Source organism: Geodermatophilus sp. CPCC 205761 (assembly GCF_051383655.1).
Taxonomy (GTDB): Bacteria; Actinomycetota; Actinomycetes; order Mycobacteriales; family Geodermatophilaceae; genus Geodermatophilus.
The window spans coordinates 1-115343 of sequence record NZ_JALPKQ010000010.1 but is presented as its reverse complement, the minus strand read 5'-3'; the positions used below and the strand labels follow the sequence as shown (position 1 = coordinate 115343).

The 115343-nt window shown below is 72.9% G+C and carries 95 protein-coding genes, 2 pseudogenes and 1 riboswitch (1 of these 98 running past the window's edge); of the genes and pseudogenes, 51 read left to right on the top strand and 46 right to left on the bottom strand.

The window, feature by feature from the left end:
* Positions 1 to 40 carry the 5' portion of a YncE family protein gene (locus MY526_RS08425; protein ID WP_436703688.1) on the bottom strand. 1052 nt of this gene lie to the left of the window's left edge, so 40 of the gene's 1092 nt are visible here — the first part of the coding sequence; the start codon lies at positions 38 to 40; its stop codon lies beyond the left edge, outside the window.
* Between the two features lie 170 nt (positions 41 to 210).
* On the opposite strand from MY526_RS08425, the gene MY526_RS08420 reads away from it, so the two are divergent.
* The 3 genes from MY526_RS08420 to MY526_RS08410 all read left to right on the top strand — a co-directional run bounded on the left by MY526_RS08420 (position 211) and on the right by MY526_RS08410 (position 3449).
* Positions 211 to 1080 (top strand): SGNH/GDSL hydrolase family protein, encoded by an 870-nt coding sequence (locus tag MY526_RS08420; RefSeq protein ID WP_436703687.1) that lies wholly within the window; start codon positions 211 to 213, stop codon positions 1078 to 1080.
* 123 nt (positions 1081 to 1203) lie between these two features.
* The gene (locus MY526_RS08415) at positions 1204 to 2598 is read left to right on the top strand and encodes a DUF4407 domain-containing protein (RefSeq protein ID WP_436703686.1); all 1395 of its coding nucleotides are present in this window, start codon (positions 1204 to 1206) and stop codon (positions 2596 to 2598) included.
* Between the two features lie 89 nt (positions 2599 to 2687).
* Complete coding sequence (locus MY526_RS08410) at positions 2688 to 3449, top strand: enoyl-CoA hydratase/isomerase family protein (protein ID WP_436691627.1); 762 nt, start codon at positions 2688 to 2690, stop codon at positions 3447 to 3449.
* A gap of 28 nt (positions 3450 to 3477) precedes the next feature.
* Here MY526_RS08410 and MY526_RS08405 read toward each other — a convergent pair whose 3' ends face one another.
* The gene (locus MY526_RS08405; protein ID WP_436691628.1) at positions 3478 to 4104 is read right to left on the bottom strand and encodes an antibiotic biosynthesis monooxygenase; all 627 of its coding nucleotides are present in this window, start codon (positions 4102 to 4104) and stop codon (positions 3478 to 3480) included.
* 353 nt (positions 4105 to 4457) lie between these two features.
* On the opposite strand from MY526_RS08405, the gene MY526_RS08400 reads away from it, so the two are divergent.
* Entirely contained in the window at positions 4458 to 4760 is a 303-nt protein-coding gene (locus tag MY526_RS08400) for a DUF3303 domain-containing protein (RefSeq protein ID WP_436691629.1), read from the top strand.
* Positions 4761 to 4802: 42 nt separating this feature from the next.
* Here the strand turns inward: MY526_RS08400 and MY526_RS08395 are convergent, their stop codons facing one another.
* From MY526_RS08395 to MY526_RS08375, 5 genes are all read right to left on the bottom strand, one after another.
* Positions 4803 to 5309, bottom strand: a complete 507-nt coding sequence (locus tag MY526_RS08395) for a hypothetical protein (RefSeq protein ID WP_436703685.1) — start codon at positions 5307 to 5309, stop codon at positions 4803 to 4805.
* A 317-nt stretch (positions 5310 to 5626) separates the two neighbouring features.
* A complete protein-coding gene (locus tag MY526_RS08390) occupies positions 5627 to 6256 on the bottom strand; it encodes an antibiotic biosynthesis monooxygenase (RefSeq protein WP_436691631.1) in 630 nt (209 codons plus the stop codon).
* A gap of 104 nt (positions 6257 to 6360) precedes the next feature.
* The gene (locus MY526_RS08385) at positions 6361 to 7698 is read right to left on the bottom strand and encodes an ABC1 kinase family protein (RefSeq protein ID WP_436703684.1); all 1338 of its coding nucleotides are present in this window, start codon (positions 7696 to 7698) and stop codon (positions 6361 to 6363) included.
* A 161-nt stretch (positions 7699 to 7859) separates the two neighbouring features.
* The gene (locus MY526_RS08380) at positions 7860 to 9386 is read right to left on the bottom strand and encodes an HNH endonuclease signature motif containing protein (RefSeq protein ID WP_436703683.1); all 1527 of its coding nucleotides are present in this window, start codon (positions 9384 to 9386) and stop codon (positions 7860 to 7862) included.
* Between the two features lie 50 nt (positions 9387 to 9436).
* Positions 9437 to 10528 (bottom strand): hypothetical protein, encoded by a 1092-nt coding sequence (locus tag MY526_RS08375; protein ID WP_436703682.1) that lies wholly within the window; start codon positions 10526 to 10528, stop codon positions 9437 to 9439.
* Between the two features lie 104 nt (positions 10529 to 10632).
* On the opposite strand from MY526_RS08375, the gene MY526_RS08370 reads away from it, so the two are divergent.
* Positions 10633 to 13893, top strand: coding sequence for an SNF2-related protein (locus MY526_RS08370; RefSeq protein WP_436703681.1), 3261 nt, complete (start codon positions 10633 to 10635; stop codon positions 13891 to 13893).
* A 591-nt stretch (positions 13894 to 14484) separates the two neighbouring features.
* Entirely contained in the window at positions 14485 to 14715 is a 231-nt protein-coding gene (locus MY526_RS08365) for a hypothetical protein (protein ID WP_436703680.1), read from the top strand.
* 10 nt (positions 14716 to 14725) lie between these two features.
* Here the strand turns inward: MY526_RS08365 and MY526_RS08360 are convergent, their stop codons facing one another.
* Positions 14726 to 14854 carry a hypothetical protein gene (locus tag MY526_RS08360; protein ID WP_436703679.1) on the bottom strand — a complete coding sequence of 43 codons (129 nt, stop codon included), beginning with the start codon at positions 14852 to 14854 and terminating at the stop codon, positions 14726 to 14728.
* 106 nt (positions 14855 to 14960) lie between these two features.
* On the bottom strand, positions 14961 to 15257 hold the full coding sequence (locus MY526_RS08355; protein ID WP_436703703.1) for a DNA/RNA helicase domain-containing protein: 297 nt from the start codon (positions 15255 to 15257) through the stop codon (positions 14961 to 14963).
* Between the two features lie 482 nt (positions 15258 to 15739).
* On the opposite strand from MY526_RS08355, the gene MY526_RS08350 reads away from it, so the two are divergent.
* The gene (locus tag MY526_RS08350) at positions 15740 to 16996 is read left to right on the top strand and encodes a hypothetical protein (protein WP_436703678.1); all 1257 of its coding nucleotides are present in this window, start codon (positions 15740 to 15742) and stop codon (positions 16994 to 16996) included.
* A gap of 431 nt (positions 16997 to 17427) precedes the next feature.
* Here MY526_RS08350 and MY526_RS08345 read toward each other — a convergent pair whose 3' ends face one another.
* Genes MY526_RS08345 through MY526_RS08325 form a run of 5 tightly spaced genes read right to left on the bottom strand, consistent with a single transcriptional unit; the run spans position 17428 to position 24707 of the window.
* Positions 17428 to 18216 carry a DUF6339 family protein gene (locus MY526_RS08345; protein WP_436703677.1) on the bottom strand — a complete coding sequence of 263 codons (789 nt, stop codon included), beginning with the start codon at positions 18214 to 18216 and terminating at the stop codon, positions 17428 to 17430.
* Positions 18213 to 19106: a hypothetical protein gene (locus MY526_RS08340; protein WP_436703676.1), complete on the bottom strand. Its 894-nt coding sequence runs from the start codon at positions 19104 to 19106 to the stop codon at positions 18213 to 18215. Before MY526_RS08340 ends, MY526_RS08345 begins: the two co-directional genes overlap by 4 nt.
* Positions 19103 to 21010 carry a hypothetical protein gene (locus MY526_RS08335; RefSeq protein ID WP_436703675.1) on the bottom strand — a complete coding sequence of 636 codons (1908 nt, stop codon included), beginning with the start codon at positions 21008 to 21010 and terminating at the stop codon, positions 19103 to 19105. The genes MY526_RS08340 and MY526_RS08335 overlap by 4 nt, the downstream gene beginning before the upstream one ends.
* Positions 21007 to 21999, bottom strand: coding sequence for a PD-(D/E)XK motif protein (locus MY526_RS08330; RefSeq protein ID WP_436703674.1), 993 nt, complete (start codon positions 21997 to 21999; stop codon positions 21007 to 21009). Before MY526_RS08330 ends, MY526_RS08335 begins: the two co-directional genes overlap by 4 nt.
* A complete protein-coding gene (locus tag MY526_RS08325; RefSeq protein WP_436703673.1) occupies positions 21996 to 24707 on the bottom strand; it encodes a Z1 domain-containing protein in 2712 nt (903 codons plus the stop codon). The genes MY526_RS08330 and MY526_RS08325 overlap by 4 nt, the downstream gene beginning before the upstream one ends.
* 682 nt (positions 24708 to 25389) lie before the next feature.
* Between MY526_RS08325 and MY526_RS08320 the strand changes: the two genes are divergently transcribed.
* The 3 genes from MY526_RS08320 to MY526_RS08310 all read left to right on the top strand — a co-directional run bounded on the left by MY526_RS08320 (position 25390) and on the right by MY526_RS08310 (position 28076).
* Complete coding sequence (locus MY526_RS08320; RefSeq protein ID WP_436703672.1) at positions 25390 to 26475, top strand: DNA cytosine methyltransferase; 1086 nt, start codon at positions 25390 to 25392, stop codon at positions 26473 to 26475.
* A 49-nt stretch (positions 26476 to 26524) separates the two neighbouring features.
* Positions 26525 to 26899: a very short patch repair endonuclease gene (locus MY526_RS08315; protein ID WP_436703671.1), complete on the top strand. Its 375-nt coding sequence runs from the start codon at positions 26525 to 26527 to the stop codon at positions 26897 to 26899.
* Positions 26900 to 26960: 61 nt separating this feature from the next.
* Positions 26961 to 28076: a DNA cytosine methyltransferase gene (locus MY526_RS08310; RefSeq protein ID WP_436703670.1), complete on the top strand. Its 1116-nt coding sequence runs from the start codon at positions 26961 to 26963 to the stop codon at positions 28074 to 28076.
* A gap of 7 nt (positions 28077 to 28083) precedes the next feature.
* On the opposite strand, the gene MY526_RS08305 is transcribed toward MY526_RS08310, so the two are convergent.
* The 6 genes from MY526_RS08305 to MY526_RS08280 all read right to left on the bottom strand — a co-directional run bounded on the left by MY526_RS08305 (position 28084) and on the right by MY526_RS08280 (position 42279).
* On the bottom strand, positions 28084 to 29694 hold the full coding sequence (locus tag MY526_RS08305) for an NERD domain-containing protein (RefSeq protein WP_436703669.1): 1611 nt from the start codon (positions 29692 to 29694) through the stop codon (positions 28084 to 28086).
* On the bottom strand, positions 29694 to 31421 hold the full coding sequence (gene drmB, locus MY526_RS08300) for a DrmB family protein (RefSeq protein WP_436703668.1): 1728 nt from the start codon (positions 31419 to 31421) through the stop codon (positions 29694 to 29696). The genes MY526_RS08305 and drmB overlap by 1 nt, the downstream gene beginning before the upstream one ends.
* Positions 31418 to 34546: a helicase-related protein gene (locus MY526_RS08295; protein ID WP_436703667.1), complete on the bottom strand. Its 3129-nt coding sequence runs from the start codon at positions 34544 to 34546 to the stop codon at positions 31418 to 31420. The genes drmB and MY526_RS08295 overlap by 4 nt, the downstream gene beginning before the upstream one ends.
* Before the next feature lie 38 nt (positions 34547 to 34584).
* Complete coding sequence (locus MY526_RS08290; protein WP_436703666.1) at positions 34585 to 36402, bottom strand: UvrD-helicase domain-containing protein; 1818 nt, start codon at positions 36400 to 36402, stop codon at positions 34585 to 34587.
* A complete protein-coding gene (locus tag MY526_RS08285; protein WP_436703665.1) occupies positions 36395 to 41023 on the bottom strand; it encodes a DEAD/DEAH box helicase in 4629 nt (1542 codons plus the stop codon). The genes MY526_RS08290 and MY526_RS08285 overlap by 8 nt, the downstream gene beginning before the upstream one ends.
* A gap of 644 nt (positions 41024 to 41667) precedes the next feature.
* Complete coding sequence (locus tag MY526_RS08280; RefSeq protein ID WP_436703664.1) at positions 41668 to 42279, bottom strand: hypothetical protein; 612 nt, start codon at positions 42277 to 42279, stop codon at positions 41668 to 41670.
* Between the two features lie 331 nt (positions 42280 to 42610).
* Here MY526_RS08280 and MY526_RS08275 point away from each other — a divergent pair, with 331 nt between their 5' ends.
* The 4 genes from MY526_RS08275 (at position 42611) to MY526_RS08260 (ending at position 49817) form a co-directional block, all read left to right on the top strand.
* Complete coding sequence (locus MY526_RS08275; protein ID WP_436703663.1) at positions 42611 to 45862, top strand: TM0106 family RecB-like putative nuclease; 3252 nt, start codon at positions 42611 to 42613, stop codon at positions 45860 to 45862.
* 250 nt (positions 45863 to 46112) lie between these two features.
* Positions 46113 to 46691 carry a DUF6308 family protein gene (locus MY526_RS08270; protein ID WP_436703662.1) on the top strand — a complete coding sequence of 193 codons (579 nt, stop codon included), beginning with the start codon at positions 46113 to 46115 and terminating at the stop codon, positions 46689 to 46691.
* A gap of 342 nt (positions 46692 to 47033) precedes the next feature.
* A complete protein-coding gene (locus MY526_RS08265) occupies positions 47034 to 48029 on the top strand; it encodes a DUF3048 domain-containing protein (RefSeq protein ID WP_436703661.1) in 996 nt (331 codons plus the stop codon).
* 252 nt (positions 48030 to 48281) lie between these two features.
* Entirely contained in the window at positions 48282 to 49817 is a 1536-nt protein-coding gene (locus tag MY526_RS08260) for a VWA domain-containing protein (RefSeq protein ID WP_436703660.1), read from the top strand.
* Positions 49818 to 49864: 47 nt separating this feature from the next.
* Here the strand turns inward: MY526_RS08260 and MY526_RS08255 are convergent, their stop codons facing one another.
* From MY526_RS08255 to MY526_RS08245, 3 genes are all read right to left on the bottom strand, one after another.
* On the bottom strand, positions 49865 to 50761 hold the full coding sequence (locus MY526_RS08255; RefSeq protein ID WP_436703659.1) for a hypothetical protein: 897 nt from the start codon (positions 50759 to 50761) through the stop codon (positions 49865 to 49867).
* On the bottom strand, positions 50761 to 51387 hold the full coding sequence (locus MY526_RS08250; RefSeq protein WP_436691643.1) for a hypothetical protein: 627 nt from the start codon (positions 51385 to 51387) through the stop codon (positions 50761 to 50763). Before MY526_RS08250 ends, MY526_RS08255 begins: the two co-directional genes overlap by 1 nt.
* Positions 51388 to 51496: 109 nt before the next feature.
* On the bottom strand, positions 51497 to 52363 hold the full coding sequence (locus MY526_RS08245; protein ID WP_436703658.1) for a hypothetical protein: 867 nt from the start codon (positions 52361 to 52363) through the stop codon (positions 51497 to 51499).
* A 416-nt stretch (positions 52364 to 52779) separates the two neighbouring features.
* Between MY526_RS08245 and MY526_RS08240 the strand changes: the two genes are divergently transcribed.
* From MY526_RS08240 to MY526_RS08225, 4 genes are all read left to right on the top strand, one after another.
* Positions 52780 to 53508 (top strand): DUF4352 domain-containing protein, encoded by a 729-nt coding sequence (locus MY526_RS08240; protein WP_436703657.1) that lies wholly within the window; start codon positions 52780 to 52782, stop codon positions 53506 to 53508.
* A gap of 158 nt (positions 53509 to 53666) precedes the next feature.
* The gene (locus MY526_RS08235; protein ID WP_436703656.1) at positions 53667 to 55322 is read left to right on the top strand and encodes an FAD-dependent oxidoreductase; all 1656 of its coding nucleotides are present in this window, start codon (positions 53667 to 53669) and stop codon (positions 55320 to 55322) included.
* Between the two features lie 61 nt (positions 55323 to 55383).
* Positions 55384 to 55590: a CopG family transcriptional regulator gene (locus tag MY526_RS08230; RefSeq protein ID WP_436691647.1), complete on the top strand. Its 207-nt coding sequence runs from the start codon at positions 55384 to 55386 to the stop codon at positions 55588 to 55590.
* Positions 55587 to 55958 (top strand): type II toxin-antitoxin system death-on-curing family toxin, encoded by a 372-nt coding sequence (locus MY526_RS08225; RefSeq protein ID WP_436703655.1) that lies wholly within the window; start codon positions 55587 to 55589, stop codon positions 55956 to 55958. The genes MY526_RS08230 and MY526_RS08225 overlap by 4 nt, the downstream gene beginning before the upstream one ends.
* Positions 55959 to 55972: 14 nt before the next feature.
* Here MY526_RS08225 and MY526_RS08220 read toward each other — a convergent pair whose 3' ends face one another.
* From MY526_RS08220 to MY526_RS08210, 3 genes are all read right to left on the bottom strand, one after another.
* Positions 55973 to 56812 (bottom strand): carbohydrate kinase family protein, encoded by an 840-nt coding sequence (locus MY526_RS08220; RefSeq protein ID WP_436703654.1) that lies wholly within the window; start codon positions 56810 to 56812, stop codon positions 55973 to 55975.
* Positions 56813 to 56915: 103 nt separating this feature from the next.
* A complete protein-coding gene (locus MY526_RS08215) occupies positions 56916 to 57422 on the bottom strand; it encodes a cupin domain-containing protein (protein ID WP_436703653.1) in 507 nt (168 codons plus the stop codon).
* Between the two features lie 71 nt (positions 57423 to 57493).
* Complete coding sequence (locus MY526_RS08210) at positions 57494 to 58012, bottom strand: HAD domain-containing protein (RefSeq protein ID WP_436691651.1); 519 nt, start codon at positions 58010 to 58012, stop codon at positions 57494 to 57496.
* 105 nt (positions 58013 to 58117) lie between these two features.
* Between MY526_RS08210 and MY526_RS08205 the strand changes: the two genes are divergently transcribed.
* From MY526_RS08205 to MY526_RS08185, 5 genes are all read left to right on the top strand, one after another.
* The gene (locus MY526_RS08205) at positions 58118 to 59473 is read left to right on the top strand and encodes a tyrosinase family protein (RefSeq protein ID WP_436703652.1); all 1356 of its coding nucleotides are present in this window, start codon (positions 58118 to 58120) and stop codon (positions 59471 to 59473) included.
* 9 nt (positions 59474 to 59482) lie between these two features.
* Positions 59483 to 60049 carry a hypothetical protein gene (locus MY526_RS08200; RefSeq protein WP_436703651.1) on the top strand — a complete coding sequence of 189 codons (567 nt, stop codon included), beginning with the start codon at positions 59483 to 59485 and terminating at the stop codon, positions 60047 to 60049.
* 108 nt (positions 60050 to 60157) lie between these two features.
* Positions 60158 to 61087, top strand: a complete 930-nt coding sequence (locus MY526_RS08195) for a PGN_0703 family putative restriction endonuclease (RefSeq protein ID WP_436703650.1) — start codon at positions 60158 to 60160, stop codon at positions 61085 to 61087.
* A gap of 160 nt (positions 61088 to 61247) precedes the next feature.
* Entirely contained in the window at positions 61248 to 61640 is a 393-nt protein-coding gene (locus tag MY526_RS08190) for a hypothetical protein (RefSeq protein ID WP_436703649.1), read from the top strand.
* Positions 61641 to 61717: 77 nt separating this feature from the next.
* On the top strand, positions 61718 to 62659 hold the full coding sequence (locus tag MY526_RS08185; RefSeq protein ID WP_436703648.1) for a serine hydrolase: 942 nt from the start codon (positions 61718 to 61720) through the stop codon (positions 62657 to 62659).
* A gap of 49 nt (positions 62660 to 62708) precedes the next feature.
* Here MY526_RS08185 and MY526_RS08180 read toward each other — a convergent pair whose 3' ends face one another.
* The gene (locus MY526_RS08180; protein ID WP_436691659.1) at positions 62709 to 63227 is read right to left on the bottom strand and encodes a C40 family peptidase; all 519 of its coding nucleotides are present in this window, start codon (positions 63225 to 63227) and stop codon (positions 62709 to 62711) included.
* 13 nt (positions 63228 to 63240) lie between these two features.
* Positions 63241 to 63392, bottom strand: a riboswitch (cyclic di-AMP (ydaO/yuaA leader).
* A 326-nt stretch (positions 63393 to 63718) separates the two neighbouring features.
* On the opposite strand from MY526_RS08180, the gene MY526_RS08175 reads away from it, so the two are divergent.
* Together MY526_RS08175 and MY526_RS08170 are read left to right on the top strand one after the other, a co-directional pair.
* Positions 63719 to 63892 carry a hypothetical protein gene (locus MY526_RS08175; RefSeq protein ID WP_436691660.1) on the top strand — a complete coding sequence of 58 codons (174 nt, stop codon included), beginning with the start codon at positions 63719 to 63721 and terminating at the stop codon, positions 63890 to 63892.
* A gap of 100 nt (positions 63893 to 63992) precedes the next feature.
* A complete protein-coding gene (locus MY526_RS08170) occupies positions 63993 to 64832 on the top strand; it encodes an NmrA/HSCARG family protein (protein ID WP_436691661.1) in 840 nt (279 codons plus the stop codon).
* Positions 64833 to 64955: 123 nt separating this feature from the next.
* Here MY526_RS08170 and MY526_RS08165 read toward each other — a convergent pair whose 3' ends face one another.
* From MY526_RS08165 to MY526_RS08155, 3 genes are read right to left on the bottom strand one after another with little or no spacing between them, the layout of a single operon-like run.
* Complete coding sequence (locus MY526_RS08165) at positions 64956 to 66113, bottom strand: RtcB family protein (RefSeq protein ID WP_436703647.1); 1158 nt, start codon at positions 66111 to 66113, stop codon at positions 64956 to 64958.
* Positions 66114 to 66165: 52 nt separating this feature from the next.
* Entirely contained in the window at positions 66166 to 67644 is a 1479-nt protein-coding gene (locus MY526_RS08160) for a serine/threonine protein kinase (protein ID WP_436703646.1), read from the bottom strand.
* Between the two features lie 6 nt (positions 67645 to 67650).
* Positions 67651 to 68079, bottom strand: coding sequence for an ATP-binding protein (locus tag MY526_RS08155; protein ID WP_436703645.1), 429 nt, complete (start codon positions 68077 to 68079; stop codon positions 67651 to 67653).
* 76 nt (positions 68080 to 68155) lie between these two features.
* Between MY526_RS08155 and MY526_RS08150 the strand changes: the two genes are divergently transcribed.
* Positions 68156 to 68506 (top strand): STAS domain-containing protein, encoded by a 351-nt coding sequence (locus MY526_RS08150; protein WP_436703644.1) that lies wholly within the window; start codon positions 68156 to 68158, stop codon positions 68504 to 68506.
* An 11-nt stretch (positions 68507 to 68517) separates the two neighbouring features.
* Complete coding sequence (locus MY526_RS08145) at positions 68518 to 70722, top strand: SpoIIE family protein phosphatase (protein WP_436703643.1); 2205 nt, start codon at positions 68518 to 68520, stop codon at positions 70720 to 70722.
* Here the strand turns inward: MY526_RS08145 and MY526_RS08140 are convergent, their stop codons facing one another.
* From MY526_RS08140 to MY526_RS08120, 5 genes are all read right to left on the bottom strand, one after another.
* Positions 70723 to 72402, bottom strand: coding sequence for a PHA/PHB synthase family protein (locus tag MY526_RS08140; RefSeq protein WP_436703642.1), 1680 nt, complete (start codon positions 72400 to 72402; stop codon positions 70723 to 70725).
* A gap of 129 nt (positions 72403 to 72531) precedes the next feature.
* The gene (locus MY526_RS08135; RefSeq protein WP_436703641.1) at positions 72532 to 74214 is read right to left on the bottom strand and encodes a hypothetical protein; all 1683 of its coding nucleotides are present in this window, start codon (positions 74212 to 74214) and stop codon (positions 72532 to 72534) included.
* Entirely contained in the window at positions 74211 to 75380 is a 1170-nt protein-coding gene (locus MY526_RS08130) for a TRAFAC clade GTPase domain-containing protein (RefSeq protein WP_436703640.1), read from the bottom strand. The genes MY526_RS08135 and MY526_RS08130 overlap by 4 nt, the downstream gene beginning before the upstream one ends.
* A gap of 7 nt (positions 75381 to 75387) precedes the next feature.
* The gene (locus tag MY526_RS08125) at positions 75388 to 75525 is read right to left on the bottom strand and encodes a hypothetical protein (protein ID WP_436691670.1); all 138 of its coding nucleotides are present in this window, start codon (positions 75523 to 75525) and stop codon (positions 75388 to 75390) included.
* Between the two features lie 11 nt (positions 75526 to 75536).
* A complete protein-coding gene (locus tag MY526_RS08120; protein ID WP_436691671.1) occupies positions 75537 to 76640 on the bottom strand; it encodes a serine/threonine-protein kinase in 1104 nt (367 codons plus the stop codon).
* A 265-nt stretch (positions 76641 to 76905) separates the two neighbouring features.
* Here MY526_RS08120 and MY526_RS08115 point away from each other — a divergent pair, with 265 nt between their 5' ends.
* Both MY526_RS08115 and MY526_RS08110 read left to right on the top strand, forming a co-directional pair.
* Positions 76906 to 77142 carry a FitA-like ribbon-helix-helix domain-containing protein gene (locus MY526_RS08115; RefSeq protein WP_436691672.1) on the top strand — a complete coding sequence of 79 codons (237 nt, stop codon included), beginning with the start codon at positions 76906 to 76908 and terminating at the stop codon, positions 77140 to 77142.
* A complete protein-coding gene (locus tag MY526_RS08110; RefSeq protein ID WP_436703639.1) occupies positions 77139 to 77534 on the top strand; it encodes a type II toxin-antitoxin system VapC family toxin in 396 nt (131 codons plus the stop codon). The genes MY526_RS08115 and MY526_RS08110 overlap by 4 nt, the downstream gene beginning before the upstream one ends.
* Before the next feature lie 72 nt (positions 77535 to 77606).
* On the opposite strand, the gene MY526_RS08105 is transcribed toward MY526_RS08110, so the two are convergent.
* Positions 77607 to 83663: a DUF4011 domain-containing protein gene (locus tag MY526_RS08105; protein ID WP_436703638.1), complete on the bottom strand. Its 6057-nt coding sequence runs from the start codon at positions 83661 to 83663 to the stop codon at positions 77607 to 77609.
* Positions 83664 to 83892: 229 nt separating this feature from the next.
* On the opposite strand from MY526_RS08105, the gene MY526_RS08100 reads away from it, so the two are divergent.
* A complete protein-coding gene (locus MY526_RS08100; RefSeq protein WP_436691675.1) occupies positions 83893 to 84438 on the top strand; it encodes a hypothetical protein in 546 nt (181 codons plus the stop codon).
* Between the two features lie 16 nt (positions 84439 to 84454).
* On the opposite strand, the pseudogene MY526_RS08095 reads toward MY526_RS08100, so the two are convergent.
* Positions 84455 to 85576: pseudogene (locus MY526_RS08095) on the bottom strand (ResA-like WAxxUGC motif-containing protein).
* Between the two features lie 114 nt (positions 85577 to 85690).
* Here MY526_RS08095 and MY526_RS08090 point away from each other — a divergent pair.
* The 3 genes from MY526_RS08090 (at position 85691) to MY526_RS08080 (ending at position 87894) form a co-directional block, all read left to right on the top strand.
* Complete coding sequence (locus MY526_RS08090; RefSeq protein WP_436703637.1) at positions 85691 to 86485, top strand: enoyl-CoA hydratase/isomerase family protein; 795 nt, start codon at positions 85691 to 85693, stop codon at positions 86483 to 86485.
* Between the two features lie 47 nt (positions 86486 to 86532).
* Positions 86533 to 87120 carry a DUF4234 domain-containing protein gene (locus MY526_RS08085; RefSeq protein ID WP_436703636.1) on the top strand — a complete coding sequence of 196 codons (588 nt, stop codon included), beginning with the start codon at positions 86533 to 86535 and terminating at the stop codon, positions 87118 to 87120.
* Positions 87121 to 87405: 285 nt separating this feature from the next.
* Positions 87406 to 87894, top strand: coding sequence for an LppU/SCO3897 family protein (locus MY526_RS08080; RefSeq protein ID WP_436703635.1), 489 nt, complete (start codon positions 87406 to 87408; stop codon positions 87892 to 87894).
* Positions 87895 to 87953: 59 nt separating this feature from the next.
* On the opposite strand, the gene MY526_RS08075 is transcribed toward MY526_RS08080, so the two are convergent.
* Entirely contained in the window at positions 87954 to 88841 is an 888-nt protein-coding gene (locus MY526_RS08075; RefSeq protein WP_436691679.1) for an isocitrate lyase/PEP mutase family protein, read from the bottom strand.
* Between the two features lie 122 nt (positions 88842 to 88963).
* On the opposite strand from MY526_RS08075, the gene MY526_RS08070 reads away from it, so the two are divergent.
* Genes MY526_RS08070 through MY526_RS08055 form a run of 4 tightly spaced genes read left to right on the top strand, consistent with a single transcriptional unit; the run spans position 88964 to position 94237 of the window.
* Complete coding sequence (locus MY526_RS08070) at positions 88964 to 89644, top strand: GntR family transcriptional regulator (RefSeq protein WP_436703702.1); 681 nt, start codon at positions 88964 to 88966, stop codon at positions 89642 to 89644.
* Positions 89641 to 91722: a hydantoinase/oxoprolinase family protein gene (locus MY526_RS08065; protein WP_436703634.1), complete on the top strand. Its 2082-nt coding sequence runs from the start codon at positions 89641 to 89643 to the stop codon at positions 91720 to 91722. The genes MY526_RS08070 and MY526_RS08065 overlap by 4 nt, the downstream gene beginning before the upstream one ends.
* Before the next feature lie 5 nt (positions 91723 to 91727).
* Positions 91728 to 93605: a hydantoinase B/oxoprolinase family protein gene (locus MY526_RS08060; protein ID WP_436703633.1), complete on the top strand. Its 1878-nt coding sequence runs from the start codon at positions 91728 to 91730 to the stop codon at positions 93603 to 93605.
* A complete protein-coding gene (locus MY526_RS08055; protein ID WP_436691683.1) occupies positions 93602 to 94237 on the top strand; it encodes an isochorismatase family protein in 636 nt (211 codons plus the stop codon). The genes MY526_RS08060 and MY526_RS08055 overlap by 4 nt, the downstream gene beginning before the upstream one ends.
* On the opposite strand, the gene MY526_RS08050 is transcribed toward MY526_RS08055, so the two are convergent.
* Positions 94200 to 96899 carry a hypothetical protein gene (locus MY526_RS08050; RefSeq protein WP_436703632.1) on the bottom strand — a complete coding sequence of 900 codons (2700 nt, stop codon included), beginning with the start codon at positions 96897 to 96899 and terminating at the stop codon, positions 94200 to 94202. The genes MY526_RS08055 and MY526_RS08050 overlap by 38 nt on opposite strands.
* A 162-nt stretch (positions 96900 to 97061) precedes the next feature.
* On the opposite strand from MY526_RS08050, the gene MY526_RS08045 reads away from it, so the two are divergent.
* Positions 97062 to 97529 (top strand): NUDIX domain-containing protein, encoded by a 468-nt coding sequence (locus MY526_RS08045; RefSeq protein ID WP_436703631.1) that lies wholly within the window; start codon positions 97062 to 97064, stop codon positions 97527 to 97529.
* On the opposite strand, the gene MY526_RS08040 is transcribed toward MY526_RS08045, so the two are convergent.
* Positions 97526 to 97702 (bottom strand): hypothetical protein, encoded by a 177-nt coding sequence (locus MY526_RS08040; RefSeq protein WP_436691686.1) that lies wholly within the window; start codon positions 97700 to 97702, stop codon positions 97526 to 97528. The two genes, MY526_RS08045 and MY526_RS08040, sit on opposite strands and share 4 nt — an antisense overlap.
* Positions 97703 to 97904: 202 nt before the next feature.
* On the opposite strand from MY526_RS08040, the gene MY526_RS08035 reads away from it, so the two are divergent.
* Both MY526_RS08035 and MY526_RS08030 read left to right on the top strand, forming a co-directional pair.
* On the top strand, positions 97905 to 98084 hold the full coding sequence (locus MY526_RS08035; RefSeq protein WP_436691687.1) for a hypothetical protein: 180 nt from the start codon (positions 97905 to 97907) through the stop codon (positions 98082 to 98084).
* Positions 98085 to 98198: 114 nt separating this feature from the next.
* Positions 98199 to 99188 (top strand): ferritin-like domain-containing protein, encoded by a 990-nt coding sequence (locus MY526_RS08030; protein WP_436691688.1) that lies wholly within the window; start codon positions 98199 to 98201, stop codon positions 99186 to 99188.
* A gap of 55 nt (positions 99189 to 99243) precedes the next feature.
* Here the strand turns inward: MY526_RS08030 and MY526_RS08025 are convergent, their stop codons facing one another.
* A complete protein-coding gene (locus MY526_RS08025) occupies positions 99244 to 99870 on the bottom strand; it encodes a RibD family protein (protein WP_436703630.1) in 627 nt (208 codons plus the stop codon).
* Between the two features lie 62 nt (positions 99871 to 99932).
* On the opposite strand from MY526_RS08025, the gene MY526_RS08020 reads away from it, so the two are divergent.
* Positions 99933 to 100355, top strand: coding sequence for a hypothetical protein (locus MY526_RS08020; protein ID WP_436691690.1), 423 nt, complete (start codon positions 99933 to 99935; stop codon positions 100353 to 100355).
* 81 nt (positions 100356 to 100436) lie between these two features.
* On the opposite strand, the gene MY526_RS08015 is transcribed toward MY526_RS08020, so the two are convergent.
* The 3 genes from MY526_RS08015 to MY526_RS08005 all read right to left on the bottom strand — a co-directional run bounded on the left by MY526_RS08015 (position 100437) and on the right by MY526_RS08005 (position 102542).
* On the bottom strand, positions 100437 to 100718 hold the full coding sequence (locus MY526_RS08015) for a DUF427 domain-containing protein (protein WP_436691691.1): 282 nt from the start codon (positions 100716 to 100718) through the stop codon (positions 100437 to 100439).
* 61 nt (positions 100719 to 100779) lie between these two features.
* On the bottom strand, positions 100780 to 101136 hold the full coding sequence (locus tag MY526_RS08010) for a hypothetical protein (protein WP_436691692.1): 357 nt from the start codon (positions 101134 to 101136) through the stop codon (positions 100780 to 100782).
* A gap of 35 nt (positions 101137 to 101171) precedes the next feature.
* Complete coding sequence (locus tag MY526_RS08005) at positions 101172 to 102542, bottom strand: FAD-binding oxidoreductase (RefSeq protein ID WP_436691693.1); 1371 nt, start codon at positions 102540 to 102542, stop codon at positions 101172 to 101174.
* Between the two features lie 144 nt (positions 102543 to 102686).
* Here MY526_RS08005 and MY526_RS08000 point away from each other — a divergent pair, with 144 nt between their 5' ends.
* Positions 102687 to 105578, top strand: a complete 2892-nt coding sequence (locus tag MY526_RS08000; RefSeq protein ID WP_436703629.1) for a helix-turn-helix transcriptional regulator — start codon at positions 102687 to 102689, stop codon at positions 105576 to 105578.
* Here MY526_RS08000 and MY526_RS07995 read toward each other — a convergent pair.
* Entirely contained in the window at positions 105561 to 105830 is a 270-nt protein-coding gene (locus MY526_RS07995; protein ID WP_436703628.1) for a DUF4242 domain-containing protein, read from the bottom strand. The genes MY526_RS08000 and MY526_RS07995 overlap by 18 nt on opposite strands.
* A gap of 195 nt (positions 105831 to 106025) precedes the next feature.
* On the opposite strand from MY526_RS07995, the gene MY526_RS07990 reads away from it, so the two are divergent.
* From MY526_RS07990 to MY526_RS07975, 4 genes are all read left to right on the top strand, one after another.
* Positions 106026 to 106997, top strand: coding sequence for an ABC transporter substrate-binding protein (locus tag MY526_RS07990; RefSeq protein WP_436703627.1), 972 nt, complete (start codon positions 106026 to 106028; stop codon positions 106995 to 106997).
* A gap of 77 nt (positions 106998 to 107074) precedes the next feature.
* Positions 107075 to 108343 (top strand): FAD-dependent oxidoreductase, encoded by a 1269-nt coding sequence (locus MY526_RS07985; protein ID WP_436703626.1) that lies wholly within the window; start codon positions 107075 to 107077, stop codon positions 108341 to 108343.
* On the top strand, positions 108340 to 109434 hold the full coding sequence (locus MY526_RS07980) for a cupin domain-containing protein (RefSeq protein ID WP_436691698.1): 1095 nt from the start codon (positions 108340 to 108342) through the stop codon (positions 109432 to 109434). The genes MY526_RS07985 and MY526_RS07980 overlap by 4 nt, the downstream gene beginning before the upstream one ends.
* 27 nt (positions 109435 to 109461) lie before the next feature.
* The gene (locus tag MY526_RS07975; protein ID WP_436691699.1) at positions 109462 to 110334 is read left to right on the top strand and encodes a fumarylacetoacetate hydrolase family protein; all 873 of its coding nucleotides are present in this window, start codon (positions 109462 to 109464) and stop codon (positions 110332 to 110334) included.
* Between the two features lie 61 nt (positions 110335 to 110395).
* On the opposite strand, the gene MY526_RS07970 is transcribed toward MY526_RS07975, so the two are convergent.
* The gene (locus tag MY526_RS07970; RefSeq protein ID WP_436691700.1) at positions 110396 to 111202 is read right to left on the bottom strand and encodes an IclR family transcriptional regulator; all 807 of its coding nucleotides are present in this window, start codon (positions 111200 to 111202) and stop codon (positions 110396 to 110398) included.
* 264 nt (positions 111203 to 111466) lie between these two features.
* On the opposite strand from MY526_RS07970, the gene MY526_RS07965 reads away from it, so the two are divergent.
* The 5 genes and pseudogenes from MY526_RS07965 to MY526_RS07945 form a co-directional block, all read left to right on the top strand.
* On the top strand, positions 111467 to 112294 hold the full coding sequence (locus MY526_RS07965; RefSeq protein ID WP_436691701.1) for a fumarylacetoacetate hydrolase family protein: 828 nt from the start codon (positions 111467 to 111469) through the stop codon (positions 112292 to 112294).
* A complete protein-coding gene (locus MY526_RS07960) occupies positions 112291 to 112980 on the top strand; it encodes a maleylpyruvate isomerase family mycothiol-dependent enzyme (RefSeq protein ID WP_436703625.1) in 690 nt (229 codons plus the stop codon). The genes MY526_RS07965 and MY526_RS07960 overlap by 4 nt, the downstream gene beginning before the upstream one ends.
* 213 nt (positions 112981 to 113193) lie before the next feature.
* On the top strand, positions 113194 to 113616 hold the full coding sequence (locus MY526_RS07955; protein WP_436691703.1) for a YciI family protein: 423 nt from the start codon (positions 113194 to 113196) through the stop codon (positions 113614 to 113616).
* A 19-nt stretch (positions 113617 to 113635) separates the two neighbouring features.
* Positions 113636 to 114892: an RNA polymerase sigma factor gene (locus MY526_RS07950; protein ID WP_436703624.1), complete on the top strand. Its 1257-nt coding sequence runs from the start codon at positions 113636 to 113638 to the stop codon at positions 114890 to 114892.
* A 176-nt stretch (positions 114893 to 115068) separates the two neighbouring features.
* Positions 115069 to 115343 (top strand): annotated as a pseudogene (locus MY526_RS07945) (HNH endonuclease); the annotation flags it as partial.

Below are 115343 nucleotides of genomic sequence, written 5' to 3'. Positions count from 1 at the left end.
CGGCCGCCAGCGCCGCGGCGGTGCGGCGGGCGGCGGGCATCTCCGGCTCCCGGGGTCGGGGAGCCGAAGCGTGGCGCGCACCGGCCGCACCCGGCAAGCCGAGGCCCGGCCGCGACGCGGAGGTCCTGGCGCGTCGAGTGCGCGCTGGCTCACCATCGACCTCCTCCGGCCGCGGCCCGTGTCCGGAGCCCGAGCCCCGAGGGAGCTCCCATGCCCGCACGTCCGGTGTCGCGCGCCCGCCACCTCCTCGTCGTCCTGCTGGCCACCGTCGGACTGGTCGCCGCTGGTTCCCCGGCGCTGGCCGAGCCGGGCCGCGCGCCCGCCGAGCACGACACGAACGGGCACGGCCGGACCTACCTGGCGCTGGGGGACTCGGTGCCCTTCGGCTTCCGCGGGTCGCAGCCACCGGAGGTGTACGCGGACCCGGCGAACTTCGTCGGCTATCCCGAGCTGGTCGCCGACGACCTGGGCCTCCGGGTGCTCAACGCCAGCTGCCCGGGGGAGACGACCGAGAGCTTCATCGACGCCACGGCCCAGAGCAACGGATGTCAGAACAGCCTCGGGTCCGACGTCGGTCACCGCGACTTCTTCCCCCTGCACGTCGACTACGAGGGCTCCCAGCTCGACTACGCGGTCGAGGTGCTCCAGCAGGAGCCGAGGGTCCGGGTGGTGACCCTGCAGCTCGGCGCCAACGACGGGTTCCTGTGCGTGCGGACCGGCGCCTGCAGCACGCCCGAGGGATTCCGGGCGCTGGCCGCGCGGGTCGGGCAGAACGTGGACCGCATCCTCGCCACGCTGCGGGAGGAGGCCTGCTACTCCGGGCGGCTCGCCGTCGTCACCTACTACGCGCTCGACTACACCGACCCGGCGGCCACGCAGCTGCTCAATGCCGCACTGGCCGCGGCGGCCGCCAGGAACGGGGCCGTCGTCGCGGACGGCTTCGCGGCCTTCGCGCCCCGTGCGCTGGCGGCCGGCGGCAGCTCGATCGCCGCGGGGCTGGTGCCGCCGGCCGACGTCCACCCGACGGAGGAGGGCCAGCGGCTGCTGGCCGGAGCGGTCGAGCAGGCCGTCGGGCACTGACGGCGGCTGGGCCCGTCCAGCAGGGTGACGGGCGCAACCTGCCGCTTCCGGTCCGGGGCTGCCGATAGGGCAGATGAGGCGGCGGTTGCCCACGACCCCCGTCGCCCGGGGAGTGGCTTGCCCATGGCTCGACAGGGACGGATCGGGAACGGTCTGGCAGCGCTCGGTGGCGCGCGTCCCGACGTGATCGAGGCGGCGCCCGGTGCGCGGCCTCGGTTCGTCGCGCTCGGCGGCGTCCTGCTGAGCACGGGCGGCCTCGCCGTCGTGTCGGCGGCGTTCGCGGTGCACATGGCGCTGGGCGTCTGGTGGCCGTTCGCGCTGGTCATCGGCCTGGGCTGGGGCGCCGTCGTCGTCAACCTGGACCGGATGCTGCTGGTCGGGATGGCGCACGACGCGTCGCTGAAGCGGAACCTGGCGCTCGCCGTCCCCCGGGTGGGGCTGGCGCTGGTGCTCGGCGTCGTCGTCGCGACGCCGCTGACGCTGCAGGTGTTCCACAAGGAGATCGACACGGAGATCGTGTCGATGCAGGCCGAGGCGGCCGACGCGTACCGGACCGAGCTGGAGTCGGACGCGCGCTTCGTCGGGCTGCCGGCGCTGCGGGAGCGGATCGCCACCCAGGAGTCGATCGTGGCCACCGGGGGGCAGAGCGACCCGGAGCTGATCGCGGTGCAGGCCTCCGTGACCGACCGGCAGGCCGCCTACGACGCGGCCCTGGGCACCCAGCGCGAGCTCGAGGCCAAGGCGCAGTGCGAGCTGGACGGCACCTGCGGCACCGGCGACGCCGGGACCGGCACCGCCTACCAGCAGGCGCGCGCGGCTGCCGACGCGCAGGTGGCGGTGGTCGCCTCGGCGCGCTCGGAGCTGGACGCCGCGGTGGCGGCGGCCGGCTCCGCGCAGGCGCGCAGTGCTCAGCTGGCCGCATCCTCGCTGGACGGGGACCGGGCCGAGCTGGCCCGGCTGACCGAGGACCAGAACACCCTGCAGGCCGCGTTCGACGCGACCAACGAGGGCGCCGGCGGCATCCTCATGCGGCTGGAGGCCCTGGACCGGCTGGGTGACAGGAACGCCACCCTGGCCGCGGCGCAGTTCATGCTGTCGCTGCTGTTCATGTGCGTGGAGATCCTGCCGGTGCTGATGAAGCTGCTGCTCAACTTCGGCCCGCCGTCGGCCTACGACAAGCTCGCCGCGCTGCGTGACTCGGGTGACGTCGAGGTCGAGGAGATGCAGAAGGAGTCGCGGCTGGCGGTGGCGGCCGCTCGCGAGGAGCTGCTGGTGATGGCGGAGCGCGAGCGGATCGACCGGCAGAAGGAGCAGATCATGTCCCGGCAGCGGGCGGCCGTCGCCGCGGCCCGGCAGGCGATGGCGGCGCCGACCGCTCCGTCTGCCTCTGCGGCTCCCGGGGCCGAGACGGCGCGGCAGCAGTGGGACACCGGACCGATCCTCAACCTGGCGCGCAACGCCGCCGCCCGGACGGTGCGCTCCGTGCGCCGGCGGCCGTCGGACCGGGTGGCCGTCTGACGCTGTTCCGCCCTCCCGGCCCCTCCGTGGTCTGATGCCTGTGGTGTCAGCCGGCGGAGGGGCCGGTGGCGTTTCGAGAGGGTGGGCGTGTGACTGCTGACTCCAGCTCCGGCTCAGGCGAGGTGCTGCTCGAGGTCGACGGCGCGGTGGCGGTGGTGACGCTGAACGCGCCCGACCGCCGGAACGCGCTGACGCCTGCGATGGCTCGCGAGCTGAGCGGACTGTTCGACGAGGTGGACGCGCGGCCGGAGGTCGGGGCGCTGGTCGTGCGGGCGGTGGGGAAGTCGTTCTGCGCGGGCGGCGACATCCAGACGCTGACGGACGCCGGTCGCGACCCTGCCGAGCCGTCCGCCTATGAGGGGATGTCGGCGATCTACGACTCCTTCTACCGGCTGGGGCAGGTCCGGGTGCCGACCATCGCCGCCGTGCGCGGGTCGGCGGTGGGCGCCGGGATGAACATGCTGCTGGCGACCGACCTGCGGATCGTGGCCTCCGATGCCCGGCTGCTGTGCGGGTTCCTCAAGCGGGGGATGCACCCGGGCGGCGGGCACTTCGTGATCCTGTCCCGGCTGATCGGCCGCGAGGCGGCGGCGGCGATGGTGCTGTTCGGCGAGGAGATCGACGGTGCGCGGGCCGTCTCGCTGGGGCTGGCGTGGGAGGCGGTGGACGACGCCCGTGTCGAGGATCGCGCGCTGGAACTGGCCGCGCGCGTCGCTGCCGACCCGGAGCTGGCGCGGGTGGCGGTGGGCAACTTCCGCAAGGAGACGGCGACGCCGGTGAGCTGGGAGATCGCGACCCAGTTCGAGCGGCCGGCGCAGATGTGGTCGATGCGCCGGTCCGCTCGGGACTGAGGTCCGTCAGCGCCGGGCGGGCACCCGGTCAGACGGTCTCGGGCACCCGGAGGTGGGCGAGGACGACGTCCATCTCGGCGACGTCGAGGATGTCGACGCCCGCGACGTTGACTGCCTCCTCGCGCACGGAGCGCGCGTGCTCGCGGCTCTGCTCGACTGCGGCGCGGCTCTCGAAGACGGCGGTGCCGACGCCGCGGCCGCTGTCCCGGTCGACCAGCATGCTGAGGCTGCAGAAGCCGTCCATGTCCTGGATCCGCGGCATCAGGCGGGTCCGGTACGTGTCGAGCATCTGGTCGACCTTGCCGGGATCCGCGCGGACCCAGGTGACCCGCGCGCACGCGCCACCGCCGGCGGGGTGCTCGCGGTGGAGGACGGCGATCTCCCACTCCTGCACCTCGAGCTCGTCGCCTGCTCCGAAGCGGTCCATCAGCTGCCGGCGCATCGGGTGGACGCGCTCGGCGCTGGCCTCCATGGCCTGCCGGTCGTCCCAGGCCGACGTCGCGATGCACTGGCCGGACTCGCGGTTGCACATCATCGACAGGCCGACGCAGCCGTCCATGTCACGCATCGCCGGCCAGACCTCGTCGCGCATGTAGGCGATGGCGTCGTCCAGGGAGCCGGGGTTGCCGCGGATGGTGGTGGAACGGGCGTACATGGCGCCCTCCTCTCCTGCCGGCGGCGACACCCCTGCGGCATCGCCGCACGGTCGAGCCTCCTCGGTCGGGGGACGGCGGACAACGCTGCGACGCGTGCGTTTCCCGGCCGGCGGACCCGGGGCGCCGGCCCGGCTGTGCCGCCGTCGATCGCCCCGTGCACCCTCGGTAGCCGGTGGTCGACGGACGCGGAGGATCGCCGGGGCCGACCTCGGGCCAGGGTCGGGCGTCCCTGTCGGTGCCGGGCGGACGGCAGGACCCTCCCCGGTGCTCCTCGCGTCGCCCGCGGCCAGCCGGGACCCGCGCCGGCCGCGGGTGGACGAGCAGGAGCCCGGTCCACCGAGGGAGGCTCGACATGAAGTACGTGCTGACGTGGAAGGCCCGCAGCGGAGGGTCCGCACAGGAGAACCTGGCGTCGACCAAGCGCTCGCTCGAGGTGTTCGGCAAGTGGACGCCCGGCACGACCGTCCACCAGTTCCTCAGCCGCGTCGATGCGGCCGGCGGCTTCGCCGTCATCGAGTCCGACGATCCCGCCGCCGTCGCCAAGGACTGCGCGATCTTCGCGTCCTTCCTGGAGTTCACCGTGTACCCCGTGATCGACATCGAGCAGGGTGCGGCGGTGCTCCAGGCGGCGGTCGACATGAACGAGAGCGTCTGACCCGTCCCCGCGCCGTGTCGCTGGAAAGACCGAGGTCTGCCGTCAGGCGCTCGTGCCGGCGTCGGTGGGCGTGGGCGTGACCGTGGAGAGCGTGACCGTCTCGGTGACCGTGGCGGTGTAGCAGAGCTCCCCGACGCAGTACTGGGCGTTGACCTCGATGTACGTCGGTAGTGGCAGGAACACCCGCAGCGCCCCGAAGGAGGTCGCCGTCCAGGCCGTCGGCGTGCTGGAGCACGGCGCGGGGACGCCGAAGAAGTCGCGCGCGATGTCCAGGCCCTGTACCTGCGCGACGTCGCCGAAGACCACCGCGTCGACCGGCACGTTGCAGGTCACCGTGCCCGTGAGCACCACGGTCCCGGGTTCGCTGCCGATCTCGGCCGAGTCGAGAGTCACCTCGACGGGGTCGACCTGGGCGGGAGCGGGACGTACGGGGATGGGCGGTGCGGCGAGAGCGGACGGTGCGGCGAGCGCCGCCGTCGCGACGACGACGCACAGCACGAGGGCGGTGCGGGCCAGAGCCGCGACAGGGCGGGGCGAACCTGCGGACATCGTTGCCTCCGAGCGGACACGCGGGCGGGGGACTGGCACGACGTCCATCGTCGGGACTCAGCATTCGACGATCTCGAGGTGCCCGGTGCGCCGCGTGCGCGGACGCGGTGAGCCGGAGGTTCCTCGCGGCCGAACGGCCCCGTCAACGGCGCCGCTGACCGTGCGTCAGCCTCCGGTTGCGCCGTGACCCACAGTCGCGGGTGGCCGAGAACGAGTGACCCCTCTGGACGTGCGCCGCTCCTCAGCCGGTGCTGGACCGTCACGGCCACCGGGGTGCCGTCCGACCAGGGCGCCCGAGGCGCCCGAGTGCGGCGAGTTCAGACGGTCTCGGGCACCCGGAGGTGGGCGAGGACGAGTTCCATCTCCGCGACGTCCACGATGTCGACTCCCATGGTCTCCACGGCCTGCTGCCGCGTCTTGCGCGCCTCGTCGCGGGTCTGCTCCATGGCCGAGCGGCTCTCGAACACGACCGTGCCGACGCCGCGGCCGCTGTCGCGGTCGACGAGCAGGCTGAGGCTGCAGAAGCCGGGCATCGCCTGGAGCCGTGGCATGAGGCCGGTGCGGTAGGTGTCCAGCACGTGGTCGACCCTCCAGGGGTCGCTGCGGACCCAGGTGACCCGGCAACAGGCGCCGTCGCCGGTGGGGTGCTCGCGGTGCAGGACGGCGATCTCCCACTCCTGGACCTCCGGCTCCCCGGCGCCGATCCCGAAGCGCTCGACCATCTGCTCTCGCATGGGGCGGACGTGCTCGTCGCTCGCGCGCATGGCCTGCAGGTCTTCCCAGGCCGAGGTGGCGATGTAGCGGCCGCTCTCGCGGTCGCACATCATCGACAGGCCGACGCAGCCGTCCATGTCACGCATCGCCGGCCAGACCTCGTCGCCCATGTAGGCGATGGCCTCGTCCATCGAGCCGGGGTTGGTCATCAGGGTGGTGGAACGGGCGTACATCTCCCGGCTCCTCTCGTGCCGGCGACGACACCCCTGCGGCATCGCCGCTCGGGCCGAGCGTCCTCCCTGGCAGCGGTGGACAACGGTGCCGAACGTCCCGCTCCTCACGCCGGCGTCCCGGCGGCGTCGTAGCCGGGCAGCCAGCGCCGGACCTCGTCGTCCACGGCCACGGTGGCGCCGAGCGAGCACAGGACGCCGACCAGCTCGGCGGCGACTCGCTGCAGCAGCAGGTAGTGCGGCGGGATGGTCAGCCGGCGCTGGGTGCGGGCGGCTGTGCTGAGGGGGTCGGAGGCGCGGCGGGTCTGCTCCTGCATCCAGCGGCGGGTGAACCGGTATTCCGTGGCGCGCAGCGGCTCGAAGTAGGGGTCGAGCAGGTCGAGCAGCGCCGTGTCGGTGACCTTGTCGGGCTGGACGAGGTGCGCGGACGTGGCGATGCGGTGGAGTGTCGCGGCGTCGCCGTCCCGGCCGGCGGCGAGCAGCGGACCGAGCCGGTCGGGCCAGCCGCGCGGCATGGCCTGGGTGGAGCCGAAGTCGAGGACGGCGAGCCTCCTGTCCGGGAGGAGGCGGAAGTTGCCGGGGTGCGGGTCGCCGTGCACGCGGTGGGCGCGGACCGGGCCGGAGGCGAGGAGGCGCACGAGGAGCTGACCGGCGCGGTCCCGGTCGTCCTGGGTGCCGTCGGCGATGACCCGGGACAGGGGAGTGCCGCCGACCCACTCGGTGACCAGCACCTGGCCCTGGACGTCGAGTACGTCGGGGACGGCGATGTCCGGGTCGCCGCGGTAGGCGTCGGCGAAGGCCTGCTGCGCCGCGGCTTCCCTCGAGTAGTCGGCCTCCTCGGTGAGGCGTTCGCGCAGCTCGGAGAACAGCTCCCGGACGTCGACGTGCGGCGCGGCCGCCTTCATGACCGGTGACAGCACCTGCAGCGTGCCGAGGTCGGCGACGAGAGCCTCGGCGGCGCCCGGGTACTGGACCTTCACGGCCACCGGCGTGCCGTCGGCCCAGGTGGCGCGGTGCACCTGCCCGATGCTGGCCGCCGCGACGGGCCGGTCGTCGAAGTCGCGGAACCCCTGCCGCCAGTCCGTGCTGAGGGACCTCGCGAGCTGCTCGTGGACCCGCGCGGTCGGCATGGCCGGCGCCGCCTCCTGCAGCCGGGTCAGCGTCTCGCGGTAGGGGCCGGCCAGCTGCTCGGGCAGCGCGGACTCCATCGCCGACAGCGCCTGGCCGACCTTCATGGCGCCGCCCTTGAGGTGGCCGAGAGTGGCGAACAGCTGCTCGGCGGTGCGCTGCTGCACCTGCGCGGCAACGGCCTCGGCGGGGCGGCCGCCGATCCGCTTCCCGATCCCGAAGGCGGTGCGTCCGGCATAGGCGGCCGGGAGCGCGGCGAGCCGGGCCGTCCGGGCAAGGCGGCCCTGTGTCGGCGTGCTGTCCTCGGCGGACCCCACCGCACGACCGTAACCCCGCCGGCGGGCTGCTCGTCCGGCCACCGCCGTCGGCCCCGACCACCGGAGGGGGGCGCTCGGACGCCGGAACACGCGCGTGCCGACACGTCGACGGGAGTGCTCGTCCCGGCGGACGGGCGGACGGGGGACCGCGGACCAGCCCCTCACATGCGCAGCGGATCGGGCGGCGCGAGGTCGTCGAGCCAGGGCGGATCGGGCTCGGGATCGTGGTACCAGCCTGGCGGGCGGGTGTGTCGGGAGACGCCCGACGGCGTGCGGACGATCAGCCGGCCGTCGGGGAGCAGGGTGAACGACCAGCCGCGGGCGAACGTCTTGATCCGGTGGTGCCGCCGGCAGAGGCAGCAGAGGTTCCAGCAGGCGGTCGGCCCGCCGGCGGCGAACGCCCGCCCGTGGTCGAGGTCGTGGCGGCCGGGCCTGCGTCGGCAGCCGGGCATGCGGCAGTGCCGGTCGCGGGCGGTGACGAGGCGGCGTTGCGCGGCGGTGGGCCGGTAGCCGCGGGTCGGCGGCGGAGGCCGCACACCGGGCCCGTCGTCCCCTGCGCCGCCGTTCAGTCCGGTGTCCTCGGCCGGGTGCCCCCTCCGGTTCCGGCGGCGGAGGCGGCGGCCCAGTCCGGCGGCGCGGCGGAGCTCGGCGCGGCTGGCGACGGCGAGGGTCTCGCCGGTGGTCGGGTCGTCGATCGCGACGTGGACCGCCCCGCCTGTCGGAGCCGACCCGAGGTTGAGCATGTCCAGCGAGGCGAGCAGTTCGCGGCACTGGGCGGCGGAGATCAGCTGCCCGTCCAGCTCCGCCGGGGCCGCGCCGGCCGGCGCATCGGGCCGCAGCGAGGAGACCCCTGCGTGGATGTGCAGCTGCGCGGTGACCGGTGGGCGGCTGGTGTCCCACGGACGCAGGATGAGATCCAGCGCCGCGGCGGAGCGCAGCACGCCCATCGGCCGGTCGTCGCCGTCGGCGCGCATCCACCGCGCGTACTGGTCGACCGCGTCGCGAGCGGCGTGCACGGCAGGGAGCGGCCCCTCGATCACCAGCCGGCCCAGGTCATCGGCGGTGCGCTCGACGTGCACGTCGGCCCGGCGCTCGGCTTCCCTCCGGCGCCGCTCCTTGGCGTCGGCGTCCAGCCGGTACAGGTGGTAGCGGGCCCGGTCGGCCAGCCGGCCGGGCGGGCATGCCTCGGCACCCGGGAGCACCCGCGCCTGGACTCCGGCGGCGACCTCGTCGTCGGCGTCGCCGAGCAGGTCGAGCAGGATGCGCGCCTTGCGGACCGTCAGCCGTCCGGCGTACAGCTCCGACCAGGTCGGGGCCAGCTTGGTGGTGAGAAGCAGCGACTCGGCCGCGAGCCGGCCGGCCTCGGCCTCGGAGCAGTGCCGGATGAGCGCGAGCTCGGACACGAAGTCGTCGGACACGTCGGCGAGCGCGGCCGGACGCATCGCCCGGGAGTCCGGCCCCGGCCCGCCCCGGGGGCCGAAGGCGGCGTCGCGCTCGACCGAGCGCCGGCGGGCCAGCTCGGCGATGGTCGCGGCCTGCCGGGCGTGCTCGCGGGCCATGCAGGCGTCGGCCGACCAGATGTCGCAGACCAGCTCCAGCTCGGCCACCAGTGGCGACACCACCTCCGCGGGCAGGACGGGCAACGGCACGCCGTCCTCCGGCGGCCGCGGCACCCCTCCGTCCTCCATGGCTGCACGCTAGCCACGGGCTCTGACAATTCCCGCAGCTCAGCGAGCAGCTACTGCGACCGCACGGCCATGAGGAAGGCAGGGGCGGACGCGTCGACCGCCGCCAGCGCGTCGTCCGTGAGTCCTGGTCGGAGACCGCGAGCAGCGTGCCCGTGGCGGATCAGATCGCGGAGCAGGTCCGGCGCGCGGTCGAGGTGCGGCGTCAGGCGGTCGAGCTGCCAGAGCTCCGGACCGAGGACCCGGCCGACGTTCCACGGACTCCAGACGAGCGGGTCCCCGTTGCCGTTGGCGCTGCCGGCGGCCAGCACCTCGTCGACGAGCGGCCGCAGGTCGTCGTCCGACCACGAGGAACCCCACGGACCGGCGAGGAAGCTCTCGGCGACCTCGTCCAGCTCGTCCGCCGACAGGTCCGGCAGCACGGACTCCTGGCCGCCCTCGGGCAGGAGCGACAGCATCCACTCGACCAGCGGGCGGGACTCGGCCAACCTCTCGGACGCGACCCGCCCGGGGCCGAGGTCGAGCTCGGCGAGGGCCGCGGTGATGCGGGCGCGCGCGTCCGCGGCGGAGATGTCGTGCACGCGCACGTCCGGGTCGTCGTCCTCGACCAGCAGCTCGACCACCGCCGCGATCGGCGACTCCACGACGTACCCGTCGGTCGCGACGGCGCCGAGCTCGTTGTCGATGCGGACGACGGCGGTGAGGGGATGGCCGCCGGGCACGGTGACGCCCACGAGCAGCTCGTCGGCGTCCCGGAACACCGTGCTGACCTCGACCGCCCGGTCGACCGGTTCGCTGCGGTCGAGCTCGGCGAGCCAGCGGGGGAGCACGTGCCCGCGGTCGGCGATCTCGCGGCGTACCCGCCGGCGCAGCTCGGCGTCGACGGTGAGGGTGGCGATCGCGAGCAGGGCGGCCGACGTCTCGACCCGGTCGGCAGCGGAGAAGGTGCGGACGAGGTCGTCGAGCGTGGCCCCCGGGTCGTCGTCCTCGGCGGCCACGGACAGCACCAGGCCGACGGCGCCCAGCAGCGGACCGGGAGTGGGGGAGTCGACGCCGTCGCGCAGGGCGGCCATCAGGTCGGTCTCGGGCGGCGTCCGGCGCTCCTGCGGACGGCGGGACTTCGCTCGCTTCTTGCTCTTCGGCATCGACGGCGGACGCTACTGCGGCCCGCCGACGCGATACGCGAACGGCGCCCGGACGGCTGTGGACAAAGGGTCCCCGCAGCCCTGACCGCGGATAGCCTCGGCGCGTGCTGGAGGAGCTGCGGCCGAGGCTCACCGACTCCGTCATCCGCCGTTCGGTGAGCTCCGGTGCGTTCCAGCGCGGCGCGGTCTACGCGAGCGAGGGCCGGGTCGCCGAGCTCTCCTACTCCGGCGAGCTCGGCGAGTTCGACGCCACCGTGGTCGGCAGCGGAGGACGCTGGTACGAGACCGTCGTCGCCTTCCACGCTGTGGGCGCTCGCTGGTGGGGCGAGTGCAGCTGCCCGGTCGGTGCGGACTGCAAGCACGTCGCCGCCGTGCTCATCGCCGGCCGGGACTGGCTGGACGGCTCGCCAACGCCAGACGCCGAGAACGGCCCGGACTGGGAGACGGCGCTCGCCGAGCTGGTCCGGCCCACCGCGCCGTCCGGGCAGCGGGCGGGCACCCCGCTCGGCCTGCAGTTCGACGTGGAGGCAGCGCCGGCCGCCGTCTCCCGCACGTCCGTCCGCCTGCGCCCGGTCGTACCGGGCGCCAAGGGACGCTGGAACCGCACGGGGGTGTCCTGGCGGGTCCTGCAGTACGACTACTATGCGCAGCGCGATCCCGCGCACGCCGCCGCGCTGCGCGCGCTGTACCGGGCCCACCGGGCGGCCGACGACGACAGACCTGGGTACTACGGCTACGGCTACGGGGACGAGCCGGTGCGGCTCGAGGAGTTCGGCCCCGCGCTGTGGCCGGCCCTGCAGCAGGTGGTGGACGAGGGGGTGACCCTCGTGACCGCCCGTGGCGGTCCCGTCCGGGTGGCCGGGACGTCGGCGTCGCTGGCCGTGGACCTGCGCGGGAACGCCGACCTGCGCATCGAGCCGGTGGTCGACCTGGGCTCCGGCGTCTGCCTTGCAGCCCAGGCGGTGCGGCTGCTCGGCAACCCGCCGCACGGCGCCGTCCTGCTCTCCGGCGATCCGGGACTGCCCCCGGACCTCGTGCCGGAGAGGGGCCTCCTGCTGGTGCCCGTGCAGCCGGTTCCGCGGCGCGCGGCGAAGCTGCTCGCCGCCGGGTCCCTGCGCGTGCCCGCGACCGACCGCGGCCGCTTCCTGTCCGGGTTCTATCCCGCTCTGCACCGCGCGCTGCCGGTCCGCTCGTCCGACGGGTCGGTGGAGCTGCCGGAGGTGCTGCCCCCGCAGCTGTGCCTCCAGGTCGATCACACCGGGAGCCACCGGGTGCGGCTGACCTGGTCGGTGCAGTACCGCACGGGCGAGGAGGTGCGGCGGCTCCCACTGGAAGGTGCCGCCCCGGATCCGGGGCGCGACGTCGCCGCCGAGGAGCGGCTGGTGCGGTCCCTGCCGCTGCCGACGGACCGGCTGCCCGGGCTCTGGCTGGAGGGTCCGGAGCGGCGGCCGGCGCCGACGGCGGAGCTGGCCGGCATGGACACCGTCGTCCTCACGACCGAGGTGCTGCCCCGGCTGGCGGACGCCGGCGTGCTGGTGGAGGTGACCGGGGAGCCTGCCGACTACCGGCACACCGAGGCGGCCCCGGTCGTGCACGTGTCGGCCACGGACGGTCCGGACGCGGACTGGTTCGACCTCGGCGTCACGGTCACGGTGGACGGCGAGGACATCCCGTTCACGATGCTGTTCACCGCGCTGGCCGACGGCGACTCGCACCTGGTGCTGCCCAGCGGGACGTGGTTCGACATCCGCCGTCCCGAGTTCGACCGCCTGCGTTCCCTCATCGACGAGGCGCGGGCGCTGCAGGACGCCGAGCGGCCGGGCCTGCGGATCAGCCGGTACCAGGCCGGGCTGTGGGACGAGCTCGTGGAGCTCGGGGTGGTGGCCGAGCAGAGCGAGCGGTGGGCGCGGGACGTCCGGGCGCTGCTCGACGTCGACGACACCCCGCCGCCGGCGCCGCCCGCGGGGCTGGCCGCGCAGCTGCGGCCGTACCAGCTGCAGGGCTACCAGTGGCTGTCGGTGCTGTGGGACGCCGGGCTCGGTGGCGTGCTGGCCGACGACATGGGGCTGGGCAAGACCGTGCAGGCCCTGGCGCTGGTGTGCCGGGCGAAGGAGGCCGGTGAGCTGACCGCGCCGGTGCTCGTGGTGGCCCCGACCAGCGTGGTGTCGAACTGGGTGCGCGAGGCGGCCCGGTTCGCGCCCGGCCTCGTCGTCCGCACCATCGAGGCCACCGGTCGCAAGCTCGGCATGTCACTCGCCGAGATGGTCGACGGCGCCGACCTGGTCGTCACCTCCTACACGCTGCTGCGCCTCGGCGAGGCGGACTACCGCGAGCTGCCGTGGAGCGGGCTGGTGCTCGACGAGGCGCAGTTCGTGAAGAACCACCAGGCGAAGACGTACGCCGCCGCGCGGCGGCTGCCGGCCCGCTTCAAGCTGGCGATCACCGGGACGCCGGTCGAGAACAACCTGATGGACCTGTGGTCGATGCTGTCGATCGTGGCGCCCGGGCTCTTCCCGAGTCCACAGCGGTTCACCGAGCACTACCGGACGCCGATCGAGCGGGGGAGCGATCCGCAGGTGCTGGATGCGCTGCGCCGCCGGATCCGGCCGCTGATGCGCCGCCGGACCAAGGAGCAGGTCGCCGCCGAGCTGCCGCCCAAGCAGGAGCAGGTGCTCGAGGTGGTGCTCAACCCGAAGCACCGCAAGGTGTACGACACGCACCTGCAGCGGGAGCGCCGCAAGGTGCTCGGCCTCGTCGACGACCTGCAGCGCAACCGGTTCACCATCTTCCGGTCACTGACGCTGCTGCGGCAGCTGGCGCTCGACGCGTCGCTGGTCGACGAGGCCCACGCCGGCATCCGGTCGAGCAAGGCCGACGCGTTCCTGGAGCACCTGCAGGAGGTGGTCGCCGAGGGGCATCGCGCGCTGGTGTTCAGCTCGTTCACCGGGTTCCTGGGGACGGTGCGCGCGCAACTGGACGCCGTCGGCCTGCCCTACGAGTACCTCGACGGGAGCACGCGGGACCGGCAGCGGGTGATCGACGGGTTTCGTTCCGGCCGCGCCCCGGTCTTCCTGATCAGCCTGAAGGCGGGCGGGTTCGGGCTGAACCTGACCGAGGCCGACTACGTGTTCGTGCTGGACCCCTGGTGGAACCCGGCGGTGGAGGCACAGGCGGTCGACCGGACGCACCGGATCGGCCAGGACAAGACGGTGATGGTGTACCGGCTGGTGGCCGCGGGGACCATCGAGGAGAAGGTCATGGCGTTGCAGGAGCGCAAGCGGGACCTGTTCGCCCGCGTGATGGACGACGACGGCGCGCCGGCGGGCCCGTTGACCGCCGACGACATCCGCGGCCTGTTTACCTGAGTGTCGGGCCGGCCGGCACGATGGTTGATGGCTGCCTCGATGCCCGCGCCGGCGGCACCCGGTGGGCGACGCGATTAGGTGCGGGTGTCGATGACCTGGCGACCCTCGGCGCGCCAGGTCGTGAGCAGGAGACGGCAGCATCGTCGGGCATCCGCGAGACGTGAGCCCACGGTCCTCACGGGCGATGAATCGCTCGTTTCCAGGACGCCTCGGCTCACTTGATCGGCCCGAGCTCGCCCGTGCCGCCGGCGAGGATCTGCAGGTCCTCGCTCACGCAGCCGACGGGTTCAGGCACTGGTCACCGGGGCTTCAGGAGTCGACGGCGTCCTCAGTGGGTGCCGTGGACACCTCGCGTCGGCTCGGTCCGACCGTGATGCGCCGAGGCGCGCCGGGGTTCGAGCTGCCCGGGCTGGGGGCGCCGCTGGCCTAGGGTTGGACCAGCGTCCTTCCCCCCGTCCCTCGGCGCTCTCGGCATAGCTACCGGTCGTGCATCGGCCGGTGCTCCCGCGCCTGGACGAACGCCTGTCGCGTTGGTGGCGAGGGCCTCGTGACCGTCGTCCGAAATCCAGGGAGCCTGCACTGTTGTCCGGCATGCCATCCAGCGGGGCGTTCGGCGCCATCTCCACCGGCAACCTGATGGCCGACTGCGAGCGGTGGTGCCGGGACAACCTCCCTCCCCGCGTGCCGGTGCCCGGACTGGGTGCCTCACTGCGGGTGGTCCCGGTCCGCGCCCCGGTGGCTGCTCCGGCGCCGTCCCGCCGCGGAGCGTTCCGGCCGGGACCCAGCTGGCCCGGCGTCCCGGTGGCGCTCACCGGCAGCTGAGCAAGCCGCCTCAGGCGGTGCCCTTTGCGGCGATCAGGTCGGCGACGTCGTTGGGCATCGTGGAGCGGTCGTCGTCCGAGGGCTCCTGGTCGGAAGGCGGACCCTCGACGCCGGTCTGCTTGACCCTCGCTGGAAGCACAGGTTGGGACGTTGATGCCTTGGCGTCGTCAGTGGACGAGCGTCTCCAGGAATCGCCTGTGTCTCGGCGTCGGTCGAGTGGAGGTAGACCCCGCGCAGGCCATGGGTCAGCAGCACCTTGTAGACGTTGCGGACCGCAGATCGAAGTCGGTGTCCGAGACCCGCTGGGTGTTCCGGAAGTCGGGGTCGCCGTTGGCGCTGCGGACGGCGACCCATCGGTCGGTCCGCCACACGAGGTCCGGGCCGAGCAGCACGCCGTTCCACTCGGACTCGAAGCCCTGGGCGGTGTAGACGCAGCCGACCTGGCCGAAGCCGCGCTCGTCGGAGGCCCACAACGCCGCCGGCGGGGCGTCGCCGAACGACCGGTCGCCCTTGAGGTTCCAGTGGCGTGACCAGTCGCCGATTCGTCCGTCGGGGACGAGCGAGCCGTCCGGTCGGGGTCGCTCCGGGTCCAGCAGTCGCCGGCGGCCATCCGGGCGTTCTCGTGAGCCGCGGACTCGGCCAGCGCCTGCTCATGGCCGACGGCGACGGCGCCGGCCAAACCTCAAAGCGGTCGTTGCCGCCCACCGCTCCGGTCCGCCCGGCGCGAGTCCGAGCAGCCGTTCCCCGGAGGCGACGTACCCACCGCTGCCGCCACTGCGGTACTGGGTGCCGCCGCCATCCTCCCTTGCGAGTCGACACAGCAGCGGCGCTCGGGACCAATGAGGCACGTGCGTCCAGTCCGAAGGCTTCTCAGCGCAGGTTGCGTCACAGCGGCGGTCCGCTCGGGCAGGATGCATCGCAACGCGCGCAAGCCGCCAGTGAGTGCCTGGCCGGCGTCTGTGAAGAGCCCGACTCGTCTGCCTCCTTCGCAGGGCGTTCCCTACCTGCGTTCGAGGAGCCCACGGTGGATGCCGACATTCAGCTGATCAGTGACGGCGATGGCCTGGCGGTCATCGGGAATCCGACCGCCATCGATCGCTTCCTCGCCGCTGAGGGGCTGCCGTCGAGGGATCTGGGACTGGAACGGCTCGGACCCGTCCTCAGGACCGCGGCTGCAGCAGCACAGGCGGGTTCGGAGCTGGCCGCCCAGGCAGGACGTTGGGTGAAGTTGACCGAGAAGTCCGCGGCTGCGATGAGGAACAGCCCTTTGATGAAGGGCTCGGAGGCGGGTGTCAACCGCGCCATCGCGATGAAGGACGGCAAGACCAAGCACATCCTGGAGATCGTGAAGACGACGCCGGGCGGAGCCCTGACCAATCCGGCGGTCCTGGCCGGTGCGGCCGGGCTCATGGCGCAGCTCGCGATGCAGCAGACCATGGACGAGATCACCGACTATCTCGCCACGATCGACGCCAAGCTCGATGACGTGCTCCGCGCCCAGGAGGACGCCGTCCTGGCGGACATGATCGGCGTGGGCTTCGACATCGACGAGGCCATGACCCTGCGCGAGCACGGGGGCCGGGTCAACGAGGTCACGTGGTCGAAGGTGCAGGGGTCGTCGGCGACGATCGCGCGCACCCAGGCATACGCGTTGCGCCAACTCGACGCGCTGGCGGGGAAGCTGGAGCGCACGACGAGGATCGGTGATCTCGCCGAGACGGCCAAGGAAGCAGAGTCCAAGGCTCAGGATTGGCTTGCCGTCCTGGCTCGCTGCTTCCATTTGCTGGACGCGATCGCCGTGCTCGAACTCGACCGGGTGCTGGACGTGGCTCCCGACGATCTCGACGGGCATCGCCTCGGGTTGAGGGCCGTGCGGCAGAAGCGGCTGGACACGATCTCGCAGACCACCGAGCGACTCCTGGCCCGCATGGATGCGGCTGCGGGCATGGCCAACGCGAAGGTGCTGCTGAACCCGATCCAGTCTCCGGCTGTCGTGCGGTCGAGGGGACAAGTCGCGAGCGCCGTCACCGACTTCCACGGGCGGCTGGGGATCGAGTCCGGTGAACAGTCGGTAGAGGCAAAGGCCTGGACGGCCGCCGCCACGGAGTTCAGGGACAAGGTGCTGGAGACCGGCGCCGAGGGCGTCGACGCCTCCAGGCGCCTCGGGAACGAGACCTTCGGCCGGGCCAAGTCAGTGACGGGCAGGCTCTCCAGCGGGATCGCTGGGCGCGCGCTCCGTTGGCGCGGGATCGACGAGGAGCCCGCGCAGGGGGTGGAGTAAGCAACGTCGCCCGTCCGGGTGACGCTTCCGCTGTGCGGGTCCGACCTCGCCGATTTGTGTCGGAGTCGTCCGCGATCCCGGGGGCCGGAAGGCAGCACAACGCCGGGTGTCATTGGGTGCATTGACCTGCTGGTGACGCGGGAAAGCGGTCCGTCCTCTCGTAGGGGTCCGCGGCGACTGGCGCGCTCGCAGTTGAGCTCACGCGCGTCGGACTGGTAACCCGCTGTCGGACGTCGGCTGGGTGTCCGCGGCGATTGCGCAAGCTGTCGCCCCCATTCCGGTCGTCGGCGCCGTCATCGGTCGCCTCGTCGGCCAGGTCGGCGCGGGCCTCATACAGGGCATTCGGTTCGCAGTGACCGCGCGCGGCCGGCTCCAGGCGTGCGACACCGAGTACGAGGAGTGCGCTCAGGTACGTCGTATCTGTGCGTCGTCTAAACGCCGGCGTGCCGCGGTCCGATGGCCGACAGCTGGGCGCGGAGCAGGCCGGCGGACTCGGCCACAGCCCCCATGACCTGGCTCCGCAGCTCGTCGAAGTCGAGGGACTCGAAGTCGACAACAGCTCCTAGGCGGGAGAGGCGCTTCAGGACGTCGACGAGAACCTCACGCTCGGGGACTCCGCCGCGATCGACCGAGGGCCAGACTTCGGCGATCATCCGGACCAGTGCGCGGCTGCCTCCGATGGACCGCCGGCGCGCGAAGATCTGGTCGAACGCGGCCTCGCCGAAGGTGTCGAGCAGGCGGTATCGCCTGTACTGCTGAGGGACGGCCAACAAGTGCGCGCGCCACCACAGCCGGCCCCAGACGTGACGAGTGATGTCGGTGCCGAGGACACGGTCCCCAGGGGGACGCGGGTATCTCCAGTAAGAGACATCGGGCAGCAGGACGAGCGCCAGGAAGGCCCAGATCGGCCTCACGGCAGCTTCGCCCGCGACCAACCCACACCGCTCGTGCAGGAGTTGGGCGATCTCCAGGTCGAAGGTGACGCGGTCCTGTCGGCGAACTCCCTCGGGGAAGCCCGCTCGTGCGGCAACCTCGAGGACGTCGTTGCGAAGGCGATCCAGCTCCTCGGGGGAGACGCGCCGACCTCCCGTCGCGGCGAACACCGCCGACGGATGACGCAAAGCGTGCCTGCCGCTGAGCTCCGTCACCGATGCCTGGAGGCATTCCTGATGCAGCTCACGAGCGGCATCGCCGAGCAGGCGGGGATAGAGGACGCTCACGGGCCCGCCAAGAGCTGGGACGTCTCCTGCAGTCGGCTGCCGAAGAGCGCAGGTGCCGACTGTCGCTCCCGGCGCAGCGCCTCCATGGAGAACGCGGGGAAGGCGTTCCGCACGACCTTGGTGAGCAGCGCGCCGAGCGAGCCGACCTCGTAGTCGTTCTCCTCCTCGAGGTCCTCGTCGGTGAGCGCTCGTTCCACCAGCATCCTCAGGACGTCGGCCCGCAGAGCCGAGAGAACCCGACGGTCCGCCTCCGTCGGTGACCCGGCGGCCTCCACGGCGCGCATGACCACCTCGTGACGCTCGTTGACCAGTAGGAGGATCGAACCGAGAGCCGCGCCGTCGAGGTCCTCATCGATGTGCAGATACCACCCCGCGCCGGTCGGGTAGGGCAGGTCGTGGAAGTCGGCGGTCGCGATGGGAAAGAGGGTGTTGTCACCCTCGAGGAGCACTCGCTGTCGGTCCGACCAGAGCACGCTTCCTGGCCTGCTCGCTGCTGCCCGTGACCGCCCGGGCCCGGGCGTACGCAGAATGATGTTGGTGATCAGTTCCAGGGTGCCGCCGAGGTCGTCCCCGGGCAGCTGGAAGTCGATCGGTACGTCGAACCCGTCGTCGGCAGGCAGTGGCGTCCGCCATGCCAGACCACGCAGCAGAGAACTGGTCGCGTACCACTGGACGCTCAGGTCGACCTCCGAGTCCTCGGTCAGGCCGCTCAGTTGTCGGAGCCGGAGGCCGTCCACGGACGCCGGCCGGTGCAGGGACAACGTGGTGCTGTAGTCCCAGTCGACGAGCGTGTCCGGCAGGAGCTCGCTCCCGTCGGGCGTGAGACGCGACCACGGGCCGGCCGTGACGACGTCGTCCGGTGGCCTCAGGAACGGGAAGACCCGCGTCACGGGGCACTCGCAGTGCTGACGTCCGTCAGCGGTGTGGCGACGACGCTGACGTCGGTCGCGGTGTCCGGCACGGGGATCACCACGAGTTCGACCTCGGCAGGTCCGTCGAGGGTGCAGGCGTCCTCGGCGATCGTGCTCTGCGCGGTCCGCCAGTGCACAACCCGTGGCCGAGCGGCGCCCGCGGGAGGATCGTCCTCGCGGCCCTCCCAGGTCACGATGGCCAGGCGCGCTTCCAACCGGACGGGGCCCTCTGCCGCGATGCCGTAGCGCGCGACCAGCACGATCGCTCCTTCCGACTCCTGGATGCGAGGTTCGCTCAACACCGTGACCCGCGCTCTGGCCGACGGACCCGAGGCGGTGCGGTCGGATCCGCTCGTCTCGCTCCCGCCGTCCCGGTGGCCGGTGGTCCTGCTCCCCGAACCGCCCTGACAGCTCGTGATCCCCGGGCCCGTCCCGTTGCCGTCGGAACCGGCGAACGCCGCAGCGACCAGTCCGCCCAGGTAGTTGCTGGCGGCACCCAGGGCTGCGCGCGACGTGGTCGACACCGCTCCCTGTACCGGTGCGCGGAAGACGGCCAGCTGCTCCCTGAGGCGCGTGAAGGTGACCCTGACGAACGTGCGTGCGTGTCCGGTCAGCTGTTCGTAGACCCAGTGGTCGTGGGTGGGCGGCTCCGCGGCGGCGTATACGGCATCCAGCTCGTCGTCGGCTCGGAAGACGCCCGCATAGACGCTGTGGACGGAACTCGTGGTGGGGCCCTCGTGGTAGCGGACGACGAGTTCCGGTGAACGCATGAGGCAGACGTGGTGCGGATCGCCCTCGACGCCCGCATAACTGGCCGCCGCGGACATCTCACTCGGGGACATCGGGACTACGACCGCCCGTTCGAGGGCGAAGCGGCCCAGGCGCTTCTTCGGGTTGCCGCTCTCCAGCGTCGTCGCAGAGTCGGTCGGCAGCCGGCGGTAGGCGTTGACGAACATCCGCAGTGGGTAGAGCCGGGCGGGGTCCGGGACGGGGAACGAATGACCGGCCGCGGTGACGTCGGGGAGGAGGCGCTCGGTGTCTCGCTCGGGCAGCATGATCGGCCACAGGTGCCACGCGATGGTCTCGGCCAGGTGCTGGGCGGCCTGCTCTACGCCGTCGAAGTCGTCCAGATCGGGGTCGATGACCACGAGGGTGGTCCCCGACTCCTCCGGGCCGAAGGGCGTCAGCCCCAGGGCCCGTGCGATCTCGTCCGCCTCCCTTCCCAGCAGCGGCTCGACGTGGTCGTCACGGACGTCGCCCCACCAGTGACGTCCGGTGAAGGGCCTGCTCTCCCCGTCGACCCGCGCGTGGCTGTCGAAGGAGCTGCCCAGGGCGATGCCGATCAGCCGCGAGGAAAGGACGTCGGTCTCATCGTCCAGGGTTCTGGTGTAGACGAGGATCGTCCCCACACGGGACAGGCGGTACAGCACGGCCTTGCCGTAGCCGTAGGTGCCGCCCCCCATCGCCGTGTCCCGCTTCTCCCCGACGTTGAGCACGAAGGAGATCCAGTCGCGACGCCCGGCAGCGAGCTGGTCGGCCCGAGTAGGGCCACCGAGTCCCTTCGTCCCTCGGTCGACCACCGACAGCAGCCGCAGGTTGGGCGTCCGTACCGCGCGCCCTACACCCAGGTGTTCCTGTGCGCCCGCGGGCGGGGTGAGGAGTCGCTCCCAGGTCGGCCGGTGGGTCGGCGCAACGGTGGTCAGCTCCAGGCGGTAGACCGTCTCCACGCCCGGCAGGCGGGCGTCCCACGAGTTCTGCGCCGTCTCCCTCACGAATACCGTGAGCGGGTCGACCGGTGGCCGGCCGAGCTGGTTGCGGATGCCCTCGGAGGCGATCGCGCCGGTCGGTGGGAAGGGTTGCGACCACCAACGGGGTGTCGTCACGAGTCCCTCGACAGGAAGTGCGCTGGGTCGCGGTCGGTACGTCGAGCCTCCGCCGCCGCGGCGTCGAGGTCGACCGTGTAGTCGATCGGCCCGACCCCGCCGAGGACCGCGTCCCCGGACAGGCCCGCAGGAACGATGCGGGGAAAGCCCGGACCGACCACGTACGTGCGCTGCTCGATCACCTCGAAGCGTTGACGGCCGTACAGCTCGCTGTCGGTCTCGTGGTAGCCGACTTTCCGCAGCAGCGCCCGGAAGCGGCCGGCGTCGTCCGTTCGCCTAAGCACCTCCTCCACGAGCTCGGGCACCGAGGTCCCCTGGCCCGACTGCAACCGCGACCAGTGGAGGGTCAGGCGACCGGGCGCCGTGACGTCGAGCTGATCCGCGCCGTGGATGATGACGACCCTGCCCTCGGGCGACGTCGTCGTCTTGACCTCGACGGCATCGAGGCCGCGGTGGAAGTCCTGCGCGGAACCGGTGGGCCCGGTCCAGAAGGCGACGGCGCCCGGGTCCTGTTCAAGCAGCGACCGCAGGAGGTAGAGCTCACCGAAGAGGCCTGCCAGAGCGGACGAGCTGAGGACCTCACGGTTCCCCGCGAGCAGGGCCTTCCAGTCCTTGAGTACCTCGCGCAGTGCCCCGACGGCGCGCTCGGGTTCGGCAGCGACGCGTTCCGACACCTCGACGCAGAGAGCCGTGAAGAGCACGTCCAGGCGCTCGTCGACGAGCTCGAGCGAGGCGTACTCCTGGTAGCGCCGTTCGTCCTCGAGGGCACGCCGTCGGAGGACGACGGCCTTCCCGTCCAGTTCTTCCCGCAGCGTGTGGCGGCCGGCGATCGGGACGAGCAGGTGTCGGCGGCCCTGTGTGTCGACACCGGCGAGGAGCGGGCCTTGTGCCGTGTCCACCCCGACGGCGGCTGTCCGGAACGCCGAGACGATCGGCCGTCCGGCCGCCGCCGACCAGAGCCGATCGAGCTGTTCGCCGTCGACCGTCACGCGGCCTCGTCGTCGTAGTCCAGCACCGAGGTGTCCTCCTCCTCGACGGCGACACCGGACAAGTCGGCGCTCCAGTACTCGACATCCGAGTCCGAAGTCCCGGGCAGGGGACGCGGGAAGACGAGCGCGACACCCATCACGACGTCGTCGGTCGGTGCGTTCAGCGGACGGCGCCCCTGTGTCCCGGTCCGCGACTCCGGCTCGATCGGGTACAGGAGCAGCAGGCCCTGGTCGGGTCGCTGCTCAGCACGCAGGCCGAGGATGTCGTCGCGGTTGCCCACGTCCCTGCCGGAGATGTCCAGATCGATCGTCTCGTCCCGCCGGCTGCTGAGCGTCTTGATGTCCGCGACCCCGTCGAAGACGACCTCTGACTCCTGACCGAGTCGAGCGCGCTTCACCATCCGCACCTGCACTCCGCCGCCGAGGTCGCATCGCTCCGTCCTGGCAGCGGGCGACGAGTTGCCCACCACGGCCACGCTCCAGTGCTTCAGCGCGCCATTCCGGACCCGCTTGCCGATGTAGTCCAGGAGGCGTCCGCGGTCGCCGTCCTCGGAGCGCTCGTGGAAGGAGTACGTGCTCAGGAACGCGGTGATGTCCTCGTGCGGGATCTGTGTGAAGACGGCTGTCTCGGAGCGCGGCGAGGTGTTCCGGAAGCCGTGTCGTTCCGCGTTGCAGATCAGGGTCCGAGCAGCGGCGGCATTGGCCTCCAGGCCCGCCTTCCCGCCCGGTGTCACGTCGAAGAAGCGGGTCTCCACGAGCGTCCCGCCGTAGGCGGCGTGGGCGAGGACCGCGGACTTCATCTTCGCCTTGGAGGTGATGCTCATCTTCGGGTGCGAGCGCAGCCGGACCGCGAAGGTCAACGGCGTCTCTGCCGGGTTGTGCATGTACCGGTCGATGTCCCGGCGCATGTCGGCCTCGACCGTCGCGAGGTGGCTGAACCACTCGGCGAGTTCCTCGGTCATCCAGATCCTCGGCAGGTCGGCGTACCCGCTGCGGTAGCCGAACCACCGACCCATCTGCAGGAGCGTGTCGTAGGCCGACACGGCTCGGACGAACAGGCTGGACACAAGGCCCTCGAGGGTCAGCCCGCGCGACAGGGTGTTTCCACCGACCGCGATGGCGGTGACCGGACCGGACTCGTAGTTCAGACGGTCCGTGCTGCGGTAGTTGTCGATCACCACCTTCGTCTCACGGACGACGGCCGGAAGGTGCTGCGACACCACCTCGAACGGGACCTTCTCCTCGCCGAAGTCCGCTGCCCGCACAAGTTGGGTTTCGCTGTCCCAGGTGGCGCGCAGACGGTCGAGCGTTCTCTGATCTCCCTCACCGAGTCGGCGCATCAGCGTGGTGCGGAGGTGGAGCAGTGGTTCCTTGAACGCCTCGTGCACGGCGGTCTCGGTCGTCGTGTGCACCAGCATCGTCGAATGCGGGTTTCCACCGCCACGCGCCCGCCGAGCCGCGGTGGCCAGCCAGAACCACTCCACCGCTGCCTGCAGCGAGCGCGTCACCGCCGGCTGGAAGGTGGCGGCCTCCTTCTTGTTGCGCGGCTTGAGGTCGTCCACCTCGTCGTCCGGGACGGTCCGGACCATGTCGAAACCGCCCGGCAGGTCGGCTGCGTCCTCCCCGTCGAGCAGATCTCGTCCGAACAGGACCTCCGTGCCGTGGTACCCCTGCGGTTGGGGGAGGTTGACGATGAAGTCCCGGGGATAGAAGTCCTCGTCGACGGACGGGTCGATCAGCAGATTGGCGAACGGCGTCGCTGTGTAGCCCACATAGCCGACCTTGGGGAACTTGTCGAGGACGTCGAAGAGGAGCGGATTGATCTTCGTGGTCGCCACCGTCGACTGATCCGCCTCGTCGTCGATGATCAGCGTGGGGCAGTTCTCGAGGTACTCGCCCGCCTTCGCGAGCCACGTGCGCAGCTTGCGCAGTACGGCGGCGTTCTTCTTCACCACTAGGAGGAGGCACTGGTCGCTGGAGGCGAAGAAGGCCTTGGGGTTCGGCGGCGGCACGAAGTCATGGGTTTCGCTCGTGACCTGGTGCCACTGCCCCGGATTGGCCTCGACCAGGTCCTTGACGAGGCGGATCTGGGTTTGCCGGCGGAGTGTGTTGTGGATGCCCGAGAGGACGATGAACAACTTGTAGCCACGGTCTGCTGCTTTGGCCATGACCGCGGTGAAGTTCGTGGTCTTGCCCGACTGGACGAAGCCGACGACCAACCCGCGGGTGCGGAAGCTGTCCTGCTTGGGGTGGTCGAGCAGCGCCACGATCTTCGTCGAGGACTTGTCGATCGAGGCGACGTTCTCATCGCCGAACCCCTTGCGCCGCATCGACGACTCGAGGGCCGGCCAGTTGCGGTCGTTCTCGATGTCGGGGCCCGTGTACCAGGTCCGTCGACCGTCCAGGAACACCGACGTCGGTTCGTCGAGGTTGCGGATCTTGAGGCTTTCCGCATCGTGTCGCTCCCGGACGGCACGGATGATCGACTCGTCCGCCCCGAACAGCTGGAGGTTCTTGACGGCGTCGTGCGGCGTCATCGATTGCGTGAACTGCAGGAAGACCTTGTAGAGCTGGTCGACCTGTTCCGCTGTGCTGGCTGTCACCGGGTTCCCTCCGTAGCGTGCACAAGCAGGGTAATGACAGGAGTCGATGACACTGCGTCTCCGGTAGGAACGTCCGTGTGACGCTGACCGTCTGTTGATCATCATCGGTGCCAGGTGACTCCGTCGCTCACGGTTGCTCACGCCCCGGGTGGCGGGCGGTGGGGACTGCGTCTACCGGCACGAGCACCACCACTGCCTGGCACTGTTCGGTCCGAGGCTTCACGTAGCGACACCCGAGCGGATCGACTTGAGTCAGGACCCTCGGGCCGTACGGACCCTTGGCCTCCCAAACGGACATCACCTGCCGGGGCTACGCGTGTAGCCGCGAAGGAACCCGTGGCTCGTTCGCTGTCTCGCTACTACTCCCCCTGCTCTTCTTCGTCCGCAAAGGCGACTCCCAAGGTCACGGCCCTGGACGTCGGCGCTGCCCGAGTCGGCGGCCGTGCCCGTGTGTCTCATGCCCGAGGTCGTGGCGCGCTTGCACGACGGTTGGGCCGTGACGAGTACCGGTGACGTGCTGGACCTGCCGACTCGGTACGACACGCATCGCGACGTCGGACTGCCTGCCGCCGACCTCACGGCGAAGCGCGCGAACCGGTGTGCGCCCGCACTGTCCCGGGCTCCAGGAGAGGTCCTGCTCCAGGCTGGGCCTGGCCGAATGGCGTCCGCGTGAGGCTTCGCGCGCCGTTCGGTGCCGCCATTGGTCACCGGTGGACCGGCCGGCGGGTCGGAGCTGTCGTACCCCTCCTCCAACCTAGGCTCCGGGTGACGTACCGAAGGGGGCCTGGTGAGCGACACGCTCGATGAGATCCGCACGCTCGATCTGTTCGCAGGGGCGGGTGGACTGAGCCTTGGGTTCGAGCTCGCAGGCCTCGGGTTCAAGCCGGTTCAGGCCGTCGAAGTCGACCCCGCCGCCGCTCGAACGTTCAAGCAGAACTTCGGGTGTCCGGTGCACGACGGCCCCATCGAAGACCTGTCTGACTTCGAGGATGCGGACGTCATCCTTGGTGGCCCACCCTGTCAGGGATTCTCACCGCTGGGTAAGAACCGTGCCGCCGATGCGCGGGCCAAATTGAACGCCCTGTGGGAGCAGTATCTTCGGGCAGTGCGGCGGGTGAAGCCGCGCGCCTTCGTCATCGAAAACGTGCCTCAGTTCCAGAAATCGGCACAATTCGCGACGCTCCTGGAGCTCATGGTCGGCGATCCGGAGCTGTCGAAGTACCGGTACAACTTCGGCGTTCTGAACGCCGCAGACTACGGTGTCCCGCAAAACAGGCGGCGGGGGATCTTCATGGCGGTGCGAGGTGATGCGCCCGTTCCGTGGCCGCCGCGTAGGACTCACGGACCTCAATCCGAGAGTCTCACCCCTTACAGGACCGTGGCCGATGCGTTCAAGGGCTTGGAGTCGATGCCCGGGCGAACGGCCCCGGGCGTCGATGCGCGAGGACGGCAGGATCTGCACTTCGTGCGAGAGAAAGTCGATCCCAAGTCGCTCCGACGCTACGAAACGATACCGTACGGCGGAAATCGGTTCGACCTGATGCGCGAGGCGCCGGATATCACTCCTCGTTGTTGGAAGGAAAAGCCGACCGGAACGACGGACGTCATGGGGCGTTTGTGGTGGGAGAAGCCGAGTGGCACCATCAGAACGGAGTTCAACAAGCCTGAGAAGGGGCGCTATCTCCATCCTGTTGCGCACCGCCCGATCACGCACCGTGAGGCCGCCCGCCTGCAGTCGTTTCCCGATGAGTTCTCATTCGTAGGCACGCGGACGCAGATTGCGCGACAGATCGGCAATGCTGTGCCACCCGGTCTAGCAAAGGCGATTGCGCTCCATCTGTCCTCGCTGCTCGAGCCGCCGGGTCGTGACTGACGGGACGGCTGAACGACCCAGCGCCAGCTCACCGGGTGTCGCGGCCCGGATGAGCAAGCAGGCGCGCGCCGACACGGGTCCTGAGTTGGTGCTGCGACGTCTGCTGCACAGATGGGGAAAGCGGTATCGGGTCGGCTGGCCGGTCCCTGGCATGCCGAGACGGAAGCTCGACATCGCCTTCACCAAGGCGCACGTCGCGGTGAACGTCCACGGCTGCTTCTGGCACGGCTGCCCGCTTCACGCGAGCTGGCCTGCCTCGAACGCCGACTGGTGGCGGCAGAAGATCGAGAAGAACAAGGCGCGGGACGAAGAGACACGCGCGCACCTCGAGGGCCTCGGGTGGACCGTGGTCGAGGTTTGGGAACACGAGTCACCCGAGGACGCGCTGGCCAGAGTGTTGGCTGCGCTGGAGGCTTCGACGTGACGTCGACCATTGCGGCGCGTCGCCGGCGGTGACTCTCGGTCGCGCCGGCTAGCGTGAGGCCGTGCGGGGCGACGGGTTCACGATGCTCGACCTGTTCGCGGGCTGTGGGGGGATGACCCGGGGCTTCCTCGACCAGGGCCTCTTCACGAGCGTCGGGGCCGTCGAGATCGATCTGGCCGCCGCTGCGACCTACGCAGCGAACATCGACGCGGATGGACGCCACACCTTCGCCGGGGACATAGCCGACTACAGTGACGTCCCCGAGGTCGACCTCGTGATCGGCGGTCCGCCGTGTCAGGGCTTCTCCGCACTGGGGAGGCGAGACCCTTCGGACGTCCGCAACCAACTGTGGCGAGAGTTCGTCCGCGTCGTTCGAGAGTCCCGTGCGCGGATGTTCGTCTTCGAGAACGTCGACCGCTTCGCCAAGACGCCGGAGTTCCAACTCCTCAGGCAGACCGCAGATGAGGGCGGCGAACTGTCGGACTTCCGTACGCAGGTGTTCCGGCTCAACGCTGCCGACTTCGGGACGCCGCAGAAGCGGATCCGCACCATCATCGTCGGCTCACGCGTCGGCCCCGTCGCTGACCCCGTGGCCACCCACGCCAAGACACCGGTCGAGGGTCGGGCCCCGTGGGTGGGCCTGAAGGAGGCGTTCCTGGAGGGCCCGGTCGTCCTCGAGCCCGAGGTGCAAAGGAACTGGCTACCGGAGAGCTACATCGACTTTCAGGGGCACGAGATTCCAGGAGCGTTCAAGCTCCGGGACCTGCACGTGACCCATGACTACAGCCTCACCTCCCAGATCCGGTATGCCCACATTGCGCCGGGCCAGAGCAGAATCCATCTCCCGGAGGAACTGCGGTACCCCTGCTGGGAACGGCACACCAGGGGCGCCGGGGACGTTCTAGGCCGGCTCAAGTGGGACGAACCCGCGGTCACCATGCGGACGGAGTTCTTCCGACCCGAGAAGGGTCGTTTCCTCCACCCGCAGTGGGAGAACGGAGGAGTGCAGATCAACCGCGCCCTCACCCACGCCGAGGCGGCGGTGGTTCAGGGATTCGACGACCGTCACCTCTGGTGCGGGACGAAGGCCGAGATCGCCCGGCAAATCGGCAACGCCGTCCCGCCACCTCTGGCGCGAGCGGTCGGAGACGTCGTGGCCGCCCGGCTCTCGGCCTGACGCGACGTCAGAACGGCTGGAACTCGCGGCGCGTCGCCCGCCGGGTCACCACGCCACCGAACCAGGCCGCGCCGGCCTGATACTCCTCCCGCACGGCTTCGTTGAGGAGCAACGTCAACCGGACTCGTGCGCGCGTGCAGGCGACGTAGGTGTGGCGGCGGTCGGTCGCCTGGTCCAGCGACTCCAGGTCGGCGACCAGCACGGCGACCGCCTCGAGGCCCTTGAACTCCTCCGCCGTCGCCACCACGACGGCATCGGTCCGTCGTTCCTCAAGACCGGTCAGTGGAACGCCTGCCAGGCGGGACAGTTCAGCGCGCCGGGCTGTCGTGATCGGCAACTGAGTCAGCACAGCGACGCGCGCCGGTGGCAGTGACCCCACGAGATCCTGCAGCTCTGCAGCGAGGAGTCGCTCCTGCTCCGAGCGGTCGGTCCACCAGTGCATCACCACCTCCGGGCCTAGGACGGGCGCCTCCGCGTCGAGCTCGGTGCGGGTCAGCATCGACGCCATCACCGCGATCTGGCGCGTGTTGCGGCAGTTGAGTGTCAGGCCCATCCGCGTCGTGGACAGGGGCAGGGTCGAGGCCATGTCGACGCCCACGCCGATCAAGTCCTGGGCGGGGTCGAGGAAGAGCCGCCACGTGCCGGCGTCGACGCCTCCTCGTGCCTGTCGGTCGACGATGTCACGCCAGCCGCCACCCAGGTCTTGGGCTTCGTCCACAACCACCGCTTCGTACCGATCGGCGCCTGTGGCGGTGGGCAGCTGAGAGGGGGTGCGGACGTCGATCCGCGGGGCGTCCTGGACGGCGAGGGCGAGCCTGCGCGCCAACGGCGCACTGCTGCACGTCAGCAACACTCGTCCGCCCTCGTCGGCCAGCCGTCGGGCCTCGGCCAAGGCCAGCATCGTCTTCCCGGTGCCGGCCCTGCCGGCCACCGCGAGCCGCGGGTTGTCCGCCGCGGCGCGCAGCACCCGCTCCTGCTCGAGTGTCACCCGGGTGAGCTCCTCGTCCACCTCGTCGGCAAGGAGGGAGAGGGACGGACGCAGGTCGAGGTCACCCCGCAGCACGTCGACGACCGCGGCGACGTCTCCGGGCGTCAAGGGAGACGCGGCGCGTGACCGTCGGGCCCAGTACCGACACCACTGGGTCAACACGAGATCGGGCGCCGACCACTCGGAGCTCGCGTCCAGGAGCACCTGCTCGACCGCGTCGGGCGCACGTCCGGCCAGCGTCACGTCCGGTAGTGCGACGGCCCAGCCAGAGCACTGGTCGCGGCGCAGAGCACCATGGTCGACGAGGTGTCGACGGATCGCCCCGTGCGCCCCGCCTGCCTGGTCGAACGGACTCTCCCGCTTCCGCGTCACCCGTTCGGACCGGTCGGTGAACTCCCAGACGCCCTGCCGACGTGCGACGCGCCCGCCCTTCACCTCCAGGACGACGACTCCCGGGGGACCGACGACGAGGGCGTCCGCTTCGGCCCAGCTCTTGAACGGGTGGTTGAGGACACCGAGCGAGTGCAGGACCGTCCACTCGTCGCTCAGTCGGCTCAGCCACCGCAGGACCCGGGTCTCGGCCGGGCTGCGACCGGACGACACTCGCAGCGGCGGGACGAACCGCGCCATCAAACCCGGCTGAGCAAGGCCGAGAAAAAGCCGGCCCCGGGCTTCTCTGGAGTCCCCACGAGCGTCGCGCGGTCGAGGAAAGTGTTGTTCCGCTCGCAGCTGGTCTCGGGGATCAACAGGCAGGCGTGGCAGGCGGCCAGGTTGAGCGCGTCCGCGCCGGAGCCGACCGACTCGATGCACACGGGGTCGGAGGAGCACCAGGACAGCCGGGCAATCGCCCCCAGGACCGCCTGCTGCATCCGCCCCTCCTCCGACTGGGCGGCCACTCCGCCCAGACTCCCACCCGAGTCGGATGTGGCGGTGTAGACGAGCACCCCCGCCATGTCGCCGTCACTGAACACCCGCTCACGCAGGGATGCGGACGGGTAGCCCGCGTCCAAGCTCAGCTGCTCCACCAGCGCGTGCCCGAGGGAGTGCAGCAAGAGGTCGCGGGCAGTGACCACCGGCTGTTGGCCGAGCCCGCGGTCCGCAGCGCGTTGGTCGACGATGCGCTGGAGGAGCTCCGTCCGTCCGCGGGCGAAGTCCCCGTCCTCCCAGGCCGCGAGTCGATCACCGTCCAATCGGAGGAAGACGCCTTCGCCGGTGACCTCGATGGCCGGCAACCAGAACGATCCGTCCCGCGTCAGAGGTGCCACGTGCTCGTCCGGTGTCTCGTGTGTTCGGGGGAGGATCCGAGTGAAGCCACGCAGCGCCCGGACCTCGCGCAGTCGGGAGACCCTGGCGACCTGGACGACGTGGTCGGCGAGCGACGGCGGGACGAGAGACGGTTCGCAGACGAAGTCCTGCTTGTCCTTGCTCTCCGGCCGACCTGCGACGAGGGCCTTGTACTCGCCGAGACGGAGGTCGTCGTCTCCTTCTCCCGGCGTCTCGCCGCGCCTCCGCAGTACCGCGTCGGTGAGCTCGTCGAGGGTGTACTGGTGAGCTGGTAGCGCCATCCCGCTCAGCGTGGCCCGTACGGCGTCCGGTGGGATCGCGGCGAGCACGGACCAGTGCCGGTCGAGCAAGCGGTACACGCCCTCGGACCACGGCGGGATGGAGATCGCGGAGGCGACGACCGGGAACCAGACGTTCGATGAGCCCCGCTGCAGAGTGCGCGGAACCTCGGTGCACGACTCGCGGGAGTCCGCGCCCAACCAAGGGCGACGTCCCGAGCAGCTGCGCACTGTGCGCAACGCGTCGGCGGCGAAGGCGCCCTCCAGGCTCATCGGGATGGTCCCGCACGAGCAGGACACCCGGATATCGCTGAGCGACGAGCTCCTGCCGAGCGCGTGCAGTCGCAGGCGGTGCTCTGGTGAGCCGATGCTGGTGTTCGAGCCGTGCAACCACGAGTGGTAGGGGAAGTCATCGATGTGACCGCGTGGACAGCAGACCACGAACCGGGAAGGCACCAGGTCAGCGTCGCACTCCTTGCAGACGTGCTCGTTCCACCCGCCGAACTCCCACACCGGTGCTAATCGACGGCACTCGGGGCAGAACTGGAACTCCGGGAAGCGGATGACCGGCACGTCCCGACCCTTGTCGCTGCCTGCGGCGGGCGCGTGGAAGGACGAGACACGCAGGCTGCGCGCCAGTCGCGCCTCCAGGATCTCCGGACCCAGACCGGCGTCGGCCCACTCCTCGAGCCCCATGACCATGAAGCTCTCGTTCTGGGCCGGGAAGAGGGCGCCCACCCCGTACGTGGTGACCAGCTGAGAGCGGCGTGCGGTGGGCACCTGGCGGGGGCTCATCGGGATTTCCTGTCTCGGTTGGGGACCAGGTGCAGTGACGAGGTCGCATCGACGTCGCGGAGGCTCGTCAGCGTCGGCCAGGGGACGTCGTCCGTGTCGAGGTCCAACCTGGTGTCCGTCACCGCCTGGTCCGCCTGGACCAGCAGCGACATCTCAGGCTTCTTGTACGCCGAGTAACGCAGCGGCTTCCGGGCCTCCGCTTCGCGGACCCACGTGTCGATGAGCGACTGGATCTGCCTGTCCGTGTCGTCGGCGGACCCGGGCTCCACGCCCTTGGCCCGCTCGACGATCTTCGCGGCCAGCAACTCGAGGTCTCCCACGAACCGGTCCACCTCACCGGCTCCCGTGTCCGGGGCGGCACCGGGGGCGAGCAACCGGGCCATGGCGACCAGCACGCCGTGCAGTCCCCGGTCCCGCGCCCGGGCCGCGAACGGTGTCGCGCTCGTCGCCTCGACCTGGCGGTACAGCGTCTGGTGATACGGGAGGAAGTCCTCGTAGTGGGACCTGTCCCGTGAGCGCGCGCCGTTGTACATGACCACCACGAGGCCCGGGTGCTTGCGTCCGACCCGGCTGGTCGCCTGGATGTACTCGGCCGTCGCCTGCGGCTGGCCCATCACGGCCATCAGCCCGAGACGGTCGACGTCGACACCCACCGAGATCATGTTGGTGGCCAGGACGACGTCAGGCGTGTCCGGGTCGGGGATGCCACGGGCCAGTCGGGTCAGGTGCAGGGGGATGTCCGACGAGTCCGTCCGGCTCGTGAGCTCCATGGGTTCCTGCGTGATGCTGCGCGGCTCGTGTCCGCTGCGCTGAGCCAGGAGCTTCAGTCGGTCGGGTACGTCGTCGAGCACCTGCATGTAGGCGCCGCCGAGCACCCGCAAGCTGTTGAAGTACCCGACCAGGGTCCAGTAGGGGTCCTTCACCTCGTCAGCGGCGGGCCGGTCCTCCGCGCCCTGGAGCAGCGCTGCGTAAGTGCGGATCATGAGCGTCGTCTGGCTCGTGCCCGGCGCCATGATGCCGACGTAGCGCCGAGTGCCCTTCTCGTCGCGGTCGGCGTCCTCGGAGAAGAACGTGTTGCCCACCGTGAGCCCGGGCGGCGGGAACTGGGCGGACGTCCGGTCGAAGACCGCACGCACCTGGGCCTTGGCCCGGCGGATCGTGGCGGTCGAGGCGACCACCTTCGGACGATGTTCGCGAGCGCACGCGGCGTCGACCGCGGCTTCGTACAGACCCACGAGGGTGCCGAGCGGGCCTGAGATGAGGTGCAGCTCGTCCTGGACGATGAGGTCCGGCGGCAGGCCCTGTCCGTCCGTCGAGAAGATGCTGCCGGCCCGCTCCTGCCAGGCGAGCATCGCGAACTTGTCGACCGTGCCGATGAGGAGGGACGGCCGCACGCGGTAGACGTCATCGTCGACGAGGTGAACGGGCAGGCCGGCCGCGAAGGCGCAATCCCGGTTGCGGCAGGACATCCGGAGCTCGGGGACGCGTCGGTCGACGCTGTAGTCGTCGGCGTCCAGGTCGATGCCGCACCACGGGCAGCGGGTCAGCTGGACCGGGTTCTCGGTCGCGAGTTTCTGACCTCCGCGGATCTTGTTGAGGGCGGCGCGGGCCTTGTCCACGGTGTTCGGCGTGGCGCTCTGACCGACCCAGAGGCCCAGGCTGATCGGTGCGGCGCCAGGCAGGTGCGGCGTTGTCAGACGCAGCACCTCCAGAGAGCAGATGAGGGAAGCCGCGCGCTCGAACTGCTGGAGGGTCAGCAACCGCAGTGTGTACCGCATCAGAACGCTGACCCCGCCGGCCGTCGGAGCGGTGAGCCGACGCATAAGGATCGTGAAGGCGATGAGACCGAGATAGGCCTCCGTCTTGCCACCACCGGTCGGGAACCACAGCAAGTCGGCCCGCTCCCGGTCCTCGCGCTCCGGCTCGACGATGCCCCTGAGCGCGAGCAGGACGAAGGCGATCTGGAAGGGACGCCACGTCTGCTCGGCCCCGACCGGGGGCTCTCCATGGGCGCCCGACCGGATCCAGTCCTGACGTGCGCGTTGAGCCTGCATGGCCCGGTTCATGAGGCGGAAGGCGAGCATGGCGTCGGGACGTTCCGCCAGCAGATCGATCCCCGAGAGGATGCGGCCGGCGGCCTCTTCGGCGTCGTCCATGTGGCGGGCGGCGGTTTCCCGGAGGGGTGTCGGGAGCCTGTCGCCGTCGGCGCGTTGCTCGGCGATCCACCGTCGGTACTCCTCGACGAGTCGGCGAAGCCCGCCGAGCACCGCGTCGTCCGGGGCCTCGGCCAGCATGCTCATGCGCAGGTCGACCGCGTCGATCTCACGAGGGGTGGCCAGCTGCAGATCGTGCGACGGCAGGAACGTCGTTGCCAGGCGTGACACCGTCGAGCGACCCGTTTCCCACTCGACCGCACAGCCGTGGCCCACCGCGAAGGTCCGCACGTCGCGGAAGAGCAAGTCGTACGACTCGAGGTCTTCGTCGTCGACCGCGACGTGCCGTCCGGATCGTCGGTCGACGAACGCACCGTCGGTCCCGGACACCACCAGGGACGGCTGGAGGAAGCAGTAACCGTCCCGGAGTTCCCCGCGTGCCACCCGGAGGGTGTTGCGAAGGACTGCGGTGACAGGGACGACGCCGCCCTGCTCCGGACGAACGACACAGTAGAGCTCGAGCCCGTCCGCGACCGAGAAGGTCTCGACACGAGGACGGGTCACGTCGAGCGTCGTCGTCACGGGCCCGAAGGCGACGCGCCGCCATGCCTCGTTACCGCGGGGGCGACGAGATCGGCTGTGGGTGGCGGGCTCCGGCATGGTGCCGACCGGGGTCTCGGCGACGTAGCGGGCAGCCTCTGCTGTGAGGGTCACCTCCGACGTGACGGACCGGTCGACGGCGAACGACAGCCCCATCGAAGACGGGTGCTTCTGGCGGGACAGGGCCACCCCGGGGTCGTAGCCTGCGTCTGCTCCGGCGCCGGTCTCGGCGTCCGGGTCGTCGGGCTCCTCGTCCGTCCCCGCCGCCGTCGTCGGGAACAGCACCCCAGTGACGTAGCGGTCGAGCGGGCTCTCGTCGAGCACCTCGTCCGGCGCTGCGGGCCCGAGGAGGTCGCGGCACAGCGTCTCCACGAGCTCCTCACGGAACCCGTACTGGTCTGCCAGCGTGGTCATCCCCGTTCCCCTCTCTCGTAGTGCAGTTGGGCCAGTCCGCCGACCCGTGGAGCGAGCCACAGTCCCCACCGCCCGACGCCCAGCCGGTCGCCCGCCATGGGCGGTCCTGCCGCCGTCTCGACCCCGTCGGTGCGCAGTGCCTGCAGAGCCGCCGGGGGGCCGGGGTGGTTGCGCCAGACCCGGTCGAGTCGCTGCGTCAGGGCGGCCGCAAACCCGGCCGAGGTCACGGCAACGGGCCGGCCGGCGACGGAGAGCGAGTACACCGGCGCCGAGGCAGTGCTACGGCGGGTGTCCAGCCGGCCTTCCACGGGCAGACCGCCGGAGCCGAGCTCTGACCCGAGGAGACGCTGCACCTCCTGCGCACTCTCTGGCTCGTCCCCGTACGGGCGCTTGCGCTCGACGTCCCGGAGCTGGAACTCGAAGGCGTTGGTCTGCCAGGACTTGTAGGCGTGTACCCAACGGCAGGGCGGTCTGCGGTCGCGGTACAGGCCTCGTGTGCTCGGTGACTGCACGATGGCCAGGCGGCACCGAGCCCTCGAGACCGCGACGTAGAGCTCTCGCGCGCGTTCGTCGTCGGCGGCGTCGTCCGGCTCCTCCGCCTGACGCTCCGGCTGCACGACGACCACGACGTTGTCGAACTCCAGCCCCTTGGCCCGGTGGATCGTGGAGACGACGACGTCCGCGTCCCCCGCGTCCGCCAACTCGACGGGCACGTCGCCGGCCGCGATGTGGGCGGCCAACTCGACGAGATCGAGTTCGCGCGGCGTGCGGCGCCGCCGCTCCGTCGCCTTGAGGAGACGCCACGCGGTCTCGGGGACGGTCACCCCGGACTCGTCGACCATGCCGTCGAACGTGGCGCGGTCGACGTGGCGGGTCGGCGACTCCGCCAACACAACTGCGACCCAGGACGGGACCGACAGTTGTTCGGCCGGTCGGCGCAGTCGGTGGAGCACCGAGAGGTCGTCGAGAGCGCGCGAGACCAGCATGGCCTGACCGTTGGTGTCACACAGCAGAGCCGTGCGGCCGGTCCAGCGGGGGAGGAGTCGGACCAGGTCGTCCAACGTCCCGACCGACGGCAGGCCGTCCACGTGGTGTCTGACCTTGTTGAGCCGGCTGCGACCCGATCGGGCCGTCCGCATCCGATCGCCGAGACCGACGACGGCTCGGGTTTCCGAGGTTTGCGCTCGGTAGTGGTGCTCGAGCTGCAGGTCCACCGCCCCGAGGTCCGCGCGCAGCCGGTCGAGGAGACGGAGGCTCGTCATCGAGCTCTTCGACTCGTCGAGCACGAAGTCGAAGACGGCCTGCAACGGGTCGCCGAGCACGGTGAAGCCGGCGTCGGCGTCAAGTCGACGCAGGAGCGCCAGCACGAGCTCTGCCCGGTCACCGACCAAGTCCTGCACCTCGTCCACGACGACGTGGCGGAGCAGGTCGACGGTGGGGACGTCCGAGTCCGGCTTCTCAAGCAGCTCGGTGGCCGCGCGGATACGGGGATCGAACCGCAGTCCCTCGACGTCCTCGCCCGCCTCGAGCAGCAGCCGGGAGGCGAGGCTGTCGAAGGTCCGGACGGTGACGGCGGCGAGCGAGCTGTCGCCCCGGACCCGGCCCTGGACGGCTGCGACTGCCGCCCGGGAGAAGCTGAGGACCAACAGGTCGTCGGTCCCGCTGAGCCGTTCCTCCTCGATCAGATGGCGGAGTCGTGCCGCGACGACCTCGGTCTTCCCCTGCCCGGCGCCCGCCGTTACGACGAGTCGGGCGTCCGCATCAGCCTCGGCCACTGCTCGCTGGGACTCGTCCAGCGTCGGTTCCTCAGCCACGGGCGGCACCGCTCCACAGGTACTCGAAGTCGTAGAAGGCCAGGCGCTCGCCGAACTGGTCGAAGTTGTCCTGAACGTTGACGATGAGCACCTCGTCCGACCCACCGTTGTGGTGGCCGCGCAGCCCGCGACCGATCATCTGCTGGTAGACGTTGGGGCTGAAGGTCGGTCGGGTCACGTAGACGGCGCGAACCGCCGGGGCGTCGAAGCCCTGGGCCAGAACGGCGTAGTTGGTGATGACCCGGATGTCGCCCTTGCGGAAGCGCTCCACGTAGTACCGGCGCTCGGCCGGGTCGGTCCCGCCGGAGATGGCCACGGCCGGGACGCCCTGGACAGCCAGCATCGCCGCCAACGTCTCCGCGTTCTCCACCGATGACGCGAAGAGCAGGACAGTCCAGTCCTGTGGCAGGTCGATGATGGAGCGCACGATCACCTCGTTCCGGTCCCGGTCGGCGCCGAGCCTCGTCTCCAGCTGGCGCGGCACACGTCGGAAGGTGCGCATCTCGTCCAGCTCAGCACGGGTGAGCTGCACGTCCGCCCCCTCGAGGAGGCGGTGCTGTACCCGGGCGAGGATCCGCCGGTCCTGCAAGGCGGTGTAGGGATCGACATCACCGAACGCGGTCCGGTCCAGGCGATTGTCGTCGTAACGGGCGACGAGGCGGCTCGTCTCGTCCTCGCTTACACCCCGGAACGGCGTGGCCGTCAGCCCGATCAGGGGTCGTTGCCGTCGTGCTCGACCTCGACCGAGCCACTCGAGGAGACGGGTGTAGGTGGGGGAGATGGAGGTGTGCGCCTCGTCGACGACCACGACTTCGGCCTCCTTGAGCCAGGCGTACTCGTCACGGTCCAGGATCGAGCTGAGCTTGTCGTCGATCGCGACGACGAGGTGGAAGCCGTCGTCCACTCGGCTGGCGCCGTTGTCCCCCCACAGCCGGCTGATGCGCAGCCGCTCCGGCGGGCCCTCGGCACGCCACACGAAGGACCAGGTCTGTACCGCCTGCTCACACAGCTCGTCGCTCTGGGCGATCCACAGAACAGGCCCGGTAAGTCCCTCCTCCCGGACATGACGCACCAGCGCCTCCACGGCGACTCGGGTCTTCCCGGCTCCGGTCGGCAGGGAGATCAGCCCACGTGACGGACCTTGTCCGCGGAGCAGTGCGCGGGTCTGATCGAGGACGCGCTCCTGGTAGTCGTGCAGCGGCGGCAACGGAGCCGGACCGTCGACCTCCATGAGAGAGGGGCGGCTTGCCGCGGGCATGCCGGCGAAGTCAGATGAGAAGCCCAGGTCGGTGACGAATCGACGGGCCTTGGAGCTGCCCGCCCATCGCTCCGGTGGCTCGAGTCCCTGGTCGGCCAGCCCCTGACGGAGCTTGCTGAGCACGGAGATGCCGTGGACGGCGCGGGCGATCTCCGCCAGCTCCGGACCATCGAGCCGCGTGCCGTCGGCCTCGAGGGAGGACAGGGCCAGCTGGGGGATCGAACGCCGCAACGCGACCTCGCCTACGGCCATGAGGAGGCGCTCGTCGTCGTCCGCCGCAGTACGGATGGCGGCTGCCTTGCTCCGAGCGGCGTGATCCTCGGTCTGGCGGATGACGTGGTCGACATCGGAGTCGCTCAGGTCGAGGTCGAGTTCCTCGGACAACCTCCTGAGGAGGGCAGTGTCGGTGCCTAGGACAGCATGGACCCGTCCCTCGTGCAGCAGGAAATCCCGGTACTCGGTCGAGCGGCCGGCCGGGGTGACGGTGCTGACCTGGATGTCCTGGCACGGCACGAGCTCGAGGCTCTCCAAGTCCGGCGGTAGGTAGAGGCGTAGCGGCGGGAACCGGTCGACCAGGGGGCCCGCCTCACCGGCAGCCGTGAAGGCGACCTCCGTGGCGAGGAGGGTGCTCCCGTCGAGCAGACCCCAGGCGTCGACGAGTCGGGTCGTGTGCTCCGCGTCGGCCACGAGCAGGACAGGGATGGACTGGGCGAGCAGGGCGCCGTACTCACGCTCGTCGTCTACGACGTAGACATCTTCGGTGTGTACCTCGACGACACGTTGTCCCAGTCGGACGTGCAGCGACTCAGGTGCAGACGTGTGCTGGGAGGCGATGGCGTAGAGCTTGCTGCGCCGGGCGTCGTCATTCCACTCGCAGGCGTCCTGCAGGAAGCGCTGCCATTCGCGGTCACTGATGTCGGCGGTCCCACGGCGCAGGCCCAGGCGTTCGGCCTCTTCGCGGGTCACGTGTGCGACCGGGAGGACGTCCTTGACCTGCTCGTCCGGCGCGAGAGCGTGGCTCACAGAGGTCGGTCCGAGCGCCGTCTCGACCACGCCGTTGCGGCTGAGGTACCAGGTCAGCGGCCCGAGAACCTCGAGTCTCGGGTAGTGCGCAACTGTCGCGTGGGCGACGGTGCGATCCTGCTCCGGGCCGAGGTCGAGAGCTGCGCGGGTGAGCGCGGCCTGACCGGACCGGGACAGGTCCGGTAGGAGACCGATGGGGTCGGGGACCGTTCCGGTGTAGACCCGCAGGTAGCCCTCTGCGGGGCGAGGACCCCCGCGCGGGAGCAGCTCGTAGTAGCGGCGGACCGCCCACTTCTCGTAGTCCTCGAGCCAGTCCTCGCGCTGCCGGTCAGGGTGTAGGGACGGTCCGGCCGAAGCTCCGAGCAGGCTCAACAGCGGTCGGTCGTCACGGTGCCACGCCAGGTCGACGGCGTACACCGCGTCCCGGCTGCGGTCGGCCGGGATCACGGGTCCGGGCAGGTATGTGTCCCACAGGGCCGCACGTCGGCCGACCAGCGTGCGGACCTCGATGCTCGCGACCTGATCGCCCAGTTCCTCGCGGATGATGCCTGCGGCCACGGACGGGTCCACGGAACGGCTCGTCAGCCAGAAACGGGTCCACCGGTCGTCGTCCCAGTCGTCGCGGTCCTGCCGGACCAGCGCACGCAGGAGCCCTGACTGGTCCACCGTGCTGATCCCCAGTCGCCGCAAGGCGTCCTCGACACCGGGGAAGGCCATCAGATCCGGGTGGACGAAGGCGAGGTCGCCGCCGGCTTCGAGGCCCTCCGTGGGCAGGAAGAGCCCTCCACGAACGATCGGCGCGAGCTGGCCGTCGCCGGTGAGGACGACCGCCGCCTCGCGGACCGCCGACTCCAATCCGGGCTCGTCGGCGACGATGCGGGCAGCCAGCACAACGGCCGAGGCGGCGCCGACGAGGTGCTTGTCGTTGCTCAGTGCCTCCAGCCACTCGGCGAGCTCCCGCGGTCGAGGCGCAGCCTGAGTGACCAGTCGCTCCGCCTTCAGCCGGCGCTCATGGTTCTTGTCGACGGTGTGGTGGACCCAGTCCTTGGGACGCGTCGGGCACTCCGCCCACGCTTCGAGCCACTCGGTGCGCAGGTCCTTGGGGTGCAGCTTGAGCCGTTCAGCAGAGCCAAGCTCACCGTGGCTGTCCGGCAGACAGTTGACCGTGGCCACCGACTTGAAGACGGCGTCGTTGATGACGTCGTCGGCCCAAGATCGGTGCTCGCGGCCACGGGCCGGCAGAACGTCGAGGAATCCCGCTGGGTCTGCAGGGTCAACGAGGGAAGGCAACCCCCTCGCGACCATCGCCGGCAGAACCGTCGTGAGGATCTCCTTGTTGAAAGCACCTTCGAGAAGATCGTGCCGATCCTCGTTGGTCTTCCAGGGAGCATTGACGATGCCGGAGAGCGTCGTTTTCGACGCCGTGGGGAAGAACGCCCAGAACGAGCCCAGCCGACTGCGAGACCGTTCCGGTACGGCCCAGACGACGGGAATCTCCTCCCGTCGGGCCTGCTCACCGGCGTCCTGCTGAGCACGGGGCGACGGGCGGTGCACCCGGCGGAAGACGTGGTAAGCCGTCCGGGTGCCCGCCTCGTCCAGGACGACCGCCCCGTCAGCGCGGGTGGTGGCCCGAACCTCCTTGGTGAACATCTCCTCCAGGTGGTGCAGCTCCAGCTGCGTCACGTGGGGGGAGAACAGCAGGAACTCCCCGGGGAAGTCCTGGACGTCTGTAGAGAGCCAGTCGGATCCGGGCAGCAGGGGCAGCTTCACGACGGTATCCGCCCACGTCATCAGGCTTGACAGGACCTCGTCATGGGCGGCTTCCCGCATGGGGTCCAGCGCCTCGGCCAGCCGGAGAGTCGGGTACTTCTCGGCGTACGGGACGATCCGCTCGATCCGCTCGCGGGAGGCGGCGCGGTCGAAGCCGAAGGACCCGAAGCGGCTGAAGACCTGCGGGGCGGAGCTGACGCCGACGACGGACTTGAAGCCGAGTCCGAAGCGTCCTATCTCCGTGCCCCGCTTGACCGAGAGGTGCGAGGTCATGAGCGCGTCCACGCCCTCGGGCGTTAGCGGAGCCCCCTGGTTGGCGCAGTACAGCGTGTCGTTCATCAGGACGACGGAGATGCGGCCGGTGCGACCGACCAGAGCGTCTGCCCCGTTCTGGATCAGCTCATAAAGCTGCTTGCGGCCGTAACCACCCTCGGCCGTGGAGATCTCGATGGCCCCGTCTTGGGCGACGAGGAGGGGGTTCTCCCGGTATGCAGCGAGGCACCTTTCGGACTGCTCGCGGACGTGCTTCGCCAGCGGGCTGTCGAGGCCCGCCCAGTCAGACGTGTTCACGTCGCCCCCGTCACCTCTCAGACACAGCGCAGCCGGCGCACCGTAGACGGCTGCATGGACAAGTCCGCTCTGTCCGTGGTTCGGGTCACGCGGAACTTCCGAGTCCGGACGTTAAGGATCCGAAACCCCGGGTGTCACCCTCGGAGCCCGCGAGTCGCGCCAAGTGGTGACGAGTGAGTGGCGTGGGACGAGTGCGGCAGACCGGTCGTGAGCGTCGGGGGCGGTGGTGCGCGTCTTGGCCTGACCGCGGCTTCGCCACCGCGCCGCTGGAACGCCTGTATCGCTGCCGGGGCGGCGCTTCCGGCTGTGCATCCACCGGACAACCCGTAAGCCGACGTCCCCGCCCCCGTATGAAATCGACCGGCGGGGTCGGTTGATCGACGAGGGCAACCGGCGCGCTGCGGCTCGATCCGGTCGACGGGAGATGCCGTACGCGGGAGTGGACCGTCGAGGCGAAGGTGCCCAGCCCGCGCGCCGCACGGACGACGACGCGAAGCTCTGCGCCAACGAACGGTTCGGGGGTGAGGACCCGTCTCCAGCTCGTATCCACTTCTCACGGCCGGTCGCGATGACGCACGCCAGACGATCGGTCCCGACGGGTATCGGTGGCGACACCGTCTTCGGTGACCGAAGTCGCTTCCGGCTCAGCCTCGGTCGTAGGCCGCCTGAGCATCGTCAGCGGCGGCGACGCCAGGGACGTAGTCAACGGCACAGCCGGCGGCCGCCCAGGACAGTCGGTCGTCGTCCCACTGAGGACGGGGCGCGACGGCCCACCAACTGATCTTGGAGTTGTAAGACCACCGGCCTGTCGCGGGTCCATCGTGATAGAGAATGTCGCCGCGCTTGGCGAGCGTCGCGAGATAGCCGGCCAGAAAGGCCGACGCGGTATTGCGCTTGTCCACCAGGGCGGTATGGCCGAAGCGGCTCACCAGGTGGGCGAAGTCGGTAGGCCGGCGGGCGGCATATGCGCGTTCGACCAGGCCGTATTCGACCCAGCGACCAGCGAAGGCCTTGACTGCGGCCGGTAGCTCCGTGGCCAGCCCCAACTCCGCGGCCAGACCGCTTCCACTGGGCCCTGCTTCGACGGCTGGGACCCGCAGCCAGGTGTGAGGGCCTTCCAGCGGGTGGCCGCGTCGCGTGCACGCGAAGGCCAACGAGCCGTCACCGTAGCCAGTGGGCACGCCGCGGACGTCGTCGTCGGCATGAAAGGGACAGACCTCGCGTACTACCGACACTCCGAACAGCCCCCGAATCACCGGCGCCCTATTCGGCGCTCCCCGTGGCGCAACACTAGGCAGCGCGACTCTGAGTCAGAGGCCGACGCGCTGGGTGCTTGCGATATGTCAGGACGAAGCGAGGAAGGGCGCGTCGGCCGAGGAGGGTAAGCCTCCGATTCCAGGCCGGGAGACAAGGGGACGCGGCGGGGATCAAGCCTCTTGGATGTGCCGCCGACGACCCGTCGGCGCGGGAGGTTCCGGGACGACGTCGTCCGTGAAAGCCTCCGTGAAGTTCTGCACGCTGCACCACGGGGGAACGTTGCCGCACTCAGCCCTGCCCGCCGCCGTCCGCCCGACCGAGGGCTGAGCCGTGTACCGCGTCGACGGGCGGCTGGTCCTCAGCCCCAGTGACCTGACCCGCCACCAGGAGTGCCACCACCTCACCGCGCTGAACCTGCAGGTGGCCGATCGCCTGCTGGACCCGCCTGCCGAGGGCGTCAGCGACCAGACGGTCCTCGTCGCCGATCTCGGCATCGCCCACGAGCTCCGCTACCTGGAGTCGCTGGAGGAGCAGGGACTGGACGTCGTCCGGCTCCGAAGGCGAAGCGGCGAGGCGGCCACCGTCGAGGCGATGCGCGCCGGCGCCGACGTCATCCACCAGGCCACGCTGTTCGACGGCACCTGGGGCGGCCAGGCCGACTTCCTCCTGAAGACGCCGGAGCCGTCGGACCTGGGGGAGTGGTCCTACGAGGTCGCCGACGCCAAGCTCGCCCGCCGCATCAGGGTGCCGGCGCTGCTGCAGATGGCCACCTACGCCGACCGGCTCGCCACGCTGCAGGGCCGCGTGCCCGAGCGCATCAGCGTCGTCACCGGCGACGGCGAGACCCGCCCGTGGCGGCTGGTCGACGTCGCCGCCTACGCGCGCCGCGCCCGCGCCCGGCTCGAGGGCTTCATCGAGATCCCGACGGCCACCGCACCCGTCCCGATCGGCCACTGCGACCAGTGCACCTGGGGTCCGCGCTGCTCCACCGAACTGCGGGAGAACGACGACCTCAGCCTGGTCGCCGGCATGCGTCGCGACCAGCGCGCCGCCCTGATCGAGGTCGGCGTCACGACCCTCCAACAGCTGGCCGAGGCGGAAGACGACACGCTCAAGGCCACCGGCATCGGCCGCGGCTCCCGCGAGCGGCTGCGCGAGCAGGCCCGCGAGCAGTTGCGCGGGCGCGCCGCCGGCGTCCCCACCCGCACGCTGCTCACCCCGCAGCCCGCCCAGGGACTGCTCCGCCTGCCGGCCCCCAGCGCCGGCGACCTCTACCTCGACTTCGAGGGCGACCCGCTGTCCGGCGACGGCCAGGGCCTCGAGTACCTCGCCGGCCTCGGCGACCGCGAAGGCCGCTTCACCGCCCTCTGGGCGCACGATGCCGCTGCGGAACGCCGGATGGTCGAGGACCTCGTCGACCGCATCGTCGACGCCTGGCGTGCCGACCCCGGCATGCACGTCTATCACTACGCGGCCTACGAGGTCAGCGCGCTCAAGCGCCTCACCGGCCGGTACGGCGTCCGCGAGGCCGAGCTGGACCAGCTGCTGCGCGCTGAGCGGTTCGTCGACCTCTATCCCGTCGTCCGCCAGTCGATGCGGATCAGCAAGGAGTCGTACTCGATCAAGAAGGTCGAGGCGTTCTACGGGCGCGAGCACACCGGCGACGTCGCCGACGCGATGTCCAGCGTCGTCGAGTACGAGAAGTGGCTGATCGACGGCGACCCGGCCCGCCTGCAGTCGATCGAGGACTACAACAAGGACGACGTCGACTCCACCCGCGAGCTGCACGACTGGCTGGAGACCCAGCGGGCCGAGCTGGAGGCGGAGCACGGTCCGCAGCCGCGGCCGGGGGTGCCCGAGGTGTCCGCGCCGGCCCCCCGGTCGGACGCCGAGGTCGCGGAGCTGGCGCTGGTCGAGCAGTTGCAGGACCGCGACCACGGCCTGCTCGGCGACCTCGTGCAGTGGCACCGACGGGAGGCCCGGCCCGGCTGGTGGGAGTTCTTCAGCCGCGGCGACCTGGAGGACGAGCAGCTCGTCGAGGACCGGACGGCGCTCGGCGGCCTGTCCGGCGCGGTCGAGATCGGCACCGAGAAGCGCAGCAAGCTCTACGAGTTCACCTTCCCGCCGCAGGACGCCAAGCTCTCGGCCGGCAAGCCGGCCTTCGACGTCGACACCCGCGCGCGGATCGGCGAGGTGCGCGAGCTCGACGCCATCGGCGGGCGGGTCGTCGTCAAGAGCACCAAGCAGCCGGGTGCCGTCCGCGGGCTGGGTCCGGAGGGGCCGCTCGACGACAAGCCCCAGCGTGAGTCGATCGCCGCCACCGCGAAGGACGTCCTCGCGGGCCAGTCCTGTCTCCCGCAGGCGCTGCTCGATCGCGTCGTCCCAAGGGACACCCGGCGGCTGCCGGGGGAGCAGGCCGGGGACGCCGTCGTCCGGCTCGGCCTGGCGCTGGACGGCGAGGTGCTCGCCGTGCAGGGGCCGCCCGGCAGCGGCAAGACGCGGGCGGCGTCGCACCTGATCCGCGCGCTGCTGGACGCCGGCAAGAAGGTCGGCGTCACGGCGCAGTCCCACGCGGTCATCGGCAACGTGCTGAGCGCGGTCGACCGGCCGGCGCTGCAGAAGTGCGACGAGCACCAGGCCTGCGGCGCACCCGGCGTGGAGTGGTCGAAGGACTCCGCCGACGTGGCCTCGCGACTGCTCGACGGCTCGGCGAACCTGGTCGGCGGGACGGCGTGGTTCTGGTGCCGGCCGGACGTGGCCGAGGCGGTCGACGTGCTCGTGATCGACGAGGCGGGGCAGTTCTCGCTGGCCAACGCGGTGGCCGTGGCGCGTTCGGCCAAGTCGCTGGTGCTGCTGGGCGACCCGCAGCAGCTGGCGCAGCCCACGCAGGCCGTGCACCCGGGGGAGTCGGGGCTCTCGGCGCTGGAGCACCTGCTCGACGGGCACGCCACCGTGCCCGAAGACTGCGGCGTCTTCCTCGACCGGACCTACCGGATGCACCCGGCGCTGACCGCCTTCGTGTCCGACCTGGCGTACGAGGGGCGGCTGGAGTCGGCCGCCGACCGCGAGCGGATCGCGGTGCGGGGCTGGACCAGTGGGCTGGCTGTGCGGTTCGTCGAGCACACCAAGCCCGCGGCGGCTGCGTCGGACGACGAGGCGGCGGCCGTCGCGGACCTGTGGCGGTCACTGCAGGGCGTGGGCTGGGTCGACTACGAGCTGGTGGAGCGGCCGATCGGGCCTGACGACGTGCTCGTGGTGGCGCCGTACAACAACCAGGTGGCGCGCATCCGCGGACTGCTGCCCGACGGCGCTCGGGTCGGCACCGTGGACAAGTTCCAGGGGCAGGAGGCGCCGGTCGTCGTCTACTCGATGACGTCGACCAGCGCGGAGGACGCCCCGCGCGGGGTGTCGTTCCTCTACGACCTGCACCGGCTGAACGTCGCAGTGTCGCGCGCCAAGGCGCTGGCCGTCGTCGTGATGAGCGAGGAGCTGCTCGACGCCGCGGTGCGGACGCCGGAGCAGTTGCGTCAGGTCAACGCCCTGTGCCGGCTGGTCGAGATGGCAAGCGTCGTCCCGGCGTGAGCCGCGCGGCACGATGTCGACCGGCCGGGGGATCGGCCAGCAGGAGCAGTGGTCAGGATGGTGCTGTGACGGATGGTGCGGTCGTGGGCGTCCCTGGCGGGCTCCAGTCGTTGCCACGTGCCGACGCTCCGGGGGCCAGGGGCGGAGCGGCGGTCACGCGGCTGCAGGTCGGGTACGTGTGACGGCCTCGCGACGACCCAGGCGTTCGCCGAGATCTCTTCTCGAACTGCGGGACGAGGCAGCGCAGCACTTGATCCGCTACACGTGTCCGACTGCTCACTACGCCTTCCGCACCTATGACCAGAGTGACGTGCGCGGCGGTCCGGTGACCCCGGCAGACGTGTTGATGGTGAACCTGCTGAGCCTCCGGTTCGATTGGCGCGACGTGACGCCACTGTTCGTCGTGGGCGAGACCCCTCACGTCCAGCTGCGGCAGGCACTGGACGAGGCGCTCACGGAGGCTCGAGCGCTGCCCGCCCTGGAGGACTGCACCGAGGAGCAGGCGGCCATGCCCGCCCTACGCGAGGCCAACTCCCTCGCCCTGGCGGTGCCGAGGTCGCCGCGACGCGATCGGCGCACCTGGGGGCCGGTTGCCGTGTCGAAGGTCCTGCACCGGTTGGCCCCCACGGTGCCGTTGATCGACAGCTACGTCTGCGCTTTCTTCGCGACGCGGTCGCCCCGAGACATTCGGCTGAGGATGCGTGCGGAGCTGATCGCGAACCAGCGATGGTTGACCGAGCTGGCCGAACGGCATCCTGTCCGGGGAGAACCCATGCCGCTCACCCGGGTCGCAGACATCGCGATCTGGATGGATGCGCAGCCTTCCTGAGCGAATGTCCTGCTCGCCGACGAGCTGCGAACGCTGGGTGCACCACGGCGGCTCGTCCACGTTCGGCCTCCCGACTGCGGCCGTCGGTGCACGCTGATCCAGGTCACTGCGGCTCCCGTTCGACCCCGCTGGAGCCGACAGGCGCCCTGCCGATAGAGAAGGGGCAACGCCCGCCGCGAGCCGAGGAGCCGTGACCTGCCCAGATCCACCTCGCCCCGGCGCCGGCCCGCTCCCAGGAACGGCTCCGCAGCCAGGAAAAGGTCCCAGCCCAGGAAGCGGAAGTCGGCGAAGGGGCGCCGCCGAGCCAGGCCCAGGCGCGCTCTCCGAGCGGCCCTGCTGGTCGTGCTGGTGACGGCCGGCGTGGTCGCGTGGCAGGCAGCGGAGCGGCACCTGTATGCGCTGCCGTTCTTCGGCCCGGCCACCGCAGCGCCGTCCGGGCCCGCCTGGCCGCTGACCGGCGTCCCGGCCGATGCGGTCCCCGACCGGCCGGCGCTCGCGGTGAAGATCGAGAACTCCGTTGCCGCCCGGCCGCAGACCGGGCTGGACGGCGCGGACGTGGTGTGGGAGCAGGTGGTCGAGGGCGGGATCACCCGGTTCGTCGCCGTCTACCACTCCGCCCTTCCGCCCGATGTCGGCCCGGTGCGCTCGATCCGGCCGATGGACCCCGCGATCGCCGCGCCGCTCGGCGGGTTGCTCGCGTTCTCCGGGGGCGTGCCGTCCTACATCACCGCGGCCCGGGACGCGGGACTGCAGGTGCTCAGCCAGGACACCGGCGCCGACGGCTTCTCCCGGACGTCGACCCGCTCGGCGCCGCACAACGTCTACGCGGTGCCGCAGACGCTCGTCGACCAGGCCGACGCCGCGCATCGCGCCGCACCCGGCGTCCAGTTCCACCACGCCGCCGGCGGCCCACCCACGGCCGTTGCCACGGGGCGGCCGGCGACGAGTCTGGATCTCACGCTGTCCGGCGTCAGCCACCCCCGGTGGGCGTGGAGCGCGGCGGACGGCCGCTGGCTGCGCAGCGAGGGGAGCGCTCCGGCCGTCGAGGCGGACGGCCGGCGGATGGGCGCCGCCAACGTCGTCGTGCTGCGCGTCGACGTCGTCGCGACCGAGGCCCGTGATCCGGCAGGCAACCCCGTCCCGGAGACCATCCTGACCGGCACCGGCCGAGCCCTTGTCGCCTCCGGTGGGCACGCGGTCGAGGCGACCTGGTCCAAGCCGGGAACCGGTGACCGGGTGAGCCTGACCGGAGCGGACGGCGACCCGGTGACACTGGCCCCTGGGACGACCTGGATCGAGTTGGTCCCCAACGGCGGCGGCGCGGTCGTCACCGGTTGACCACGACGACGGCGACGCTGACGGGCCCTCGTCGCCCCGCCGACAGCCACGTCGCCGGGCTTGCTGCTCGACGCCGCCGTCCGGACGCCGGAGGACTGTGTCAGGTCAACGCACTCCGCCGGCTGGTCGAGACGGCGACCGTCGTCCGCGCGTAGTGCCGAGCTCCGGACGAGGTGACGTCGTCGTGACGGGCCGCCGTGAGCATCACCGGTACCCGACCGGGCGTCTGCCCTGAACCGAGAGCAGCGAGCCATGGACCGTCCAGTGCATGTAGCAGCGACGCCGGACAAGGCCGTCGTACTGACCGCAGCCGCACGCCGGGTGCGCGCAACCCGCAGTCTCGGCCTCGCTGAGGACGCAGAAGAGGACTTCGTCTTCCACTACTACCCGGAGGAGGAGGTCCTCCAGTGGGTGGTCGCCCGTGACTTCCGGTGCTTCTCCCCCGGGTCGGCCTTCTTCTTCCCGGAGCTCGAGCGGCAGTGGCGCGACCGGCCCTGGTCGGACGGAACCGACCTACCTGTCATCACCCCGTCGTCCTTCGCGAGCAGCCCCATCGTGTTCCTCATGTCACCGGCGGTCGCCGCCGGCGTGGGGGCTGTCGACCGTGGTCTCGGTTGGGCCGACCTGTTCGACCCGACTCGACCGCTCCGGTTCATGCACGCCCACGCACGCTCCGGTGACGGCCTTGCCGTGGTGACGGCCGCGTACAACGCAGGGCTGAAGGAGCTGGGAGCGACATCCCTCGACGACGCCGGTCCCGCCCTGGACCGGCTGATGGCGGGTGTGCAGGAGCGCATCGTCGAGTACGGGCCTGACGATGCGACGGTCATCGACCGGGCGGCGGCCGGAGGGGACTGGCGGGCCGACGTCGTGCTGGTCCAGGAGCGCAGCGCCCTCGCGGCGCTCGCGCGGCATCCCGGCCTGCATGCCGTTCTGGTGCATCCCGAGGGGGACAGCTCCTGGGTGGATCAGGAGATCTGCCTCGTCGAGCCGACCGCGACCTCCCTCGAACGCGAGTCGTCCGGAGCCCTGGTCGAGGCTCTGCGTTCGCCCGAGATGGCGGGGGTCCTGCGGGGCGAGGGCTGGCGTCCGCTCGGCGCGGAGCTGGGCACGGCCACCGACACCGCACAGCTGATGGAGGCTCAGCCCACGTCCGTGACGGAGCGGGTCGGCGTCATCGGTGCGGCGACGCCGCCCGCTGCGCAGATGCCTCCCCGTCTGGTGCGGGTGCTCCGGAACCGCTGGTCGGAGACGAAGAGGGCGGCGGAGGTCTGCCTGGTCATCGACGTCTCGGGGAGCATGTCAGGCAGCAAGCTGGCGGCCGCCGAGCGCGGGGCGGAGGGCTTCCTCGACCGGCTCGAGGGCGCCGATCCGCACATCTCCCTGGTGGCGTTCGCCGACTCCGCGCAGGTGCTCGTGCCCCTGTCGTCACTGCACCCGGTGCGGTCCGACGTCGTCGACCGGTTGCGCCGCCTGCAGGGCGGTGGGCAGACGGCGCTCCTGGACGGCGTGGACCGCGCGCTGACTCTGCTGCAATCGGGCGACCCGGCCCACCTGAAGGCCATCGTGCTGCTGACGGACGGCGAGGAGAACAACTCCACGATCTCCTTGCCGGCTCTGGAGGAGCGACTGCGCGGTTGTGGCTGTCTGTTCTTCGCCATCGGCTACGGGCAGGGCGCCGATGTGGCCCTTCTGGACCGCCTGGCCGGCGCCACCGGCGGTCACTCTGCGGCCAGCGACGAATACCACGTCGACAAGATCTATGGGGCGCTGACGGCGCACCTCTGAGGACCGTCGTCGGTGCAGACGCTCTCCGACGTACCGGGCAACAACACCTATGCCGGTGGAGCCTCGGCCAACTCCATCCCGAGCTCCATGGGGATCCGGGCGATCGGCGTCAGGCGTTCCTTCATGGAGCCCAGGGCGTCAGCCACAGGCGCCATGCCGAACCGCGCCACCGAGAGCACCGTCATCCCCATGATGTCGAGATCCGCGGTGTCGACCGGGGCAGCGCCGTGCCTCCAGAGGTAGTGGTTGGTCATGGCGAGATCGATCGATTCTGCGTAGGTCCGGCTCATCGACTCCAGGTGCTGGAAGACCACCGGAGGCCCGGTCACGGGGTCGCCGACGAGCAGGTGGAGCGCGACGTCCCAGAAGCGCCGGAGCGGCGTGCCCAGGGCTCCCACGGGTACGACGCCGAGCCGGTGCCGCGAGGTCTCGGCCAGCCGGCCGAGGGCCGCGACGTCGGCCCTGGCCACACCCGGTGTGCCGGCGGCGGCGAGGAGGACATAGGCCTGTTGCTGTGGGTGCCGGAGCGGCGCCGGGACGTCGCTCTCGACGTCGGGACCCTGCGCCGCCTCGACCTGGGCGAGCGTGCTGCTGATGTCACCCAGCGGGGGATCGATGCGCCATGCACCGGCGACCGCCATGAGGAACATGCCGAATCCGTGGTCCAGCTCCTGGAACTGCCGCGCGGACGCGATGAGCAGCCGGCGGGCCGTCTGCGGGTCCAGGAACGCGGCCCATTGCGCCGCGTCGCGCAACGCGGAGGCGGCGTCCATCCTCAGCACCCACTCCCGGTCGGTCCCCTCCCGGGAGGTCGGCAGGCCGCGCCGGTCGTCGTGCCCGGACGCTTCCGCGAGGCTGGTGTTCGCACAGGCCTCGAGGAAGGCCACCGTCACGTTGACCTGCTGGGGGTCCAGCTCCAGCATCTGCAGATGGGCGCGGGACATCAGAGCAGCTCCCGGACGTTGGTGAGTCGCTCCGGCGGGACGAAGCGTGGATTGGGCTGGCTCCAGCAGCGGTCCATTCGACGGGCGGCCTGGTTCCACTGCCACTTCTCGCACCCGGCGATCTGGTTGTCGGGGACGACGATCTTCGCCGTGATCTCACCCTCGGTCTGGAACGGCGAGTAGTGGCGGTAGACGTTCAGGTCCCTGATCTCTTCCGCCACCCCCTCGAGCGGAACCGAGGGCCGCGGTGCGACCACGCACCAGCAGGTGTACAGGTAGGCCGTGTCGCGGGCGCCGAACATCGTGCCGAACCAGAGTCCCGTCCGCCATGCCCGGTGTACCCAGTTGGTGCGCGCGGCCGTGTCGCGCTCGACGGTGCCGGCCGACAACGAGATGAACGGGGTCCCGAAGGAGTAGGGCTTTCCCGTGCTGGGATCGATGGTCGTGAAGTGATTGACGTGGGCATCGAGCGTCGCCTCTGACAGCCTCTGCTGGGTTTCCTGGGGGTCGATCTCGAGGGAGTTGCGCCACCAGTTGCAGACGATCCCGTTCTGGTCATCCAGGATGCGCTTGGCGCTGGCATCGTCCGGCAGGGACAGGCCCTTGATGCACCACTGGACGATCACTTCGGCCTCCTGAAGCGCTCGTGGCTCTCCGCAGACGACAGGGGAACGGTGCACGAGTCGGCCGTAGCGGAGGCCTGACTGTGGCGTCGACCGTCGCCCGCATCGGCGATCACGGCATGTCAGCCGCGGAGGCGACGGGCTGCTGCGCTTCGTCAGCGGCGTCGAGATCCCGGCGCAGTTCCCGCACGAGTTCGGCCAGGAGCGTCTGGAGGGCTGCGAGACGCTGATTCCCCGCCGCCTGTGGGGCATCGAGGTCGGCGCTCATCGACGCGAACCAGACCTCGAAGTCCTCGTCGTACCGCCGGACGAACGAGGCAAAGCCGAGAAGCGGGTCGAGAGACGCCTCGCCCACGCCGCGGCGCATCAGTTCGCCGATCGCTCGTTGCTCCTCGCGCCAGACCATGAACTGGTGGCCGAGGCTGTCGGTGGTGAACGTCTGCCCGATCTCCGCCGCGACGGCCAGGGCTCGAGGATTGTCGCGCTCCAGGCCAAGTCGCGCCTGGGCCTCGTTGACGTTCTCCGCGGCGCCCCAATAGCGCGCGAAGCGGTAGAAGGTGCTCTGCTGAGCGACCCGCCGTCGCGGCTGGGAGCCGGAGAAGTAGACGAGGAACCCGCGTTGGCGGATGTTCCGGATGCGGTGATACAGGTCGTCTGCCGCGTCCAGCAGGGAGGCCCAGTACCGGTCGCGCTCCTCCTCGACCGTGCGGAGCCGCTCGCTCGTCTCGGCAGCGGCCTTGAGGTCTTGTTTGAACTGCTCGAGGTCGCGCTGTGCCCGCGTCTCCGCCTCCGCGATGCCCTTCTGCACCTGGACCTGCTGTTCGGCGATGCTCTCCTGGGCCTGGACCTGCCGGTCGGCGATCTGCTTCTGGATCCGGCGGCCCTGAGTGCCCTGCCGCAAGGTCACGAACACGGTGATCACCGTGACCAGGACGCTGGTGACGCCGGCGATGATCGCGGCCAGCAAGCGGGGGTCCATGCACACGTCCCTGAGGCGCAGGTCGGTACCAGCTGCCGAATCGTGACCACCGTGGAGGCGTCGCGCGGCCTCACACATGACTGGTCAGCTGGCGTGGTCGCAGGATCGGGCGTCCGCGTCACCGGCGCGTCACGAGGACATCACCGAGCCCCGACGGCAGACCGATCACCCGGAAGGGCTCAGCGCTGGGTCGCTCTCGAGGACTCCGGAACTCGTTGACGACGTGCGGGAGGACCTTCGCGCAGAAGACGGAACCCATGGGTCTCGTGGTTTGACTGAGTGGGTGCGAGGCCTGGTGGGGCCGGGGGCAACCCCTGTGGCGAGAGGCGTGTGGCGAGGTGTCGTCGGATTCGGCCTCCCGAGTTTCGCTACGTCGCCGTGTCACCGTCCTGACGCCAATCCGAGGAGCACCACGGATGCCGGACCGCAGCCGCGGTACCGGTGCCTCGGTCACCATCGCCCACCCGGGGGAATCCATGTCCCAGACCCACGCGCCCGCCGGCCCGCCGCAGATGCCCGAGGGCTACGCCCCTCAGCCGCCGGCTCCGGCCAAGAAGCCCTTCTACAAGAAGGCCTGGTTCCTCGTCCTCGCCGTCATCGTCGTCATCGTCATCGCCACCCAGTCGGGCGGCGGCGACTCGGCGACCGAGGAATCCGCCTCCACTGACGCCGCTGCCGGTGCCGACACCGGCGCTGCTGCCGAGGCCCCGGAGGCTCCCGCGGCGCCCGCCGCGCCTGCCGAGCCGGCCGCGCCCGGCATCGGCCAGCCGGCTGCCGACGGTGACTTCAACTTCGTCGTCAACGGCGTCGACTGCAGCAGCACCGAGATCGGCAACGAGTTCCTCAACACGACGGCTCAGGGCCAGTTCTGCATCGTGGATCTGACCATCACCAACATCGGCGACGAGGCGCAGAGCTTCCTCGGCGGCAACGCCACGCTGTTCAACGCGCAGGGTCAGGAGTTCTCCTCCGACAGCGAGGCGGCCATCTACCTGGACGACTCGTCCTCGCTGTACGAGGAGATCAACCCCGGCAACACGCTGTCGAGCAAGGTCGTCTTCGACGTCCCGGCCGGCACGGTGCCCAGCTCCATCGAGCTGCACGACTCGATGCTGTCCGGTGGCGTCACCGTCAACCTGCAGTAATCACGGCACCTCGCTGAGGGCCTCTCGTCGATTCCGGCGGGAGGCCCTCAGTCGTTCGAGGCGCGCCGGCCCACCAACAGGACTCGCGCCCCTGCAAGGTGACCTTCGAACCTGTCCCGCGCGGCGCGCGCTTCCTACGGTTCGGGGACATGTCGGCCATGAGCGCCCCTCTGCTCCTCGCGATCGATGACGACCCCGACCTGTTGGCAGACGTCGAGCGGGAGCTCCGCAACCGGTACGCGTCGGACTACCGCGTCTGCTGCCTGCGCTCGGCCGACGAGGCCCGCCCCATGCTCGAGGAGTTCGCGGCGAACGGCGAACAGGTCGCCCTGGTGCTCGCGGGCGAGGTGCTGGGCGGTTCGCCGGGCACCGATGTCCTGGCCGGCGTCCCGCACCTGTTCCCGCACGCCCAGCGGGTGCTGCTCATCGGGTGGGGCCACCTCGGCGAGCCGGCCACCGGTGACGCGATCTTCGAGGCGATCGCGCGCGGGCGCATGGACCAGTACGTCGTCCGGCCGTCGCCGCCACCGGACGAGCAGTTCCACCTGGCGATCTCGAGCTTCCTGCTGGCCTGGGCCGAGGCGCAGCGCCGCGCTCCGTACACGATCGACGTGGTCGGGGAGACCTGGTCCGGTCGGGCCTACGAGCTGCGCGAGGTGCTCGGGCGCTGCGCGATGCCGCACCGGTTCTGCCTCGCCGGCTCCGACGAGGGACGCGCCCTCCTCGCGGCGACCGATGCACAGAGGCTCCCGGTCCTCGTCATGCCCAACGGGCACGTCCTGGAGGACCCCAGTGACGCCGACATCGCGCGCGCCGCGGGCACCTCGGTCGACCCGAATCGGGACCGGTACGACCTCGTGATCGTCGGGTGCGGACCGGCCGGCCTGTCGGCGGGCGTGTACGGCGCCTCCGAGGGACTCCGCACCCTGGTCATCGACTCGGGCAGCATCGGCGGGCAGGCCACGTCGAGTTCGGCCATCCGCAACTACCTCGGCTTCCCCCGCGGCGTCAGCGGCGCGGAGCTGGCCCGCCGCGCCTACCACCAGGCCTGGGTCTTCGGCGCACGCTTCGCCTTCATGCAGCGGGTCTCGCACCTGGTGCGCGAGGACGACGGCATCGTCGTGTCCCTGGAGACCGGCGGGGTGGTGGTGGCGCACGCCGTCGTCCTGGCGCCGGGCGCCAGCTACCGCAGGCTGGGCGTCGCGCCGCTCGAGGACCTGGTCGGTGCCGGCGTCTTCTACGGCGCTGCCGCGTCGGAGGCGCCGATGGTCGCGGGGGAGGACGTCTACGTCGTCGGCGGCGCGAACTCCGCCGGCCAGGCCGCTCTGCACCTGGCCCACTACGCCAAGCGCGTCACGCTCGTGGTGCGGGCCGCGTCGCTCGACGTCGGGATGTCGCACTACCTGGTCCGCCAGGTGGAGCAGACGCCGAACATCGAGGTGCGGACCGGCACCGAGGTCGTCGACGGCGGCGGTGAGGGCCGGCTGGAGTACCTCGTGCTGCGCGACCGCGGGACCGGCGCGGAGGAGACGGTCGACGCCTACGGGCTGTTCCTGATGATCGGCGCGGTTCCGCACAGCGAGTGGCTGCCCCCGACGATCGAGCGCGACGACGGCGGCTTCGTCATGACCGGACCCGACCTCAGCGCCGACGCGCTCGAGATGTTCGGGCGCCGCCCGCTGCCGCTGGAGACGAGCATGCCGGGGGTCCTCGCGGCCGGGGACGTCCGGCACGGGTCGGTGAAGCGGGTGGCGTCCGCCGTCGGCGAGGGTTCCATCGCCATCCAGTTCGTCCACCGCCTGGTCGCCTCCTGACACGAGCTGCCTCGCCGTCCACGCCCTGGCGTGGTGGTATCAGACCGATACCATCGGGGACATGGCGCTGACGCTGCGGACCGATGACGAGCTCGAGAAGGCGCTCACGGCGCTCGCGGCCGCTGAGGGCGCTTCGCGGCAAGAGATCATCCGACGCGCCGTTCTCGAGCGGTACGAGCGGAGCGGCCACGCTGCGCGGGTCCAGGAGAGTTCGACCCGACTGATCGACAAGTGGGGCGACGTGCTCCACCGGCTCGGCACGGTGTGAGCGAGGTCGAGTACCTCGACCTCGATGATCTTCTCGGCCTCGTCCGGGCTCTGCGGACCGGTCCGGTCCGCGATGTGGGTCTGCTGGAGTCCGCGGCTGCCCGACCCCGGTCGCACGTCTTCGGGGAAGAGGCCTATCCCACGCTGCCGTTGAAGGCCGCCGCGCTGCTCCACTCGCTCGCGCGCAACCATCCCCTGGTCGACGGCAACAAGCGGTTGGGCTGGCTGGCCACAGTCGTCTTCCTGGACCTCAACGCCTCCGAACCCGACGTGAGCGACGACGCCGCCTTCCAGCTCGTCATGGATGTGGCCGCCGGTGCAGCCGACGTCGAGGAGATCGCCGACCGACTCCGGGTCGTCCCGCGCTGACACGGAGGTGCGCGTCAGGGCGGCTGGGCGCCGACGACGCCCGCAACCACAGCGGCCGCCGCATGACCGGCCCGGACGGCGTCCGGCACCGACGCCCCGGCGCGCCAGCCGGCCAGCACGCCGGCGGCGAAGGCGTCCCCGCAGCCGGTGGTGTCGCGCACCGACGCCACCGGCTCCACGGCCACCTCCGCCGCACCCGCCCGCGTCAGCACCCGCGTCGGCCGGGCCCCGGCGTGCACCAGCACCAGCTCCGGCGCCCACCCGGGCAGGTCGCCGGCCAGCCCGAGCGCGTCCGCCTCGTCGGCGTTGCAGAGCAGGACGTCGGGCCGCAGCCCGGCCAGCAGCTCGACGTACGCGCCCGCGCCGTGACCCTCGATCCGGGCAGCCGCCGCCGCGTCGACGCTGACCGGGACGCCGGCGTCGCGGGCGAGGGACGCCGCCATCCGCAGCGCCGACGGGAAGCGCAGCAGGTCGTAGCCGTCCAGGTGGACGACGGCGGCGCCGGCCACCCACCCGGTGCGGACGTCGGCCGGCTCGAGACCGCCCTCCCCACCGTCGCTCAGCAGGGTCCGCTCACCGTCCGGGTGCACGAGCACGGTGGACAGCGGCGTCCGGCCGCGCCGCACCACCACGGTCTCGACCCCGCGCCCGGCGAGCGCAGCCAGCAGCCCGTCGGCCGCCGGGTCCGCGCCGGCCCAGCCCGTCATCCGCGCCGGCACGCCCAGCCGGGCGACGTTCGCTGTCACGTTGGCCGGCGCCCCGCCCGCCGTCGTCGTCCGCACGACCCGCTGCTGCCCGCCGACCACGAGGGGGCCGGACAGCTCCAGGACCTGGTCGGCCACGAGCTTGCCCACCGCCACCACCGGGCCGCAGCCCGCCGGGCGCGGCCACGCCGGCGTCAGGGCCTCGCCCCGATCGCGGCCGGCCGGACCGCGACGTTCCCGGCCATCTCGCCCGTCAGAACGTCAGGCCGTGCCGCTCGAGGATGCGCTGCGTCCCGTCCGGGTCGGCGTCGCACTGGTAGGGGGCGGCCATGTCGGCGAGTTCCTCCGGCGTCGGTGGCTCCTCGAGGCTCCCGAGCCACCGGAAGAACTGCTCGAGCCCCGCGGGTGAGATGAGCTCGAGCACCGCGGCCGGCTCGTCCCCTGCGTTCCAGAACGTGTGCCACTGGTTCCGCGGCTTGAAGACGAGGTCGCCCGGTTCCGCGACGACCTCGTCGTCCCCGAGGACGGCGCCGATGCGCCCGAAGAGGACGTAGGTGTACTCGTCCTCCCGGTGGTGACGGTGCAGCGGAGCGGCGAGCGTCCGCGGTGCGAACAGGTGCTGGACGAGGGCGAAGCGACCGCCGGCGTCCTCGCCGTCGATCAGGAAGCGGTCACGGACTCCGGCGGGGTCGCCCATGACCACGCCGTCCGCGGCCCTGAGGATGCGCGGTGCCGAGGGGGCGACTGGCCGGTCGTTCATCGTCTGCTCCTCGATGGAGGGCGGGCGAGCACGGTACTGCCGCAGGACCCCCGCACACGGACGTGCAGGGATCAGAGCCACGCCTCGATCGCGTCCAGCTGCTCGTGGGTGAGCCCGGTGTACAGCTTCGGTGCGACCACCAGCACGTGCGGGTGCGCGGCCAGCCAAGCGCCGGTGTCCTCGGCCTGCTGGGCCAGGTCGTCGTCGATCCAGACGATCCGCCGGTCCGGCTCGGCCTCCGCGACCGCCTGCGCGGCGGCCAGCTTCCACCAGCCCGACGCACCGTCGAGCACGCCGAGGAACCCGGTCGCCGCGGCACCCTCCCGGGCGTGCACCCGCAGCCCGGGCGGCAGGCCCATCGGCCCGGCCAGCAGCCGGTCGGCGTCCCCCGCCCACGTGGTCAGCCACCGGATCTCCACCCGCCCGGACTCGTGCAGCTCGCGCAGCCGGGCGGTGATCGTCGGGTCCCACGACAGGACGTACCCGTTGAACGTGCCCCGCGCCCAGCCCTCGGGGAGATCGACGCACGCCGCGTTGAGCACGCCGTCGACGTCGAGCAGCAGGATCGGGACGTCGTTCGTCGAATCCACTGCACACGTCCTCCGGCCGATGACACCAGCGGTGCGAGCATCCAGTACCGACGCGGTGACGGCGCGGTGACGACCCCGTGACACAGGCGGTTGCAGGCTGCCGCGATGGCGACCCAGCCCCGCATCCGCAAGAGCATCGACAGTCTCACGCCGGGCGAGCTCGCCGACTACGAGCACGCCTTCGCCCGGCTCAAGGCCATCTCGGACGCCGATCCCACCAGCATCGACGGGCTGCAGTACTTCGCCGACCTGCACAACACGATGCTCGGCCCGTGCGAGCACGCCAACGACACCTTCCTGCCGTGGCATCGCGCGCACCTCTTCCTCTTCGAGGAGGCGCTGCGGCGCTCGGACCCGCCCCGGACGTCGAACGTCACGCTGCCCTACTGGGACTGGTCGGCCCTGCCGAGCGGTGTGCGGTTCCCCAAGGCGTTCGAGGACGAGAACTCGGTCCTGCACCACGCGCTCCGCAACGACGACCCGGTGTGCCGCCCCGACTCCGCACCGGGGTGTCAGGCGTTGCCGTTCCCGCGGGCGTACCTCGAGGAGCAGGTGCTCGCCAAGCCTGACTGGTCGACCATCGACCCCGCGCTGAGCTCGACGAGCTTCGGCGGCCACACGGGCGGGCAGATGGACTGTCAGGGACAGTTCGGCGAGGGCTTCGGAGCCCTCGAGCAACCCGCGCACAACGCGATGCACGACGGGTTCATCGGCGGCACGATGGCCGACCCCGGAACGGCGGCCGAGGACCCGATGTTCTTCTCCTTCCACTGCTACATCGACCTGCTGTGGGCCCAGTGGCAGGAGCGGTTCGAGACCGGCACCGATCTCGACTGCCGGCTGTGCGGCCTGTTCAAGGACCGTGAGCACCTCGAGGAGAACCGCTTCCTCGTCCGGGACACGCTCGACACCGAGAAGCAGTTCGGCTACGTCTACGACTACGTGCCGGGGGAGGCCCCGCCGCCGCTCCCCGACGTCGACGGCGCGCCGTTCCGGGTGCACCCCGCGCTCGACGTCGTACCGAGCGCCCGCCGCGAGCCGGCGCTCGTGCGCACGCTCGCCTTCTCCGTGCCGCAGCCCGGTCTCGAGGAGGCGGTGCTGCGACTGGGCGACGTCCACGTGACCCTGCCCTTCTCCTACGGCGCCGACGTGTACCTCACCCGCGCCGGGGAGGAGCTGCACACGATGGACCGGGAGTTCCGGCAGCGGCACCTGGCAGACGTCCTGTACTTCTGGCGCTCCCACCACGCCCACGGGCACACCACCCACGACGTCACCGTCGATCTCGGCCGCGTCCTGACCGCGCTGGCCGGCGCGCACGCCGGCGAGGAGTGGCAGGTGTCGGTGGCCCTCACGCCCACTGCCGGCGGCCACGAGCACGGCCCGGCGGAGGCGGCGGCAGGGCCGTCCGACGCCGCCTCGATGGTCGACTTCGGCGACCTGACCCTGCGCGTCCGCTGAGAGCGCGGGATGACGACGCCGGAGCGGCCGCCGGTCTTCGAGCTGCACATCCGCCCGCTGTTCCGGCTGCTCGACCGCGCGCACATGCTCAGCCAGGTCACACCCGGCATCGACCTGTGGGACCTCGACACGGTGTGGGGCGCGCGCGAGCAGGTCCTCACCCGGTTGCGCGGTCAAGGGAGCCAGAACATGCCGGGTCTCCCGGTGGGAGGCCCGTGGCCGGCGGAGTGGATCACGCTCTTCGAGCGGTGGCTCGCGACCGGCTCGGCCACCGCCCCGGGGCACCACCTCGTCCTCACGAGGCCGGACCAGGGCTACGAGCTGAAGACGCTCGGCGGGGACCGGCGGCGGTTGTCGGCGATCGTCACCGCGCCGACCGAGGGGTGCCGGGTCTGGTTCGAGCTGGAGTCCGTCGCGACCGGCCAGCGGAGCTACACGCTCTACCTGGAGCCGGCGTTCCCCGATCAGCCGAGTGACCCGACCCCGCTGAGAGCAGCCGAGACCCTCCTGCGGAGCGAGGTGGAGCGGGTGGTCGTCCGGGACGCGGACGGCACCCGGGAACTGGTCGTGCCCTGAGAACTCCCCGCGTTCCTCGCGTTGACCTTGATGTGTCGCAGCTCACGGCCGAACACCTGGGCACGGGTCCGCGCGCGGACCACACCGCCTCCGCGGAAGGGCTTCGGCATGACCACAGCAGACCTCGTCTCCATCGCGTCCGACAACGCCGTCACCCGGCGCGAACGGCACCGGCAGTCCCGCTACCGCGAGCTCGTCCTCGGGCTCCCGGCGGGCCAGGACGCGCGCCGGCGCACCCTCGGCAACTACCTGGCGCCGGACGAGTGGCGGCGCAACTTCCTCAGCGAGGAGGCCGCCGAGTACGCGTGCAGCCGTGCCGACGAGGTGTCGCGCGAGGGTGGCCGGCTGGAGAAGAACCGGCTGTTCACCAACATGCTCAGCTCGATGCCGCTGTGCTTCAGCGTCTTCGGTCACCTCCGCGCGCACCCGCGGTCCGCGGTCGCCGTCCTCAACGACCTGCTCGGCCTCGACCTGGTCGGGCTGGTCGGGATCGACGTCCGCGGACGGCGGATCGCGGGGATCGAGTGTGAGTGGGCGCCCGACCGCCGCGACCACCTCCGGGACGGGACCGCGTTCGACGCGGTGGTGGCCGGCCGGCTGGCCGACGGGCGCAGCCAGCTGATCGCCGTCGAGACGAAGTACGTCGACGGCTTCAGCCGGGACCCCGCGAGCGAGGCCGCCGACGAGAAGTACGACTGCTGGTGCCGGACGTTCGGCATGGCCGACGGCGCCTTCGCCGAGCTCGGCGGGCACGCCACGCGGCAGCTGCTGCGCAACGTGCTCCTGGCGGAGAGCGTGCGCCGGGGCGGACGGGCCGGCGGTGGGCCGGTGTTCGACGAGGCCGTCACCGTCGTGCTGGCCCGGGACGACGACGCGGCGGCGCGCGACGCCGTCGACGCGGTCGCGGGACAGCGCCGCCGGATGCGCACCGCGGTGCGGCACGTCGGCCACGGCGAGCTGGCCGACGCCGCGTCCCGGGTGGACGAGCTCGGCACGTGGGCCGCCGAGTTCCGCCGTCGCTACGTCGCGGACTGCTGACCGTCCGGGCCTGACCCAGCGTCACGTGCGGCCGCGGTCGTCCACGCTCCCGGAGGACATCGGCCTCCGATCGGTGGGGAGAGCGGGCGATCGCCGTTCGCCGGGTGTTCTCCTGGGGCACGGCGGGCTCCTGCCCGCCGTCCTCAGCAAGGAGCCCGCCATGACCGACCGCGACCCCGGATCGTCCGTCGGCGAGGGCGGAAGGGCGCTGCAGGGCGCCGGGTGCGGCAGCTGCGCCGCCGGCCACGGCGTGCACCCGCGCCGGGTCCAGCTGTGCGACGGCGGTCCGGACGACGACTGGGCCGCGGTCGTCGTCATGGGCGCCGTCGGGGACCTCCTCACCGTGGCCGCCGGCGAAGAGCTGCGGCGCTACCGCAACCACGACGCCGGGCGGCTCACGCAGCTGGTCGACGAGGTCGGTTCCGACGCGCTGCTCAACCGCAGGTACGGGCTCCTCTTCCTCCGCACCTGGCCGCGCGACGCCGGGGCGGTGTTCTCGCTGCAGTCCGCCGACCAGCCACCCAGTCCCTGCCGCGAGCCGGGAGCCCGCTGACCACCGACTCCCTCATCCGGAGGAGGCGAGCAGCGGACTCCCTGCTCACCGGCAGGTAGCGCCCCCACCCTGGGCCCGTGGCCGGACGCCGTCCCCTCCTGGACCACCGGCTCCGCCGGGGTCTCGCTGCGCTGTGCGCGTCCGGGGTGGTCCTCGGCGGCCTCGCCAGCTGCACGACCCCGATGGTGACCGCGGCGGCGGACAGCCACGTCGCCACCGACGGCAAGGCGGCCGCCGCGACCGACGTCCCGGAGGCGACCGGGCCCTCCGCGAAGGCCGAACTCCGGACGGTCGACGCGGCGCCGGTGCTGGCCGGCGTCGAGGCCGCAGCGGCGGGCGCCGGCGGAACCGTCTCCGTCGTCGTCCTGGACGCCGACGGGGACCGGCTGCTCGCCAGCGCGGACGCCGGCCGGCCGGTCTCCACCGCGTCGCTGGTGAAACTGCTCGTGGTCACCCGGCTGCTGGCGCTCGACGAGAGCGGTGCCCTGACCCTGCCCGACGAGGACGTCGCCCTGGCCGAGCGGGCGATCGTGGGGTCGGACGACGCCGCGATGAGCCGGCTGTGGGACCGGTACGACGGGCCCGGGCTGGTCACCGACGTCGCCGCGGAACTGGGGCTCACCGCCACCGCGCCGCCGTCGATCCCGGGTCAGTGGGGCCAGGCGACGACGAGCGCCACGGATCTCGCCGCCGTCCTCGCGGCGCGCGGGCAGCTGCTCGACCCCGGGGACGCCGACCGGCTCCTGGGCTGGCTGCGGTCGACCTCGGCGACGGCCGCCGACGGCTTCGACCAGCGGTTCGGCCTGCTCTCGAGCGGCACCGGCGCCACGGGGCCGGTGGCGGCCAAGCAGGGCTGGATGTGCTGCGTCGACGGGCGCCGGCAGCTGCACTCGGCGGGCGAGCTCGCCGACGGGCGGGTGGTCGTCCTCCTCGGCGACTTCCCGAGCTCGACGTCGTGGGCCCGCGCGCGCGACTCGCTCGACGCCGCGGCTGCCGCCGTCCTCAGCGGGATCGGCTGACCGCCGCGGTGCCCCGGCCGTCAGCAGACGGCCGGGGCACCGCGAGGCGTCAGGCGACCCGGCGGGCGCCCGAGTAGCTCGGCATCGAGTCGAGGTTCACCACGGCGACCGGCTTGCTGGCGGTCGAGGCGTGCACCATCTGGCCGTTGCCGATGTACATGCCCACGTGCGAGACCGGGCTGTAGAAGAACACCAGGTCACCGGGCCGGAGGTCCGACTTCGCCACCGGGGCGCCGAAGCCCGCCTGCGCCCGCGAGGTGCGCGGGATGGAGATCCCCGCCGCCTTGTAGGCGAAGCTCGTCAGCCCCGAGCAGTCGAAGGAGTTCGGGCCGGTCGCGCCGTACACGTAGCGGTCGCCCACCTGGGCGAGCGCGGTGTCGACCGCGGCCTGGGCGGCGCCGCTCGACGCGGCGGCCGGAGCAGCGGCGACGGCAGCGCCCCCACCACCGTCCCCACCGGTGTCAGCCGTTGCCGGCAGGGGGGAGAGCGCGATACCGGCACCGGCGATGACGGCGACGGCGATCCCACGGAACGTGCGACGTGCAGAGGTCGTGCGTGCAGTCGTCATGGACGACGTGTTCTCCTGTTCTCCACGACCGCCTACCGGGTTAGCTGACGGGTTCGGACGGGGGAGTCGCCCGGCGCGACGGATCGCGCTTCACCCCAGTGCTGCGGTGGGTCCCCGGTCCGGGCCTCGGTAGACGACCGACGCCCGGTTCGGCGGTGTCCGGCGGGTGCCGCCACGGGTGGGCGACGAGGGAGCCCGCTGGACCGCGCAGAACGCTAAGAACCCCCGCCGGGCGTCGCCATTCGGGGTCGGTGTCGGATCCGGCGGCCGGGGACGCCGCGGCTCGCCGTCCTCACCAGCGGGGACGACGCAGTGTGAGGAGCCGCCCGGCTCCGTCACCGCTGGTCGGCGGTATCCGTACGTTCTCGTCCCCTGCGGGGTGGCACCACCGACTGTCATCGGCGGACGACGCCCTGCCGCCGGAACCCGGGTGGTTGGCCCGGCCGTTGGGCGGGCACGAAGCAGGTCAACCGAACCGAGGAGGAACCCACATGGCCGGCATGATCCGGAAGCTCGTGGCGTCGGGGATCGCGGCGAAGGTCATCCAGGAGGCCCGCAAACCGCAGAACCAGGCCAAGCTCAAGAAGCTCATCCAGGACTTCCAGCAGAAGCAGCAGAAGGGCGGCGGCGGCAAGGGCATGGGCCGCGGCACCGGGCGCTACTGATCTGCTGGCGCAGCGGCCCCCACCCGAGCCCGGGTGGGGGCCGCTGCCGCGTACGGGGCACGCGCCCGCGTGCCGGCCCAGACCGAGTCCGAGGAGTCCCATGACCGTCATCGCCGTCGTCGGTGCCACCGGACAGCAGGGCGGCGCCGTCGCCCGCGCCCTGCTGGACGCCGGTGCCCGCGTGCGCGCCCTCGTCCGCGACCCCGCCAAGGCCCGGGACCTCGCCGACCGGGGCGCCGAGCTCGTCCGCGCCGAGCTGGCCGACCCCGACAGCCTGCGGACGGCGTTCTCCGGCGCGCAGCGGGTGTTCGCCATGACCACCCCGTTCGGCGCCGGCGGGCCCGAGGCGGAGGAGCGCCAGGGGATCGCGCTCGTCGACGCGGCCGCGGACGCCGGCGTGGAGCACGTCGTGCTCAACTCCGTCGGCGGCGCCGAGCGCTCGACCGGCATCCCGCACTTCGAGAGCAAGCGCCGCGTCGAGGAGCACCTGGCCGCGTCGGGGCTGCCGGCGACCGTCGTCCGGCCGGTCTTCTTCATGGAGAACCTGGGCTGGATGGCGGCGGTGCAGGACGGCGAGGTCGTCGTCCGGATGCCGCTGCCGGCGGGCGTGCCGCTGCAGATGATCGCCGTCGCCGACATCGGCACGGTCTCCGCCGACGTCCTCCTCGACCCCGGCCGGGTGCCCGGCGGCAGCATCGAGATCGCCGGTGACGAGCGGACCGGCGAGCAGATCGCCGCCGCCTTCGGCGAGCGGGCCGGCCGGCCCGGCCGCTACGAGGCGGTGCCGCTCGACGGCCTGGACGACGACGCGCGCGCCATGTTCACCTGGCTCGCCCACCCGCCCGCCTACCGCGGCGACATCGAGGCCACCCGCGCGCTGGCGCCCGGCCTGCTGGACCTCCCGGGCTGGCTGGCGACCGGCTGGTCGCCTCGGGAGTGAGCGCGCCGGCCGCCGCGCCGCCGGATAGGCGGCGGCCGGGCACGTGTCCTGCGGGAGCTCGTGCTCTGCCCACGGTGGTGGGCAGAGCACGAGCTTCCCGGGAGACACATGTGCCCCGGGGCGTCAGTCGCCCTTGACGTTGACCACCTGGCGCAGCGTGTGCCGGACCTCGACCAGGTCGGCCGCGTCGGCCATGACACGGTCGATCGGCTTGTACGCGTCCGGGTGCTCGTCGAGGAAGGCGTCCGACCGGCCCCAGGCGATGCCCTTCATCCGCCGATCGAGGTCGGCGCGGGTGAACAGCCGCCGCGCGGCGCCGCGCGAGTGGTTGCGGCCGGCCCCGTGCGGCGCGGACATCAGCGCGTCGGGGTTGCCCCTGCCGACCACCACGTAGGACGCCGTCCCCATCGACCCGGGGATCAGCCCGTCCTGGCCCCGCCGCGCCGAGATGGCCCCCTTGCGGGACAGCCAGACGTCGTGCCCGAGGTGCGTCTCCCGCTCGGTGTAGTTGTGGTGGCAGGAGATCTCCACCTGCCGCGCGACCTCGGTGCCGAGGAAGCGGGACACCTGCTCGGCGACGCGGTCCATCATCTCCGCGCGGTTGAGGAAGGCGAACCGCTGCGCCCAACCCAGCGCCTCGATGTAGGCGTCGAACTCCGGCGTCCCCTCCTCGAGCCAGGCCAGGTCGCGGTCGGGCAGGTGCTCGTCGCGGCAGCGCTGCTGCGCGATCCGGATGTGCTTGGACGCCAGCCGGTTGCCCACCCCGCGCGAGCCCGAGTGCAGGAACAGCCACACCCGGTCGGCCTCGTCCAGCGACACCTCGATGAAGTGGTTGCCCGATCCGAGTGACCCCAGCTGCATCGGCCAGGTGTCGGCGACGCCGTCGGCCTGTCCCACGCCCGGCAGCTCCCAGAGCTCCGCCACCCGGGCGGCCGCGGAGTCGCGCAGCTTCTTGTTGTACCGGCCGGCCGAGAGCGGGACCGCCCGCGAGATCTGCCCGTGCAGCGCGCCGAGGTTGCGCCCGTGGAGGTCGCCGGCCGTGAACTGGGTGCGGACGGCGTCCATCCCGCACCCGATGTCGACCCCCACCGCCGCCGGGATGATCGCGCCCTCGGTGGGGATCACCGAGCCGACCGTCGCGCCCTTGCCCAGGTGCGCGTCGGGCATGAGCGCCATGTGCGGGCGGATGAACGGCATCGAGGCGGTGCGCTCGGCCTGCAGCCGGGTGGTCGGCTCCAGGATCGACGCCCAGTTGAGCAGGCGGTCGCTGATCTTCTCCACCGGGAGGCCCTACCCCGCCGCGGGACCCCCGTCCCGTCGGCTGCGGACGCCCTCAGTCATCGCCCTTGCGGTCGCGATCGCGGTCGCGGTCCCGGCGGCGGTTGCCGTTGCCGTTCCCGTCGCCCTGCTCGGCGGTGGGCTGGGCCTCCGTCGTCGGCGCGGCGGTCGGCGGCGGCGGTGGGGGCGGCGCGACGGCGTGGGTGACGGTGATCGTCGTGCCGACCGGCACCTCGCCGGTGGGGGCGAGCTCCATCACCTGCCCGGCGGGGACGTCGGCGGTCTCGACGGCCTGCAGCACGACCGCCAGGTCCAGGCCGGCCAGCTGGGGTTGCACCTGGCCGACCGGCCGGCCGACGTACTCCGCGGGGTCCAGCCGCACCTGCACGACCGGCGGGGGCGTCGGCGCCGCGGACGTCGTCGGGGCCGGCGTGGTCGACGTCGTCGGCTGACCGGCCGGTGCGGGGTCGGTCCCGCTGTTCCCGAGGACCACCAGCCCCGCCGCCACGGCCGCGACGACGACGAGCGCCACCAGCAGCGGGATGAGCATCCGGCGGCGTGACCGGTCCTCCGGCTCGTCGTCGACGGGGTGGGCGTCGTCCACGGCGGGCCCCGCGGCGGGGACCGCGGCGGGGGACAGCACCTGCGTCACCGGGGCGGGGGGCGCGATCGGCAGCACGAGGGTGTCGGCGCGGTCGGGCTCCCGCCCGGCGGCGGCGTCGTCCACCGCGGCGAGCAGGGCGGCGCCGTCCGGGATCCGCTGGGCCGGGTCCTTGGTGAGGGTCCGCTCGACCAGCCGGCGCACGCCGTCCGGCAGGTCCGGGGGCAGGGGGTCGGGGTCCTCCCGCAGCTGCCGCAGCGCGATGTCCACCGGGTTGGGGCCGTCGAACGCGCGCCGGCCGGCGAGGCACTCGTAGGCCACCATGCCCCAGGAGTAGACGTCGCTGGCCGGGACCGCCTTGTCCCCGCGCACCTGCTCCGGCGCGAGGTACTGGGCGGTCCCGATGACGTGGCCGGTGCGGGTGATCGGCGCGTTGGCCGCCGACCAGGCGATGCCGAAGTCGGTGATCTTGACCGTGCCGTCCGACGCGACGAGCAGGTTGCCCGGCTTGACGTCCCGGTGCACCACCCCGGCCGCGTGCGCGGCGGCCAGCCCGGCCGCGACCTGGCCCAGCAGGGCCAGGGTCCGCTCCGGCGGCAACCGGTGCTCGCGCTGCAGCAGGGTCGAGAGCGGCTCGCCGTCCACGAGCTCCATCACCAGGTAGACCACCCGGTCACCGCCGGCGGGCTCGACCTCGCCGTAGTCGTGCAGGACGGCGATGTTCTGGTGCACGAGCCCCGCGGAGAGCCGGGCCTCGGTGCGGAACCGGGTCAGGAAGACCTGGTTCCCGGTGAACTCGGCACGCAGCACCTTGACCGCGACCTGCCGGCCCAGGACGAGGTCGCGGGCGCGCCAGACCTGCCCCATACCCCCGGTGGCGATGGGGGACTGGAGCTCGTAGCGCTCCTCGAGAACGGATCGGGCCGGGTGCATGCGCCGTCAGACGGGGTCGACCAGGCGCAGCGGCGGGTGCGCGTCCAGCCGCTTCTCCAGCGTCACCCGGTGCCGCCCGTCGGACTCGTGGTGGAAGTCCAGCCGGTCGACCAGTGCCTGCATGAGCGTCAGCCCGCCGCCGGTCTCCAGCGGCGAGCCGTCGATGGCCGGCCGCCCGCCGGGGTCGAAGCCCGCGCCGTCGTCGACGACGCTGATCCGGCAGACGGCGTCGTCGAGCCGCACCTGCACCTCGTACTCTGCGGAGTCCCCGGCGTGCTGGACGACGTTCGCGCACGCCTCGGTCAGCGCCAGCACGATCTCGTCGACCACGTGCTGCGGGACGTGCAGGTGCTCGAGCGCCAGCCGGCACAGCCTGCGGACGAACGGCACGCTGTCCGTGTCGACCGGCAGGCGGACGGTGAAGGCGATGTCCATGCCAGGGTTCCCCTCTCCCGCCCGGCGGCATCTACCCTGCGGTGAGCCAGTGGGACCACGACGAGGAGACCGACCCGTGCTGTTCGACATCGAGCGGACCACGGCCTCCGGTCTACCGTCGCTGAGCGTACGCGGAGAGCTCGACCTGGCCACCGCCCCACAGCTCATGGAGGCCATGGAGTCCCTCCTGTCCCAGCAGCCCCGCGAGATGGTCCTCGACCTCACCGGGACGACGTTCCTCGACTCCTCCGGCGCCCGCTGCCTGGCCTTCCTCGCCCGCCGCGCGGCCGCTGCCGACGTCGCCCTGCAGGTCGTCTGTCCCCGCGAGAACCGTCCCGTGTGGCTGGTCGTCGACCTCCTCGAGCTCCAGTCGCTGGTGCCGATCGCCGAGACGGTCCGGGAGCCCGGGGACGAGGTCGGCCCGTAGGGTCGCCCGCGATGACGCCGACGCCGCCCGACGACAGCCGCGGGAGCATCGCGGCGGCCTGCGCCGACGAGCCGATCGCGGTTCCCGGCGCGATCCAGCCGCACGGCGCCCTGCTGGCCGTCACCGAGCCCGCCCTCGCCGTCGTCATCGCCTCGGCGAACGCCGCCGAGGTGCTCGGCGACGACGCGCGCGAGCTCGCGGCGCTGCTCGACCCCGCCGACCTCGACCGGCTGCGCGCGGGCCTGGCCGGCGACCTTGCCGAGCTCAACCCGCTCCGGGTCAGCGTCGGCGGCCGGGACCTCGACCTCGTCGTCTCCCGCGCGGACGGGCTGCTGCTCACCGAGTGGGAGCCGGTCGCCGGCGCCGAGCAGGCCGGGGCCGCCTGGCACCGCCGGTTGCCCGCGGTGCTGCAGCGGCTCTCGGCCACCACCTCGCTCGACGAGCTCACGGCGGTGCTCGCCAGCGATGTCCGCGAGCTCACCGGCTTCGACCGCGTGATGGTCTACCGCTTCGACGCCGAGTGGAACGGCGAGGTCATCGCCGAGGACCGCCGCGCCGACCTCGAGCCGTTCCTCGGCCTGCGCTACCCGGCCAGCGACATCCCCGCCCAGGCCCGCGCCCTCTACGCCACCAACTGGCTGCGGCTCATCCCCGACGCGACCTACCGCGCCGTCCCCCTGCAGCCGGCCACGCACCCGGCCACCGGCCGCCCGCTGGACCTCTCCGGCGCGGTGCTGCGCAGCGTCTCGCCGGTGCACCTGGAGTACCTGGCCGCCATGGGCGTCGTCTCCTCCATGTCGGTCTCGCTGATCGACGGCGGCCGGCTGTGGGGCCTCATCGCCTGCCACCACACCAGCGGCCCGCGCCGCCCGTCCTACGCCGACCGGGTCGCCGCGGAGTTCCTCGGCCGCACCGCCTCGCTGCTGCTGCACACCACGGTCGAGACCGCCGAGCGCGGGGACGTCGTCGGCGTGGCCCAGCGGCAGGCCGCGCTGGTCGCCGCCCTCGGCCGCAGCCCGCGGCGGCCGGCCGCGGCGCTCATCGAGGGTCCGGTGACCCTGCTCGACCTGCTGCCCGCCGGCGGCGCCGCGGTCCGCCTCGACGGCCGGCTGCACCTGCTGGGCAGCACGCCCCCGGCCGAGCGGGTGCTCGAGCTGGTCCCCGCGCTGCTGGCCACCGGGCAGCCGGCCACCGACGCGCTGGGCAGGGTGGTCCTGTCCGCCGCCGACGTCGCGGACACCGCCAGCGGGCTGCTGGCTGTCGAGGTGGGTGGCGCGCCGGGCGACTTCCTCGCCTGGTTCCGCCCGGAGACCCTCCGCCAGGTCACCTGGGGCGGCAACCCGCACGAGCCGAAGCTGGTCGAGGGCGCCTCCGGCCCCCGGCTCAGCCCGCGCCGCTCGTTCGCCGCCTGGGTGGAGACGGTGCGCGGGACGGCCCAGCCGTGGCGGGACCACGAGGTCGCCGCGGCGTCGGCGCTGGCGGCGCACCTCACCGAGTCGGCCCTGCACCGGGCGCGGGAGGACGACCGGCTGGCCGCCGTGCTGCAGCGCACCCTGCTGCTCGAGGAGCTGCCGCCCGTGCCCGGCGTCGCGCTCGCCGCGCGTTACCGGCCCAGTGCGGCCGACGTCGTCGGCGGCGACTGGTACGACCTCGTGCCGCTGCCCAGCGGCCGGATCTCGATCGTGCTCGGCGACGTCGCCGGCCACGGCCTCGCCGCCGCGTCGATCACCGCCCAGCTGCGGCACGCCCTGCGTGCGCACCTGCTCCGCGACCGCGGGCCCGCCGCCGCGCTGGGCAGCCTCGGCGAGCTGATCGCCGCGCTCCTGCCGGGCGAGCTGGCGACCGCGGTCGTCGCCGAGCTCGACCCGGCCACCGGCGAGGTCGCGGTGGCCAGCGCCGGGCACCCGCCGGTGCTGCTCGCCACCGCGGACGGCGTGCGGCTGCTGCGCGACGGCCGCGGCCCGGCGCTCGGCCTGCAGGAGCACGCCGCCTACGCCGAGGCGCGGGTCCGGCTGACCGGCGCCGACCGGCTGCTGTTCTACAGCGACGGGCTGGTCGAGCGCCGCGACGTCCCGCTGACCGACCGGCTCGACGCCCTGCGCGCCGCGGCCGGCTCGGCCGGAGCCGGCCCCGACGCGCTGCTGGACGCGGTGCTCGCCGCGCTGGACCCGCCTGACACCGACGACGTCACGCTGGTCGGCCTCGGCCGGACCTGATCAGGCCGGCGTCCGGTCCAGCACGTACGAGCCGGGCGCCGCCTCGAGCACCGGGTGGTTCTCGCTGCCCAGGCTCTCGGGCGCGGGCACCTCGTCGCCGGAGCGCGCGATCGTCCAGTCCGCCCAGTGCCCCCACCAGCTGCCGGTGTGCTTCTCCGCGGCCGCCCGCCAGTCCTCGGGGTCGGCGCCGGGCTCGCCGCCGGTCCAGTAGCTCATCTTCGGGTTGCCCGGCGGGTTGACCAGGCTCTGGATGTGGCCGCTGGAGCTGAGCACGAACTCGCTCGGGCCGGACATGAGCCGCGCGGTGCGGTAGCAGCCGGTCCAGGGCGTGATGTGGTCGTTGACCGCGCCGGTGACATATGTGGGCACGGTGATCCGGCCGAGGTCGACCGGCGTGCCGAGGACGGTCTCGCCGCCGGGGCGCACCAGCGTGTGCTCCTGGAAGATCCGCAGGAACTGCTCGTGCAGCGCGGCCGGCAGGTTGGTCCCGTCGGCGTTCCACTCGAGGATGTCGAAGGCGGGCGGGGCCTCGCCCATCAGCCACTGGTTGACCAGGTAGCCGAAGACCAGGTCGTCCGGGCGCATCCAGGTGAAGACGCTGCCCATCGTCCTGGCCGGGATGACGCCGCGGGCCCGCGAGACCCGCTTGGCCAGGCTGACCATCCGCTTGCCGGAGAAGGCGTTGATCGGCGCGGGGCCACTGAAGTCGAGCAGGGTGACGCCGAACGCGGCGCTGTGCACGCTGGTGTCCTCGACGGCGGCCAGGTGGTTGAGCAGTGTGGTCAGCACGATCCCGCCGGCGCAGAAGCCCACCGTGTTGACGTCGGGAGCGCCGGTGATCTGCCGGGCGACGGCGGTGGCACGCCGGATCCGCTCGGCGTAGGTGTCGAGGTCCCAGTGCGCGTGCTCGCGGCCGGGGTTGCGCCAGCTGATCAGGAACACCTGCAGGCCCTGGGCGACGGCGTGCTCGACGAAGCTGCGGCCGGGCCGCAGGTCGAGCATGTAGAAGCGGTTGATCATCGGGGGGACGACGACCAGCGGGCGCTCCCGCACCGTGTCGGTGGTCGGCTCGTACTGGATGAGCTCGATGACCTCGTCGCGGTAGACGACGGCGCCCTTGGTGACGCCGAGGTCGCGGCCGACGGCGAACGCCGAGCGGTCGGTCTGGGCCGGCAGGCCGCCGTTGTGCACCAGGTCGTTCAGCAGCGCCTTCGTCCCCCGGACGACGCTCGCGCCCCCGGTCTCGACGACCTTCTTCAGCGCCGCCGGGTTGCCGAGCAGGGTGTTCGTCGGCGCCGCCGCGCTCACCAGGGCGTTGGCGGCGAAGCGGGCCCGCTCCACGGTGCGCGGGTCGCTGCCGGAGGCCTCGTACCGCTCGACCAGCCGGTCGACCGATGCCGCCCACGCGAGATAGCCCTGCCCGAGCCGCTTGTAGGCCGGGTTGTGCTCCCACGCCGGGTCGGCGAACCGCCGGTCCCTCGGCGCGGGCGCGATGCGGTCGGTGCCGCGGGTGATGTCGACGAGGTCCTTGCCGAGGTGGAGGGCTTCGGCCGCGACCGCGCGCGGCGAGGCGAGCACCCGGGCCAGCCCTCCGGCGGCCACGACCGGGGTCACCTCCGGGAGGTCCTCTCCGCCGTCGACGACGGGCTCGGCCTCGGGAACGGTTCCGGCTGCGGACACGGGCTCTCCCTCGCTGTGGGCACGGTCGCGCTCACGCTAACGACGTGGTCCGGTCGGGAACCGGGCCCAAAGTCCCACGGGTCGAGGGACCGACCACATCCGGGGAGGTGGGCCCGCCCCGGCCCAGGCTCAGCCGGGGCGGCGGGGGGCGCGCCGGCGGCGGGGCGGCTCGCCGTCGCCGGTCGTGGCCCGGCTGCGGGCGAAGGACTCGGCCAGCTCCCGCGGCCAGCCGTCGTCGACCAGCAGCAGGCCCAGCTGGCGACCCAGGATCGTGTCGACGTCCGCGGCCGGCAGCTCGGAGCCGAACACCACCTCGCGCAGCGCCCAGCCGCGCCCGGCGACCGGGCCGGTGGCCACCGCGGCGGCCAGCTTCTCGACGGCGGCGACGTCCATCCGCAGCGCCGCCCACCGCAGGACCGCGGGCAGCCCCGAGACGGGGAGGACGTCGGCCAGCCGGGACAGCCAGCTCACGTCGGCGACGAGCAGGTGCCCGAGCAGCGTCCGGTGCTCGTCGTCCGAGCGGTCGGCGGCCTGCCGCCACTGCGCCTCCAGGGCGTCGCCGACCACCCGGCGCCGGCTGGCCAGCAGCGCCAGCTCCCAGGGGTCGGCGGCCAGGCGCAGCAGCGGGAGGGCCATGCCCAGGCTCAGGGTCTGCTCGACCAGCAGCCCCGGCGCGCGGTCCAGCGTGGCCACGCGGCGGCCGCGGGCCACCTCGTCGGCGAAGGCGGCGGACAGGTCGCCCTGGGTCAGCCCGGCCAGCTGGACGGCGGCCTCGGCCGGGCCCTCGGCGCCGTCGAACACCTCGTCGAGCAGCGCGGTCAGCGCCTGCCCGCGGACCCGCTCGGACACCTCGGGGTGCCGGCCGGCGGCCGCCCGCAGCGCGGACCCCACCCGCGGGTCGGTGCCGGCGAGCGCGATCGTCGTGGCCGCGTTGCCCGCGCGGGCCAGCCAGCCCGGTGCGGCCTCGGACTCCAGCACGCAGGCCAGCTGGTCGGCGGTCAGCGCGGCGGCGTCGCGCTCGGCCCAGGCGTCGGCGAACAGCCAGGCGTCGAGCCGGTGCAGGTCGCCGACGTCGTCCGGGGGCAGCTCGCCCTTGCTCGCCGCCTCCAGCAGGGTGCGGGCGCGCTCGGTGTCGGCGGCGCCCGCGGCCGGGCCGGCGGCGGTGGCGGCCAGCTCGACCGTGACCGCCGCCGCATCGCCGTCGTCGGCCTGCGGGCCGCTGTGCAGCGACACCGGCGCGACCAGTGCCCGCGGCAGGACGTCGAACAGCAGGTCGGCCACCTCGCGGCCGGACGGGGTCCGCCGCGGCAGCCGGCAGCTGCCGGAGCCGGCGGCGAGCCGGGCCAGCAGCTGCGCCAGGCACGGGGTGAGGGGATCGACCTCGTCGGCGGGGAGCGCGGGCAGCGTCCGGCCGGCGGCGGGCACCCTGAGCGGCGGCAGCTCGTCGGTCGGGACGGCGTCCTCGGCCAGGCCGTCGAGGAACCGGCCGGTGCGGCGCAGCGCCAGCAGCTCCCGGACGCCGAGCCGCCCGGCGCCGTCCCACAGCAGGTGCACGAGGTAGTTGCCGGGCCGGCCGAAACCGTCGGCGCTGGCGTCCACCGTGCGGTAGAGCACCCGGCCGCCGTCGCGGTGCACGATCCCGAAGGCCTCGCCGTCGTCGGGCCGGAAGCCGACCAGCGCGCCGAGGGCCTTGCGGGTGCGGCCGACCTCGGCCGGCCAGTCCGCGGACATCGCGAAGACGCCGAAGCCCGGGCCCTCCAGGGTCCGCGGCGCGGACGTGTAGACCGCCTGCGGGCAGGCCCGGCCGCTCATCCCGACCACTCGCGGCGCAGGCCGGAGCCGGTCTCCTCCGGGTCGAGCCCCTCGGCGGAGAGGAAGCCGTGTCGGGCGAGCAGGACGAGCAGCGGGTCCAGGCAGCCGACCGGGGTGATCTCCGGGTAGCCGCCGTCGCGGGCGTCGGCGCCGGTGGCCGAGACCGCGTGCACCGTCGGCCGCGGCAGCCGGCCGAGCACGGCGGTGAGCAGGTTGGAGCCGCCCTTGAGCTCGAGGAAGTCGACCAGCCGAGAGCTGTTGCTCCGGACGTCCTCGAACCAGTGCGACAGCGGTGCGGCGGTGAGGTCGGTGTCGCGCAGCGCCTCGGTCGGGAAGTCGGTCACCCCGCGCAGCTTGTCGGCCTTGCTCAGGACGACCGCGGTGGACACGCCCTCGAGGTGGCTGTCGGGGTGCAGGTTGCGGGCGGTCCGCAGCAGGTTGGCGAGGTTGACCACCATCTGCGTGTGCCGGGCCAGCCCCATCGACTCCTCGCCGGGGTCGGCCAGGTGCCGCAGCCGCGGGAAGACGCCGGGGGAGAGGATCACCAGGATCGACGAGGCGGCGTAGAGGAACTTCCCGTACTGGCCCATGTCCTCGCTGCGGTAGAGCTGCTCGCCGGAGGCGTCGAAGAAGACCAGGTTGAGCGAGCGCTCGGCGCCGTTGCGGCCGGGTCCGCGCAGCACGAGGGTGAACGGCTCGGGCGAGCTGCCCTCACCGAGCAGCGGCAGGGTGAGCGGCAGCTGCCGGCGCTGCACCATCAAGCGGTAGCGGTAGTCGTCGAAGCGGGCCGCGCTGTCCTCGTCCATCTCCACCGAGATGCCGAGCGGAGCCAGCGCGCCCTCGTGCAGCAGGTCGATGAGCACGGTCAGGTAGGTGCTCTTCGACGCGCCGGTCAGGCCGACCAGCCCGACGACGACGGTCGGCCGGTCGAGGTAGTCCGGCGGCAGCCGGTGGCCCCTCGGGCAGGTCGGGGCGACGTTGGCGGCGGCCGCGCCGGCGGCGTCCCTCGGCGTGGGCGCCGGGGCGGACTCGGTCCGCAGCGGCTCGAGGAAGCGCTGCCACCGGGTGCGGCGCTCGACCGGCGGGCGGGTGGGCGCGCCCCGGGCGTCGCGCCACACGGGGGTGGACAGGGGCTCCAGGCAACGGGGGCAAACGCGGCGCCTCATGCGCGGCTCAGCGGACGAAGAGGACGAAGAAGACGAGCGCGGTCACGCAGAACACAACGAGCAGCACGCGCTGGCGCTCCCGGAACCGCTGACGCCGCGCGTCGAGCCGCTGCTGGGCCAGGGCCCGCTCGTACATCCCGGACAACGGACGCCTCCTCAGACCAGCACGTGGTAGACGATGGCCAGCAGCAGACCGGCGACGACCCCGAGCAGCACCGCGACCGCGACCGCCGCCGCGTACCCGGCGCGGGTGTCGGCAACCGCACGCTCCAGCCGGGCCAGCTCGTAGCGCGCCGCCTCGACCAGCGCCCCCACCGACTGCAGGTCGCGCATCGTCGTCCGCGGGTCGGGGATCTGCGACGTCCCGCCCAGCCACCGCGTCCGCTGCTCGACCTGCCGGGCCAGCTGGGCGACGGACGGGCGCTTCTCGGGCGCGAACCTCAGCGCGTGGGTGACGCTGTCGAGCAGGTGCGGCGGCACGTGGGAGAGGTTGAGCCGGCCGGCGCGCAGGGCCAGGAAGTACTCGGAGTCGGGCATCGTGTCGTCGGGGTCGACCGGGTGGACGGCGCCCGCGGCGTAGGCGATGACCATGCCCCAGCTGTAGACGTCGCTGGCCTGGGTGAGCACCGCGCCCTGCAGCTGCTCGGGGCTGGCGAACAGCTTGGTGCCGAGCGCCGCGATGCCGGTGGTCGAGGTGCCCGACGGCGGCTCGGGGCCGACGTAGCGGCTGATGCCGAAGTCGACCAGCCAGACGTCGGTGCCCGAGATGATGATGTTGCCCGGCTTGACGTCGCGGTGGACGACGCCCGCGGCGTGCACGTCCCGCAGCGCGCGGAGCAGGCCGATCGCGATCCGCCGCAGCTCCTCGTCGGTGAGCCCGCCCGCGCGGTGCGCCAGGAACTCGTCCAGCGGTGTGCCCGGGACGTACTCCTGCACGTAGTACGGGGCGTCGGCCTCGAGGTCCTGGTCGACGATGCGCGCGACCCGGCTGCTCTTCACCCGCGCGGCGTTCTCGACCTCGCGGGCCAGCCGCTTGCGGGCGAGCTCGGGGGCGCCGTCCGGCAGCCGCTTGATGACCACGAGCGCGCCGTTCGCCTCGGCCGACCCGACGAACACGTCCGCGCCCTGCCCACCCCGCGGCAGCCGGCAGCGCAGTACGTAGGGGCCGATGCGGTCGGGGTCCCCGGGCTCGAGCAGGTCGATCTGCCGCGTGCCGGCCAGGTCGGCGACGGCCACGGCCGGGTCGGTCGCCTCGTCCACGCTGTGCGGTCCTCCCGGTTCGGCGGCGGGGTGGAGGCCGACGGTAGATGCCGAACCTGGGAACCACCACGGCCCCCGGCGCCCCCTGCCGGACTTTCCGCGCCGGAAGTCCGGGACCTGCCGCAGACTTTCCGCGCCGAAAGTCCGGGACCTGCCGCGGACTTTCCGCGCCGAAAGTCCGCGGCTGGTCCCGTCGGTTTCCGCGGAGGACGAAGGCGGCATCCGTCTGCATGCAGGATGCATGTTCCACTGCTAGAGTGCAGGCGTGCCCGTCTCCATGACGATCCGCGACGTGCCGGACGAGACGCGCGACGTCCTCGCGGCCCGCGCCGCCCGGGCCGGTCAGTCGCTGCAGGAGTACGTGCGCGCGGAGCTCAACGCCCTGGCGGCGCGCCCCAGCCCCGATGAGCTCTGGGAGCGCGTCCGGAACCGGGTGCGCGCGACCGGGACCCGCGTCCCGGCCGAGGTCATCCTCGACCTGAGGGACGCCGACCGGAGGTGACGGTCGTCGTCGACGCCTCGGCGGTGGTCGCGGCGCTGGTCGACGACGGGCCCGACGGCGAGTGGGCGGCCGAGGTGCTGTCGCGCCGTCCCCTGGCCGCTCCGGCGCACCTGTTCGTCGAGGCCTCCAACGTCCTCCGGCGCAGCGTGCTCGCCGGTCACCTGAGCCGCGACGTCGCCACCCTGGCCCACCACGACCTGGCGCAGCTGCGGGTCACGACGTTCGACTTCGAGCCGCTGGCCGCCCGAATCTGGGCGCTGTACTCGACCGTGACCGCGTACGACGCGGCCTACGTCGCGCTCGCCGAGGAGCTGGACGCGCCGCTGGTCACCCTCGACCGGCGGCTCGCTCTCGCGACCGGCCCCACCTGCCGCTTCCTCCTGCCCGACTGACCAAGGGACTTTCGGCGCGAAAAGTCCGTCCCCTCCGTCGATTTCCGCGGAAACCGACGGAGGGGCCCGGGGTCAGGGGGCGGTGAGGTGGCCGGACTCCTGGCGGGTGAGGCGGCCGGCGTCGAGCACCCAGGTCAGCGCCGCCTCGAGCAGCGGGGTGAGGGACGGCGTCCGGCGGCGGTAGCCGAACACCTCCGCCGTCCGCAGGAAGAGCTCGTCCTCGGTCATCCCGGCGCCGGCGCGGCACAGGGCCACCATCGCGTTGCCGACCTCCTGCGGGGCGACGTGCTCCAGCGGCCGGTCGGCGCTGGCCGCCTGGCGCCGGAACGTGTTCCAGCCGTCGCGGTCGACCGTCTCGGGCCAGACGAACTCGCCGTCGAGCGTGGCCGCCGGCAACAGCGCGAGGAGCGCGTCGCGGCGGCCCTCGGTGACGCGGGTGAGGCCGAACGCGCTCGCGGTCAGCCGGGTCAGCCGGTCGCGGTGCACCGGCCCCTCCGCCTTGACCCCGGCGGTGAGCACCCGCTTGACCGTGCGGGCGGCCCGCGGGTCGTCGAGGCTGTCCAGCGCCTTGCGGTCGCCGCCGCTCTTCGGCGCCCAGGGCACGAAGCGCGCCTCGCCGTCCAGTTCCGGGGCAGCGGGGGCCTTCTTCACCGCCCGCCGGGCGGGCTTCGGCGCGGCCTCGGCCACGACCGGCTCGACCACCCCCGGCTCGACCACCGGCGCCTCCACCACCACGGGGGCGACGGCGCGCAGCGGAGCAACCGCCTTGAGCTCCGGCACCACCCCCGGCTCGCCCGCCGCCTCGACGGCGACGGACTCGGCGGGCGCGGCCTCGACGGCGACGGCCTCGACGGCGGTGGACGAGACCGGCTGCGGAAGGGCCGAAGTGGCCACAATGGCCCCGTCGGGGGCGGGCTCGGGGGCAGAAATGGCCATTTCTGCCCTTCGGGGGGCGCCGGACGCCGCATCGACGGCGGCGACCAGGGTGTCGAGAACCGCGGACCGGTCCCGCAGCCAGGTCGGCAGCCACACCCGCTCGACGGCGGGCCAGCGGAGCATCCCGGACAGGACGTCGACGGGCAGCCCGTCGCGGTCGCCGACCGTCCGCCGCCGCGCCCACGCGGGGCCGTCGAGCAGCACGGCCATCACCGGGGTGTCGGGGGCGTCGGCGCGGGCGACCGAGAGGTCCACCCGGAACTCCGAGAGGCCGACGTCGGTGCGCACGACCAGCCCGCGGTCGCGCAGCGCCGCGGCGATCTCGTCGCGGTGGCGGTCGGGGACGGCGGCCGGGCGGGCGTCGCGCGGCAGCGCGTCGGTGCCCAGCGCGGCCAGGTCGAGGTAGGCCCGCAGGTGCTTGATGCCCACCGACGACGTCTGCTCGGCGCGCAACTGCGACGGGTCGAACGACGAGAAGACGACGACCTGCCGCCGGGCGCGGGTCACCGCGACGTTGAGCCGCCGCTCGCCGCCGACCCGGTTCAGCGGCCCGAAGTTCAGCGGCAGGACGCCCTTGTCGTTGACGCTGAAGCCGGTCGAGAAGAGGACGACGTCGCGCTCGTCGCCCTGCACGTTCTCCAGGTTCTTGACGAACATCCCCTCGCCGTCGGTGCGGTCCAGCGCCTCGACCAGCCGGTCGTCGCCGGCGTCGCGCAGCAGGCCCTCGATGTAGGCCCGCTGCTGGGCGTTGAACGTGATCACGCCGATCGAGGGCAGGACGTCCGGGGAGGCGTCGAACCGGCGACGGATCTCCGCCACCACGGCCTTGGCCTCCATCGGGTTGGTGCGCAGCAGCCGGCCCGCGCCCGAGCGGTGGAAGGTGCCGTTGACCCGCACCAGCGCGATGCCGCGACCGTCGACGTCCGCCGAGGGCCGGCCGTGGGTCGGCGCCGGGAAGGAGGAGAGCCGGTTCTCGTAGTAGTTGGCGTTGCTGAACGCGATCAGCGACTCGTCCTGGCTGCGGTAGTGCCACGACAGCCATTGCCGCGGCACGCGCGCCTGCACGCACTCGGAGAGGATCGACTCCTCGTCCTCCACCGCGGTGCCGAGCAGCTCGATCGCGTCGTCCTCGGCCGACCCGGACGACGGCTCGGCGAAGGACGTCGGCGGCATCTGCCGGCTGTCGCCCACGACCACGGCCGCCTTCGCCCGGCCCAGCGCGCCGACCGCGTCGGCCACCCGGATCTGCGAGGCCTCGTCGAAGACGACCAGGTCGAACAGGCCCGCCTCGGCCGGGAAGAACCGCGCCACCGAGTCGGGGCTGACCAGCACGCAGGGCATGACGGCGGTGATCAGCTCGCCGTACTGGGCCAGCAGCCCGCGCACGCCCAGGCCGCGGCGGGACTTCGCCAGCTCCCGCTGCAGCGCGCCCACCTGACCGTCGCCGCCGGCCGCGTCGAACGGCCGGGCCGACAGCACCGAGCCGGGCAGCGCCGTCCGCAGGTGCTCGCGCACCGCGCGGGAGGCCCCGGTGAACCGGCCGATGGCCTTCTGGTGCGCCTCGGCGTCGAAGCCGTCCAGCCCGGAGGCGCCGCGGCGCTCGCCCACCGAGGTCAGCGCGAGGCCGTGCTCGAACGCGCGGACGGCGTCCTCGGCGGGCAGGTCGCCGCTGACCAGCAGCGCCCGCGCCTCGTGCAGTCCGGCGGCGCGCAGCGGCTCCAGGGTGTCGATGAAGTCGGCCCATCGGCGCAGCGACATCAGCCCGGTGTGCTCCACCCCGCGCTCGGGGCGGGTCATCTGCCAGCGCAGCACCAGGCCGTCGTCCCCGGCCCACTCGGCCAGCCGGGCCGCGTCGCTGCTGCACACGCGCAGCAGGGCGGTCACCGTGTCGCGCAGCCGGGCGACGGCCACGCCGGCCGCGGCGTCGGGGCCCGGGCCCTGGACGACGAAGCGCCGCAGCGCGACGGCGAAGTCGCTGGCGCTGTCGACGGCGGCGCCGGCCCGGCGCAGCCAGGCCACCTGCCCGTCGAGCAGGGTCGGCTCGACCAGCGGGTTCCAGGTGCGCGGCACGTCCAGGCCGGGGATGACCGAGGCGCGCCCCACGAGGGTGCCGGCCGCGGACTGCACGCGCCACAGCTGCGCGGTGAGCTCGGCGACGTCCCGGAGCTTGACCTTGACCCCCGGCCGCAGCACCGGCCGGAGCTGGTCGCGGACGGCGCGCAGCCCGCTGCGCCGGGCGAACCAGCGGGCGGCCTGGGCGGTCTGGGCGGCGACGTAGAGGTCGGCCAGCGGCAGCTCCAGCGCGGCGGGGGTGGCCAGCTCCAGGCCGGGGTGGACGGCGGCGGCGAACGCGGCCACCTCGCCGAGCACGGTCGTCGTCGCGTAGGTCCAGCGCTCGGTCGGCACCTCGTCGAGGACGTCGAGCGACGCCGCCGGGCCCGACAGCAGGTGGGCGAGGGAGTCGAGATCCCCGGGCGTGCGCACCTCGCGCAGCGCCCGGGCCAGGTGCGGCTCGGGCGGCAGCGCCCGGATCGCCTCGTCCACCGCGGCCGCGGTCTGCTGCGCGGCGAGCAGGTCGACCCGCGCGGTGTCGACGAAGGCCCACGCGTGCTGCCGCGAGGGCCGGACCAGGTCGGCGAGGTCGGGCAGCAGCGCCACCGCCCGGCGCACCGCGGTCATCGTCTCCTCGGAGGCGGCGGCCACGAACGCCGCGGGCAGCGGCAGCGAGGGGACGCCGTCGCGCACCGCCAGCACCGCCGTCCGGGCCGAGTAGAACGACAGCCCGGCGGCGTTCTGCGCGTGCAGCCGGTCGGCGTAGCGGGCCAGGGTGCGGCGCGCCGCGCGGAGGTCCGCGCTGTCGGCGGCCAGGCCCTGCTCGTCGACGGCGACCGCGTGCTCCAGCGCGGACTTGATCTGGGCGCGCACGACCGCGGTCTTGCTGCCCTTGTCGTGCAGGTCGAGCGCGAACGGGCCCATGCCGACCGCGTCCAGCCGGCGCGCGACGACGTCCAGCGCGGCCCGCTTCTCGGCGACGAACAGGACCCGCTTGCCGTCGGCGACCGCGCGGGTGAGCAGGTTGGTGATGGTCTGCGACTTGCCGGTGCCGGGCGGGCCCTCGAGCACGAAGGTGCGCCCGGCGGCGGCCTCGGCCACCGCGCGCAGCTGCGAGGCGTCGGCCGGCACCGGGCACCGGGTGGCCAGCTCGTCGAGGTCGACCCGGCCGGCGGTGTCCGGCGTCGGGTCGGTGAACGGCGCGGTCGGCTCGTGCACGAGGTGGTGCACCAGCGGGTTGGCCGCGAAGTCGACCCAGTGCTCGTCGAGGTCCTTCCAGAGCCGGTACTTGGCGAACTGGAGGACGGCGAGGTCGGCGGTCGGCTCGACGCGGTGGGGGAGGTCGGCGTCGGCGAGCGCCTGGCGCATGGCCTGCAGGGCGCGGTCGAGGTCGATGCCGGCGCCGTCCTCGGCCGGCTCGGTGAGCCCCGGGACGGACAGGCCGTGCACCTGCCGCAGCTTCTCCAGCAGGCAGTAGTTCGGCGTGCTGGCGCCGGTGTCGTCGAGCGTCAGCCGGTAGACGCCGTTGCGGCTGGTCGGGGTGAGCGCGACCGGGACCAGCACGAGCGGGGAGCGCAGCGGCCGGCCGTCGAGCTCCCACACCAGGCTGCCCAGCGCCAGGTAGAGGTTGTTGGCGCCGGTCTCCTCGCGGACCGTCTTGGCCTTGTAGGCGAGGTTGCGCAGCCGCGGGAGGTAGCCGCCCTCGGTGACGTCGGCGTGCACCGACCGGCGCTCCAGCAGCACCTCGGCGAGCTGCTCGGCGGGCAGCTCGGCGGCGGAGCGCAGCCCGCGCTCGCGGTGGACGGCGGCGATCCGGTCGCTGGGCAGCAGCGAGATCGCCGTCCCGCCGTGCAGCAGGTTCTCCAGCGTCGCTAGCTGCGCGGCCGGGACGGTGAGCGGCAGACCGCCGCGCTCGGTGTAGTTGATCAGCCGGTTGCGGAGGCTCAGGTCGAGCAGGCTGTTCTTCCACTGCTGGACGCGGGGCGGGATGTCGGTGCGGCCCGGGACCGGCGGCGCGGGCACCCGCTCGACCGGCCGGGCGGCGACGCTGTGCACCGCGGGGTGGTACTCGAACAGCTGCACCGCGCCGTCCAGGCCGCGGGTGCGGGCCGGCAGCGGGATGATCCCGTCCCGCCGGGCGCGGTGGACGTCGGTGACGCCGAGGACGCGGTCGAGGTCGCCGGTGAGCCACGGGCTGTAGGCGGCCCGGTGCAGATCGGCCTCGCCGGCGCGTGCGCGGCTGGTGAGCAGCGTCGTCTCGACCAGCCGGATGAGCCCCAGGTCGACGAGGTTGACCAGCGGCGCGACGTCGGTCGTGGCGGCGCTCTCCGCGCCGCGCTCCTCGCGCCAGTAGCCGAGGAAGGCGTGGCCCTCGGCCAGCCACAGCAGCGGCCGGATGCCGGCCTGCTCGAGCGCCGCGGCGAGGACGACGACGGTGTCCAGGCAGGTGCCGACCCGCCCGTCGAGGACGTCGCCGGGGGTGCGCACCTTCTGGCCGACGTCGGCCCAGCTGGCCGGGGGCTCGCTGTAGCGGATGGCGCGGCGCTGCATCGCCTCGGTGAGCGCGGCGACGATCTCATCGACCCGCTCGGGCCCGGACTGGTAGCCCTGCACCGACGCGCTGCCGGTGCGCTCCTCCAGCAGCCGGCTGGCCTCGCCGATCAGCGCGGTGACCGCCGGGTGGTTGGGCATGACGTGCGCGGCGAGCATCTCCATCGCCAGCGGGACCGGTGCGGCCAGCCACTGGTTGGCGGCCAGCACCTGGACCGGGACGGCGGTGCCGCCGACGTCCTCGCCGTCCACCAGCAGGTCGATCTCGATGGACCCGGGCCGCTGCTCCTCGATCTGCAGCATCGCGGCGGGGTCCATCACCAGGTCGACGTCGTTGAGCACCGTCGTCTGGCCGGCGTCGAGGTCCACGAGCAGTTCGACCGGGCTGCCGATCGGGCCCTCCGCGTCCTGGACGCCGAGCCGCACCGTCGCCCCGCGGACGGCGCCGCCGTGGTTGGTGAACGCCAGCCGGCTGACCACCGGGACCCGGTTGTGCGCCAGTGCGTAGCTGAGGACGGGGGTCGAGGTCGCCTGGATCGCCACGGCCGGCCGGGTGCTGGTGTCGGTGGCCCGGAGGTCCGTGGTGCTCATGGCGTCCTGTCTACCGGTCCGGACGGACCGGTCCGGTCAGGCGGACGAAGCGTCTGGGGCGGGTGTGACAGGAGCGGCCGGTCTGACCACGGATCACATCCGCGCCACTTCCGGACGGTCACGACGGGCATCGCCCGTGCCGATGAGGCGACAGCGATACGGGCCGGTTCCGTCCGTGTCGTCCGGTCGGCGCCGCGCCCTCCGTCCCCGTTCGTCCTCGGAGGTCCCCGTGTCCCAGCCCCCCACCTGGCAGCAGCCGACGGCGCCCCTGCCGTCGGCGCCCCAGCCGAAGCCGTTCCTCAAGCGTCCGTGGGTGTGGGGTGTGGCCGCCGCGCTCGTCGTGGGCATCGGGATCGGCAACGCCGGCGCCGGAGCCGGGGAGGCGGAGCCGGCCGAGGCCGCGGCCGCCACGTCGTCGTCGAGCACCGCAGCCGAGTCGACGTCCGCCGCGCCCGCGCCGACCACCACCGTCCCGCCGGCGGCCGTGGTGCCGCCGACGACGCCGCCGCCCGCTCCGACGACCCCGGCCGAGGTGGTCGTGGACTTCGCGATGCCGGACCTGGTCGGCGTCGACCTGCAGACCGCGCAGAACACCGTCCAGACCAACGGGGTCTTCCTCAGCCGCTCGCACGACCTGCTCGGCTCGCGCAACCAGGTGCTCGACTCGAACTGGGTCGTCTGCACGCAGAACATCGCGCCGGGTCAGCGGGTCACCGGTGAGGCCGAGGGGCTGATCGACTTCGGCGTCGTGAAGCGCGAGGAGACCTGCCCCTGACCTCGGCGCCCCGGGGTCAGAGCGTCTTCGGGTAGTACTCGCCCTCGCCGAGGGCGGAGACGTCGGACCCGAAGTCGGAGTCGAACGGCCAGGAGTCCTCCTCGCCCTCCGCCGGACCCTGGGCGAAGCGGCCGAACTCGCCGCCGACCCGCTCGTTGCCCACCAGGGACCACGCCTGCCGCTTGTAGGTCCAGTTGTCCGGCTGGAGGCGGTGGCACTCGCGGAAGTGGGCGACGGCGAGGTCGCGGCGTCCGTCCCGCCACAGGTGGTTCGCCAGCTCGAAGTGGGCGGCGGCCTCCGACGCCGTGGTGGGCCGCGGCTGCGAGCGGGCGACGACCTCCGCCGGGCTCAGCGCGTACTCGCTGGCGGCTCCCTTGGCGACCCAGTCGCGGACGGCGTCCGCGTAGGTGTGCCGGTCCTGCCCGCTGGTCAGCGCCCGTTGCTGGCCGACGGCGCCCTCCGGCCGCGGCGGCGCGGTCCGCGCCCGGGTGGTGCCGGCGAGCGACTGGAGGACGCCGGCCGGGGTGTCGCGGTCTCCCGTCGGCCAGCCGGGCTCGGGCGGGCGCACGATGACGCCGTCCTCGTCGATCCAGACGACGTTGGGAATGTTGACGACGCCGAACAGTGCGTCCATCCGGTGCGTGGGGTCGAGCAGCGACGGGTGCTCCGGCCGCGCCGCCTCGACGTAGGGCCGGGACACCTCCGGGCCGGACAGCTCGAGCGACACGGTCACGACCTCGAGGCCGCGTGGGTGCAGCTCCGCCCGCAGTGCCTGCCACCCGGGCAGGTCGAAGGCGCAGCCCTAGTAGGGCGCCCAGGCGACGAGCAGCACCTTCGACCCGCGCAGCGACGACAGCCGGAACGGCCTGCCGTCGAGGTCGTCGAGCTCCAGCTCCGGTGCCTCGGCGGTGATCAGGGCCCGGTCGCCGAGCGTCTCCGGCCCCAGGGCCCAGAGGCCGGCCGCCTCGTCGCGGACCAGCGCCATCCGCAGCCGCTCGGCCGTGGCGACGAGGTCGAAGCCGGCGGGCCGCCCCAGCGGCACGCAGACCTCGCCCTTGCAGGCGCCCTCCGGCTTGATCTGCCACCCCGTGCCGGCGGTGAACTGCTCCGCGGTGATGTCGAGCGAGTCGAGGATCACGTGCGCACCGTAGGCCGCTCCGGGCGGGTGTGCGTCGTGCGCTGACGCCGGGATCCACCAGCCCGGAACCCGGCGTCAGCGCACTCCCTGCGGCCCCGTGAGAGGTTGCTGCGCATGAGTGGTGCGCAGCGGCGGGACTCGGGACTGGTCGTCGAGGACCGCGGGCACGTCCGCGTGCTCACCCTCGACCGGCCCGAGCGGCGCAACGCCCTGTCGAGCGCGATCCAGGCCGACCTGGTCGAGGAGCTGCTGCGCTGCGCCGAGAGCGGGGACGTCCGCGCGATCGTGCTCACCGGCAACGGCCCCGCGTTCTGCGCCGGGTTCGACCTCAAGGAGATCCGTGAGGGCGACCGCCGAGGCGAGCACTTCCGCCCGCCGATGAACCGGCCCACCCGGTCGCTGTTCGAGGTCGTGACCGAGACGCCGGTCCCGATCGTCGCGGCCATCAACGGCGCCGCGGTCGCCGGCGGGTTCGAGCTCGCGCTCGCCTGCGACCTGCGCGTCGCGGCCCCCGGGGTCCCGATGGGGCTGCCCGAGGCGAAGATCGGCATGGGCGCCAACTTCGGCTCCGTCGTCCTCCCCAAGCGCATCCCCATGGGCATCGCGCTCGAGCTGCTCTACACCGGCGAGTACGTGACCAGCGAGGTCGCCGAGCGGTGGGGCCTGGTCAACCACCTCGTCCCGGCGGACGAGGTGCTGCCGACGGCGCTGGAGTTGGCGGAGCGGATCGCCGCGAACGCCCCCATCTCGGTCCGCCGGATGAAGGAGACCGCGGTGAAGGCGCTCGAGCTGCCGCTGTGGCAGGCGCTGCGACTCGACGTCGGCCCCAACCCCTACCTCAGCGAGGACCGCAAGGAGGGCATCGCCGCCCGGCTCGAGAAGCGCCCACCGCGGTGGACCGGGCGCTAGGTTCGCGACGACGCCGCATCCACCGCCGAGGACGAGGAGGACGCGCCGTGTCCGATCCGCAGCGGAAGCAGCCGCCCCCACCGCCACCGGGCTACGCGCCGCGCTACGACCCCGGCCAGCAGCCCGGGTACGCCCCGCCGCCTCCGGGCTACGGGCAGCCGCCGTACGCACCCGACGCGATCGGCCAGGCCTCGTACGGCGCTGCCCCGACCGGGTACCAGCCGATGCCGAGCTCTCCGGCCGGCTACGCGAGCCCGGCCGGGCCGACCGGCCGGATGCGCCCGACCGGCATGACGATCCTGCTGTTCTTCGTCACCTTCGGGATCTGGGGTCTCATCTACTACTTCCAGGTGCAGGAGGAGATGCGGCGGCACAGCGGGCAGGGCCTCGGCGGCGTGCTCGCGCTCGTCATCGCGATCGTCTTCGGGATCGTCTCGCCGTTCCTGCTCAGCCACGAGGTCGGGCAGCTGTCGGAGCGGCGCGGGCAGCGGCCGCCGGTCACCGCGCTGACCGCGCTGTGGTTCTTCCCGGGGATCTTCATCCTCGTCGGGCCGTTCATCTGGTTCATCCGGACCAACAACGCCCTCAACGAGTACTGGCGCAGCCTCGGCGTGCGGGAGACCACGCTGGTGTGAGCCCGGCGGTCGCGCGATCCGGCCCGGCCACCACGTATCTCCGCGGACGCTCGTGCTCTGCCCACAGGAGTGGGCAGAGCACGAGCTGCCGCAGGGACATCCGGTCCCGGGGGCTCCGGTGGAGCGACACCGGCGGGGGTGGTGGGGCGAGAGGAGTGGCCGGGACCCGCGAGGCGGTTCGTCGCCGCATCGATGCGGTCCGGTCGCGCGTCCAGCCCGAACGCGAGACGGGACGTCGGTGAGGCTCCGCGGGCCAGGCCCTCCGACGACTCCACGGGAGCGACCATGACTCACCCCGGCCCGGGAACCGACCCCGCCGCCCCGCAGCCCGGCTCCGCTCCGTGGGGCCCGCCGCCCGCAGCCCAGCCGCAGCCGGGTGCCTGGAACCCGCCCCAGCAGGGCGGCTGGAACCCGCCGCAGCCCGGCGCGCCGGCCCCCGCGACCTCGAAGGCCAAGAAGTGGCTGCGGGTGGGCGTGCCGGTGGCCGTCGCCGGCGTCCTCGGCTTGGGCGGCCTCGGCAGCGTCCTCGGCCTCGGTGACCCCGAGGTGGGCGACTGCGTGCAGATGCAGGGGGACACCAGCTTCGACGTCGTCGACTGCGCGGCCGCCGAGGCCGAGTACCGCATCGTCGGCATCGAGGCCGAGGAGCAGGACTACGCCACCTTCATGGCCGACCCCGACACCTGCGCCGACTTCCTCTCCACCGAGGTCGCCCTGTGGATCGGCGGCCTGGAGACCGAGCCGGGCACGATCTACTGCGCCGAGCCCCGCTGAGCCGACCCGGCCGGTAGCGAGCGGTCCCTCCCCGGCACCGGGGACGGACCGCTCCGGGGTCAGCCCGAGAAGCGCTGCTCCAGCTCCTGCACCTCGGGCAGGCCGATGAGGTCGGTGAACGCGCCGAACGACGGCAGCCCGTCCAGCGAGGGGACGCCGTCGGCCTTGAGCGAGGCCAGCAGTGAGCGGATCCCCGCGGTCGCGGCCAGCAGCGTGCCGATCGGGTAGATCACCAGCGAGAACCCCAGCTCGGTCATCCGCTCCAGCGACAGCGGGGGAGTGCGCCCGCCCTCGGCCCAGTTGAACACCAGCGGGGCGACGCCGGCGAGCTCCGTCGCCACCCGCTCGATGTCGGCCTCCGACGTCGGCGCCTCGACGAAGAGCAGGTCGGCGCCGGCCTCGGCGTAGGCCCGCGCGCGGGACAGCGCCTCGTCCAGCCCGTGGGTCGCCACCGCGTCGGTGCGGGCGATGAGCACGAGGTCCGGGTCGCGCCGCGCGGCCGCGGCGGCCCGCACCTTGCCGACCATCTCCTCGGCCTCGATCAGCACCTTGCCGCTCATGTGCCCGCACTTCTTGGGCATCACCTGGTCCTCGAGTTGGATGCCCGCGATCCCGGCCTGCTCGTACAGCTGCACCGTGCGGACGACGTTGATGGCGTTGCCGTAGCCGGTGTCGGCGTCGGCGATCACCGGGACGTCGACCGCGGCGGCGATCCGGCGGGCGTTGTCCACCATCTCCGACCCGGTCAGCAGCCCGACGTCGGGCCGGCCGATCAGCGACGCCGTCGTCCCGAAGCCGGTCATGTAGACGACGTCGAAGCCGGCCTGCTCCACGAGCCGGGCCGAGAGCGCGTCGTACGCACCGGGGGCGATCAGCGGCTGGGGCGTCGCCAGCAGCTCGCGCAGCCGGGACCGCGGTGCCCGCCCGTTGCCCAACAGGTTCCCCACGCCGGCCTCCTCATGACGGAACGCGATCGGTTGTATGCAGTCGTCGTGATTTCCTGCCGAGCGTTGCCCCTGGCGACGCTCCACCCCTAGGTTTGCACACAATCTCTGGGGAGGTGTGACGGCTGACACGCTCGCTGACCTCCGCCGAACGGGCCCTCACCACCCTGCGCGACATGATCATGGGTGGCGAGCTGCGCCCCGGTGCCCGCCTGGGCGAGGTGGAGCTCGCCGACCGCCTCGGGGTCAGCCGGACGCCGGTGCGCGAGGCCTTGTCCCGGCTGGCCGCCGAGGGGCTGGTCGAGGTGGTGCCCAACCGCGGCGCCCGGGTCGCGCGGTGGACCGTCGCCGAGCTCGAGGGCGTCTTCGACCTGCGCTCCAGCCTCGAACCGCAGCTCACCGCATACGCCGTCCCGAACGCCGGCCCGGCCGACGTCGAGGAGCTGGACGCGCTGGCCACCCGCATGCACGAGGTGGGCAGCCCCGGTCCGCACCAGGACCTGCACGCGCTGGTCCCGCTCAACCGCGCGTTCCACGACCGGCTGGTCGCCCTCGCCGCGCACCCCACGCTGGCCACCGCGCTGGCCGCCGCCATCCACCCGCCGATCGTGCGGCGCAACTTCCTCACCTACGACGAGGCGTCGCTGCGCCGCAGCCTGGGCCACCACAGCGAGATCGTCGCCGCCGTCCGCGCGGGCGACCCCGAGTGGGCCCGCGCCGTCATGACCTCGCACATCGCCAACGCCCGGGCCGTCATGGTCCGGGCGGCACGACTGCAAGCGGCCGGAGAAGAGGAGACCCCATGAGTTACCGGCTCGGCGTCGACGTCGGGGGCACGTTCACCGACGTCCTCCTCGTCGACGAGGACAGCGGCGCCACCTGGCGGGCCAAGACCGCCTCGACCCCCGCCGACCAGGCCGTCGGCGTGCTCCACGGCATCGAACGGGTGTGCGCCGACGCCGGCATCGAGATGCGCGAGGTCGCGCAGGTGCTGCACGGCACCACGGTGGCGACCAACGCGATCCTCGAGGGCAAGGGCGCCACCGTCGGGTTGGTGACCACCCGGGGCTTCCGCCAGGTGCTGCAGATCGCCCGCAGCTTCGTCCCCGGCGGGCTGGCCGGCTGGATCATCTGGCCCAAGCCTGAGCCCCTGGCCGACCTGGAGAACACCGTCGAGGTCGACGAGCGGATCGCCAGCGACGGGTCGGTGGTCCGCCCGCTGGACGAGGACGACGTGCGCCGGCAGCTGGAGAAGCTGCGGGGGCAGAACATCCAGGCGCTGGCGGTCAGCCTGATCAACTCCTTCGCCGACCCCGCGCACGAGAAGCGGATCGGCGAGCTCGCGGGCGAGGTGCTGCCCGGCGTCCCGGTGTCGCTGTCCAGCGACGTCCTGCCCGAGATGCGCGAGTACGAGCGGACGCTCACCACCGTCGCCAACGGCTACGTCCAGCCGCAGGTCGCGCGGTACGTCGAGCACCTGTCCGACGGGCTGGCCTCCGGCGGGGTGGCCGGGGAGCTGTCGATCCTGCGCAGCGACGGCGGCCTGCAGTCGGCGCGCGCCGCGGTCGACGCACCGGTGACGATGCTGCTGTCCGGGCCGGCCGGCGGCGTCACCGGCGCGGTGTGGGTGGCCGAGCAGTGCGGGCACCGCGACCTCATCACCTTCGACATGGGCGGCACCTCGACCGACGTCGCCCTCGTCCGCGACCTGACCCCGCGGATCGGCCGGGAGACCAAGGTCGGCGACCTGGCGGTGCGGGCCTCGAGCGTCGACGTCCGGACCGTGGGCGCCGGCGGCGGCTCGATCGCGCACGTCCCGCAGCTGACCCGCGCGCTGCGGGTCGGGCCGCAGTCGGCCGGCGCCGATCCCGGCCCGGCGGCCTACGGCAAGGGCGGCGTCGAGCCGACGGTCACCGACGCCAACGTCGTCCTCGGCTACCTGCCCTCGTCCCTGGCCGGCGGCGAGATCAGCCTGGACGCCGAGGCCTCCCGCGCCGCGGTGAGCAAGGTGGCCGAGGCCATCGGGCTGGAGTCCCCGGAGGTCGCGGCCGCCGGGATCGTCGACATCGTCAACGAGAACATGCTCGGCGGGCTGCGGCTGGTCTCGGTGCAGCAGGGCTTCGACCCGCGGGACTTCGCCCTCGTCGCCTTCGGAGGGGCCGGCCCGCTGCACGCCAACGCGCTCGGCCGGCTCACCGGCGCGTGGCCGGTGATCATCCCGCCCGGGCCGGGGCTGCTCTGCGCGCTGGGTGACGCCACCACCAGCCGGCGGGACGAGTCCGCCCGCACGGTGCTGCGCCGCTTCGGCCAGCTGACCGGTGCCGAGCTGGCGCAGATCCTGCGCGAGCTCGCCGACGAGGCCGGCGAGCGGCTGGCCGCCCAGGGCCTGGCCCGGGAGGACCAGACGGTCGGCTTCCAGGTCGACGTCCGCTACCACGGGCAGGGCTTCGAGATCCCGGTCGAGGTGGACCCCGCCTGGCTGGACGACGGCGGGGCGGGGAGGGGCGGCGCGGGCGCGCTGGCCGAGCTGGGGCGCGCCTTCGACGCCGAGCACGACCGGCTGTTCTCCTTCCTGCTCGACGTCGACCACGAGCTGGTCAACGCCCGCGCGACGGTGACCGGCCCGAAGCCCGACGTCGCCCCGGTGCACCTCGAGGCCGGCGACGGCGACCCGGCCGGCGCGCTGGTGACCGAGCACCCGGTCCACGTCGGCGGTGAGCGGGTGACCGCCGGCGTCTACGACCGCGGCCGGCTGCGCGCCGGGGACGTCGTCCCCGGGCCGGCGATCGTCACCGAGATGGACTCCACGACCCTCGTCCTGCCCGGGCACCGCGCGACCGTGCACCCGTCGGGCAGCCTGCTGATCACCCCCTCGGAGGGCTGAGCGACATGGCCACCATCGTCGAGACCGCGACCGGCACGGTCGAGAAGACCGGCGTCGACCCGGTGACCCTCGACCTCATCGAGAACGGGCTGCGCAACGCCCGCTACGAGATGGACGAGGTGCTCTTCCGCACCGCGCTGTCCCCGGGCATCCGCGAGCAGCACGACGAGTTCCCGCTGATCGGCGACCCCGAGGGGAAGATGGTCGTCGGCCAGTTCGGCCTGTCCATCCCCGACTTCCTCGAGGGCTTCGCCGGCACCATCGAGGAGGGCGACGTCCTGCTGACGTCGGACCCGTACGCCTGCGGGGCCGCGATCAGCCACGCCAACGACTGGCTGCTGGTCATGCCGATCTTCCACGAGGGCCGGGTCGTGGGCTGGGCGTCGATGTTCGGGCACATGTCCGACGTCGGCGGGAAGACGCCGTCGTCCATGCCCACCGACGCGCGCACCATCTACGAGGAGGGCGTGGTCATCCCGCCCTTCAAGCTCTACCGCGCGGGGCAGCTCAACGACGACGCGCTGCGGATCATCCTCAACCAGGTCCGCATGCCCGACTGGAACCGCGCCGACCTCAACGGCCTGGTCGCGGCCTGCCGCACCGCCTCGCGCCGGGTGGTCGAGATGTGCCAGCGGTTCGGGACGGCGACCTACCTCTCGGCTCTCGACGCGCTGCTGAAGCGCAACTACGACGCCATGAAGGTGCTGCTGCAGATGGTGTTCGAGGAGGGCCGCACCCTCTCCTTCACCGACTACATCTGCGACGACGGCGTGGGCAACGGCCCGTACGAGCTGAAGCTGTCGCTGACCCGCACCGGGGAGAAGGTGCACCTGGACTTCACCGGCTCCTCGCCGCAGGCGACCGGGCCGATCAACTACTACATCAACGAGAACCTGACCCGGATGTTCTTCGGGATCTACATGATCACCGTCGCCGACCCGCAGATCCTGTGGAACGACGGCTTCTACCCGCTGGTCGACGTCACGATCCCGGACGGCTCGTACTGGAAGCCGAAGCACCCGGCCGCGCTCAACGGCCGCAACCACGGCATCGGGCGGGTGTTCGACCTGTTCGGCGGGCTGCTCGGGCAGACCAACCCGGCGCTGCTCAACGCCGCCGGGTTCTCCTCCTCGCCGCACTTCATGTACTCCGGGCACTACTCCGGCGGCGAGCGGAAGGGCGAGTGGTTCCAGCTCTACTCGATCGGCTTCGGCGGCATCCCCGGTCGCCCGCTCGGCGACGGGCCCGACGGCCACTCGCTGTGGCCGTCGTTCGTCAACATCCCCTGCGAGTTCCTCGAGTCGTACTACCCGCTGCGGATCGAGACGTGGGAGACCGTGGCCGACACCGGGGGCGCCGGTCTGCACCGCGGCGGCAACGGGGTCGACGTCGCCTACGTCTTCGAGGAGCCGGGCGAGATCGCGATCCACGACGACCGCTGGCTCACCTATCCGTGGGGGGTCAACGGCGGGCGGCCCGGCGCCCGCGGCCGCAAGTGGATCGACCGGGCCGGCGGCACCCGCGAGATGTTGCCGTCCAAGTGTCACGGGGTGCCGGTGGCACCGGGCGACGTCCTGCACTTCGTGACGTGGGGCGGTGGCGGCTGGGGCGACCCGCTCGAGCGCGACGCCGAGCTGGTGGCGACCGAGGTGCGCCGCGGCCTGGTCACCCAGGAGGGCGCCCGCGGCTACGGCGTCGTCGTGTGCGACGGCGGAGAGGTGGACGCCGAGGCGACGGAGACACTGCGCGACCAGCTGCGCGCCGACCGGCCGGCCGAGCTGCCGGTGTTCGACATGGGCCCGCCGATCGACGAGCTGCTCGCGCGGTGCGAGGAGGAGACCGGGCTGCCCGCACCCAAGCGCCCCGTCTGGGCGGCCGGGTGAGCGAGCCCGAACCGGCGCCCGGCCCGCACGGGTCGGCGTTCTCCGGCCGGGTCGGCTGGGGACGCCGCCCGGCGGTGCTGGTCATCGACCTGTGCCGGGCCTACACCGAGCCCGGCGGGCCGTTCGCCCTGCCCGATCCCGCGCCGGCCGTCGAGGCGGCGTCCGCCCTGGTGACGGCGGCCCGGGCCGGTGGCCACCCGGTGCTGTGGACGGCGGTCCGCTACGCCCGCGGGCTGGCCGACGGCGGGTTGTTCGTGCGCAAGGTGCCGGCGCTGGCCGCGTTCGCCGAGGACGCGCCGGGGGAGTGGGGCCGGCTCACGCTGGAGCCGGCGGCGGGCGAGCCGGTGGTGGTCAAGCAGTACGCGTCGGCCTTCTTCGGCACCGCGCTCGCCCCCACGCTGATCGGGCTGGGCGTCGACACGCTGGTGGTCGCCGGGGTGTCGACGTCGGGCTGCGTGCGGGCCACCGCGATGGACGCGCTCAACAGCGGCTTCCGCCCGCAGGTGGTCCGCCAGGCGTGCGCCGACCGGACGCCGGCGCTGCACGACAGCAACCTCGCCGACCTCGACGCGAAGTACGCCGACGTCGTCGACCTCACCCAGGCCCTGGCCCACCTGCGGTCGAGCGCGTAGTCCGCGGGGCCGCGCCGTCGCCGTCTCCCGGGGCGGGGCGCTGTCCCTGGTTCTCTGACTGCCCTGATGGGCCACCGGACGGGCGACTGCCAGGGGCCGGTGCCGCCGCGCGGCGCTCCGGATCCCGGGAGTGGGCGGCCAGGTGACCGGTGATGCTGTCGGCGTCCAGTGACTCCCGCATGAGCCGCAGCGCGTCCTTCCACTCCGCCCGGTCCATGCCGACGTGGATGCCGGTGTCGGCGATCGCCTGCAGGACCGCGCGGGCGTCGGCACCGCGCGACCCGCCCGCGGCCTGCGCCTCGCCCTCCCGGCGCGCTTCCACCCGGAGCGCGTGCAACCAGCGGTCGACCGACTCGACCTCCTCGGGGTGGGCTCGGCAGGTCACCCGGAGCGTGAGCATCAGGTCGGCGTCGGCCACCAGCGAGGGCCCGTCGTCGTCACGTGCACCCGTGAGGGCGTCCCAGAGCGGGTAGGTGCGGTAGAGCAGCGTCAGGAGGGGGAGCGGGTACCCGAAGAAGGTCCGGGGCCGCTCGGTGGCGAGCAGCGAGACGAGCGCCCAGCGTTCGATGCGCGTCCGGAGCCCGCTCCTGCGCTCCTCGGACACCCCGGTCCCCGGGAACGCCCGGATGGCGTCCACCTGCTCGGCGAACCTCCTGGCGAGGCCGCGGTCGCACGCTCGCCAGTCCGCGTGGTGCTGCTCCCACGTCGACACCGTCGGCCGCGGCCCGGCCAGACCCCGGGCACGAGCCACACTGCGGGACCTCTGCAGCGCCCGCTCGAGCGGCTCGGTGCGGCAGTCGGTGAGGTAGCGGCGCAGGGCCTCGTACCGGGTCCGGAAGTCCCCGGAGAGCTCGAGCCCACCGAGGGTGCGCAGCCGGTGCCACAGGAACAGGCCGGCCACCACGGCGACGCCCACACCGGCCCACACGAAGACCGTCGGCCCTGCGCCCTCCCACCTACCGGCGATCGCCCCCCACACCTCGACGAACACCGGGGCGACCGCGAGGCCGAGCGCCACGGCCAGCGCCCAGAGCGAGATGTTGTCCGTGACACGGACACGGCGTTCGTCGAAGGCCAGCGTGACGCTGTGCAGGATGCCCTCGTAGGCCTCTCGCGCCCGCTGCGCGCGGCCGCAGGTGTCGTCGACGACCCCCTTGGTCGTGGCGACGTACCCGCTCTGGGAGACCGAGCTGCGGAGGGGTTGCCGGTCCGGGACGGGAACCTCGGTGAACTCGCGGTCGAAGTCGTCGACGAGCGCGGCGACGGTGTCCTCGAACGTGGCGGTCAGGCGCGCGGCCTCGGTGCGCACCTCCTCGAGGTCGGCCACCCCCTGGAGGAGGACCTGGTGGATGAGGTCGACCTGCCGGTGGATCTTGGTCAGCTGGCTCCCGCGCGCGGTCGGGAACTCCATGGACAGCTGGTCCCACAGCCGGTTGCCGGTGTCGGCGACGTACTGGTACGAGTCCGCGAGCGCTCCCCAGGTGTTCGCGTCCGTGCTCACGTCGTAGAGGTCGGCGGCCGCGCGCCCCTCGATGTCACTCATGCCGTAGATGAACCGGCGGACGGCCTCCTCCTGCTCGGCACCTGCCTCGGGCCGCTGGGGGACGACGACGTAGCGCGGTACGCCGGGATCGGGGACGTACCGGCGCAGGACGTACAGCTGCGATCCGCTCGGCCACTGCTCGATGACGCCGGCCGCCGTCGTGCTGGCCGAGGGCGAGGCCTGCAGCAGCGCCCGGCTGGCGTTCTCCACCGCGCCCTGGTCCGCTCTCCGGCGCACACCCACCATGTCGTCGCCCCGCACGACCCAGAACCGCGGTGGCGGGTAGGGCAGGTTGCTCCCGGCGAAGACGCTCATCCGCAACGGGGTGAAGGCGTCCTGCAGTTGCTTCTCGAAGGTGTCCCGCGCCGCCCGCATGGCCTCGCGGACGTCGGACGTCGAGGTCCAGCGGGTGTCCGCCCTCTCCGCGGGGGCGTGCCGGAGGCTGGCGGGCGGTGCCGTCCAGAGGGACAGCGTGGCAACGAGCCAGAACCGGCGCAGCCGGCTCCGGAACCGCAGGTCCAGGCACGCGTGCGGCAGGAGGTCGCGATCTGCGCCGGTCAGCCGCCGGACCTGCTCGCCGGAGACGTACAGGCGGCAGGCGTACAGGTTCAGCAGGGCGCCGAGCAGGGCCGCGTCCCCCTCGTCCGGGAGGTCGCACAACCGGCCGCAGGCCTGCAGTCCGCGGACCGCGCGGTCGAGTGCGAGCCCGCCGTCGGTGCCGGTGAGCCACGGGCCGCGGGTCGTCTCGTCGTCGTCGACCGGCTCGAGGTGGTCGGGGAAACGACGCCGGAAGTCGGCCACCTGCCGGTGCGCCTTCTCGGCGACCGGGCCGCGCGCGTCGGCGAGCTCCTTCTCGGCCTGCCGGAGTGCGGGCTGCGGGAGCAGCCAGCCGTCGAGGCTCGGTCCTCTGGCATCGTCGTCGGGCGGGGTCTCGTCCGGGCGCTCGGGTGCTCCGAGGAGGTGGCGCAGGAAGCGCTCGTGACGCTTCCAGGGCTGCTGGGCCTCCTGCTCGGTCACGAGCGGACCCCACAACACGGACATGACGTCGGCCAGCACGAGGAGCTCGGCCTCGGTGCCGGGCACCAGGCCGCGTGCGCCGTCCATGCCACTGGTGCTCATCGAAGTCACCTCCGCAGCTGCCGTGCCCGCCCACGGTCCTCGGCGCCGCGGGACACGTACACCCCCCGTCGAACGTCCGGTTCCGGAACTCCACCGGAGTCCGGAGCGTCGTGACCGCAGCCGCACCGTGACGGACTGTCCGCGTGGGCAGAGGATCAGGCGGTGGCGAAGACGAGTGCCGGAGTGCTGCTGCACCGGCGGGGCGCGGGCGGGGTCGAGGTGCTCATCGGGCACATGGGCGGCCCGTTCTGGGCGAAGAAGGACGACCGGGCCTGGTCGATCCCCAAGGGCGAGTACGGCGACGGCGAGGAGCCGCTCGCCGTCGCGCGGCGGGAGTTCGAGGAGGAGCTCGGGTCGCCCGTGCCGGCGGCGGAACTCGTGCCGCTGGGTGAGGTGCGCCAGTCGGGCGGCAAGCGGCTCACGGTGTGGGCCGCGGAGGGCGACCTGGACGCGGCCGCGTGCACGAGCAACACCGTCGAGCTGGAGTGGCCGCCGCGGTCGGGGCGGGTGCAGGTGTTCCCGGAGATCGACCGGGCCGCGTGGTTCGGCGTCGACGAGGCGCGGGCGAAGCTGGTGGCCGGCCAGGTGGCCTTCCTCGACCGGCTGCTCGAGCGACTGGGGCCCGGCTAGGTCGCGATCGGTGGCAGGTGCAGGTCGACGCCGAACAGCACGAGCGGCCACAGGACGACCGCCACGATGAGGGACAGCACCTCCGAGACGCCGGCGACGCTGTTGTAGCCGTTGGTCAGCGCGACCACGACGCCGACCGCGAGGTAGATGAGGCCCAGCAGGGAGATGCGCACGTCGTCGGCCCTTCTCTCGGGGAGAGCGAGTGTGCGCCCCGCGGCTGGACGGTGGCTGCTCGCCGGCTGGCAGTTCGGCCACATAACGGTCCGTTGACGTGTCGTCACACCCACCCCGCGGAGGGCCGGGCGGGGCGTTCCTCCTGGCAGGGTCCACCTCCGGCGAAGTCGCACGGACTTCCGACGAACGAGGAGGCACCCCATGACGTGCACGCACTGCGGGGCGGCCGAGCAGCGCGGCCGGTTCTGTGTCGGCTGCGGCACGGCCGTCCCGCCGTCCACGCGGCCCACGCCCCGCCGGCGCTACGCGCTGAACGACGAGCTGACCCAGCCGGTGCTCCGGCTCGAGCGCCCGTCGAAGCCCGCCGTCCCCACCCGCTGACCGCGGCGCCGCCGGGCCCCCAGCGCCGCGGGCCCGGTGGCGACGTGACGCGTCTCACTGCTAGCAAACCGCTTGCTCTAGTTAGCGGACGGTTGGAGCGGGCACAGTGCAGTCATGACCGAAACGCTTCTCAAGGCAGACACCGCCAAGATCGTCAACCAGCTCCGCGCCCTCGTCCTCCTCAGCCAGACCGAGGAGCAGGTGGCCCGGACCCGGGTCGGGCAGGCCCGCACCGACGCCGTCCGCCGCGAGCTCAGCGAGAACGCCGACAACGCCGCTGCGCGCACCAAGGCCATCACCGAGCAGCTGCGCGACCTCGGCGGCGTCCCGGACGTCGTCACGCCCGCCCTCGGTCGGCTGGCCGCCGTCCTGAAGGCCGCCTTCGAGCAGGGCGCGCCGCTCGAGGAGGCCCTGCTGCAGGACCTGTCCCTCGAGCACCAGCTGCTCGACCGCGCCACCCACGTCAAGGTGCTCGCCGAGAAGGCCGAGCTGCCGCGGGTCAAGGCGCTGGCCGAGCGGCTGATCACGGCGCACTCGGCCACCGTCGAGTGGCTGACCGTCGTCCTCGCCGAGGAGGCCCTCGGTGGCCCCACCGCCCTGGTGCCCACGCCGTTCCAGCGGGTCGCCGGCGGTGCCGTCCGCGTGGCCAACGCCCCGGTCCGCTTCGCCGCCAACGCCGTCAACGAGGTGCTCGACACCGCGCAGCAGCGTCGCGAGGAGGCCGGCCAGAAGCTCGGCGAGGTCGCCGGCAAGGCCAGCTCCCTCACCGACGCCGTCCGCGAGACCCTCACCGCCGGCCGGGGTGCGGCCCTGCGCCGGGCCGAGCGCATCGCCCGCCGCGAGGGGAACACCGACGCCGCGGACGCCGCCAAGGCCACCCGCGAGGAGCTCGGTGACATCGCGGCCGACGAGCTGCCGATCAAGAACTTCGACCAGCTCACCACGCAGGACGCGATCAAGGCCGTCAAGCGGCTGACCTCGGCGCACGACGTCAACGTCATGATCCGCTACGAGGAGACCCACAAGAACCGGTCCAACGTCGTGAGCGCGACCCAGACCCGGCTGGCCGAGCTGGCCAAGGAGGCCGTGGGCGTCGACAGCTGACCCCGCGCCGCCGACGGCCCGCACCCCAGCCGGGGTGCGGGCCGTCGGCGTCTCCTCAGCGCCGCACGCGGTGCCGCAGCCACACCAGGTCGCCGTCGAGCTGCCGGCACTCCTCCAGGGTCAGGCTCTCCGCCGGCGGCGGCCGGCCCCCGTACCAGCGCCGGGACCCTGCGGCGGGCCCCGCGAGCAGCGGGTGCACGAGCAGGCTGACCTCGTCGACAAGGCCGGCGGCCAGCAGCGCGCCGGTCAGCGCGCCGCCGCTGTCGACGCGGACGGTGGCCAGTCCCCGTCCGCCGAGCTCGGCGAGCAGGGCGGTCAGGTCGACCGAGTCGCGGCCGACCCGGAGCTCGCGGACCGAGCGGTCGGCGCGCGGTGGGGTCCGGTCGCAGCCGACGGCCAGCACGTCGGACCAGTGCCCGGCGGCCCGCAGCGCCGCCCACCCGCGGACCCGGGCCCGGCCGTCCACCACGGCGAGCAGTGGCCCGCCGGGGGCCGGGCCGGGCTGCGGGGCCGACGCCAGCGCGGGTTCCTGGGCGAGGACGGTGTCCGCGCCGGTCAGCGTCCCGTCCTCGCGCCAGGTGCCGGCCAGGGCGTAGTAGGTCCCGACGTCCGGGGTGAACCCCGTCGTCGCCCCGTCGAGCGAGACGGCGACGTGGACCACGACGAGTGGGCGCACGGTCACCTCGGGGTGATGAGGGTCGCAGGGGGTTTGACCTGCGGACGCAGGCGGGGATGGGATGCACCATGAGCATCACACCCGCTGCCCTCGAGCAGGAGTTCTCCCTGACGACGGCCGTCACCCGCCTGGACTTCCTCAGCCGGCGCGACAGCGGGGCCACCACCCTCAACACCGTCGCCGAGCTCGACGTGGACGACTGGAGCTCCTTCAAGGACGCCGCCACGACCCTGGACGTCGCCGAGTCCCTCGAGCTCCTGGCGCTCGGCGAGGTGGTCGCCCGCAAGGCGCACGACAGCCAGCTGGTCGGGTTCCGCGCCGCGCTGCGCGGCGGCGCGACCTGGGCGCAGGTCGCCGCCGCCCTCGACACGACGCCCCCCGAGGCCTGGGCGGCCTTCCAGCGGCTCATCGAGCGGCAGGAGCGCGCCCGCCTGCTCGACCCGGAGGACGCCGTCGCCGCCCGGGAGCTGGCCGGCAACCAGCCGGCCTAGTCGACCGGCCGGCTCAGTCGACCGGCCGGCCTGGTCGACCGGCCGGCCTGGTCGACCGGCCGGCCTGGTCGACCGGCCGGCTCAGTCGACGGTGACGCCCCGCCAGAACGCGACGCGGCCGGTGATCTCCGCGGCGGCGTCCTTCGGCTCGGGGTAGTACCAGACCGCATCGCGGTTGGTCTGCCCGTCGACCTCGAGCGTGTAGTAGGACGCCGTCCCCTTCCACGGGCAGAAGGTGTGCGTGTCCGACGGGCGGAGGACCTCGTCGCGCACCGCCTCGCGGGGGAAGTAGGCGTTGCCCTCGACGGTGACGATGTCGTCGGACTCGGCGATGACGGTCCCGTTCCAGCTCGCGGTGGCCATGGAGCGGCGAACACCGGGTTCCGGAACGGCATTCCCCTTCGGCGGTGCGCGGCGCCCCCGGTCAGCCGCCCTGGATGTGCCGGACGACCGCCTCGAGTTCCTCGGACGGCGAGAAGTCGACGTACTCGACGTCGGTCAGCGCCTCGGGAGCGTGACCGGGGCCCCAGTAGAACGCCTGCCCCGCGTCGAAGGTCGTGTCACCGTCCTTGCCGTGCATCACCAGCCGGCCGCTGATGACGTACCCCCAGTGCGGGCAGGGGCAGAGGTCCCCCGGCAGGCCGACCACCGCGGGACGCAGGTCCGCCCCCGCAGGCAGCCGCATCCACCCGATGCTCATGTCCCCGACCCGCTGGGTCCGGAACTCGACGCCGTTCCCCTCGACCGCGACAGGGAGCGCGGTCCGATCGATGGCCTGCATGGCTGGTCCTCCCTCTCGTGTACCCCCGACCGCGGTCACGGCCGGATGTTCTGGTTCAGGCGGAAGAGGTTGCCGGGGTCGTAGCGACGCTTGACCTCGCGCAGCCGCTCGTAGTTGGCGCCGTAGTTCTCGGCCACCCGCGTCTGGTCGTCGGCCGAGGCGAAGTTGGTGTACCCGCCGGCCTCGGAGTGCGGGGCGAGGGCCGCGTAGTAGTCCTTCACCCAGCGGGTGTGCGCCTCGTTGTCGGCGGGGTCGGGCCACATGCCGGCGATCACGGCGGCGAAGGTGGCCTCGCGGTGGCCGAAGGCGGTGGCGTCGGGGGCGACGTCGTGCACCGCGCCGTTGATCGGGTAGAGGTGCATCGTCGAGTTGACCACCGGCACCCGGGAGCCGTGCTCGACGTGCGCGGCGATGGCGTCGTCGGTGAGCTCGGTGACGAACGCGGCCTTCCAGTAGTGCTGCAGCCCGGGCGGCACCAGCGGGTCGAAGGCGCTGTTGAGCGCCGGGTACGGCATGGCGCCGACGTGCTCGGCGACCGGCCGGGCGACCTGGCGGAACCGGTCGATGACGCGTTCGCCCTCCGCCTCCGACCCGGTCCAGCAGGAGACCACCGCGATGAAGGTGTCACCGACGCGGTCCTCCGGCACGAACGGCAGCGGCGGGGCGATCTGGAACGCCGGGAAGCCCCCGTACTCGCGCGGGGCGTCGCGGATGAACTCGCGGAAGAAGGCGAAGATCGCGGGGGCGTCGGCCAGCTCGAAGAACATCGGCCCGCCGTAGATGGTGTCCACCGGGTGCAGGCGGTAGGTCATGCGCGTGGCCACGCCGAAGTTGCCACCGCCGCCGCGCAGCGCCCAGAAGAGGTCCGAGTTCTGGTCGTCGTCGGCGGTCAGGACGGTCCCGTCCGCGGTGACCACCTCGGCCGACACGAGGTTGTCGCAGGACAGCCCGTAGCCCCGGCACAGGTAGCCGATGCCGCCGCCGAGGGTGAGGCCGCCGAGCCCGGTCGTGGAGATGATCCCGCCGGTGGTGGCCAGCCCGGAGGCCGCCGTCGCGTCGTTGAACCGGCCCCACGTCGTGCCGCCGCCGGCGGACGCGGTCCGTTGCTCCGGGTCGACGTCGACCGACTGCATCAGCGAGAGGTCGACGACGACCGCGCCGTCCGCGGTGCCGAACCCCGGCACGCTGTGCCCGCCGCCCCGTACCGCCACCGGCCGGCCGTTCTCCGCGGCGTACCGCACCGTCGCGGCGACGTCGTCGGTGCCGGTGCAGCGCACGACCAGCTCCGGGTGCGCGTCGATCATGGCGTTGTAGACGTGCCGCGCCTCCTCGTAGGCGTCGTCCCCGGGCCGGATGACCTGGCCCCGCACGCGGTCGGCGAGCGTCCCCGGCAGCTGTGTCGTCATGTCTCCTCCTCCGTCGGATGGGGGACGACGCTAGGAGCGGGCCGGGCCGGCGCACATGACCAGAACTGCGCGAATCCGGCGCAGCCGCCCATGGTCAGATCTACCCATCGACGCAGGCGGGGGCGAGGGCTAGCGTCCGGGGTCGTGTCCGGATGGACGCCGCCCGCACTGCCGGCGCGATGGTCGCCGGCCGCGCGCCCGCTGTTCGTCGGCCGCCGCGCCGAGCTGGACTGCCTCGAGTCCCTGTGGACCGACGTCACCGGCGGCGCCCGCCAGGTCGCCTTCCTCGGCGGCGAGCCGGGCGCGGGCAAGTCCCGGCTGCTGGCCGAGTTCTGCACGCTGCTGCACGGCCGCGGCGCGACCGTCCTGCTGGGCAGTTGTGTGGCCGAGCTCGGGCCGCCCTACCAGCCGTTCGTCGAGCCGGTCGAGGCGCTGCTGGCCGCCACGGGGGACGCCGACGGCCCGCTGTCCCGGCTGGTCGGGCGGGCGGGAGGGGACGACGTCGCCGGGAACGACACCCGCCGCGAGCTCTACGACGCGGCCGTCGACGCCGTCCGGGCGCTGGCCCGCGAGGCGCCGGTGGTGCTGGCGCTGGAGGACCTGCACTGGTCGGGCACCGCCGGCCTGCAGATGCTGGGGCACCTGGTCGAGCGGACGGCGGAGTGCCGGCTGCTCGTCCTCGCCACCCACCGGACGACGGCGCCGGAGCGCTCGGCGGCGCTGACCGGCACGATCGCGCAGCTCTACCGGCTCGACGGCGTCCGCCGGCTGGACCTCGCCGGGCTGGCCACCGAGGACATCGCCGAGTACCTCTGCGCCGAGGCGCGGCTGCCCACGCACCGGGCCCGGGTGGCGGCCACGCTGCTGCGCGACCGCACCGGCGGCAACCCGTTCCTGCTCCGGGAGGTGGTCCGCGAGGGCGCCGGTCGCGGCACGCTGCCCGACGCGACGGCGGCGGCCCCGGTGTCGGTGCGCGACATGGTGGCGGCCCGGCTCGACCGGCTCACCGAGCCCGAGCGGCAGACCCTGGAGCTGGCGGCGGTGGTGGGGGAGGAGACCGACCTCGGCACGGTGCTGGCGATCTCCGCATGGGGCGCCGACACGACCCTCGCCGCGCTGGACACCGCGGTCGCCTTCGGGCTGCTGGAGGCGTCCGGCCCGGCGTTCCGGTTCCCGCACAGCCTGGCCCGGCAGGCGGTGCTCGACCTCATGCCGGCCACCCGGCGGGCCCGTGACCACCTGCGGGTCGCCGGCGTCCTGGAGTCCTCCGGGGCGGCGTCGGAGCGGCGCACCCAGCGGCTGGCGCACCACTACGCGCAGGGGGCGGTGCTCGGCTCCGCCGACCAGGCGGTGCGGTACCTCGCCGAGGCGGCCGAGGCGGCGTCGCGCAGCCTGGCCCACGAGGACGCCGCCCGCTGGTTCGAGCAGGCCGCCGGGCTCACCGAGGACCCCGAACGGCGGCACCGCGTGCTGCTGTCCGCCGCCGGGGCCCACCTGCTCGGCGGCGACTTCGCCCGGGCGCGGACGCTGTTCGAGGAGGTGGCCACCACCGCCGGGCCGCGCGACCGGCTGGAGGCGGCGATCGGGTACGAGGCGGCGTCCTGGCGGCCCGGGCTGCCCGGTCACGGCGCCGTCCAGATGCTGACCGAGGCGCTGCGCGGGGTCCCGCACGACCCGGCCGACCCGCTCTACGTCCGGGCGCTGGCGGGGCTCGGGCGGGCGCTGGCGTTCACCGGGGCGACCGAGCAGGCCGACCTCTTCGGCCGCCGCGCCCTGGACCTGGCCCGGGCGCAGGGCGACGACCGGCTCGTCGGCGCCGCGCTCCAGGCGGGCCTCTGGATCGGCCTGCGCCCCGCCGACGCCCCGGCCAAGCTCGTCCGCGCCATCGAGCTGTGCGCGCTCGCGCACCGCACCGGCGAGCTGGGCCACCTCGGGCCGGCGGCCTACTGGCGGGGCCACATCTGCTACCTGCAGGGTGACCCGGCCGGTCTGGGAGAGGCGCACGACGACCTGGTGCGCATGGCCCGGGCCACGGGCGAGGCGTTCTTCGACTACATGGCCGGCTGCGTGCGGTACGGCCGCCAGTTCGCCGCCGGCGACCTCGCCGGCGCCGACCGGACCTGCACCGAGCTGCTCGAGTTCGGCGAGGCCTTCGGGACCGACGACACCGAGGGCTCGTCGGCGGTGCAGACCTTCATGGTCCGCCGGGAGTCGGGCGCGCTGGAGCGGGTGCGGCCGCTGCTCACCGGCACGGAGTCACCCGAGGGGCACTGGGCGCCGGGCCTGCTGGCCCTGTACACCGAGCTCGGGCTGCACGAGCCCGCGGACCGGTTGCTGCGCTGGCTCTTCGACGGCCGGCTGGCGCCCCACGAGGGCACCGCCCAGTGGCCGTGCGTGCTGGCGTTCCTCACGGAGGCCGCGCTGCAGCGGGAGGACGAGGCCGCGCTGCGCACCCTGCGGCCGATGCTGGCGGAGTACGCCGGGACCAACCTGGTGGCCGGCCAGTTCGTCGCCGTCTTCGGCAGCGCCGACCGGTACCTGGGGATGGTCGACTCCGCCCTGGGCCGGTCCTCGGCGGAGTCCCTGCTGGCGGCGGCGCTCGAGATGGACAGCCGGATGGGGGCGACGCTGCACCGCGCGCACAGCCTGGTCGCGCTGGCCGCGCACCTGCGGCGGGCCGGCGCGCCCACCCGCCGGGTCGCCGAGCTGGTCGAGGAGGCCAGGGGACCGGCGGAGGAGCTGGGGCTGGCGCGGGTGCTGCGCGCCCTGGCCGCCGTCGAGCCGGCGGCACGGGTGCCGACCCCCCGGCCGGCCACCGGGCCGGCCGGCCTGACCGCCCGGGAGACCGAGGTGCTCCGCCTGGTGGCGGCGGGCCTGCTCAACCGGGAGATCTCCGCGCGGCTGGTGATCAGCGAGAACACCGTCGCCAACCACGTGCGCAGCATCCTGGCCAAGACCGGCGCCGGGAACCGCACGCAGGCGGCGCTGTACGCGGCGTCGCACGGGCTCCTGGCGGCGTCAGACGGGATGCAGTGAGCCGTCCGGCCGCACGGTGGCCGAGACCTCGACGACGACGTCCGCGGGCAGCCCCGCGCGGACGGCCGCCCGGCGGATCGCGTCGGCCGACGGTGCCTCGTACAGGCAGTAGGTCTTCCGCTTGTCGGCCGAGAGGAACGAGTACAGCCACTGGACGCCCTCGTCGTCGTTGATCGCGTTGACGCCGTCGGCGACCTCGGCGGTGACCTCGAGGACGTCGGCGTACCGGCGCTCGATCATGAAGACGGGCATCGCGGGACCTCCGCCGGGGCACAGGGGTGGCGCCGACGGTACCGACGCGACGGGGTCCGGGGACACCCCTCCACTGCGCGTTCGGCATGACGGAACTTCCTCTCGTCGGCATAGCGCCCAGCGCTACGTCGGTGAGCGTCCTGCTCCGACGACGTGTCGCGGACCACACCGCGCGCTCCACGGGAAGGAGACGTCATGACCGCGAGGACCCGGATCGGTGCGGCGCTGGCCGCCGCGGCGCTGCTGGCCGCGGGCTGCGGCGGCGACGACGCCCCGGCCCCGGCCGAGGAGGGCGACGACGGCCTGGTCCCGCTCACCGTCGCCGACACGGCCGGTGCGCCGCTGTACTTCCTCACCTACGGCGACCAGGAGGGGTTCTTCGAGGACGCCGGCCTGGACCTGGAGATCACCGCGTCCACCGGCGGCGCGACCGTCATCCCGCAGCTGGTGGGAGGTGACCTCGACGTCGCCGGTTCGAACGTGGTGTCGGTCCTCATCGGCGCCGGGGAGGGGCTGCCGCTGCGGATGGTGGCCGGCGGGACCAGCACCTCCGAGGAGGTCGAGCAGGACTTCTCCGCGCTGATGGTCCGCGCCGACAGCCCCGCGGCGGACATCGGCGACCTCGCGGGTCAGCGGGTCGCGGTCAACAGCCTGCGCAACATCAACGACATCGTGCTCGGCTCGATGCTGGAGGAGGCCGGCCTCTCCTTCGACAGCGTCGAGTTCGTCGAGCTGCCGTTCCCCGACATGGCCGCGGCCGTGCAGCAGGGCGACGTCGCCGCCGCGATGCTGATCGAGCCGTTCCTGACCATCGCCGAGCAGCAGGGGATGCGGATCATCGGGCGGCCCTACTCCGACCTCAAGCCGGGGCTGCAGATCGGCACGTACGTGATGAGCGAGCAGTTCGTCGCCGACAACCCCGACGCCGTCACGGCCTTCCAGGAGGGTGTGCAGGCCACCGCCGACGCCATCCGCGAGGACCCGGACGGCTTCCGCGCGGCGCTGCCGGAGATCGGCGACGTCGACCCCGCCCTGGCCGAGCAGGTGCGGATCAACCTCTGGCGCGGCGGGACCGACCGGGAGTCCCTCGAGCTGATCCAGGACCTGATGGTGCGGTACCGGCTCCTGGAGGAGCCGGTCGACCTGGACGAGGTCGTCGTCGGCTAGAACGGCGGCAATTCGACATCGCGGAACTCCGACTCGCGGTCTGTGCAAAGGGTGGAACGATGCCTAGATTGGTGCCCATGCCGTGGGACTCCGTCACCGCCGCGCCGGTGAGTGCAGACCGGCCGGTCGTCGTCGTCGGGGCGGGGCCCGTCGGGATGACCGCCGCCGCCACCCTCGCCCACGAGGGCCTGCCGGTGGTGGTCGTCGAGCTGCACCCCGAGCCCCGGCCGGACTGGCGGGCCAGCACCTTCCACGCGGCGACGCTGGAGCTGCTGGAGACCATCGACATCACCGGGCAGATGCACGCCGAGGGGCTCGTCGTCCCGAAGTACCAGTTCCGCGACCGGGTCGACGGGCTGGTCGCCGAGTTCGACTTCCGCCTCCTGGCCGACGAGACCCGCTATCCCTACCGTCTGCAGCTCAACCAGCAGCACCTGGTGCGGATGCTCCACGACCGGCTGCGCCAGGACCCGAACGTGTCGCTGCGCTTCGGCACCGAGCTGACCGGCCTGCGGGTCGAGGCGGACGGCCCGGTGCTCGAGCTGCGCGGTCCCGACGGCGCCCCCACCGAGCTCGCGGCGTCCTACGTCATCGGCGCCGACGGCCCGCGCAGCGCCGTCCGCAACGCGCTGGGCGTGCCGTTCGAGGGCTTCACCTACCCGGAGCGGTTCGCGATCACCAGCACCTCGGTCGACCTGCAGGAGCTGCTGCCCGACCTCGGCCACGTCAACTACGTCGCCGACCCGGAGGAGTGGCTGTTCATCCTGCGGACGCCGGAGTCCTGGCGGGTCGTGTGGCCGGTGCCGGAGGGCATGAGCCTGGAGGAGGCGACCGCGCCGGAGCGGCTGCAGCAGCAGCTGCAGCGGGTCGCGCCCTACGAGCCGGGCTATCCGGTCATCGACCACCAGGTCTACAACGTGCACCAGCGGGTGGCCGGGGCGATGCGGGTCGGGCCGGTCCTGCTGGCCGGCGACGCCGCGCACATCAACTCGCCGATCGGCGGGGTGGGCCTGAACTCCGGCATCCACGACGCGATGGACGCCGCCCGCCGGCTGGCCCGCATCGCCCGCGGGGAGGGCGACCCGGAGGCGGAGCTGGCGACCTACGACCGGGTGCGGCGCACCGTCGCCCGGGAGTACGTGCAGGCCGACACCCAGCGCAACACCGACCGGCTGCGGGAACGCGACGACGCCGTCCGGCGTCAGCACCAGGAGGACATGCGGGCGATCGCCGCCGACCCGGAGCGGGCCCGGGCCTACATCCGCCGGGTGTCGTTGCTGGAGAGCGTGCAGCGGTTCGGCATCGGCCGCCCGCCCGCCGAACTCGAACTGGAGGCCCTGTCATGACCGCATCTCCCGAGACGCGCACCGACCTGGAGCTCGAGGCGCTGTACCGCGACCTCGCCGCCGTCGACCTCCAGCCGCTGTGGACCATCACCCAGCAGCTGCTCACCCCCACGCCCCAGCCGAAGGCGATCCCGTGGCTGTGGGCGGCGGAGACGATGAAGCCGCTGGCCCGCCGGGCGATCCAGCTGGTGCCGGTCGAGCGCGGCGGCGAGCGACGGGTGCTCAGCCTGCAGAACCCGGGGCTCGGCGGTCTGCCGTACGCGGCGGGCACGCTGTGGGGCGCCATCCAGTGCCTCGGCCCGCGGGAGACCGCGCCGGCGCACCGGCACAGCCCTGGCGCGGTCCGCTGGGTCCTCGAGGGCGAGGGCGTCTGGACGACGGTCAACGGCGACGCCTGCGACATGCACCCCGGCGACCTCGTGCTGACGCCGTCGTGGAACTGGCACGACCACGTCAACGGCGGCGACTCGGAGATGTTCTGGTTCGACGGCCTGGACCTGCCGATGGTCGAGGCGCTGGACGCCGTCTTCTTCGAGCAGTACCCGGGCCCGGGGGAGAACCAGCCGCAGCCGGCCGAGCACAACCTCTCCGAGCGCGCCCACCCCCCGGGCACCCGCTACGTGCAGGGGTCGGTCGACGGGCCGCTCACCCCCGCGCCCTCGCCGCTGCTCATCTACCGCTGGGCCGACACCGCCGCCGAGCTCGACCGGCTGGCCGGGCAGTCCGACGAGCCGGTGCTGGCGCTGGAGTACGTCAACCCGACCACCGGGGCCAGCGTGCTGCCGACCCTGGGCTGCTCGGTGCTGCGCGTCCGGGCCGGCGGGCACAGCACGCCGGTGCGCCGGTCCGGGAACGCCGTCTTCGTGGCCTTCCAGGGATCGGGGTCGACGGTCATCGACGGCCAGCGTTTCGACTGGAGCCCGGGCGACATGTTCGTCGCGCCCTCCTGGTCGGCCGTCGAGCACGCGGCCGACGAGGAGAGCGTGCTGTTCCTGCTCACCGACGCCCCCGTGCTGCGCGCGCTGGGCATCTACCGGGAGCAGGTCCTCCCCGCCCCGCAGACGGTGACCGGGACCTTCACCCCCCGCTGACACCCCCGCACTCGACACTGGAGATCCGTGAAGCTCGCCCTGTTCGACGACAACCGGCTCGGCGTCGTCTCCGCCGACGACACGACGCTGGTCGACGTCACCGCCGCGCTGCCCTGGCCGCACGACCCCGACCCGGTGACCGCCGGCTGGTGGCGGGCGCTGTGCCGGGACTTCGCGACGGTGGCCCCGCGGCTGCGCGAGGCCGCCGAGGCCGGGTCGCCGCGGCCGCTGGCCGAGGTGGCCCTGCGGGCGCCGGTGCTCGGCCCGTCCAAGGTGGTCGCCGCGGCCAGCAACTACGGCGACCACGTGGCCGAGATGCACGGCGTCCAGGAGCGCACGCTCGGCCGGGTCGAGGCCTGGATGATGGAGTTCGACGTCTTCCTCAAGGCGCCGTCGTCGATCGTCGGGCCGGGTGCGGAGGTCGTCCTGCCGCCGGACGTCGTCGCCGCCGGGCACGAGGTGCACCACGAGTCCGAGCTGGTCGTGGTCATCGGCGCCGGGGGCAAGGACATCCCCCTCGAGTCGGCGATGGACGCCGTCCTCGGCTTCACCGCCGGGCTGGACATCACCGTGCGCAGCGCCGCGGACCGGTCCCGCCGCAAGAGCTACGACTCCTTCAGCCCGCTCGGGCCCTGGCTGGTCACCGCCGACGAGATCGGGAACGGCTCGGACCTCGACATCCGGCTCACCAGCGGCGGGGAGGTGCGGCAGTCGGTGAACACCCGGGACCTCATCACCCCGGTCCCGCAGATCGTCGCCTACGCCTCGACGATCATGACCCTGCTCCCCGGCGACGTGCTGTTCACCGGCGCCCCGCCCGGGGTCGGGCCGATCGCGTCGGGGGAGAAGCTGGAGATGACGATCAGCCGGATCGGCTCCATGGCGGTCACCGTCCGCTGAGACGGCCGGCGACACGGCCGGCACGGTGACGGAGTCCCTGCGGGCGGCGCCCGGGCGGGGCTCAGGGCGTGCTGCTCAGCCGTTCCTGGACCCGCCCGGCGGCCTCGATGACGGCGGGAGCCAGGGCGCGCACGCCCTCGACGTCGCCGGTCCGGCTGCTCGGCGCGGCGATGCCGATGGCGGCCAGCGGCGTCCCGGTGCTGTCGCGCAGTGCCACGGCGACCGCGGAGACGCCGTCGGCGCTCTCCTCCCAGTTCAGCGCGTACCCCTGGGCCCGGATCTCGCGCAGCTCGTCGAGCAGGGCCGAGCGCGTCGCGAGCGCCGCCGGGGTGTGCTGGGGGAGCTCCTCGTCGGGGTAGCGGCGCTCGATCTCGTTGGGCGGGAGCTCGGCGAGGATCGCCTTGCCGACGGCGGAGGCGTGCGCCGGCCGGACGATGCCGGTGCGGTTGCCGACGCGGACGGAGCGGAGGCTCTCGATGCAGTCGACGAAGCGGATCGTGGCGCCCTCGAGCACCGCGAGGCTCGCCGTCTCCTGGGTCTGCTCGCGCAGCTCCTCGAGGACGGGCCGGGCCACCCGCCGGATGTCGATGCGGCTGATCGCGGCCAGGCCGATCGCGTTGAGCGCCGGGCCGGGGCGGTAGGCGCCGTTCGGCCGGTCCTGCATGACGAAGTCCCGGCGGCGCAGGGCGTTGAGCAGGCGGTGGGCGGTGGACCGCGCGACGCCCAGCAGGTCGGCAGCCTCGGCGACCCGCAGGGCCTGTCGCTCACCGATCAGCTGCAGCAGCCACAGGGCGTTGTCCACCGAGGTCAGCCCTGGGCCCGCCGTGGGGTCGACGGCCGGAGAGGTGCGACCGTCCTCGTTCGCCATGAAAGAACACTATTCCAGCTCATCCCCGGAGTACGGAATCCTCCGCGCAGGATCGGGTGGCCCTCCTGAGCGGCTGCGCCCGACAGCTCCCGGGGTCGGCCAGCGTCCGTTCCGCAGCACGGAACTGCGGTGGTACCCGTCGTGCGGTTCCGGGGGGCGGCCTAGCGTCCTAGGGGTCCTCGTCGACCAGTCAGGGAGTTCCGTGAGCGCGCTGGAGCACAGACCGAACCATTCCGACCTCCCGCGTGCCGGGGTGGGTGCCTGATGCGACTGGCGACCATCCGCACCGCCGAGGGCACCCGCGCCGTCCGGCTGGACGGCGACCGGGCGGTGGAGACCGGGCACGCCGACGTCGGGGAGCTGCTCACCGAGCCGGTCTGGCGCGCGGTGGCCGCGGCCGCCGACGGGCCCGGGCACGACCGCGGCGGCCTCTCCTTCGCCCCCGTCGTCCCGCGGCCCGGGAAGATCATCTGCGTCGGTGTCAACTACGCGGCGCACATCAGGGAGATGGGCCGCGAGCTGCCCGAGTACCCGACGGTGTTCGCGAAGTTCGCCGAGTCACTGGTGGGCGCCCACGACGACATCGTGCTGCCGGCGGCGTCCGAGGCGGTGGACTGGGAGGCCGAGCTGGCCGTCGTCATCGGGACGACGGTGCGGCACGCCGACGAGGCGGCCGCGGCCGCGGCGATCGCGGGGTACTCGGTGCTCAACGACGTCACCGCGCGGGACTGGCAGTACCGCACGCTGCAGTGGCTGCAGGGCAAGACGTTCGAGGCGACCACCCCGTTCGGGCCGGAGCTGGTCACCCCCGACGAGGCGGGGGAGGGGCTGGCGCTCTCCTGCGCCGTGGACGGCGAGGCGGTGCAGTCGGCCAACACCGCCGATCTCGTCTTCGGGCCTGCGGCGGCCGTGTCCTACCTGTCGACGATCCTGACGCTGCGCCCCGGCGACGTCATCGCGACCGGCACCCCGGGCGGGGTCGGGCACGCGCGGAAGCCACCGCGCTACCTGACCGCCGGCTCGGTGCTCACCACGTCCATCAGCGGCCTCGGCGAGTGCCGCAACGTCTGCGTCGAGGAGAAGCGGGCATGACCAAGCCGGAGACGATCGACTGGTGGGTCGACGGTGAGCGGCTGTTCGGGACGGCACTGGGGCGGCTGACCGACGAGGAGTTCGACGCCCCGTCGCTGCTGCCCGGATGGAGCCGGCAGTACCTGCTCGCGCACGTCGCCCGCAACGCCGATGCCCTGGTCAACCTGCTGAACTGGGCGCGCACCGGCGTGGAGACCCCGATGTACGCCTCGCCCGAGGCCCGCGAGAAGGGGATCGCGGAGGCCGCGACCCTGTCGGCCCCCGCGCTGCGGGCGGAGGTGATGGCCGCGACCGGCCGGCTGGCCGACGCGGTGCAGGGGCTGCCCGACGAGGCGTGGTCGGCAACCGTGCGGACGGCGCAGGGTCGCGAGGTGCCGGCGTCGGAGGTGCCGTGGATGCGCTGCCGGGAGGTGTACGTGCACGCGGTCGACCTCGACGCGGGGGTCGGCTTCGCGGACGTCGCCGACGAGGTGCAGGCGGCGATGATCGACGACGTCTTCCGCATGTGGGACCGCCGCGACCAGGTGCCCGACGTCGTGGTGTTCGCAGGCGACCGCGAGTGGGGGACCGGCAAGGTCGCCGTCTCGGGTCCGCTGCCGGCGGTGACCGGCTGGCTGACCGGCCGGACCCGAGGCGAGGGCCTCGAGGCCGACGACGGGATCCCGGAGGTGCCGGCCTGGCTGTGACGGCCGCCCCGTTCCGCTGACCGACGGTCGCCCCGTGCGGAGCCGCCGGCCGGACGCCGTCTCCTCCCACCCACGGCCGGGCGTCGAGAAAGTCCTCGGGGATGTCGTCGGCCGTGTCGATCGGGGGGCCGGCCGTTCGACGTGTCAGTGAGGGCGGGGTGGACGCCGGTCACGAGGACCGGTGCCCTGTCCCGGATCCGAGGAGGAACCGAGATGCGCTACATGGTGATCGTCAAGGCGTCCCAGGACAGCGAGAACGGCGTCCTGCCCACCGAGCAGGAGCTCGCCGACATGGGCGCCTACAACGAGCAGTTGGCCAAGGCCGGCGTCATGCTCGCCGGCGAGGGCCTGCACCCCAGCTCCAAGGGCATGCGGGTCCGCTTCGACAGGGACGGGAGGACGACCGTCGTCGACGGCCCGTTCGCCGAGACCAAGGAGCTGCTGGCCGGCTACTGGATCCTGCAGGTCAGCTCGCGCGAGGAGGTCCTCGAGTGGGTCAAGCGGGCCCCGTTCCGCGACGGCGAGGTCGAGATCCGGCAGGTCTTCGAGGCCGACGACTTCGGCGAGGCGTTCACCCCCGAGCTGCGGGAGCAGGAGGAGCGCATCCGGGCGACCGCGGCCCAGCAGCAGTCCTGACGACGGGGGCGGGGCGGCGGTGAGCGACGGGACGACGACGCACCGCGTCGTCGAGGCCGTCTGGCGGATCGAGTCCGCCAAGCTCGTCGCCGCCCTCACCCGCGTCACCGGGGACGTCGGCCTGGCGGAGGAGCTGGCCCAGGACGCGCTGGTCGCCGCGCTCGAACGGTGGCCGCAGGCCGGCGTGCCGGACAACCCGGCCGCGTGGCTCATGGCGACCGCCAGGCACCGGGCGATCGACGTCTTCCGTCGCACCGAGCGGCTGGAGCGCAAGACGGCCGAGCTCGGGCGGGAGCTGTCCGAGGCCGAGGAGCCCGACTGGGCCGCCGCGCTCGACGAGGTCGTCGAGGACGACCTCCTGCGGCTGGTCTTCATCGCCTGCCACCCGGTGCTCTCGCGGGAGGCGCGGGTCGCGCTGACGCTGCGCCTCCTGGGCGGCCTCGCCACCGACGAGATCGCCCGTGCGTTCCTCGTGCCCGAGTCCACCGTCGCCCAGCGGATCGTCCGCGCCAAGCGCACCCTCGCCGCCGCGCGCGTGCCCTTCGAGATGCCCTCCGGGCCCGACTTCACCGCCCGGCTGTCCTCCGTGCTCGAGGTCGTCTACCTGGTCTTCAACGAGGGCTACGCGGCGACGGCGGGCCGGGACTGGACCCGGCCCGAGCTCTGCCAGGAGGCGCTGCGACTCGGCCGGATCCTGGCCGCGCTGACGCCGGGGGAGTCGGAGGTGCACGGCCTCGTGGCGCTCATGGAGATCCAGGCCTCCCGCATGCGCGCCCGGATCGGGCCGGGCGGTGAGCCGGTCCTGCTGCTCGACCAGGACCGCGGCCGCTGGGACCACGTCCTCATCGGCCGCGGCCTGGCCGCGCTGCGCCGCGCCGAGGAGGCGTGCACCGGCCTCGGGCCCTACGGGCTGCAGGCGGCCATCGCCGCCTGTCACGCCCGGGCGCGGACGGCGGAGGAGACCGACTGGGTGCGCATCGCCGCCCTCTACGAGGCGCTGGCCGAGCTGGCGCCCTCGCCGGTCGTCGAGCTCAACCGGGCGGTTGCCGTCTCCCGCGCCTACGGTCCCGCGGCCGGCCTCGAGCTGGTCGACGCCCTGACCGGCGTGCCCGCCCTCCGCGGCTACCACCTGCTGCCCGCCGCCCGGGGCGACCTGCTGCTCCAGCTCGGCCGCGGCGCCGAGGCGCGCGCGGAGTTCGAGCGGGCGGCCGCACTCACCCGCAACGAGCGGGAGCGGGCAATCCTGCTCGGCCGGGCCGGGGGGCTGCCCGGCTGAGTGCTCGCGGGTCAGCTCCCGGCCGTCGCTGCCGGCGGCCGTGAGCTCGATCCAGGGCACCGCGCCGAGCCCGCCCTCGTCACCAGTGCACCGCCGCTGCCGGCCATCGACATGAGCTTCGGCGGGCGTCCGCGCCAAGGGAAGAAACTGTCGTAGGTCGAACGTGTGTTCGACTCGTGACTTCGACGTCAGTGGAGCAGACCGGCATCGAGCAGCTGCTGGTCGGCTGGTTGGGTGAGCGGCCGCTGCTGGGCGGGCGGTTGCCGGTGGCGTTGCTGACCCGGGCGCAGAAGGCCGCCGAGCTGCAGCGGGTGCAGCGGGCGAAGGCGGTGTGCGCCGGCTACGAGGCGGAGCTGGTGCTGGGGCTGGCCGATGACACCCCGGACAGCGGCGATCCGCCGCCGGGCGGCCCCGGTGCGAAGCGGGGGTCGTGGGCGCCGGACGCGGAGCT

What these genes read in the sequence shown, in the direction of transcription:
- MY526_RS08420 (WP_436703687.1), top strand. Translation starts at nt 211, where the DNA reads ATGCCCGCACGTCCGGTGTCGCGCGCCCGCCACCTCCTCGTCGTCCTG.
- MY526_RS08415 (WP_436703686.1), top strand. Translation starts at nt 1,204, where the DNA reads ATGGCTCGACAGGGACGGATCGGGAACGGTCTGGCAGCGCTCGGTGGC.
- MY526_RS08405 (WP_436691628.1), bottom strand. Translation starts at nt 4,104, where the DNA reads ATGTACGCCCGTTCCACCACCATCCGCGGCAACCCCGGCTCCCTGGAC.
- MY526_RS08400 (WP_436691629.1), top strand. Translation starts at nt 4,458, where the DNA reads ATGAAGTACGTGCTGACGTGGAAGGCCCGCAGCGGAGGGTCCGCACAG.
- MY526_RS08395 (WP_436703685.1), bottom strand. Translation starts at nt 5,309, where the DNA reads ATGTCCGCAGGTTCGCCCCGCCCTGTCGCGGCTCTGGCCCGCACCGCC.
- MY526_RS08390 (WP_436691631.1), bottom strand. Translation starts at nt 6,256, where the DNA reads ATGTACGCCCGTTCCACCACCCTGATGACCAACCCCGGCTCGATGGAC.
- MY526_RS08380 (WP_436703683.1), bottom strand. Translation starts at nt 9,386, where the DNA reads ATGGAGGACGGAGGGGTGCCGCGGCCGCCGGAGGACGGCGTGCCGTTG.
- MY526_RS08375 (WP_436703682.1), bottom strand. Translation starts at nt 10,528, where the DNA reads ATGCCGAAGAGCAAGAAGCGAGCGAAGTCCCGCCGTCCGCAGGAGCGC.
- MY526_RS08365 (WP_436703680.1), top strand. Translation starts at nt 14,485, where the DNA reads ATGCCATCCAGCGGGGCGTTCGGCGCCATCTCCACCGGCAACCTGATG.
- MY526_RS08325 (WP_436703673.1), bottom strand. Translation starts at nt 24,707, where the DNA reads ATGATGATCAACAGACGGTCAGCGTCACACGGACGTTCCTACCGGAGA.
- MY526_RS08315 (WP_436703671.1), top strand. Translation starts at nt 26,525, where the DNA reads ATGAGCAAGCAGGCGCGCGCCGACACGGGTCCTGAGTTGGTGCTGCGA.
- MY526_RS08305 (WP_436703669.1), bottom strand. Translation starts at nt 29,694, where the DNA reads ATGGCGCGGTTCGTCCCGCCGCTGCGAGTGTCGTCCGGTCGCAGCCCG.
- drmB (WP_436703668.1), bottom strand. Translation starts at nt 31,421, where the DNA reads ATGAGCCCCCGCCAGGTGCCCACCGCACGCCGCTCTCAGCTGGTCACC.
- MY526_RS08260 (WP_436703660.1), top strand. Translation starts at nt 48,282, where the DNA reads ATGGACCGTCCAGTGCATGTAGCAGCGACGCCGGACAAGGCCGTCGTA.
- MY526_RS08255 (WP_436703659.1), bottom strand. Translation starts at nt 50,761, where the DNA reads ATGTCCCGCGCCCATCTGCAGATGCTGGAGCTGGACCCCCAGCAGGTC.
- MY526_RS08245 (WP_436703658.1), bottom strand. Translation starts at nt 52,363, where the DNA reads ATGGACCCCCGCTTGCTGGCCGCGATCATCGCCGGCGTCACCAGCGTC.
- MY526_RS08240 (WP_436703657.1), top strand. Translation starts at nt 52,780, where the DNA reads ATGCCGGACCGCAGCCGCGGTACCGGTGCCTCGGTCACCATCGCCCAC.
- MY526_RS08235 (WP_436703656.1), top strand. Translation starts at nt 53,667, where the DNA reads ATGAGCGCCCCTCTGCTCCTCGCGATCGATGACGACCCCGACCTGTTG.
- MY526_RS08230 (WP_436691647.1), top strand. Translation starts at nt 55,384, where the DNA reads ATGGCGCTGACGCTGCGGACCGATGACGAGCTCGAGAAGGCGCTCACG.
- MY526_RS08215 (WP_436703653.1), bottom strand. Translation starts at nt 57,422, where the DNA reads ATGAACGACCGGCCAGTCGCCCCCTCGGCACCGCGCATCCTCAGGGCC.
- MY526_RS08205 (WP_436703652.1), top strand. Translation starts at nt 58,118, where the DNA reads ATGGCGACCCAGCCCCGCATCCGCAAGAGCATCGACAGTCTCACGCCG.
- MY526_RS08200 (WP_436703651.1), top strand. Translation starts at nt 59,483, where the DNA reads ATGACGACGCCGGAGCGGCCGCCGGTCTTCGAGCTGCACATCCGCCCG.
- MY526_RS08195 (WP_436703650.1), top strand. Translation starts at nt 60,158, where the DNA reads ATGACCACAGCAGACCTCGTCTCCATCGCGTCCGACAACGCCGTCACC.
- MY526_RS08190 (WP_436703649.1), top strand. Translation starts at nt 61,248, where the DNA reads ATGACCGACCGCGACCCCGGATCGTCCGTCGGCGAGGGCGGAAGGGCG.
- MY526_RS08180 (WP_436691659.1), bottom strand. Translation starts at nt 63,227, where the DNA reads ATGACGACTGCACGCACGACCTCTGCACGTCGCACGTTCCGTGGGATC.
- MY526_RS08175 (WP_436691660.1), top strand. Translation starts at nt 63,719, where the DNA reads ATGGCCGGCATGATCCGGAAGCTCGTGGCGTCGGGGATCGCGGCGAAG.
- MY526_RS08170 (WP_436691661.1), top strand. Translation starts at nt 63,993, where the DNA reads ATGACCGTCATCGCCGTCGTCGGTGCCACCGGACAGCAGGGCGGCGCC.
- MY526_RS08160 (WP_436703646.1), bottom strand. Translation starts at nt 67,644, where the DNA reads ATGCACCCGGCCCGATCCGTTCTCGAGGAGCGCTACGAGCTCCAGTCC.
- MY526_RS08155 (WP_436703645.1), bottom strand. Translation starts at nt 68,079, where the DNA reads ATGGACATCGCCTTCACCGTCCGCCTGCCGGTCGACACGGACAGCGTG.
- MY526_RS08145 (WP_436703643.1), top strand. Translation starts at nt 68,518, where the DNA reads ATGACGCCGACGCCGCCCGACGACAGCCGCGGGAGCATCGCGGCGGCC.
- MY526_RS08135 (WP_436703641.1), bottom strand. Translation starts at nt 74,214, where the DNA reads ATGAGCGGCCGGGCCTGCCCGCAGGCGGTCTACACGTCCGCGCCGCGG.
- MY526_RS08130 (WP_436703640.1), bottom strand. Translation starts at nt 75,380, where the DNA reads ATGAGGCGCCGCGTTTGCCCCCGTTGCCTGGAGCCCCTGTCCACCCCC.
- MY526_RS08105 (WP_436703638.1), bottom strand. Translation starts at nt 83,663, where the DNA reads ATGAGCACCACGGACCTCCGGGCCACCGACACCAGCACCCGGCCGGCC.
- MY526_RS08090 (WP_436703637.1), top strand. Translation starts at nt 85,691, where the DNA reads ATGAGTGGTGCGCAGCGGCGGGACTCGGGACTGGTCGTCGAGGACCGC.
- MY526_RS08080 (WP_436703635.1), top strand. Translation starts at nt 87,406, where the DNA reads ATGACTCACCCCGGCCCGGGAACCGACCCCGCCGCCCCGCAGCCCGGC.
- MY526_RS08065 (WP_436703634.1), top strand. Translation starts at nt 89,641, where the DNA reads ATGAGTTACCGGCTCGGCGTCGACGTCGGGGGCACGTTCACCGACGTC.
- MY526_RS08060 (WP_436703633.1), top strand. Translation starts at nt 91,728, where the DNA reads ATGGCCACCATCGTCGAGACCGCGACCGGCACGGTCGAGAAGACCGGC.
- MY526_RS08050 (WP_436703632.1), bottom strand. Translation starts at nt 96,899, where the DNA reads ATGAGCACCAGTGGCATGGACGGCGCACGCGGCCTGGTGCCCGGCACC.
- MY526_RS08035 (WP_436691687.1), top strand. Translation starts at nt 97,905, where the DNA reads ATGACGTGCACGCACTGCGGGGCGGCCGAGCAGCGCGGCCGGTTCTGT.
- MY526_RS08030 (WP_436691688.1), top strand. Translation starts at nt 98,199, where the DNA reads ATGACCGAAACGCTTCTCAAGGCAGACACCGCCAAGATCGTCAACCAG.
- MY526_RS08020 (WP_436691690.1), top strand. Translation starts at nt 99,933, where the DNA reads ATGAGCATCACACCCGCTGCCCTCGAGCAGGAGTTCTCCCTGACGACG.
- MY526_RS08015 (WP_436691691.1), bottom strand. Translation starts at nt 100,718, where the DNA reads ATGGCCACCGCGAGCTGGAACGGGACCGTCATCGCCGAGTCCGACGAC.
- MY526_RS08010 (WP_436691692.1), bottom strand. Translation starts at nt 101,136, where the DNA reads ATGCAGGCCATCGATCGGACCGCGCTCCCTGTCGCGGTCGAGGGGAAC.
- MY526_RS08005 (WP_436691693.1), bottom strand. Translation starts at nt 102,542, where the DNA reads ATGACGACACAGCTGCCGGGGACGCTCGCCGACCGCGTGCGGGGCCAG.
- MY526_RS07995 (WP_436703628.1), bottom strand. Translation starts at nt 105,830, where the DNA reads ATGCCCGTCTTCATGATCGAGCGCCGGTACGCCGACGTCCTCGAGGTC.
- MY526_RS07990 (WP_436703627.1), top strand. Translation starts at nt 106,026, where the DNA reads ATGACCGCGAGGACCCGGATCGGTGCGGCGCTGGCCGCCGCGGCGCTG.
- MY526_RS07985 (WP_436703626.1), top strand. Translation starts at nt 107,075, where the DNA reads ATGCCGTGGGACTCCGTCACCGCCGCGCCGGTGAGTGCAGACCGGCCG.
- MY526_RS07980 (WP_436691698.1), top strand. Translation starts at nt 108,340, where the DNA reads ATGACCGCATCTCCCGAGACGCGCACCGACCTGGAGCTCGAGGCGCTG.
- MY526_RS07970 (WP_436691700.1), bottom strand. Translation starts at nt 111,202, where the DNA reads ATGGCGAACGAGGACGGTCGCACCTCTCCGGCCGTCGACCCCACGGCG.
- MY526_RS07965 (WP_436691701.1), top strand. Translation starts at nt 111,467, where the DNA reads ATGCGACTGGCGACCATCCGCACCGCCGAGGGCACCCGCGCCGTCCGG.
- MY526_RS07960 (WP_436703625.1), top strand. Translation starts at nt 112,291, where the DNA reads ATGACCAAGCCGGAGACGATCGACTGGTGGGTCGACGGTGAGCGGCTG.
- MY526_RS07955 (WP_436691703.1), top strand. Translation starts at nt 113,194, where the DNA reads ATGCGCTACATGGTGATCGTCAAGGCGTCCCAGGACAGCGAGAACGGC.